This window comes from Xanthomonas sp. WHRI 8932A (assembly GCF_035012785.1).
Lineage (GTDB): Bacteria > Pseudomonadota > Gammaproteobacteria > Xanthomonadales > Xanthomonadaceae > Xanthomonas.
In genome coordinates this window covers 230,033-324,315 of sequence record NZ_JAYGQQ010000008.1, presented here as the reverse complement: position 1 = coordinate 324,315, position 94,283 = coordinate 230,033, and the positions used below count along the sequence as shown (strand labels likewise).

General features: G+C 65.1%; 82 protein-coding genes, 1 tRNA gene, 11 other RNA genes and 2 pseudogenes (1 of these 96 cut by a window edge). 56 read left to right on the top strand and 40 right to left on the bottom strand.

All coding sequences use genetic code 11. The features are described from left to right. Positions 1-453 precede the first annotated feature (453 nt). Complete coding sequence (gene tyrS, locus VC212_RS15265; protein ID WP_323526250.1) at positions 454-1,665, bottom strand: tyrosine--tRNA ligase; 1,212 nt, start codon at positions 1,663-1,665, stop codon at positions 454-456. Between the two features lie 170 nt (positions 1,666-1,835). On the opposite strand from tyrS, the gene VC212_RS15260 reads away from it, so the two are divergent. From VC212_RS15260 to VC212_RS15250, 3 genes are all read left to right on the top strand, one after another. Next, a complete protein-coding gene (locus VC212_RS15260) occupies positions 1,836-3,254 on the top strand; it encodes a M23 family metallopeptidase (protein WP_055847426.1) in 1,419 nt (472 codons plus the stop codon). Between the two features lie 276 nt (positions 3,255-3,530). Next, positions 3,531-3,607, top strand: a non-coding RNA gene (locus VC212_RS15255) — sX9 sRNA. A gap of 147 nt (positions 3,608-3,754) precedes the next feature. Then, entirely contained in the window at positions 3,755-4,888 is a 1,134-nt protein-coding gene (locus VC212_RS15250; RefSeq protein ID WP_323526249.1) for an anhydro-N-acetylmuramic acid kinase, read from the top strand. A 416-nt stretch (positions 4,889-5,304) separates the two neighbouring features. On the opposite strand, the gene VC212_RS15245 is transcribed toward VC212_RS15250, so the two are convergent. The 3 genes from VC212_RS15245 to VC212_RS15235 form a co-directional block, all read right to left on the bottom strand. Next, positions 5,305-5,532 carry a hypothetical protein gene (locus tag VC212_RS15245; protein ID WP_055847421.1) on the bottom strand — a complete coding sequence of 76 codons (228 nt, stop codon included), beginning with the start codon at positions 5,530-5,532 and terminating at the stop codon, positions 5,305-5,307. Between the two features lie 78 nt (positions 5,533-5,610). Continuing rightward, the gene (locus VC212_RS15240) at positions 5,611-6,981 is read right to left on the bottom strand and encodes an MFS transporter (protein ID WP_323526248.1); all 1,371 of its coding nucleotides are present in this window, start codon (positions 6,979-6,981) and stop codon (positions 5,611-5,613) included. Beyond that, on the bottom strand, positions 6,978-7,778 hold the full coding sequence (locus VC212_RS15235; RefSeq protein WP_323526247.1) for an exodeoxyribonuclease III: 801 nt from the start codon (positions 7,776-7,778) through the stop codon (positions 6,978-6,980). Before VC212_RS15235 ends, VC212_RS15240 begins: the two co-directional genes overlap by 4 nt. A 122-nt stretch (positions 7,779-7,900) precedes the next feature. On the opposite strand from VC212_RS15235, the gene pyrE reads away from it, so the two are divergent. The 10 genes and pseudogenes from pyrE (at position 7,901) to VC212_RS15185 (ending at position 15,313) form a co-directional block, all read left to right on the top strand. After that, entirely contained in the window at positions 7,901-8,560 is a 660-nt protein-coding gene (gene pyrE, locus VC212_RS15230) for an orotate phosphoribosyltransferase (RefSeq protein ID WP_055847413.1), read from the top strand. A gap of 43 nt (positions 8,561-8,603) precedes the next feature. After that, complete coding sequence (locus tag VC212_RS15225; protein WP_323526257.1) at positions 8,604-9,248, top strand: hypothetical protein; 645 nt, start codon at positions 8,604-8,606, stop codon at positions 9,246-9,248. 115 nt (positions 9,249-9,363) lie between these two features. Continuing rightward, entirely contained in the window at positions 9,364-10,161 is a 798-nt protein-coding gene (locus VC212_RS15220) for an AAA family ATPase (RefSeq protein WP_055847409.1), read from the top strand. Next, positions 10,161-11,090: a ParB/RepB/Spo0J family partition protein gene (locus VC212_RS15215; RefSeq protein ID WP_055847405.1), complete on the top strand. Its 930-nt coding sequence runs from the start codon at positions 10,161-10,163 to the stop codon at positions 11,088-11,090. Before VC212_RS15220 ends, VC212_RS15215 begins: the two co-directional genes overlap by 1 nt. A gap of 25 nt (positions 11,091-11,115) precedes the next feature. Then, positions 11,116-11,403 (top strand): annotated as a pseudogene (locus VC212_RS15210) (helix-hairpin-helix domain-containing protein); the annotation flags it as partial. 89 nt (positions 11,404-11,492) lie between these two features. After that, positions 11,493-12,221 carry a suppressor of fused domain protein gene (locus tag VC212_RS15205; protein WP_323526246.1) on the top strand — a complete coding sequence of 243 codons (729 nt, stop codon included), beginning with the start codon at positions 11,493-11,495 and terminating at the stop codon, positions 12,219-12,221. Between the two features lie 44 nt (positions 12,222-12,265). Next, the gene (locus tag VC212_RS15200; protein ID WP_115529348.1) at positions 12,266-13,231 is read left to right on the top strand and encodes an SDR family NAD(P)-dependent oxidoreductase; all 966 of its coding nucleotides are present in this window, start codon (positions 12,266-12,268) and stop codon (positions 13,229-13,231) included. Positions 13,232-13,493: 262 nt separating this feature from the next. Beyond that, positions 13,494-14,216 (top strand): glycosyltransferase family 2 protein, encoded by a 723-nt coding sequence (locus VC212_RS15195; RefSeq protein ID WP_115529349.1) that lies wholly within the window; start codon positions 13,494-13,496, stop codon positions 14,214-14,216. After that, positions 14,216-14,557, top strand: a complete 342-nt coding sequence (locus VC212_RS15190) for a lipid-A-disaccharide synthase N-terminal domain-containing protein (RefSeq protein WP_055847392.1) — start codon at positions 14,216-14,218, stop codon at positions 14,555-14,557. The genes VC212_RS15195 and VC212_RS15190 overlap by 1 nt, the downstream gene beginning before the upstream one ends. A gap of 219 nt (positions 14,558-14,776) precedes the next feature. Next, entirely contained in the window at positions 14,777-15,313 is a 537-nt protein-coding gene (locus VC212_RS15185; protein ID WP_323526245.1) for a hypothetical protein, read from the top strand. A 131-nt stretch (positions 15,314-15,444) separates the two neighbouring features. On the opposite strand, the gene VC212_RS15180 is transcribed toward VC212_RS15185, so the two are convergent. From VC212_RS15180 to coaBC, 3 genes are read right to left on the bottom strand one after another with little or no spacing between them, the layout of a single operon-like run. Further along, positions 15,445-17,790: a phosphomannomutase/phosphoglucomutase gene (locus VC212_RS15180; RefSeq protein ID WP_323526244.1), complete on the bottom strand. Its 2,346-nt coding sequence runs from the start codon at positions 17,788-17,790 to the stop codon at positions 15,445-15,447. Positions 17,791-17,802: 12 nt separating this feature from the next. Then, entirely contained in the window at positions 17,803-18,270 is a 468-nt protein-coding gene (gene dut, locus VC212_RS15175) for a dUTP diphosphatase (protein WP_055847387.1), read from the bottom strand. Further along, the gene (gene coaBC / locus VC212_RS15170) at positions 18,267-19,529 is read right to left on the bottom strand and encodes a bifunctional phosphopantothenoylcysteine decarboxylase/phosphopantothenate--cysteine ligase CoaBC (RefSeq protein WP_323526243.1); all 1,263 of its coding nucleotides are present in this window, start codon (positions 19,527-19,529) and stop codon (positions 18,267-18,269) included. Before coaBC ends, dut begins: the two co-directional genes overlap by 4 nt. A gap of 60 nt (positions 19,530-19,589) precedes the next feature. Between coaBC and radC the strand changes: the two genes are divergently transcribed. The 6 genes from radC to VC212_RS15140 all read left to right on the top strand — a co-directional run bounded on the left by radC (position 19,590) and on the right by VC212_RS15140 (position 24,592). After that, a complete protein-coding gene (radC, locus tag VC212_RS15165) occupies positions 19,590-20,303 on the top strand; it encodes a DNA repair protein RadC (RefSeq protein ID WP_193552926.1) in 714 nt (237 codons plus the stop codon). Positions 20,304-20,389: 86 nt separating this feature from the next. Further along, positions 20,390-22,078 carry an arginine--tRNA ligase gene (argS, locus tag VC212_RS15160; RefSeq protein WP_115514128.1) on the top strand — a complete coding sequence of 563 codons (1,689 nt, stop codon included), beginning with the start codon at positions 20,390-20,392 and terminating at the stop codon, positions 22,076-22,078. Between the two features lie 173 nt (positions 22,079-22,251). Next, positions 22,252-23,130: an SPOR domain-containing protein gene (locus tag VC212_RS15155; protein WP_055847376.1), complete on the top strand. Its 879-nt coding sequence runs from the start codon at positions 22,252-22,254 to the stop codon at positions 23,128-23,130. Positions 23,131-23,135: 5 nt separating this feature from the next. After that, a complete protein-coding gene (locus tag VC212_RS15150) occupies positions 23,136-23,669 on the top strand; it encodes a hypothetical protein (RefSeq protein WP_323526242.1) in 534 nt (177 codons plus the stop codon). A 61-nt stretch (positions 23,670-23,730) separates the two neighbouring features. Next, positions 23,731-23,804: non-coding RNA, sX9 sRNA (locus VC212_RS15145), on the top strand. A 32-nt stretch (positions 23,805-23,836) separates the two neighbouring features. Then, on the top strand, positions 23,837-24,592 hold the full coding sequence (locus VC212_RS15140; RefSeq protein WP_311239127.1) for an SDR family NAD(P)-dependent oxidoreductase: 756 nt from the start codon (positions 23,837-23,839) through the stop codon (positions 24,590-24,592). A 202-nt stretch (positions 24,593-24,794) separates the two neighbouring features. Here VC212_RS15140 and VC212_RS15135 read toward each other — a convergent pair whose 3' ends face one another. The 5 genes from VC212_RS15135 to speA all read right to left on the bottom strand — a co-directional run bounded on the left by VC212_RS15135 (position 24,795) and on the right by speA (position 34,909). Continuing rightward, positions 24,795-25,919, bottom strand: coding sequence for an acyltransferase (locus tag VC212_RS15135; protein WP_323526241.1), 1,125 nt, complete (start codon positions 25,917-25,919; stop codon positions 24,795-24,797). 483 nt (positions 25,920-26,402) lie between these two features. Next, a non-coding RNA gene (locus VC212_RS15130) (sX9 sRNA) lies at positions 26,403-26,478 on the bottom strand. A 137-nt stretch (positions 26,479-26,615) separates the two neighbouring features. Continuing rightward, positions 26,616-27,947 (bottom strand): glycosyltransferase, encoded by a 1,332-nt coding sequence (locus tag VC212_RS15125; RefSeq protein WP_115563224.1) that lies wholly within the window; start codon positions 27,945-27,947, stop codon positions 26,616-26,618. After that, the gene (locus VC212_RS15120; RefSeq protein ID WP_323526240.1) at positions 27,940-31,920 is read right to left on the bottom strand and encodes an amino acid adenylation domain-containing protein; all 3,981 of its coding nucleotides are present in this window, start codon (positions 31,918-31,920) and stop codon (positions 27,940-27,942) included. Before VC212_RS15120 ends, VC212_RS15125 begins: the two co-directional genes overlap by 8 nt. A 1,102-nt stretch (positions 31,921-33,022) precedes the next feature. After that, complete coding sequence (speA, locus tag VC212_RS15115) at positions 33,023-34,909, bottom strand: arginine decarboxylase (protein WP_055847359.1); 1,887 nt, start codon at positions 34,907-34,909, stop codon at positions 33,023-33,025. Between the two features lie 228 nt (positions 34,910-35,137). Between speA and speE the strand changes: the two genes are divergently transcribed. Next, positions 35,138-35,995, top strand: coding sequence for a polyamine aminopropyltransferase (speE, locus tag VC212_RS15110; protein ID WP_115559232.1), 858 nt, complete (start codon positions 35,138-35,140; stop codon positions 35,993-35,995). A 380-nt stretch (positions 35,996-36,375) separates the two neighbouring features. On the opposite strand, the gene VC212_RS15105 is transcribed toward speE, so the two are convergent. Then, positions 36,376-36,981, bottom strand: a complete 606-nt coding sequence (locus VC212_RS15105; protein WP_323526239.1) for a PH domain-containing protein — start codon at positions 36,979-36,981, stop codon at positions 36,376-36,378. Positions 36,982-37,171: 190 nt separating this feature from the next. Further along, positions 37,172-37,984, bottom strand: coding sequence for a hypothetical protein (locus VC212_RS15100; protein ID WP_323523384.1), 813 nt, complete (start codon positions 37,982-37,984; stop codon positions 37,172-37,174). Positions 37,985-38,598: 614 nt separating this feature from the next. Between VC212_RS15100 and VC212_RS15095 the strand changes: the two genes are divergently transcribed. After that, positions 38,599-39,255, top strand: coding sequence for a phosphotransferase (locus VC212_RS15095; RefSeq protein WP_323526238.1), 657 nt, complete (start codon positions 38,599-38,601; stop codon positions 39,253-39,255). A gap of 11 nt (positions 39,256-39,266) precedes the next feature. Here VC212_RS15095 and VC212_RS15090 read toward each other — a convergent pair. Both VC212_RS15090 and VC212_RS15085 read right to left on the bottom strand, forming a co-directional pair. Then, a non-coding RNA gene (locus VC212_RS15090) (sX9 sRNA) lies at positions 39,267-39,342 on the bottom strand. Between the two features lie 80 nt (positions 39,343-39,422). Continuing rightward, positions 39,423-41,393: a beta-N-acetylglucosaminidase domain-containing protein gene (locus VC212_RS15085; RefSeq protein ID WP_323526237.1), complete on the bottom strand. Its 1,971-nt coding sequence runs from the start codon at positions 41,391-41,393 to the stop codon at positions 39,423-39,425. A gap of 479 nt (positions 41,394-41,872) precedes the next feature. On the opposite strand from VC212_RS15085, the gene VC212_RS15080 reads away from it, so the two are divergent. Continuing rightward, positions 41,873-42,100, top strand: coding sequence for a hypothetical protein (locus VC212_RS15080; RefSeq protein WP_153066789.1), 228 nt, complete (start codon positions 41,873-41,875; stop codon positions 42,098-42,100). A gap of 58 nt (positions 42,101-42,158) precedes the next feature. Here the strand turns inward: VC212_RS15080 and VC212_RS15075 are convergent, their stop codons facing one another. Further along, positions 42,159-42,533, bottom strand: a complete 375-nt coding sequence (locus tag VC212_RS15075) for a P-II family nitrogen regulator (protein WP_202863455.1) — start codon at positions 42,531-42,533, stop codon at positions 42,159-42,161. A 37-nt stretch (positions 42,534-42,570) separates the two neighbouring features. After that, positions 42,571-42,646, bottom strand: a non-coding RNA gene (locus tag VC212_RS15070) — sX9 sRNA. A gap of 182 nt (positions 42,647-42,828) precedes the next feature. On the opposite strand from VC212_RS15070, the gene VC212_RS15065 reads away from it, so the two are divergent. Then, the gene (locus tag VC212_RS15065) at positions 42,829-43,116 is read left to right on the top strand and encodes an accessory factor UbiK family protein (protein ID WP_055847344.1); all 288 of its coding nucleotides are present in this window, start codon (positions 42,829-42,831) and stop codon (positions 43,114-43,116) included. 13 nt (positions 43,117-43,129) lie between these two features. Next, positions 43,130-44,650, top strand: coding sequence for a YifB family Mg chelatase-like AAA ATPase (locus VC212_RS15060; RefSeq protein ID WP_323526236.1), 1,521 nt, complete (start codon positions 43,130-43,132; stop codon positions 44,648-44,650). 13 nt (positions 44,651-44,663) lie between these two features. Here the strand turns inward: VC212_RS15060 and VC212_RS15055 are convergent. Then, positions 44,664-44,742, bottom strand: a non-coding RNA gene (locus VC212_RS15055) — sX9 sRNA. A 264-nt stretch (positions 44,743-45,006) separates the two neighbouring features. On the opposite strand from VC212_RS15055, the gene VC212_RS15050 reads away from it, so the two are divergent. Continuing rightward, positions 45,007-45,516, top strand: coding sequence for a lipocalin family protein (locus VC212_RS15050; RefSeq protein WP_323526235.1), 510 nt, complete (start codon positions 45,007-45,009; stop codon positions 45,514-45,516). Between the two features lie 296 nt (positions 45,517-45,812). After that, positions 45,813-45,889, top strand: a non-coding RNA gene (locus VC212_RS15045) — sX9 sRNA. Between the two features lie 197 nt (positions 45,890-46,086). Here VC212_RS15045 and VC212_RS15040 read toward each other — a convergent pair. Beyond that, on the bottom strand, positions 46,087-46,263 hold the full coding sequence (locus VC212_RS15040) for a hypothetical protein (RefSeq protein WP_323526234.1): 177 nt from the start codon (positions 46,261-46,263) through the stop codon (positions 46,087-46,089). Positions 46,264-46,647: 384 nt separating this feature from the next. Here VC212_RS15040 and VC212_RS15035 point away from each other — a divergent pair, with 384 nt between their 5' ends. Then, complete coding sequence (locus VC212_RS15035) at positions 46,648-48,246, top strand: EAL domain-containing protein (RefSeq protein WP_323526233.1); 1,599 nt, start codon at positions 46,648-46,650, stop codon at positions 48,244-48,246. A gap of 545 nt (positions 48,247-48,791) precedes the next feature. Here the strand turns inward: VC212_RS15035 and VC212_RS15030 are convergent. Then, positions 48,792-49,913: an acyl-CoA desaturase gene (locus VC212_RS15030; RefSeq protein WP_115514138.1), complete on the bottom strand. Its 1,122-nt coding sequence runs from the start codon at positions 49,911-49,913 to the stop codon at positions 48,792-48,794. 9 nt (positions 49,914-49,922) lie between these two features. Further along, entirely contained in the window at positions 49,923-50,999 is a 1,077-nt protein-coding gene (locus VC212_RS15025; RefSeq protein WP_323526232.1) for a ferredoxin reductase, read from the bottom strand. A gap of 93 nt (positions 51,000-51,092) precedes the next feature. On the opposite strand from VC212_RS15025, the gene fabR reads away from it, so the two are divergent. Continuing rightward, positions 51,093-51,740, top strand: coding sequence for an HTH-type transcriptional repressor FabR (gene fabR / locus VC212_RS15020; protein WP_055847328.1), 648 nt, complete (start codon positions 51,093-51,095; stop codon positions 51,738-51,740). Between the two features lie 400 nt (positions 51,741-52,140). Here the strand turns inward: fabR and VC212_RS15015 are convergent, their stop codons facing one another. Next, a complete protein-coding gene (locus tag VC212_RS15015) occupies positions 52,141-52,428 on the bottom strand; it encodes a hypothetical protein (RefSeq protein ID WP_323526231.1) in 288 nt (95 codons plus the stop codon). A gap of 399 nt (positions 52,429-52,827) precedes the next feature. Here VC212_RS15015 and VC212_RS15010 point away from each other — a divergent pair. From VC212_RS15010 to VC212_RS14995, 4 genes and pseudogenes are all read left to right on the top strand, one after another. Then, positions 52,828-52,894, top strand: a tRNA-Arg gene (locus tag VC212_RS15010). A 354-nt stretch (positions 52,895-53,248) separates the two neighbouring features. Beyond that, positions 53,249-54,369: pseudogene (locus tag VC212_RS15005) on the top strand (slipin family protein). 57 nt (positions 54,370-54,426) lie between these two features. Then, entirely contained in the window at positions 54,427-55,650 is a 1,224-nt protein-coding gene (locus VC212_RS15000) for an RtcB family protein (protein ID WP_161963173.1), read from the top strand. A gap of 217 nt (positions 55,651-55,867) precedes the next feature. Next, positions 55,868-56,668 (top strand): hypothetical protein, encoded by an 801-nt coding sequence (locus VC212_RS14995; RefSeq protein WP_323526230.1) that lies wholly within the window; start codon positions 55,868-55,870, stop codon positions 56,666-56,668. A gap of 235 nt (positions 56,669-56,903) precedes the next feature. Here VC212_RS14995 and VC212_RS14990 read toward each other — a convergent pair whose 3' ends face one another. From VC212_RS14990 to VC212_RS14980, 3 genes are all read right to left on the bottom strand, one after another. Beyond that, the gene (locus VC212_RS14990) at positions 56,904-57,767 is read right to left on the bottom strand and encodes an alpha/beta fold hydrolase (protein WP_055847320.1); all 864 of its coding nucleotides are present in this window, start codon (positions 57,765-57,767) and stop codon (positions 56,904-56,906) included. Then, positions 57,767-58,873 (bottom strand): DUF3182 family protein, encoded by a 1,107-nt coding sequence (locus tag VC212_RS14985; RefSeq protein WP_323526229.1) that lies wholly within the window; start codon positions 58,871-58,873, stop codon positions 57,767-57,769. Before VC212_RS14985 ends, VC212_RS14990 begins: the two co-directional genes overlap by 1 nt. Positions 58,874-58,961: 88 nt before the next feature. Beyond that, complete coding sequence (locus VC212_RS14980) at positions 58,962-59,126, bottom strand: hypothetical protein (RefSeq protein WP_164497025.1); 165 nt, start codon at positions 59,124-59,126, stop codon at positions 58,962-58,964. A gap of 409 nt (positions 59,127-59,535) precedes the next feature. On the opposite strand from VC212_RS14980, the gene VC212_RS14975 reads away from it, so the two are divergent. The 8 genes from VC212_RS14975 (at position 59,536) to VC212_RS14940 (ending at position 65,270) form a co-directional block, all read left to right on the top strand. Then, entirely contained in the window at positions 59,536-59,817 is a 282-nt protein-coding gene (locus VC212_RS14975; protein WP_003486531.1) for a hypothetical protein, read from the top strand. Positions 59,818-59,861: 44 nt separating this feature from the next. Continuing rightward, positions 59,862-60,128, top strand: coding sequence for a hypothetical protein (locus VC212_RS14970; protein WP_161964748.1), 267 nt, complete (start codon positions 59,862-59,864; stop codon positions 60,126-60,128). A gap of 76 nt (positions 60,129-60,204) precedes the next feature. Further along, complete coding sequence (locus VC212_RS14965; protein WP_055847310.1) at positions 60,205-60,798, top strand: DUF4142 domain-containing protein; 594 nt, start codon at positions 60,205-60,207, stop codon at positions 60,796-60,798. Positions 60,799-61,068: 270 nt separating this feature from the next. Next, entirely contained in the window at positions 61,069-61,956 is an 888-nt protein-coding gene (locus VC212_RS14960; RefSeq protein WP_323526228.1) for a TIGR01777 family oxidoreductase, read from the top strand. 148 nt (positions 61,957-62,104) lie between these two features. After that, the gene (locus VC212_RS14955; protein ID WP_055847304.1) at positions 62,105-62,770 is read left to right on the top strand and encodes a response regulator transcription factor; all 666 of its coding nucleotides are present in this window, start codon (positions 62,105-62,107) and stop codon (positions 62,768-62,770) included. Continuing rightward, complete coding sequence (locus VC212_RS14950) at positions 62,767-63,957, top strand: ATP-binding protein (protein WP_323526227.1); 1,191 nt, start codon at positions 62,767-62,769, stop codon at positions 63,955-63,957. The genes VC212_RS14955 and VC212_RS14950 overlap by 4 nt, the downstream gene beginning before the upstream one ends. Positions 63,958-64,320: 363 nt before the next feature. Continuing rightward, on the top strand, positions 64,321-64,554 hold the full coding sequence (locus VC212_RS14945; RefSeq protein WP_323526256.1) for a hypothetical protein: 234 nt from the start codon (positions 64,321-64,323) through the stop codon (positions 64,552-64,554). Between the two features lie 53 nt (positions 64,555-64,607). Beyond that, on the top strand, positions 64,608-65,270 hold the full coding sequence (locus VC212_RS14940; RefSeq protein WP_323526226.1) for a DUF3313 domain-containing protein: 663 nt from the start codon (positions 64,608-64,610) through the stop codon (positions 65,268-65,270). Between the two features lie 857 nt (positions 65,271-66,127). On the opposite strand, the gene VC212_RS14935 is transcribed toward VC212_RS14940, so the two are convergent. Continuing rightward, positions 66,128-66,967 carry a histidine biosynthesis protein HisIE gene (locus tag VC212_RS14935; RefSeq protein WP_323526225.1) on the bottom strand — a complete coding sequence of 280 codons (840 nt, stop codon included), beginning with the start codon at positions 66,965-66,967 and terminating at the stop codon, positions 66,128-66,130. Positions 66,968-67,209: 242 nt separating this feature from the next. Here VC212_RS14935 and VC212_RS14930 point away from each other — a divergent pair, with 242 nt between their 5' ends. The 9 genes from VC212_RS14930 (at position 67,210) to VC212_RS14890 (ending at position 75,537) form a co-directional block, all read left to right on the top strand. Then, positions 67,210-68,646: a Do family serine endopeptidase gene (locus tag VC212_RS14930; protein ID WP_055847292.1), complete on the top strand. Its 1,437-nt coding sequence runs from the start codon at positions 67,210-67,212 to the stop codon at positions 68,644-68,646. Between the two features lie 116 nt (positions 68,647-68,762). After that, on the top strand, positions 68,763-69,125 hold the full coding sequence (locus tag VC212_RS14925) for a hypothetical protein (RefSeq protein ID WP_055847289.1): 363 nt from the start codon (positions 68,763-68,765) through the stop codon (positions 69,123-69,125). Positions 69,126-69,128: 3 nt separating this feature from the next. Beyond that, the gene (locus VC212_RS14920; RefSeq protein WP_311239107.1) at positions 69,129-69,614 is read left to right on the top strand and encodes a phage holin family protein; all 486 of its coding nucleotides are present in this window, start codon (positions 69,129-69,131) and stop codon (positions 69,612-69,614) included. Continuing rightward, complete coding sequence (locus tag VC212_RS14915; RefSeq protein ID WP_055847283.1) at positions 69,611-69,994, top strand: hypothetical protein; 384 nt, start codon at positions 69,611-69,613, stop codon at positions 69,992-69,994. The genes VC212_RS14920 and VC212_RS14915 overlap by 4 nt, the downstream gene beginning before the upstream one ends. A 169-nt stretch (positions 69,995-70,163) precedes the next feature. Continuing rightward, complete coding sequence (locus tag VC212_RS14910; protein WP_055847280.1) at positions 70,164-71,270, top strand: AI-2E family transporter; 1,107 nt, start codon at positions 70,164-70,166, stop codon at positions 71,268-71,270. Between the two features lie 100 nt (positions 71,271-71,370). Further along, positions 71,371-72,108, top strand: a complete 738-nt coding sequence (locus VC212_RS14905; protein WP_323526224.1) for an HAD-IA family hydrolase — start codon at positions 71,371-71,373, stop codon at positions 72,106-72,108. Between the two features lie 39 nt (positions 72,109-72,147). Next, positions 72,148-73,518 carry a leucyl aminopeptidase family protein gene (locus VC212_RS14900; RefSeq protein WP_323518061.1) on the top strand — a complete coding sequence of 457 codons (1,371 nt, stop codon included), beginning with the start codon at positions 72,148-72,150 and terminating at the stop codon, positions 73,516-73,518. Positions 73,519-73,906: 388 nt separating this feature from the next. Then, positions 73,907-74,998, top strand: coding sequence for a catalase family peroxidase (locus VC212_RS14895; protein WP_323526223.1), 1,092 nt, complete (start codon positions 73,907-73,909; stop codon positions 74,996-74,998). Next, positions 74,995-75,537, top strand: coding sequence for a cytochrome b (locus VC212_RS14890; protein ID WP_323526222.1), 543 nt, complete (start codon positions 74,995-74,997; stop codon positions 75,535-75,537). Before VC212_RS14895 ends, VC212_RS14890 begins: the two co-directional genes overlap by 4 nt. A 231-nt stretch (positions 75,538-75,768) precedes the next feature. Here VC212_RS14890 and VC212_RS14885 read toward each other — a convergent pair whose 3' ends face one another. The 4 genes from VC212_RS14885 to VC212_RS14870 all read right to left on the bottom strand — a co-directional run bounded on the left by VC212_RS14885 (position 75,769) and on the right by VC212_RS14870 (position 78,933). Then, positions 75,769-76,557: a ThuA domain-containing protein gene (locus VC212_RS14885; protein ID WP_323526221.1), complete on the bottom strand. Its 789-nt coding sequence runs from the start codon at positions 76,555-76,557 to the stop codon at positions 75,769-75,771. Positions 76,558-76,914: 357 nt separating this feature from the next. Next, positions 76,915-76,990, bottom strand: a non-coding RNA gene (locus tag VC212_RS14880) — sX9 sRNA. 61 nt (positions 76,991-77,051) lie between these two features. Beyond that, positions 77,052-77,654 (bottom strand): response regulator transcription factor, encoded by a 603-nt coding sequence (locus VC212_RS14875; protein WP_323526220.1) that lies wholly within the window; start codon positions 77,652-77,654, stop codon positions 77,052-77,054. Between the two features lie 91 nt (positions 77,655-77,745). Further along, complete coding sequence (locus tag VC212_RS14870; RefSeq protein WP_323526219.1) at positions 77,746-78,933, bottom strand: sensor histidine kinase; 1,188 nt, start codon at positions 78,931-78,933, stop codon at positions 77,746-77,748. 432 nt (positions 78,934-79,365) lie between these two features. On the opposite strand from VC212_RS14870, the gene VC212_RS14865 reads away from it, so the two are divergent. From VC212_RS14865 to VC212_RS14845, 5 genes are all read left to right on the top strand, one after another. After that, on the top strand, positions 79,366-80,610 hold the full coding sequence (locus tag VC212_RS14865) for an efflux RND transporter periplasmic adaptor subunit (protein ID WP_161964750.1): 1,245 nt from the start codon (positions 79,366-79,368) through the stop codon (positions 80,608-80,610). Positions 80,611-80,981: 371 nt separating this feature from the next. Next, positions 80,982-81,671, top strand: coding sequence for an ABC transporter ATP-binding protein (locus VC212_RS14860; protein WP_055847251.1), 690 nt, complete (start codon positions 80,982-80,984; stop codon positions 81,669-81,671). A 12-nt stretch (positions 81,672-81,683) separates the two neighbouring features. Next, positions 81,684-82,844: an ABC transporter permease gene (locus VC212_RS14855; protein ID WP_323523363.1), complete on the top strand. Its 1,161-nt coding sequence runs from the start codon at positions 81,684-81,686 to the stop codon at positions 82,842-82,844. Positions 82,845-82,851: 7 nt separating this feature from the next. Further along, positions 82,852-84,177, top strand: a complete 1,326-nt coding sequence (locus VC212_RS14850) for an ABC transporter permease (protein WP_323518070.1) — start codon at positions 82,852-82,854, stop codon at positions 84,175-84,177. Positions 84,178-84,461: 284 nt separating this feature from the next. Next, positions 84,462-85,577, top strand: coding sequence for an alpha/beta fold hydrolase (locus VC212_RS14845; RefSeq protein WP_115559849.1), 1,116 nt, complete (start codon positions 84,462-84,464; stop codon positions 85,575-85,577). Between the two features lie 46 nt (positions 85,578-85,623). Here VC212_RS14845 and rarD read toward each other — a convergent pair whose 3' ends face one another. Together rarD and yedA are read right to left on the bottom strand one after the other, a co-directional pair. Beyond that, the gene (rarD, locus tag VC212_RS14840; RefSeq protein ID WP_115529393.1) at positions 85,624-86,541 is read right to left on the bottom strand and encodes an EamA family transporter RarD; all 918 of its coding nucleotides are present in this window, start codon (positions 86,539-86,541) and stop codon (positions 85,624-85,626) included. Further along, complete coding sequence (yedA, locus tag VC212_RS14835) at positions 86,538-87,434, bottom strand: drug/metabolite exporter YedA (RefSeq protein ID WP_323523360.1); 897 nt, start codon at positions 87,432-87,434, stop codon at positions 86,538-86,540. Before yedA ends, rarD begins: the two co-directional genes overlap by 4 nt. A gap of 366 nt (positions 87,435-87,800) precedes the next feature. Here yedA and VC212_RS14830 point away from each other — a divergent pair, with 366 nt between their 5' ends. Continuing rightward, positions 87,801-88,196, top strand: a complete 396-nt coding sequence (locus VC212_RS14830) for a Rap1a/Tai family immunity protein (protein WP_323523359.1) — start codon at positions 87,801-87,803, stop codon at positions 88,194-88,196. Between the two features lie 30 nt (positions 88,197-88,226). Here VC212_RS14830 and VC212_RS14825 read toward each other — a convergent pair. The 4 genes from VC212_RS14825 to VC212_RS14810 all read right to left on the bottom strand — a co-directional run bounded on the left by VC212_RS14825 (position 88,227) and on the right by VC212_RS14810 (position 91,971). Next, a non-coding RNA gene (locus VC212_RS14825) (sX9 sRNA) lies at positions 88,227-88,302 on the bottom strand. A gap of 150 nt (positions 88,303-88,452) precedes the next feature. Next, positions 88,453-90,147 carry a M28 family metallopeptidase gene (locus VC212_RS14820; RefSeq protein ID WP_323523389.1) on the bottom strand — a complete coding sequence of 565 codons (1,695 nt, stop codon included), beginning with the start codon at positions 90,145-90,147 and terminating at the stop codon, positions 88,453-88,455. A gap of 81 nt (positions 90,148-90,228) precedes the next feature. Then, positions 90,229-90,304, bottom strand: a non-coding RNA gene (locus VC212_RS14815) — sX9 sRNA. 722 nt (positions 90,305-91,026) lie between these two features. Beyond that, on the bottom strand, positions 91,027-91,971 hold the full coding sequence (locus tag VC212_RS14810) for an MBL fold metallo-hydrolase (RefSeq protein WP_323526218.1): 945 nt from the start codon (positions 91,969-91,971) through the stop codon (positions 91,027-91,029). 60 nt (positions 91,972-92,031) lie between these two features. On the opposite strand from VC212_RS14810, the gene VC212_RS14805 reads away from it, so the two are divergent. Then, positions 92,032-92,107: non-coding RNA, sX9 sRNA (locus VC212_RS14805), on the top strand. A gap of 191 nt (positions 92,108-92,298) precedes the next feature. Here the strand turns inward: VC212_RS14805 and VC212_RS14800 are convergent. From VC212_RS14800 to VC212_RS14790, 3 genes are all read right to left on the bottom strand, one after another. Beyond that, on the bottom strand, positions 92,299-93,588 hold the full coding sequence (locus VC212_RS14800) for a tryptophan--tRNA ligase (protein WP_323526217.1): 1,290 nt from the start codon (positions 93,586-93,588) through the stop codon (positions 92,299-92,301). 161 nt (positions 93,589-93,749) lie between these two features. Further along, positions 93,750-93,959 carry a CsbD family protein gene (locus VC212_RS14795; protein ID WP_115514165.1) on the bottom strand — a complete coding sequence of 70 codons (210 nt, stop codon included), beginning with the start codon at positions 93,957-93,959 and terminating at the stop codon, positions 93,750-93,752. A 249-nt stretch (positions 93,960-94,208) separates the two neighbouring features. Beyond that, a protein-coding gene (locus VC212_RS14790) for an entericidin A/B family lipoprotein (protein WP_005989324.1) crosses the window boundary here: on the bottom strand, positions 94,209-94,283 show its 3' portion. The gene runs 60 nt beyond the window's last position; only the last 75 of its 135 coding nucleotides appear in the window; its start codon lies off the right edge, out of view; the stop codon is at positions 94,209-94,211.

Here is a 94,283-nt window from a genome sequence, read left to right as displayed (position 1 = left end):
GTGGTTGACGCTGCTTCGTTTTAACCCGAAGGGTTTCTGCGAAGCGAGCCGGCCATATTAGCAGGCTTTTCATCTCCGTCAACCCCTCGTGAAGAGGAAGTTGCCGCCGCTGCACCTCAATCCGCCGTAGCGTCTTTCCGTGTAGCGAGCCGCCCATCATAGCCGGCTTTTCCGTTTCGTCAACACCCTAATTTCAGGGAATTTTCGAACCCTTTCGCTCTGGTTCCGCGTTTGCGGAGTCCGTTGCGTCGGGGGAGGCGAACTATATGCCTACGAAACAATTTTGGGAAGCCTTTCGTGAAAAAAATTTCACGGAATTGCCAAATGCTTGCGCTGGCACTCGTTTGATCTCGCAGGACACGTTGAAAGGCAACGCGTGGGTCGCGACCCTCTTATATAGAGTGTTGCAACAGCGACCCAATGTTGCGGCTGTGCAGCAACGCTGCAGCCGGCTCACGCAGCGACCAGCAATACCCTGGCGAAATTGCGTTTGCCCACCTGGATGACGGCTTCGAATCCTGGGCCGAAGACGCGGCCGGCATCCTCGATTACCTCGCCGTCGATCTTGACCGCGCGCTCCTTGAGCTTGCGATTGGCCTCTGAGTTGCTCGGCGTAAGCCCGGCAGCCGTCAGCAGGCTTGCGATCCGCAGTCCTTCCGCCGGGACCACGACCTCCTGCAGCGGCAGCAGACTGGTGTCGCCCTGCCCTGTGACCACGGCGTGCCAGCCGGCGATGGCCTGCTCGGCTATCGCCGCATCGTGGAAACGCGTCGTCAGTTCGCGGGCCAGGCGCAATTTGACATCGCGCGGATGCAGCTCACCGGAGGCGACCTGCTCTTTCAGGCGTGCCGCTTCGGCCACGCCGATGTCGAAGGACAACAGATCGATCCAGCGCCAGGTCAGCTCGTCGCCGATCTTCATGGTCTTGGTGACGATATCGATCGCCGGCTCATTGATACCGATGTAGTTGCCCAACGACTTGGACATCTTGGCGACGCCGTCCAGCCCTTCGAGCAACGGCATGGTCAGCACGACCTGCGGTGCCTGGCCGTAATGCTCCTGCAGACCACGGCCCATCAACAGGTTGAACTTCTGATCGGTGCCGCCCAGCTCGACGTCGGCCTTCAACGCCACCGAGTCGTAGCCTTGCACCAATGGATAGAGGAACTCATGGATGGCGATCGGCTGCTGGCCGGCGAAGCGCTTGGCGAAATCGTCGCGCTCGAGCATGCGCGCCACGGTGTGCTGGGCGGACAGCTTGATCATGTCGGCGGCGCTCATCTGGCCGAACCACTCGGAGTTAAAGCGTACTTCGGTGCGCTCGCGGTCCAGGATCTTGAAGACCTGCTCTTCATAGGTGCGGGCATTGGCCAGCACATCGTCGCGACTGAGCGGTTTGCGGGTGACGTTCTTGCCGCTCGGGTCGCCGATCATGCCGGTGAAGTCGCCGATCAGAAAAATGACCTGGTGACCCAGCTCCTGAAATTGCCGCATCTTGTTGAGCAACACGGTGTGACCCAGGTGCAGATCCGGCGCTGTGGGGTCGAAGCCGGCCTTCACCCGCAGCGGAACGCCCGACGTCAGGCGGGCTTCAAGCTGATCGAGCTTGAGAATCTCGTCGGCGCCACGGCCGATGAGTGCGAGGGATTCTTCGATAGTGGCCAACCACAGACTCCAGCGGCGTTTGCCGTCAACAACGTGAATGATGTTAAACGCGGGTTAATTCCGCGCCAAGTGAAAATAATGAACAGGCTCAATGGTTTGACGCGCTGTTACAGGCTGTCTATGGTACCGGCGATTGGGCTCGCACTTCGAGCCAGCGAGGAAATCCAACGATGCAGAACTCAGAGCAGGGCCGTGCACGCAAGCGGCGCTTTCAAGAACGCCTCCACGTCCTCCACGACACTGCACTGCATCGCAAGCTCAAGCAGCACCTCCCGGCCGCATTCAACGACCGTTGGACGCGCCGTCACTGGATCCACGCCAGCCTGTTCGCGACCATCGGCGCGATGGTGGCCACGATCGTGCCGGGCTTTTCCAATGCCATCGACACCCCGCTCTCCAGCCATTCCACGCTGGCATTGCCATTGCCTCCCCTGGTGCCCAGCCGCAAGCAGCTGGCGCCGAGCACCGAGTGGGAAATCCTGCAGGTCAAGTCGGGACAGACGCTGAGCACCTTGTTCGGGGAGTTGGGAATCCCGACCGCGGTGATGTATCAGGTGCTGGCGCATCCGGGTACCAAGGAGGCGCTGACCAAGCTGCGCCCGGGTACCGAGATTGCGTTCGATCTGCCGACGCCGGGTGAGTTACGAGCACTGCGCTTTGATCGCGACGACAGCCATCGGGTGGAATTGCGCCTGTTGGGCGACAGCGTGCGCGAAAAGGTGACCGAGCGCGCGACGACCACGCGCACCGTGGTGGCCAGCGGTGAGATCAGCAGTTCGCTGTCCGCCTCGGCCGGCAAGTCCGGGCTGTCGCCAGCTGCGGTGGCGATCATGACCGATGAGATCTTCAAGTACGACATCGACTTCGATAAGGATCTGCAGCCAGGCGACCGTTTCAGCGTGGTGATGGATGAAACCTGGCGCGAGGGCGAGCGGATCAACACCGGTGACATCCTGGCGGCGACCTTCACCACAGGCGGCAAGACCTACACCGGATTCCGCTTCGAGCGCGCCGGCAAGCCGGCCGAGTATTACGACATCACCGGCCGGCCGTTGAAGAAGAGCTTTATCCGCATGCCGGTGGCGTATAGCCGCATCAGCTCCACCTTCGGTGCGCGCAAGCATCCGGTGCTGGGCACGATGCGCATGCATAAAGGTGTGGATTACGCGGCGGCGTCGGGCACGCCGATCATGGCGGCCGGCGATGCGCGGGTGGTGTTCGTCGGCACCCAGCGCGGCTACGGCAATGTCGTGATCCTGGATCACGGCAAGAACTACAGCACGCTGTATGGGCATATGTCGCGCTTCGGCAAGGTCAAGGCCGGCCAGCGCATCAATCAGGGCACGGTGATTGGCTATGTCGGCATGACCGGCCTGGCCACCGGCCCGCATCTGCACTACGAATTTCGGGTTGCCGGGCAGCAGCGCAACCCGATGTCGGTGACGATGCCGCCGCCGGAGCCGCTGCAGGGCGCCGAACTGGCAGCCTTCCGTGCACAGACCGCACCGGCCATGGCGCGCATCGAAGGCATGGAAAAGATGATCTATGCCGATGCCAACAAACCCGCCAAGAACAAGTCGCGCGGCTGAGGAACGCGGCGGGCATTGACCGGTGCGGATCTCACTGGTCCGCGCACCGCCGTGCCGAGCGAATGCAGTTGCGCGAGTTCGCTTGAGATCTACAGGGCGCTCTTGGCAGTGCCCGTGGTCGGCACGCGTGTCCGCGCCGACCAGCACGTCAGCACGTCAGCACGTCAGCAAACTGTTGCAATCAGCGGAAGCGGTGAAGACGTCAGCGGCGCATTGACAGCAGCTGACAATGCTACGTTGCAGCCAACAGACGGGCGCGGACGCTGCTCGGTGCAGCGGCTCACCCTCGTACACTCCGGCTCCTCCGCGTCGTCCATCCCCACCTGACGATTGCTCGCGACGCTTTGTTCGCCGCTCTTAGAGGGTCGCGTGGATTCCTGCCTGCTGGTGGCCTTCGCTTGTAAGGGTCACCGCCCTTCTGGGCCAGCCCATCGCCAGGCCAGTTGACTGGCCTCACTGAGCTGCACAAGCTGGGTGACCGCTGCGCAATTGGCTCTGGCATGACTGTTCTGGAACACGAAAACTCCCCGCTGTATCTGGGCCTGATGTCGGGCACCAGCGCCGATGGCATCGATGCTGCGCTGGTGCGGTTTGCCGATGACCGCCACTGCCGTTGCGAACTGGTGGCAGGCATGACAGTGCCGTGGGCACCGCAGCTGCGCGAGACATTGGTAGCGCTGGGCCAGGGCGCCGAGACCATCGCCATCGATGCGCTGGGCCAGCTGGATGCGCAGGTAGGCCTGGCCTTCGCGGACGCGGCCAATCAATTGATCGACACCTGTGACATCGCGCGACAGCACATCCGCGCAATCGGCTCGCATGGGCAGACCATTCGCCATCGGCCGACCGGCGACCCGGCCTTTACCTGGCAGATCGGCGATGCGAGCCGGATTGCCGAGCACACCGGGATCACCACGGCGGCCGACTTCCGCCGCCGCGATGTGGCCGCCGGGGGCCAGGGCGCACCGCTGATGCCGGCGTTTCATCTGGCGATGCTGGGGGCCGGCGATGAAGACCGCGCCGTGCTCAATCTGGGCGGGATCGGCAACCTGACCTTGATTCCGCGCGATGGCACGGTGCTGGGCTTCGATACCGGCCCGGCCAATGCGTTGCTGGATAGCTGGTGCCTGCACCATCGCGGCACGGCGTTCGACGCCGAGGGTGCGTTTGCTGCCAGTGGCAGTGTGGATGCGTCGTTGCTGCAGGCGTTGCTGGCCGACCCGTGGTTTGCGCTGGCGCCGCCCAAGAGCACTGGGCGCGAACATTTCCATCTGGCCTGGGTGCGGCAGGCGATGGGCAGCGCGACGCTGCAGGCCGCCGATGTGCAGGCCACCTTGCTCGAGCTCACTGCCGCTACCGTGGCCGATGCCTTGCTGCGCCTGCAGCCGCAGACCCGCCGCGTGCTGGTGTGCGGCGGCGGCGTGCGCAATCCGGTACTGATGGCGCGGCTGGCGGCGCGGCTGCCAGGTGTGGTGGTGGAATCCAGCGCACGACACGGGCTGGACCCGGATTATCTCGAGGCGATGGGATTTGCATGGCTGGCGGCCGAGTTGCTGGCCGGGCGCCCGGCAAATCTGCCTTCGGTCACCGGGGCTGCGGGGCCGCGACTGCTGGGGGCGATCTATCCGGCGTGAATCGCCACACGACCAACGCTGACGCCCTAAGCCAGGGGCCCGCGCTGGCGCCACGCGCCAGGTTGCCAAGGCCAACGCAACGCGGTGGTCCTGAAAACACGCAAGCTTGCCGGCCGCTATCGAGCCGTAGCGCTCAGTGAGTGATGCATGGGCGGTAATCCATGGCAACTGCATTCATAACGACTGGCTTGGCCTGCGCAACTGGATGCATCGATTGAGCTGAAGCTCTACGACGAACACCTTGCAAGGCGCGCAGGTAGAGAGTGACCGCGGAGAGCGGCTAACAAGACAACTGCGCGCACCGCCAGGCGGGCGCGTGCAGTGCTGGCAAGCCTTGCTTACCACACGCAACTGCGATTCTGAGCACGCGTTCGGCACCCATCCGAAGACTGTCCGCGCCGTTTTTGTCAGCCGCTCTAAGGCGTGTTGCCGGCCGGCAGCGCCTTGAGCGCGGCGATGGCTTCGGCCAGGGCATCGACTTCCGGGTGCTGCAGGCCACCGGTGACTTCGAACTCGCTGGCGAACAGGCCTTGTTCGAGCAGATGCATGACGGTCTGGTGCTGGGTCCAGCCGCGTGCGACGGAAATGCGGCGGATGCGGTCTACCAGCACCGGATCGATATCACGCAACACCAGATCGGTCATGCCCACTCCTTTGTCTTTGAGGCAGTGCCCCAAGCGCGCCGGGCGATCATCCCCCAGCCTCGCTGCCAGCCGCAAGCCTCAGGCGGCAGCTGTAATGCGGCGCTGCTGCAGGATCAGCATTCCGCACAGAACCACCACCGGCACCGCAATCAGCGCAGTGCCGATGAAAAAGAGCGCGTAGCCCTCCATCAGTGTTCGCCCTTGGGTCAGGACATCCACGGACCATCCGGAGAATCCTTTCAACGCCTTGCCCGGCATTGCATAGAACGAACTCAGCAGGGCGTACTGGGTGGCGGTGTAGCCAATGCTGGTCAAGCTGGACATGTAGGCGATCAGCGCGGTGCCAGCAAAGCCGTTGGCAAAGTTGTCGATCGCCATCGCCACTGCGAATTTGGTGGTGTCCGGCCCCACATGGGCTAGCCAGGCAAATGCCAGATTCGAACACGGGCCTAGGACGGCACCCGCCATCAGGGCCACCAGAACTCCCCAACGCACCGACGTCAGACCTGCTGCTGCAATACCGACAATGGTGGCAACCAGCCCAACCGAGCCGCGAATTGCGCCAACGGTGTCTTCAGACAGGCCAAGATCGACATAAAAAGGGTTTGCCATCGGCCCCATCACGAAGTCGGCCATACGGTAGACGCTGATGGCGACCAGAATCAGGACAGCGCCACTTCGATGCTCACGCACGAACGCCAGGAACGGCCCGACGATGGCATCGAAAAGTCCGCGGGGTGTCCATAATGCGGACGTTTGCGCCTGAACGGCGGCAACAACCTCACGGGCTGGCTCGCGGGCCAGCACCACGGCAACCACGCCCACCGCCATCAAGGCGGCCATCACTTCATAAGACACCTGCCAGCCCACCCGCGCGGCCAGGATCAGGATCAAGGCATCGGTCACCAGCAACGCCGAGCGATATCCCAGTGCTGATGAAGAAGTCAGCAGGCCAAGCTGCTCATTGTTGTCGGCACTTTCAATACGCCAGGCATCGATCACGATGTCCTGGGTGGCAGCAGCGAAGGCCACCACCACTGCCATCGCTCCGAACACCGCAAGGTGTTCCCAAGCTATCCCCATCACCAGCAGCTGGCCGCCGACAGGTTGGATCAATGCCATGCCGACCAGACCCATCGCGACGATGCCCTGCGACAACAGCATCCAACCACGACGTCGCCCTAGCCTGCCAAGTAGCGGCACGTCGGTCTTGTCGATGATGGGCGCCCACAAGAACTTCTGCGTGTACGCCAGGCCAACCCAGGACAGGAAGCCGATCGTGTTCAGATCGATGCCCTGCTTGCGCATCCAGAAGCCAAGGGTATTACCAACCAGATAGAGCGGAAGTCCCGAACTGAAGCCCAGCAGCAGCATTGCCAGCACTTTTCGCTGCCGCAGATTAGCCAGAACGCGTTGCCAGGAGCGGCGAGGCTTGGACAGCTCACTCACTGCGTGTAATCCACGATGTACGGCGCGTGATCGGAGAAGCGCTGCTCACGATAGATCGCGCAGGCCTGCAGTGCGTCGCGCAGGCCGGGGGTGACCAGCTGGTAGTCGATGCGCCAACCGACATTGTTGGCGCGCGCCGCGCCGCGATTGCTCCACCAGGTGTAGTCCTCGCCCTGCGGATGCAGGACGCGGTAGCTGTCGACCCAGCCACGGCCGTCGGCGGCGCTGGCTTCGCTTGCCGCGTCGGCGCACAGGCCATTGAGCCAATCGCGCTCGGGCGGCAGGCAGCCGGAATTTTTCTGGTTGGACTTCCAGTTCTTGATGTCCAGCGCCGAGCGCACGATGTTCCAGTCGCCGCACAGCACGTACTGGCGACCACTGGCCAGCCACTCGTCCAGGATCGGCCGCAGCCACTCCATCACCTGGAACTTGTAGCCCTGGCGCAGCTCGCCGGAAGACCCGGACGGGATATAGAAGGACACGACACTCAGATTGCCGAAGCGCGCTTCGATATAACGGCCTTCTTCGTCGAACTCCGGCCAGCCCAGCGCGGTGCGCACTTCGTCGGGCGCGCGCTTGGCGTAGATCGCCACGCCGCTGTAGCCCTTCTTGGTGCTGGCATCGCGAAACCAGGCCTTGTAGCCAGCGGGCAGGAATTCCGGCCCGGTCAGCTGATGCTCCTGCGCCTTGGTTTCCTGGATGCACAGCACGTCCGCGTCCTGGGTGGCGAACCACTCGAAGAAACCTTTGCTGGCGGCCGAGCGCAGGCCGTTGGCGTTGAAACTGATGATGCGCATTGGGGGCCGGGAATGGGGAGTCGGGAATAGCGAATGGTAAACGCATCGCGCACCAGCAGCCTTCCTTGTGCGGCTGGGGTAGGCTTTACGATTCTCCATTCCCTATTCCCCATTCCCGTCCAATGACCGACCACCGCACCCGTTTCCTGCAGCTGGCCCTGGGCGCCGATGCCCTGCGCTTTGGCGAGTTCACGCTCAAGTCCGGGCGGCTCAGCCCGTACTTCTTCAACGCCGGGCGCTTCGATTCCGGGGTCAAGACCGCGCAGCTGGCGCAGTGCTATGCCGATGCGATCGATGCGGCCGGGGTGGAGTTCGACCTGCTGTTCGGCCCGGCCTACAAGGGCATCCCGCTGGCCACCGCGCTGGCCTGTGCCTATGCCGGGCGCGGGCGCGATCTGCCGCTGGCGTTCAACCGCAAGGAAGCCAAGGATCATGGCGAGGGCGGCACCCTGATCGGCGCGCCGCTGGCCGGGCGCAAGGTGCTGATCGTCGATGACGTGATCACCGCCGGCACCGCGATTCGCGAGGCGCTGGGCATCATTCGCGCCGCTGGCGGTACGCCGTCCGGCATCGTGGTGGCGCTGGACCGGCAGGAGATCGCCTCCGAGCAGGACCGCCGTTCGGCGGCGCAAGCGGTGGCGGCCGAGGCCGGTATCCCGGTGATCGCGGTGGCCAACCTGGCCGATCTGCTTGCTTTTGCGGCAGGAAACGCCGACCTTGTCGGCTACCGGGAACCGCTGCTGGCCTATCGTGGCCGCTACGGAACCGACACCACAGGCTGACGGCAGGCGACAGGGGGCTGCGATGATGCCGAAACACAGACGTTTGGCGTTACTCGCTGCCGTGACCGCGGCTGTCATGGTCATGCCGGTTGCTGCGCAGGACAAGTCGGCTGCCAAGAAGTTGTATTGCTGGAACCAGAACGGCGCCCGGGTGTGCAGCGATACGCTGCCACCGGAGGCGGTGAATCAGGCGCGCGACGAGTTCAACGTCAAAAGCGGCATGCGCAGCGCCGAGGTACAGCGGGCGATGAGCAGCGACGAGCGCGCTGCGGCCGCGGCCAATGAGCAACAGCGCCAGGCCGACCTGGCCGCCGAGCAGATGCGCCAGCGCACCGATCAGGCCATGCTGATGTCGTATCAGAGCGAGGACGATCTGCGCCGGGTGTTCAACGAGCGCATCGCCATCGTGGACAACAACATCCACACCGCACGCTTCAATGTCACCAGCCTGCGCGAGGGCCTGGTCAGCATGTTGCGTGCCGCCGGCGACCGCGAGCTGGCCGGCCAGGCAGTGGCCGACAAGCTGGCCGGCGACATCCAGCAACGCCATCGCGAGCTGATGGCGCAGTTGCGGCTGCAGACCAGCTTCGAGCAGCAGCGCACCGCGCTGGACGGCGAAATTGCCGACATCCTGCAGCGCTACCGCGCCATGAAGGAACCGCCCGGCGCCACCGCGCCCACCGGCTGAACCGCACAGGCGTCATTCCCGCTCGCCCGCTGCGCCGCCGCGGGCGGCATTTCCCGATCCGACGCCCTGCCCGCATAATGGCCGGTCTTACTCCTTGCCCACGAGGCTCTCCCGCATGGCCCGGATCATCGCCATTGCCAACCAGAAAGGCGGCGTCGGCAAGACCACGACGGCAGTCAATCTGGCGGCCGGCCTGGCGCGCGCGCCCAAGCGTGTGTTGCTGGTGGATCTGGACTCGCAGGGCAACGCCACCATGGGCAGCGGCATCGACAAGCGCGATGTGGCCGCCTCCACCTGCGATCTGCTGCTGGGCGAGAACACCGCTGCCGAGATCCGGGTGACCGCGCCGGAAGGCTTCGACCTGCTGCCAGGCAACATCGACCTGACCGCCGCCGAGATCCAGCTGATGGATCAGGGCGAGCGCGAGCAGCGGCTCAAGCGCGCACTGGCGCCGATCCGCGACGAGTACGACTTCATCCTGATCGACTGCCCGCCGGCGCTGTCGCTGCTGACGCTCAATGCGTTGACCGCGGCCGACTCGATCATCGTGCCGATGCAGTGCGAGTACTACGCACTGGAAGGGTTGACCGCGCTGCTGGAAACCATCGAAGCGCTGCGTGCCAACCTCAACCCGGCGCTGGAAATCGAAGGCGTGCTGCGCACGATGTTCGATATCCGCAACAACCTGGCAAATGCGGTGTCGGCCGAGCTGACCGAGCATTTTGGCGACAAGGTGTTCCGCACCATCGTGCCGCGCAACGTGCGCCTGGCCGAGGCGCCCAGCCATGGCCAGAGCATCCTCGGTTACGACCGCACCTCGCGCGGTGGCGTGGCGTACCTGGGGCTGGCCGGCGAAATCGTGCGCCGCCAGAACGACCGCAACAAGGCCGTCCGGCCCGTGGAGACCGTCTGATGAGCAAGCCGCCCCTGGCAAAGAAGCGCGGTCTGGGCCGTGGCCTGGAAGCGCTGTTGGGACCGAAGGGCGCAGCAGCAGCAACGGCACCTGGCGCAACCAGCGAAGACGCGCTGCAGCCGGGCGACACCCTGCGCCAGTTGCCGGTGGGGCAACTGCAGCCGGGCAAGTACCAGCCGCGCCGCGAGATGGACGAGGTCAAGCTGGCCGAGCTGGCGGAGTCGATCAAGGCGCAGGGCGTGATCCAGCCGATCGTGGCGCGCGCATTGGGGCCGGCGCAGTTTGAGATCGTGGCTGGCGAACGCCGCTGGCGCGCCTCGCAGCTGGCCGGGCTGAGCGAAGTGCCGGTAGTGGTGCGCGAGCTGGACGACCGCACCGTCATCGCGATGGCGCTGATCGAGAACATCCAGCGCGAAGACCTCAACCCGCTGGAAGAAGCGCAGGCGCTGCAGCGGTTGATCGACGAATTTTCGCTGACCCACGCCGAGGCTGCCGAAGCGGTGGGCCGCTCGCGGGCGTCGGTGTCCAACCTGCTGCGGCTGCTGGAATTGCCGGTGGCGATCCGGGTGCTGCTGGAAACCCGCCGCCTGGAAATGGGCCATGCGCGTGCGCTGCTCACCCTGGCGCCGGAACTGGCAAGCAAGCTGGCGCAGGAAGCGGCCGACCAGGGTTGGTCGGTGCGCGAGGTCGAACACCGCGCGCAGCAGTTCGCCGCCGGCAAGGTGCCGGGCTCGCTGCGCAAGGGCAAGCCGGTCACGGCTGCGCCGCAGGCCGATATCGCTTCGCTGCAGACCGAGCTGTCCGAATCGCTGGGCACCAAGGTGGTGTTCAATCACGGCCGCGGCGGCAAGGGCAAGCTGGTGATCCATTACACCGACCTGGATACCCTGGAAGGCGTGCTGGAACGCTTGCGCACCCGCAAGGGGTGATGCAGCCAGCGCAGGAGAATTAGCGATGCATCCCGCCAAAGTGGACCGCGCGCATCTGCTGCGCCTGACCGACTTGCCCAACGTCGGGCCGGCCTGCGAAAAGGATCTGCAGCGGATCGGCATCCGCATGCCGGCGCAGCTGCAAGGCCGCGATGCCTACGACATGTACGCCCAGCTCTGCCTGCGCACCGGCGTCACCCATGACCCGTGCGTGATCGATGTGTTCCTGTCGCTGGTGCGCTTCATGCAGGGCGAGCCTGCACGCAATTGGTGGGACTTCAGCGCCGAGCGCAAGGCAACGTTGGCAGCCGAGCGCGCAGAGGCGCCAGCCACTGCACCGCTGCCGGCGCGCCGTGTCGCCAATACCGGCACTGGCAGCAGCAGCGACGGCAAACACCGCCCATGAGCCACGCCGACGAGACGATCAGCCCGTCCGGCAGCCTGATCCTGCATCACGCGCAGGCCAAGGACTTCGAGCCGGCACGCGGCGAAGAAAGCATCGAGCAGATCAGCGCGCATATCGAGCAGCACCTCGGGCCGATTGCGAACGTATTTCATGAAATCCTCTCCGACACCGTGCATCTGGACGTGCACATCGTGCCGCCCAATGCGCACTCGCCGTCCCTGCGCCTGGTGACCTCGGGCATGAGCGATCTGCCGATGACGCTGCCAGACGGAGTGGAGGCGCCGCGCTACATGGAGCTGATGCTGAGCCTGCCGGCCGATTGGCCGATGGACCAGCGCGACTTCGACGACGAGCGCCATTACTGGCCCATCCGCCTGCTCAAGAACCTGGCGCGGCTGCCGCACAAGTTCGACACCTGGCTGGGGTTTGGCCATACCGTTCCCAATGGCAACCCGGCCGAGCCGTATGCGCCGGGCGTCGCCTTCGACGGCGCGATCGTGCTGCCGCCGCTGAGCGCGCCGCCAGAGTTCGCGCATCTGCGCATCGATGCCGACAAAACCATCGCCTTCATGACGGCGGTGCCGTTGTATCCGGAAGAAATGGCGTTGAAGCTGAGCCAGGGCAGCGATGCACTGCTGGACCGCTTCGATGCCGGCAAGATTCAGGACAACATCGACCTGCGCCGCCGCAATGTGGCGAAGAAGCGCTTTTTCGGGCTGTTTTGAGCGCTGCTTACTCGCCTCCCTTTGATGTTTTCAGGACCACTGCCATGACCATCCTCGTCACCGGCGCCGCCGGTTTCATCGGCGCCTACACCTGCCGCGCACTGGCTGCGCGTGGCGAGAACGTGGTGGGCCTGGACAACTACAACAGCTACTACGACCCGCAGCTCAAGCGCGATCGGGTGGCGGCGTTGTGCCCGCAGATCGACATCCGTACGCTGGACCTGACCGACCGTGAGGGCCTGGCGGCGTTGTTCGACGAGATCCAGCCCACCCGCGTGGTGCATCTGGCCGCACAGGCCGGGGTGCGTTATTCGCTGGAAAACCCTTCGGCCTATGTCGACAGCAACCTGGTCGGCTTCGTCAACATGCTCGAGCTATGCCGGCACCGCGGCGTGCAGCACTTGGTGTATGCGTCCAGCAGCTCGGTCTACGGCGATTCGGCCACCCCGCCGTTTTCCGAAGACCAGCGCGTGGACCAGCCGCGCTCGTTGTACGCGGCCACCAAGGCGGCCAACGAATTGATGGGCTACACCTATGCGCAGCTGTACGGCTTGCGCGCCACCGGGCTGCGCTTTTTCACCGTGTATGGCCCGTGGGGCCGGCCGGACATGGCGCCGCTGATCTTCAGCCGCGCGGTGCTGGCCGGACGCCCGATCGAGGTGTTCAACCACGGCAAGATGCAGCGCGACTTCACCTTCGTGGCCGATATCGTGGCCGGCGTGCTGGGCGCGCTGGACACCCCCAGCGACGAGGCGATCCCGCACCGGGTGTTCAACCTGGGCAACCACACCCCGGTGGAACTGGAATATTTCATCGACGTGATCGCCCAGGCCGCGGGCCGCCCGGCCGAAAAGGTCTACAAGCCGATGCAACCAGGCGACATGATCCGCACCATGGCCGACACGCAGCGCGCGCAGGCCGCGTTCGGCTTCGATCCGGCCACCCCGGTGGAGCGCGGCTTGCCGCAGGTGGTGGAGTGGTGCCGCAGCTACTTCGGCGAGCGTGCCTGAGCCCATCGCAGCCGCGTGGCACTCAGGCAGCACGCGTCCTGCGTGTGTTCGTACACTACGATGTGGTGAGTCCTAGGGGCCCGCCGACGGATGCAGGCTTGCGCCGTTCGATAGCCGCGTTGATTGCCTGCGCCGAACGCTACAGGCGGTTTTGCGCGCGCTCCACTGCACATAACGCGCCTTAGCTTCATGCCTGGCTCAGACGGTCAGGGCACAATGCGCGATCTTTTTTGCTCAGCCATCATCGGGCCACCACGAATCCATGAGCCAACCTCAGCTTTCCGTCGTCGTCCCGGTGTTCAATGAGCGCGATAACGTCGCAGCCCTGATCGGCGAAATCGTCGTCGCCTTGCGCGGCCTGGTGGCCTTCGAGATCGTCTACGTTGACGACCATTCGCGCGACGACACCCTGGCGGTGCTGCAAGGCCTGAAGACCAGCACACCGGAACTGCGGGTGCTGCACCACGTGACCCAGAGCGGCCAGAGCACCGCAGTGCGCAGCGGGGTCAAGGCCGCGCGCGCCAGCTGGATCGCCACGCTCGATGGCGACGGCCAGAACGACCCGGCCGACATCCCCAAGCTGTTGATCGCGCGTAGCCAGGCCGAGCCGCAGGTCAAATTGTTCGCCGGCTGGCGGGTCAACCGGCAGGACTCCGGGTCCAAGCGCTGGGCCAGCAAGTGGGCCAACGCGATCCGCTCGCGCATGCTGCAGGACAACACGCCCGACACCGGCTGCGGCATCAAATTGTTCGAGCGCGAGGCGTTTCTGGACCTGCCCTACTTCGACCACATGCACCGCTACCTGCCGGCACTGATGCAGCGCGCCGGCTGGCGCACGGTGAGCGTGCCGGTCAACCACCGCCATCGCACCGCCGGCGTGTCCAAGTACAACAATCTCAATCGCGCGCTGGTCGGCATCCGCGATCTGCGCGGCGTGGCGTGGCTGATCACCCGCAGCAAGCGCACCGTGGCGGAGGAGCGTTGATGGAACCGACCTTTCTCGACCAGCAGCTGACCTGGCTGTACTGGACCGGCATCCACGTCACCGGCTGGAAGTTGATCGGCTATGTGGGCGCGCTGATGTTCGGCGGGCGCTGGCTGGTGCAGTTCGTCGCTTCCAAGCGTGCCGGCAAGCCGGTGATTCCGCGGATGTTCTGGTACATGAGCGTGGTCGGCAGCCTGATGACGCTGAGCTACTTCGTGTTCTCGGCCAAGCAGGATTCGGTGGGCGTGCTACAGAACATGTTCCCGGCATTTACCGCGTTCTACAGCCTGTATCTGGATGTGAAGCATCGCGGCTGGAAGCGGGATCGGGCGGAGCATTGAGGGCTGGGATTTGGGATTTGGCTAGCGGCTAGCGGCTAGCGTGTTGAGTGGATGCTGTTGTCGTTGCAAGTGATGCTGTTGGTTCTGTGCGACCGGCTGTGCCCGCAGCGGCGCCGACGATCGATGCGTTTGTCCGGACATGGCGATGCGCGATTGACTGACCTGAGACCGCGCCGGCGGCCGATGTCCCTGCGCTGAGGCCGTGGGCACGCTGTGGTCATGCCCAGCGCCCTGCTCCATCGCCCTTTTGCCGTGTCCACACCTGCCACACCGCATTGGCATCTGCGTCTGCACACGCATCAGCACGTACCGCTGTTTGCGGACTGGCGCTGCGCGCGTGCAGCGGCCGCCATCCTGGCGATGCCACGCAGCTGGTTCGGTGCGCAGGTGCTGTGTTGGGTGTTGCTGCCAGAGATGTGGTGCGCCTTGCTGCAGGCGCCAGATAAACCCACCGTGCTGCACGCAGCGACTGCTGCACGGCAGGCCGCCGGCGAAGCGGTCAATCGGGCGCGCGGGCGCGGCGGCACGGTCTGGCAGCCGGAGATGGAGGCGAGCGCGCTGGCGTTGCAGGTCGATTGTCGGCAATTCGCCCGCAGCCTGATCGCCCTGCCGTTACGTGCCGGCCTGGCGGAGCGGATCGGCGCGTACCCGTACTGGGACGCGGTGTGGCTGTTGCCCGACGACCACGCTGCACGACAGGAACCTGCGCCGCATGCCCCCGGGTGCCTGGCAAGCGCAGGCGGCACAAGAACGTGACCGTGCATGCTCGCTCGATATCCGTCGGCAAGCGCCGAGTCGATGCGCGGCTGTTCTGCCGCGCATCAGGCAACCCAGCTGACCGTGAGCGCGGCCCACGCGTTGGGCGGGCTTACCTCAGCGTGCGCGGCTCAGAACCCCAGCGGGTGCTCGGGCAGCAATGCCTGCAATTGGCTGCGGAACAGCGCGCGGATGCGCTCCAACGCAGCGTCGGTATCGGCTTCGAAACGCAGCACCAGGATCGGCGTGGTGTTGGACGCACGCACCAGGCCCCAGCCATCGACAAAATCCGCACGCAGGCCGTCGATCGTCGACAAACGCGCCGATTCGAACGGCGACTCGTCCCCGGCTTGCGCTCTCTCGACAAAGCGCGCCACCAGCGCATGCGCATCGCCTTCCACCGGCACCTTGATCTCCGGGGTGGACACGCTTTCCGGCAAGGCATCCAGCACCTCGGAGGGGGTTTCCTCGCGCTGGGCCAGGATTTCCAGCAAGCGCGCAGCGGCATAGATGCCGTCGTCGAAGCCGTACCAGCGTTCCTTGAAGAAGAAATGCCCGCTCATCTCACCGGCCAGTTCGGCATCGGTTTCGCGCATCTTGGATTTGATCAGCGAATGCCCGGTCTTCCACATCAGCGGGCTGCCGCCGTTGCGCAGCACGTAGTCCGACAGCTTGCCGGTGCACTTCACGTCGTAGATGACCAGGGCGCCTGGGTTGCGCTGCAGCACGTCGGCGGCGAACAGCATCAGCAGGCGGTCGGGGAAGACCACCTTGCCTTCCTTGGTGACCACACCCAGACGGTCGGCATCGCCATCGAAGGCCACGCCGATGTCCGCATCGAAGCGCTGCACCATCTTCACCAGATCATCGAGGTTGTGCGGCTCGCTCGGGTCGGGGTGATGATTGGGGAAGGTGCCGTCGATATCGCAATACAGCGGCACGACCTCGGCACCGATGGCTTCCAGCAGACGCGGCGCAATCTCGCCGGCCGCGCCGTTGCCGGCATCCACCACCACCTTGATCGGGCGGTCCAGCTGTACGTCGTCGGCAATCCGCTGGATGTAGGCATCGCTGATGTCGCGCTGTTCCAGCTCACCCGGCGTGGCGGCGGTATGCAGGCGGCCTTCGTTGATGCGCTGATGCAGCTCGGCGATCGCAGTGCCGGACAGCGTCTCGCCGCCGATCACGATCTTGAAGCCGTTGTAGTCGGGCGGATTGTGGCTGCCGGTAACCGCCACGCAGCTGCCGGCGCGCAGTTCATAGGCGCCGAAATACACCACCGGCGTGGGCGCCAGGCCGATGTCGGTCACGTTGCAGCCTGCGCGCCGCAGGCCTTCGATCAGGCCATTGGTCAGCTCCGGTCCGGACAGACGCCCGTCGCGCCCCACCACCACATCGCGCAGCCCCTGCGCCTGCATCACGCTGCCGATGGATTGGCCGATCAACGCGGCAACGCCGGGATTGAGGTCTTTACCGACCACGCCGCGGATGTCGTAGGCGCGGAACATCTCGCTGGCGATCTGCACCGCCGGTACCAGCGGCGGCGGCGCAGGCGCTGTCGCCTCGTCCAGCGCGCGCACGTCGCTGGCAAGGCTGGCGTCGTGCTGCAGGCTTTGACTGAAGGTCGGTTCGTCGGTGGCCGACTCGCCGGCAACGCGGCGACGCGGCAGCGCCACCCGGCCACGGCTGGCCAGCACCAGCAACACGGCGACGATGACCAGCAACGCGGCGACGATGGCGCAGCCAAGCGCGCCCAGGCCCAGTGGCCCGCTATCGCTCTGCGGGACCGCCGCAGCCACACGCAGGCCGCTGGAGCCAAGCGGTTTTGCCAGTGTTTCGGCCGCATCGGCCAAGCTCACGTCGCCCTGCTGGGCCACGTTGTAGCTGCCCTGGCGCAACGCCAGGTAGGCGCTGCCGGGCACCGCGATCGCATCCAGCGGGCCGGTCAGGCGCAGCACCGGCAGCCGCGCATACGCCACCGCGGGCTGTGCACCCAGGCGCACCGCGGCGGCTACACCCAGACGCACCTGCTTGGCATCGCGCACCACATGCACCTGCGCACGCTCGGCCACCAACGCCGATTCGAGCAGACTCAGCCGCGCATAGCCGAAATCCTTGGGGTTGGCATAGGCCGCCGCCAGATCGCCAGGCAGCACCTGCACGTCCTCGGCGCCCTTGAAGCGCTCGCGGATCGCCGAGGCGGCCGCCAACGCGTCCCCATTGGCCAACGCACTGGCCACCGGCGGCTGCTTGAGCACGGCATCGAGCTGGGTGGCCTGCGCCGCCATCGCCTTGCCGACGTCCTGCACGGCGCGGTCGCGTGCCTGTGCCAGGTTCTGGGCGGCCGCATCCTCACGCCATTGCGCGTAGCTGCTCCAACCGAACCAGGCGGCCAGCAGCAACAACATGCCTCCCAACACCGGACCACTCGTACGCACGCTCGACATCCCCTGCCTGCGCTCGTTCGCCTTGCTCATGAGACTCCCCCGTCAGCGCACGCCGGTGTGGCCGAATCCACCCGCTCCCCGCGCGCTGTCCACGAAAGTATCCACCACTTGCAAGCCTACGCGCACGATCGGAAGGATCACCAATTGCGCAATCCGGTCGCCCGGCTCGATGGTGAAGGCCTCGCGGCCGCGATTCCAGGTGCTGATCAGCAGCGGGCCCTGGTAGTCGGCATCGATGAGTCCGGTGCCGTTACCCAGCACGATGCCGTGGCGGTGGCCCAGCCCGGAGCGCGGCAGGATCACCGCGCACACCTGCGGGTCGGCCAAATGGATCGCGATACCGCTGGGAATCAACGCCGCATCGCCTGGCTCCAGCGTCATCGGCGCTTCCAGCGCGGCGCGCAGGTCCATGCCGGCGCTGGCTTCGGTGGCGTAGGCCGGCAGCGGCCAGACATCGCCGAAGCGTGGGTCGAGCAACTTCACCTGCAAGGAGTGGGTCGGGTGGCTCATGCCTGCAATCTCTCCGCGATCAGGGCCAGCAGTTGGTCGGCCAGTTCGGTCTTGCTGCTAGTGGGAAACGCACGCTCGCCGCCCTGCCAATAGGCGGTAGCGGCATTGTTGTCGCTTTCGAAGCCGCCGCCGACGATCCCCACCTGGTTGGCGATGATCAGATCCAGCCGCTTGGCTGCCAGCTTGCCACGCGCGTAGTGCTCCACGTCGTGCGTTTCGGCCGCAAACCCGACCACCAGCTTGAGCGCGCCGGTTTGCGCGGCGACCTCGGACAGGATGTCCGGGGTGCGCACCAGTTCCAGGGTCAGCGTTTCGCCGGTCTTCTTGATCTTCTGCGCGACCACGCGCTTGGGCGTGTAGTCGGCGACCGCAGCGGCGCCGATGTAGATGTCGGCCGGGAACGCACCCAGCACCGCATCGCGCATCTGCGCAGCCGAGCGCACGTCGATGCGCTGCACGCCGACCGGCGTGACCTGGTGCACCGGCCCGCTGACCAGCACCACCTCGGCGCCCTGGCGCGCAGCGGCGGCGGCCAGCGCATAGCCCATCTTGCCGCTGCTGCGGTTGCCGACGTAGCGCACCGGGTCCAGATCTTCGAAGGTCGGGCCGGCGCTGATGACGATGCGCAGGCCGTCCAGCTCGGCGCTGCTGGGCACGAAGGCGGGCGCGGCAGTGCCTGGCGATGCATCGGCGGCAGGCACAGTGGCGGCCAGCGCGGCAATGATCGCCGCGGGCTCGGCCAGGCGGCCGGGACCGGACTCGCCTTCGGCCAGCGGGCCGTCGTCGGGGCCGACCACCGCCACGCCACGCGCGCGCAGGGTCGCGATATTGGCCTGGGTCGCCGGGTGCAGCCACATGCGGTGGTTCATCGCCGGGGCCACGGTCAGCGGCGCCGTCGTGGCCAGGCATAGTGTGGTGACCAGATCGTCGGCCAGCCCGTGCGCCAGGCGCGCGAGCAGATCGGCAGTGGCCGGCGCCACGATCACCCGGTCGGCCCAGCGGGCCAGTTCGATATGCCCCATCGCCTGCTCGGCGGCGCTGTCCCATAGCGTGGTGCGGGTCGGTTGCCCGGACAGCGCCTGGAAGCTCAGCGGGGTCACGAATTGTTGCGCGCCGCTGGTCATGGCGACCTGCACCTGTGCGCCGGCGTCGCGCAGGCGACGGACCAGTTCGAGCGATTTGTAAGCGGCAATGCCTCCGCCGACGCACAGCAGCAAACGCTGTCCGTCCAGGGGGCGGGCCTGAGTGGAGCCGATCACGTCGGAGTCGTCCTACGGTTACAAGGACAACTAGATTAGCCGATGCCCCCGCTTGGCCTGATGGGCGTCGGCGATGAGCACCGGCAATCTCGCCATATGCACATCCACGACTGGCCCACCAACGAACGCCCGCGCGAGAAACTTCTGGCGCGCGGGGCTCCTGCCCTCTCCGATGCGGAGCTGCTGGCGATCTTTGTCGGCTCCGGGCTGCGCGGCCAGGATGCGGTCCAGACCGCGCGCGATCTGCTGCACCGCCACGGCCCGCTGCGCCTGTTGCTGGATCGCCCGGCCAAGGCCCTGGCGCGCCTGCCCGGGCTAGGCCCGGCCTCGGCGTGCAAGCTCAGCGCCGCGATGGAACTGGCGCATCGCCACCTGATGAGCGAACTGGAGCGTGGCGAGGCCCTGAGCGACCCACCCAGCGTGGGCCGCTATTTCTCGCAGCGGCTGCGCGCGCGGGCCTACGAAGTGTTCGCGGTGCTGTTTCTGGACAACCGCCATCGCGCGATCGCCTTCGAGGAGCTGTTCACCGGCACCATCGACGGCGCAGACATCCATCCGCGCGAAGTGGTACGGCGGGCGCTGCTGCACAACGCTGCGGCGGTGATCGTCGGGCACAACCATCCGTCCGGCAATCCGGAGCCGTCCGAGGCCGATCGCGCGGTCACCCAGCGCCTGCTGCAGGGCCTGGAGCTGGTGGACATCCGCCTGCTCGACCACTTCGTGATCGGCGATGGCCGCCCGGTCTCGCTAGCCGAGCGCGGCTGGCTGGAATGAGACCGCCGCGCCGACCTGAACCATCGGCCGGACCGTGTGCCGCGCGGTCGGGTAAAATCGCTGGTTTGGTTCCAAGCAGATCCCACGTGAAAGCCCTACTCCGCGCACTGATCGGCCAAGGCATCGAAGCCTTGCGCGCCAACGGCACCTTGCCCGCCGACACCCTGCCGCCGGATTTTGTGGTCGAGCGGCCCAAGACACGCGAGCACGGCGACTTCGCCACCAATGCCGCGATGCTGCTGGCCAAGGCCGCGCGCAGCAACCCGCGCGCCCTGGCGCAGGCGCTGGTAGCCGCGTTGCCGGCCAGCGACGACGTCGCCAAGGTCGAGATCGCCGGCCCCGGCTTCATCAATTTCCATCTCGCGCCCACCGCGTATCAGCGTGAAGTGGCGCATGTGATCAAGCAGGGCCACGACTACGGTCGCGGGCTGGCCGGCAACGGCCGCTCGGTGGGCGTGGAATACGTCTCGGCCAATCCGACCGGCCCGCTGCACGTCGGTCATGGCCGCGCCGCGGCGATCGGCGACAGCCTGGCGCGCGTACTCGATGCCAATGGCTGGAACGTCAAGCGCGAGTTTTACTACAACGATGCCGGCGTGCAGATCGAGAATCTGGCGCTGTCGGTGCAGGCGCGCGCGCAGGGACTCACCCCCGACAGCGCCGGCTGGCCGGAAAACGGCTACCGCGGCGACTACATCGCCGATGTCGCAGCAGCCTATCTGGCCGGCGACAGCGTCGACCTGGAAGGTCATCTGGTCAGCGGCACCAAGGACCCGGCCGATCTTGAATCGATCCGTCGCTTTGCAGTGGCCTATCTGCGCAACGAGCAGAACCACGACCTGGCCGCGTTCCGCGTCGATTTCGATATCTATTTCCTGGAAAGCTCGCTGTACAAGGACGGCAAGGTCGAAGAAGCGGTGCGGAAGCTGATCGCCTCCGGCCATACCTACGAGGAAGGCGGCGCGCTGTGGTTGAAGTCCACCGACTTCGGCGACGACAAGGACCGCGTGATGCGCAAGTCCGATGGCACCTATACGTACTTCGTGCCGGACGTGGCTTATCACCTGACCAAGTGGCAGCGCGGCTATGAGCGCGCGATCACCGAGCTGGGCGCCGACCACCACGGCTCGCTGACGCGCGTGCGCGCCGGCCTGCAGGCGATGGAGCTGGGCATCCCGCAGGGCTGGCCGGAATACGTGCTGCACCAGATGGTCACGGTGATGCGCGGCGGCGAAGAAGTGAAGCTCTCCAAGCGTGCCGGCAGCTACGTCACTCTGCGCGACCTGATCGAAGAAACCAGTGCCGATGCGGTGCGTTGGTTTCTGATCGCGCGCAAGCCCGATTCGCAGCTCACCTTCGATATCGATCTGGCGCGCGCGCAGAGCAACGACAACCCGGTGTTCTATGTGCAATACGCGCACGCACGGGTGTGCAGCGTGCTGCGCCAGGCGCAGGAGAAAGGCTTCAAGTACGAGCAGGCCAATGGGTTTGCACAGCTCGCTCGGCTGGACGACGAGCATTCGCTCAACGTGATGCTGGAGCTGTCGCGCTATCCGGAAGTGGTGGAAATCGCCGGCCAGGCACTGGAGCCGTACCAGATCGCGCAGTACCTGCGTGAATTGGCGCATGCCTTCCACACGTGGTATCACAACACCAAACTGCTGGTGGACGATGCCGCAGAGCGCGACGCAAAACTCACCCTCGCCGTCGCGACCCAGCAGGTGCTTGCCAACGGCCTGGAATTGCTCGGTGTCAGCGCCCCGGAAAAGATGTAAGCCACTGGAAAGTCGCCAGGCAGGCGTGAGGCGCACGCCTGCCTGCGCAGTGAGCAGCGGTATCCACCATCGCCCGCGCATCCGTTGCACCGCACGCGGCAGACGCAGCGGCAGCGATCGCCGCACCAAGCCGGGCGCACCGCCCGCAACGACACGATTCGGAGAAGTGGTAGATGGCAGCACGACGCGGTAAAAGCCAGGCACGACGCAACACCAGCAATGGCACCCCCGGTTGGGTGTGGTTGGTGGCGGGCGCCGCGATTGCGGCAGTGATCTTCCTGGCCGCACCCAACCTGTTCAAGAAGGACGGCGACGGCTTCCTGCGTGTGGGTCCCCGCGCCAATCCGGATGCACAGCCCGAACCGGTGGCCGATGCAGACACCGATACGCCGGCCGAGTTGCCCAAGCCCAGCACGCAAGCGCCCAAGCCGCAGCCCAAGCCGGGCGATGCGCAGACCCAGTACGACTTCTACACTTTGCTGCCCGGCAAGGAAGTTCAGATGTCCGACGCCGAGCTGGCTGCCAGTGCGCGCGCCGAAGAAGCCGCACGTGCGCGTGCTGCGCTGGAAGGCAAGCCCATCGCGCCGGCGCCGGGTGCAGCAGCCAGCGTCGCGTCGGCCGTACCCGCAGCCAGCGTGCCGATGCCCTTGAAAGAAACGACCGCCAGCGCGCCCAAGCCGTTGCCGGAAGCCGCCCAGACACGTCCGGCGGCAACGCCGGCACCGGCCAGCACCGCGGCGCTCACCACGCCGGCCGCTGCGGCACCGAAGCCTGCGGCCGCGACGGCAACAACGCCGATAGCCCCGGCCGCCACCGACAACACCCGTTACATCCTGCAAGCCGGCTCGTTCGGTGCTTCCGGCGATGCCGAGTCGACCAAGGCCAAGCTGGCGATGATGGGCTTGGCCGCGCGTGTGGAATCGGCCGACATCAGCGGCAAGACGGTCTACCGTGTGCGCATGGGGCCGTACGGTACCGCAAGCGAACTGGCCGAAGCCAAGCAGAAGCTCACTGGCAGCGGATTGCCTGCTATCGCGATCAAGGCGCAGTAACCGCAGTGACGCGCCGCATCGCCAGCGCGTTGTTCGGACTGCTTGCACTGATCGGCACGGCGCAGGCCACCGAGCAGATTCCCGACCACATCCAGATCGATGGCCAGCAGGCACTGCTGCTGGCAGAGCCCCTGTCCGGGCAGCTGGACGACCCCACTACCTGGAAGCGCTTCGTCGCACAGGCGGGCAGTTCGCTGGGCGGCTGCAGCGCCAACTGGCGTGGCTATCAGGCGTTCTGGCGCGTGGACGCAGAGCAGCTGGTGCTCGATCGCGTGGTGCTCGGTGCTTGCGCCGAGGCGCCGCCGGAGCTGCCGCTGTCGGTGCTGTTTCCCGGCCAGCGCGCGCCGGTATCGGCGGTGTGGGTGGATGGCGAGCTGATCGCCGCGCTGCCGGCTGCGGAGAACGCCACGTCCGACGCGCCCGCCAGCTATGTGTCGCTGCGGCTGCGCCGAGGGCATATGGTCGCCCGCGAACCGCTCACCGCAGACATGCTGCACGCACGTCAGGCCGCAGCCGCACGCCCGGTTCCTGTGCCCTAAGCGCGGCTGACACAACCACTGCGCTCACCGCCAGGCGGGCGCGGCAGGTTCCCGGTGTGGCATGGACCACTCGTACACTTTGGTTCCGAGCGCGCCGCCCACATCCACCTGACCAGTGCTCGCTATCTTCTAGCCGCTTTAAGCATCCCCCATCCCCTGGAGTTCCCATGTCCAAGACCGTCCTGATCACTGGTGCCACCTCCGGATTCGGCAGCGCCGCGGTGCGCCGCTTTGCCGCCGCCGGCTGGAAGGTCATCGCCACCGGCCGGCGTGCCGACCGCCTGGACGCACTGGCGGCCGAACTGCCTGCCGGCCAGGTGCACACCGCCGCGTTCGACATGCGCGATGCGCAGGCCTTGTCGTCCGCCATCGACGCGCTGCCGGCCGCATTCGCCGATATCGATGTGCTGGTCAACAACGCCGGCCTGGCACTGGGCACCGCGCCCGCGCAGCAGGCGGATCTTGCGCAGTGGCAGCAGATGATCGACACCAATGTCACCGCGCTGGTCACCCTCACTCACCGTCTGCTGCCGGCGCTGATCGCGCGTCGTGGCGCCATCATCAACATCGCCTCGGTCGCGGCGACCTACCCGTACACCGGCGGCAACGTCTACGGCGGCACCAAGGCGTTTGTGCAGCAGTTTTCGTTGGGCTTACGCGCGGACCTGCACGGCACCGGCGTACGCGTGACCTCGATCGAACCGGGCATGGCCGAAACCGAGTTCACCCTGGTGCGCACCGGCGGCAACCAGGCCGCCTCGGACACGCTGTACCGCGGCGCCACCCCGATGACGGCCGAGGACATCGCCGAGCAGATCTTCTACGTCGCCAGCTTGCCGGCGCACTTGAATATCAACCGGCTGGAAATCATGCCGGTGACGCAATCGTTCGCAGGATTTCAGGTGGCGCGCGACGCGCAGTGAGGAAGCGACGCTGCGCCTGAGAGGACGCGCAGTGAAGATGCGCTGCCACATCCGCAGTGTGGCAGCGAAGGATCCAGCGCGTGGTGAGCGATCACCCATAGCGCGCTGCCGATCTACTGCAGACACGCAAGCGATCCTCGACAGCCGCGCACTGCGCGGCTTGTCTGTTCAACGATGCTGTTCAACGATTCCGCAAGCTGCGCTACGCCGACTCGGCCATGCCGCGCGGTCCCGCACGACTGCGCAGCAGCACGCCACGCAGCCGCAGGAAGGGGCGCTCCACGCTGTAGTGCAGCAACGCGCCCGCCAGCAGCGCTACTGCGCCATACACCGCAAATGCCAGCACGCCACGGCCCTCCAATTCCGCGCCGAACCAGGTCTGGGTCACATGGAACATCGCCTTGTGGGTCAGATACAGGCTGTAGGAAATCGCCGCCAGCCATGCCGCACCGGGCACCCGCAACCGGCCAAACGCGCTATTGGCAGTGCCTGCCAGCACCAGCAATGCCAGCCCGAACGAGAGCACCGGCCAGCCCAGCGCATTGCCGATCAGGCCGGTGCGCTCGCGGAACAACCACAGTGCCAGCGCCATGACCGCAACGCCGGCAAGCAACCACGTGTTGCCGCGCTGCTGCAGACGTTGCCAGACCTGCGGACGAAATACCTTGATCACCGCGAGCACCACGCCGGCCAGCAGGCCATCGAGACGGTTCCAGGTGGGGTAATAGATATCTTCGACAAACCAATTGCGCTGCTGCCCGCCGCCCACCTGATCCAGCGCCGTGTTGTGCAGCCACACGCTGGTACGCAACGCGATGCCGGCCACCACCACGGCCACGCATAACGCGATGAACCGCCCAGCCGACGGACGCCGCAACAACAGCGTGGCCAGCAGCGGAAACACCAGATAGAAATGCTCTTCCACGCACAACGACCAGGCATGCGAAAACGCCGCCTGCTGGCCGTAATCGACCAATAGATTCAAGGTGAAGGTGGCGAACATCCACCATGGCGCCAGCCCGGGCGCTTCGCGCACGCCGGGCCACGCGATGTACACCAGCAACACCACCGCAAACGCCGGCAGGATGCGCAACGCGCGCCGCAGATAAAAATCCTTGAAGTCCAGGCGCTGCCCGCGCGCCAAGGGTGTCAGCACCTGGCTACCGATCAGGAACCCGCTGAGCACGAAGAACAGGTCCACCCCCATCCAGCCATAGCGCGACAGCCACGCCCAGTCCGGCCCCAGCCCACCGACCACAAATGCGTGGAACAGCATCACCCAGACGATGGCGATACCACGCAACAGGTCCAGGGCGGGATAGCGCATGTGGGCGATCGGCAATCAGGGAGGACCGATTGTGCCGCATGACACACACCCATGCGTAGGTTGCGCAAGGTGTGCGTGGCCTGCGGCGCTGCGGGTAGGCAAGACCGAAGGTGACAACACAATAGATGCTGCCTCACGCACCGGAGGCAAGCATGGGCATGCAAGGCATCGCGGCAGCCAGGTGACAGACACTGCACTCAGCGGCAGGCGATCGCTGCGACCAACGGACACAGACACAACCGCGTGGTAGCGCGATCGGTGCGGTTGGCAACGTTGCGCTGACGTCACGGCGTGTCGCTGCACTTGCACGGCTTGGCGAGAGGCGCATCGCCATGCGTGTTGCTGCACTTGCGCGGCTTGGCGAAAGGCGCATCGCCATGCGGCAGCGATGTGGTTGGCCGCTGCGGCCGACACGGGCCGATGGCAGCCTTGCGTTCAACGCACTGCCTACCACCCAATTGCATCACGCCGGCGATGTGGAGCGGCTAACGACACATAGCGAGCAATCGTCAGGCGATGTGCACGGCCCGCTCAAAACCAGCGTGTACGAGTGGCACATGCCGCAACGAGGACTCGCCGTGCCCGCCTGACTGCGAACCCAATTGGTTTGTTCGCCGCGCTTATCCTGCTGGCGCATCGTGCTCCCCTGTCGGCGAGCACGATGCACGGCTTGACGCCGATGCAGCACTCTCGGCCTCAGGCCATCGCCGCCTGCGCAATCCGTGTCACCGGCGCTGCCGCGTTCAACAGCCCCCAGGCTTCCAGTTGATCGACCGCATTGCGCACGCCGTCTTCGTCGCGAATGCGCTGGCCCAGCGCGCGTGCCGCGGCGCGCATGGTCGGCGTGCTGGCCTGGCGCAGCGCCTCGGCCAGCGTCTCCGGCTGCAAGCCGACACGCGCCAGCGCTGGCGGCGCTACGCCACGTCCGGCCATGCAATACGCCCAGAACGGTTGGTCGTAGCCGAACGGCAACACCACCGACGGAATCCCCGCCGTCAGCGCCGCGCCGGTGGTGCCTGCGCCGCCGTGATGCACGGCCGCCGTCACGCGAGGAAACAACCAATCGTGCGGCGCCTGTTCCAGATGGAAGAAGCGCTCGGCGTCATCCGCAGCCGCAGTGTCGGTCGCCGCCAGCCCGCCCCAGCCACTGGCCAGCAATGCGCGTTGACCGGTCAGGCGCACGGCAGCCTTGACCGTAGCGGTGAGCTGCATCGCATCGCTGCTGGGCATGCTACCGAAGCCGATATACAGCGGCGGCGGCCCGGCCTGCAGAAACGCCTGCAACGCGGCCGGCGGTTGCCACTGCGGCTGCGGCAGTTGCCAGAATCCGCAGATCTGCGCGCGTTGCGGCCAGTCCGGCGGACGTGGGCACAGCTGCGCGCTGTAGCCGTAGATCACACGTATCGCGGTGCGGTCCGGACCACGCCACGGATACGCCGGCAGCCCCAACGCCGGACGCACGATGTCGTTGAGCGCCGGGCGCATGAATTGCCAGCCGGCAAACCGCACCGCGTGGTGCAGGGCTACATTCACCCGCCCGGGCAGACGCACATTGGGCATCATCATCAACGGCAGATGGCGCGAGGCGGTGAGCGGTTGCAGTTGCGCGAAGCACACCGGCAGCCCAAAGGCCTGGCCCAGGCTATGCGCCAGAAAACTTGCGCTGCCGACGCCCAGGATCAAGCCGGCATCGGCGCACGCCGCCCTGCCCTGCGCTGCCCAATCGGGCGCCCAGCTCAGCAGCTGCGCGCGCAAGGTGCCCCAGATGCCACGCCAGCCGCCGCGCATTTCTGCGACATCTGGGTTGCCTTGCAGCAATTTCTGGTGGTCGCCGCTGAGCGGGAAAAACTCCAGACCGTTGGCACGAATCAGCGCTTCGAAGTTGCTACTGGTCAGTACCCGCACCGTGTAACCGCGCTGCTGCAAACCGCGTCCCAGCGCGATGATCGGGCGCACATCGCCGTGCGTGCCCAAGGTGGCGATCACGATCGGGCGGTTGGCTGCAGCGGATGCAAGAGACTCAAGCATATTCGGTCACCCCGTCGTTGGCACTGGCGATGCGGGTATTGCGATGCGACGCCTGTGCGCTGGCATCGTGCAGCAGTGCACACAGCGTTGCCGAGTGCGCGGCCGACAGCATCGAGTGGTGGTCGCTGTCCAGGGCGTGCAGGTGCAGCGTGCGCACAAAGGGGCGCCATGCCTGCGGCCGGTAATCCACCCACTGCGCATCGTCCCCACCGGAGCTCATCCGCACGGCTGCTTCGACAAACAGCACATCCTGATTCAATGCGCGGGGACGGTGGCGTCGTGCCAGATGCAGGTGATGCTGGGTCACCGCGCCCAGGTCGTCCAGCAGCGTGGGGCGTTGCTCCAGCAATTGACGCACCGCCGGCACATCGTTCAGTCCGTAGTGATCGCACAACAGGCTGGCCAGCTGCGCCACCGTGGTCGGCATCGGTTGGTCGTGCGCCAGTGTCAGCCCCAGCGCATGCACCGATGCGCGCACATTTTCCGCTTCGGGCAAGGCGGCGGCCTGCTCCAGGTGCGGATAGCTGTCGAGCATCGCCAGCAGTTCGACCTGTTCGCCAAGATCGTGCAGCTCGGCGGCGATGGCGTGCGCGATCAAGCCACCCAACGACCAGCCCATCAAGCGGTACGGGCCATGCGGCTGCACGCTACGCAGACGCGCCAGGTAGTCGCGGGCGATCGCTTCGATGCTTTCCGAACGATGCTGCGGGTCGCTCAATCTCGGCGACTGCAATACGTACACCGGCCACTGCGGATCGAGCTGGCCAAGCAAGGTGAGATACGACCAGCCCAGGCCGATGACCGGATGGATGCAGAACAACGGCGTGGCACCCGCGCTGCCGGCACGCAGCGGCAACAGCACGCTCAGCGGGTCGTTCGTTGTCTGCGCGCTGCGTTTGATCACTTCGGACAAACCGGCAATCGTCGGCGCATGGAACAGCGCGCCCAAGGGCAAGTCAACGCCGAACAGTTGCGGGAAACGTGCCGCCATTTCCGCCGCACGCAGCGAGTCGCCACCGAGCTCGAAGAAATTATCGTCCACCCCCACCACCTCGATGCCCAGCACTTCCTGCAACAGGGCTGCAAGCTGCTGCTCGAGTGCGTCGCGCGGCGCCACATGCGCAAGCTTGGGCAGCGCGCCCGGTGCAGGCAATGCGCGGCGATCCAGCTTGCCATTGGCTGTCAGCGGCAACGCCGGCAATGGCATCCACAGGCTCGGAATCATCGCCGCCGGCAAACGCTGCTGCAAATGGGCGCGCAGCAATTCGCTCGACGGCGTGTTGCCATGCTTGCCCACGACGTAGGCGAGCAGCTGTACGGCGTTGTCGCCATCGCTGTGCGCAACCACCGCTACCTGTGCCACCTGCGCATGCAGCAGCAGCGCATTCTCGATTTCCGCCGGCTCCACGCGGTGACCGCGGATCTTCAGTTGCGCATCTGCGCGGCCGATGAATTCCAGCAAGCCGTCACGGCGCTGACGCACGCGGTCGCCAGTGCGGTACATGCTGCTGCCGTCATTGGCAAACGGGTCGCGCAGGAAGCGCTCGCTGGTGAGTTGGCGCTTGCCGCGATAGCCCTTGGCCACGCCCGCGCCGCCGATATAGAGCTCACCGACCGCACCGGTTGGCAAGGGTTGCCGCTGCGCATCCAGCACGTAAACGCGCGTATTGAGCAGCGGCCTGCCGATCGGCGGTGCGGTGGCATCGGCCAACTGCAGCGGCATGATGGTCGACCAGATGGTGGTTTCGGTTGGTCCGTACAACTGGGTCAGGCGCCCGACCCGGCTCAGCAATTGCGTCGCCAACTCGGGCACCAAGGCCTCACCACCGACCAGCGCATGGATGCGGTCCAGCGACAGATCCTGATTGGCCAGCAGGATGCGCCACAGCGACGGCGTGGCCTGCACCAGACTGATCTGCTCGTGGGCAATCAGGCGCGACAGACCGCGCGGGTCGTGACTGATGCCGGCCGGTGCGATGACCACGCGCGCACCCACCAGCAACGGCAGATACAGCTCCAGCCCGGAGATATCGAAGGTGATGGTGGTGACGGCCAGCACGCGGTCGCGCGGACGCAACGCCAGTTCATGTTCCATCGCATGCAGGAAATTGAACAGGTTGCGATGGCTGATCTCCACGCCCTTGGGCGTGCCGGTGGAGCCGGAGGTGTACAGCACATAGGCTGTCCCATCCGGGGTCGCCATCGGGGCGATCGCCGCTGGCAAATGCGCCGGGCGCGGGTCCAGCCACACCATGCCGCCGAGCAGATAGCGCTCGCACAATGCCGGCTCGCAGACCAGCGCAATGGCGCCGGAATCGTTGAGCATCTGCCGATTGCGCGCCGCCGGGCTTTCCGGATCCAGCGGCAGATAGGCCGCACCGCTCCACATGATGGCCAGCAAGGCCACCAGCAGATGCTCGCTGCGCGGCAATGCGACCGCAACCACATCGCCGGGCCGCACCCCATCGGCCACCCACTGCGCAGCGATCCGCGAGGCGAGCTCGCACAGCGTGGCGTAATCCAGCGTGCGGTTGTCGTATTGCACGACAACGGCCGCAGGCATCATCTCGGCACGCTGCAACATGCCGTGCAACAACGTGGCAGCTTCCGGCAACGGCGCGGCGGTGTGATTCCAGGTGTGCAGCAAACGGTGGCGCTCTTCATCGCCCAGCACGTCCACCTCGCCCAGCGCGCATTCCGGGTTTGCCAGCACGGCATCGGCCAGATGGGTCAGACGGCGGCAGTGTTCGGCCAGCTCGTCGCTGTCGTACAACGCCGGATTGGCGTCCAGATCGAAGCGCAGGGCCGCGCCGTCGCCACGCTCGTAGCAGAAGATGGTCAGATCGTCGGCCGGGCCGTTGCACAGGTTATGCGGTATCGCATACGCCTCGCCAAATCGCAGGGCGTAATCGAAGGCTTCGATATTGACGGCAAGGCGTGCGAACTTCTGGTCGATGCCGAACATGCCGATGTCGCGACGTACATCCTCGAAGCGATATTGCTGATGCCGCAAGGCATGCCTGACCACCGACGCGACCTGTGCAAACAACGCATGGATCGGCTGCTGCGGGTCCATCTTCAGACGCAGCGAAATCACATTGGCTACCAGCCCGGCGGTCTGCCGGTAGCGCGCATTGATGCGGCCGGTCACCGGCATCGCCAGCACCAGATCTTCGGCACCGGTGCAGCGGTAGTAATAGGCGGCGATCAGCGAGATCAGCATCTGCGGCAAGCTGGCGCCGTAGTGCTTACCCATCGCGCGCAGACGCACCACCTGCTGCGGCGAAAACTGCCCGGTGCCGCGCAGCAGCCCGGTGGACAGATGATTGCCGGGGCGTGCCAGGGTTGCCGGCGGCGGCAGATCGGCCAGCTGCTGCATCCAGTACTCGCGATCGCGCTGGAAGCGGTCGGAGGCGCGGTACTGCTGCTCCATCTCGACCAGCGACAACGCGCTGCCGTACTGCGCAGGTTCCGGCTCCAGCTCTGCGGCGTACGCGTTATATAGCACCGACATGCGCTGCATCATGATCGATGCGCAATAGCCGTCCATCACCAGATGGCTGACGCACTGCACCCACATATGGTGATCTTCGCCGAGCCGGAACACCGCGCAATGCCACAACGGCCCATGCTCCAGGTCTTCCGGTTGACGGATTTGTTCGTCCACCCAGTGCTCGGCGGCATTGCGCGGCGCGGGATCTTCGCTGACGTTGAAGAAAGGAACCGGCGCGGTGTACTCGGGCAGGATCACCTGCTGCGGCACGCCATCGTGCTCCACGATGCACAGCCGCAGCGTGTCGAACTCCCGCGCCAGCTGCAACGTGGCGCGGACCAATAGCCCAGGGTCCAACGGACCAAACATCTCCAGTGCTTCGGACAACATCAAGGTGTTGTCGGTATGCAACTTGCTGGCCACCCACAGGCCGCGTTGCGCTCTGGTCAAGGGAAACAGCGGGGCGGCATCGGCGTGCATTGCAAGCATCCTTTTGTGTGGCGCGCGGTCGCCCGGCGGACCCTGGCCGCGTTGCGGTCACAGTGACGCCGGATCAGCACCTAAGTAATAAAACGCAAGATAGAAAGCACCATCGACTGTCGGCAGATGCCGGCAATACACGGTGGAAACGCACAATGGGCACGCACAACGAGGCGACAGGCACAATCGAAACTTCGACGTGCAGATATCTGATTAGAGCAACTTGTATCCCGACAAGTTAAACGAACACTAACAATTCGTTCGCGGGCAGAACCGTGCAAAAATCACGAATTGCATGTGATGTGCAAAAATTTTTAACCGAAGTGTGATTTCAACTAGTGTTCTGCATGCATAGCGGCAGGCAAATGCGATGCGACAACGATCCGCATTGGCAGAAAACACCGCGAATACAGCACCCAATGCGCAAACGCTCTGCGCCCGGCAGCAAACAGACGCTGCGCTTATCGCGTTACTCGCAGCGAGCACCGCGCATAAGACCAGTGCGCGCACCAGCGTTGATACGTCTGCATTTCGTGCAAATCACTGCGTAAAACAGCGGGTATTTGGCAACACGCGCTAGCTGCAACGGCGGCGCATGACGTGCAGATCATTTGAGCGCAACGAAGGAGGGGATGCGGCGTTCGCGCCACCTCTAAGGATCGCAACGCATAAGACCAGTGCACATGCCAGCGTTGATGCGCCTGCGTATTGTGCAAATCACTGCATGAAACACGGTGCTTTCTGCAGCAACGCTGCAGGTGGGCGCACGATCACGCAAGCGTCGTCTGCTTGTCATCGGCATGCAGCGTCGCTGCGTTTTGCTGATGTGGCGCTGCGCAGATCGCAGCCCATGGTGCGGCTGAGCTTGCCTGGTACGGGCTTACGCCTAGCCGCCATCAAGACAGCCAGGACGGCTGCCTGGCGGCCAGCTATGCGGTCAGGATCGAGTGCGACGCGGCGGATGCCGGTCGCAGTAGTGCGCTGTTGGGTAGTGCCGCCGCCACGTGCTCTGCGCGGGCTTCCACGCCTGTAGCGCACGACGCGGATTGTTTGAAAACAGCATCAGCGCGCTGCGGTACAGGCCCGCAGCGCGCGCTATGCATCAGCCCAAGGGTTCGTCGGACAGATAGGTATAGCCGGTCAGGCCCGCCTCCAGGGCGTCGTGCAGTTCCTGTGCGCGCGCGGGCGGCAGTTGCGCTGCAGCGATGCGTTCGGCATAGGTCGCGCGCAGCGTCTCCAGCTGATACCCCACGTAATCCAGCATCACATCGGTGGTATCGCCGCGACGCTGCTGCACGATGCGATAGCCATCGCCGTCCACGGCCACTTCCACCGCATCGGTATCACCGAATAGGTTATGGATATCACCCAGGATTTCCTGGTAAGCACCGACCAGAAAAAACCCAATGCGGTAGCTCTCGCCCGGATTCAACGCATGCAACGGCATCGAGCTGTCCAGACTTTCGTTCTCGACATAGGTCTTGACCATGCCGTCCGAATCGCAGGTCATGTCGGCGATGATGCCGCGCCGCTGCGGCGCCTCGTTCAAGCGTTCGATCGGCACGATCGGAAACACCTGATCGATCGCCCACACGTCCGGGATCGATTCGAACACGCTGAAGTTGACGAAGTACTTGTCCACCAGACGCTCGTTGAGCTCATCCAGCACCGGGCGGTGGCTCTTTTCATCGAAACTCAGCCGCGCCCGCACGCCATGCGCGATGGCATAGAACAGGTCGTCGATACGTGCGCGGTGGGTCAGGTCGATCTGGCCCAGTGCGTAGGCGCTCAAGCCTTCGGCGTGGAAGTGCTGGGCTTCCTGGAACAGTTCCACCGCCGGGCGCACATCGAGCTCGTCATGGATCTCGCGCAGATGGCGAATCGCTGCCGGCTCGTCGTCGTGCGCATCCGGCACGCGGCCTTCCTGGGCCTGCTCCACTTCGGACACGTTGGCGATCAGCACCGCATGGTGCGCGGTCATTGCGCGGCCGCATTCGGTGACGATGCGCGGCGGGGTCAGGCCGTGTTCTTCGCAGGCGCTGGCCAGCGGCTGCACGATATTGCTGGCGTACGAATGCAGGCCGTAATTGATCGAACAATAGCTGCGCGAGCGGGTACCTTCATAGTCGATGCCCAAACCGCCGCCGACATCCACATGGCTGATCTTGGCACCCAGCCGCGACAGTTCCACGAAATACCGCGTGGCCTCGCGCATGCCGTTGGCGATGTCGCGCACGTTGGAAATCTGCGAGCCCATATGGAAGTGCAGCAACTGCAGGCTATCGGCGTACTCGGTGTCGCGCAGCGTCTTCCACAGGTCCAGCACCTGACGCGGCGACAACCCGAACTTGGCCTTGTCGCCACCGCTGTTCTGCCACTTGCCCGCACCCAGCGACGCCAGCCGCATGCGCACGCCGAGGCCCGGCTTGACGTCCAGCGCGCGCGCCTCTTCCAGCACCAGCTTCAGCTCGGAGGGCTTTTCGATGACGATGAAGGTCTGCAGGCCGAGCTTGCGCCCGATCAGCGCCAGGCGGATGTATTCGCGGTCCTTGTAGCCGTTGCAGACGATCAGCCCGCCCGGACGCGACAGCGCCAGCACCGCCATCAGCTCCGGCTTGCTGCCCGCTTCCAGCCCAAAGCCGTCGCCGTGATGGCTGGCCAGGGTACCGGCCACGCCGCGGTGCTGGTTGACCTTGATCGGGTACACAGCCGTGTAGCCGCCGGCGTAGTCCCACTCCGCTTGCGCCTGCGCAAAGGCCGCCTGCAGCTTGCCCAGGCGCTGGCCCAGGATGTCGGGGAAGCGCACCAGCAGCGGCAGCTTGGCGCCAGCCGCGCGCGCCGCGTCCACCACCTCGGGCAGCGACACCGATGGGCCGTCGACGGTAGGCGTGACCACGATGTGTCCGGCGGCGTTCACATCGAAATACCCATCGGCCCAGTGCGGGATCGAGTAGGTCTTGCGGGCTTGGTCGAGGGACCAATCGCTCATTTCGTTGTCTCGGCAGGGGCAAAAGGGCGTGAATTGTAACGCCTGACATGCAGACGGTCCGTTACAATCCGCGCCGACTTCACGCCCCTCTCCTGCTGGAGCGGGGTGGTCTGCGGGGTCGGCCACCGCGCAGTTTGGCTGCACGCGGCTGCGCCCTCCCCTCATCCGGCGCTTTGCGCCACCTTCTCCCGGTGGGAGCAGGGACAGCCCCTTCTTTTAGGACTTTGCATGAGCGCCAACGACAACTGGTACATCGAACACTTCCAGCCGACCGGCTCGGCGATTGGTTTTCGCATCAGCGGCAAGCTGGACGAGGTGCAGTCCCCGTTCCAGAAGATCGAGATCTACCAGACCACCGATTGGGGCAAGCTGATGCTCATCGACGGCGCGGTGATGCTCACCACCCGCGACAATTTTTTCTATCACGAGATGATCAGCCACCCGGCGTTGTTCACCCACGCCGCACCCAAGCGCGTGGTGATCATCGGCGGCGGCGACTGCGGCACGCTGCGCGAGGTGCTCAAGCACCCGGGCGTGGAAAGTGCCACCCAGTGCGATATCGATGAGCAGGTCACACGCATGTCGGAGAAGTATTTCCCCGAGTTGTGCGACTCCAACCACGATGCGCGCGCCGAACTGTTGTTCGACGACGGCGTGGCCTACATGGCCAATTGCCCGGCCGGCAGCGTGGACATCGTGATCGTCGATTCCACCGACCCGGTGGGCCCGGCCGAAGGCCTGTTCAACAAGGCGTTCTACGACAGCTGCTTCAAGGCGCTGAAGGACGACGGCATCCTGGTGCAGCAGTCCGAATCGCCGCTGGCGCTGCTGGACCTGATCAACGAAATGCGCACCGAAATGGGCAAGGCCGGCTTCCAGTCGTTCAAGACCCTGCCGTTCCCGCAGCCGTGCTACCCCACCGGCTGGTGGAGCGTGACCATGGCCAGCAAGCAGCCCAAGGCCGACTTCGCCTTCCGCCAGGCCGATGCGCAGGCCAAGGGCTTCGACACGCTGTATTACACCGCCCATCTGCATACCGGCGTGCTGGTGTCACCGCCGTTCGTGGCCAAGGCGCTGGGCGAGTAAGGCAGCCCGACCACCGCGAGCGCGGCATTGCGCTTGCGGTGGTGGTTGATTACACGATTCGCAGCCATCGCTTCGATGACGGCGCTGCCACACCTGGTTGTGCTGGTGGGAGGATCGTTGCGATGAGGCAACCGTTGCAACGACGGTTGAGCGCACTGCATTGCGCCAGCACAGCGGCGCGACGAAGCGCGGATGACAACACTGCTGCGCCACCGGCAAGCCGGCGCGTTCGTCGCGCGCAATCGGTCTCTGCCGCGCATCCAGGCCGGTTCCGAGTGCGCCGTCCCGTCTCCACATCATGCCGGCTACTTATCAGCCGCTTCTAGGCTTACACAGGCGGCCTCGCGTATCAGCTCAAGCATGCGCGCAGAGCACGCAGCTCATAGCCGCGCCAACACCTCGGCCTTCTTGGCATCAAATTCCTGCTGGGTGACCAGCCCGGCATCCAGCAATTGCTTCAACTTGCCCAGCACCTGCACCGGGTCGTCCATCGTCGGCGGTTGCGCTGCAGCGGACGCTTGCAGGTGCGCTGGCGGCGCATGCACCACCACGCCACCGGCCGCCACGCGCAGTTTTTCGATTTCCAGCTGCTGACGTTTTTCGTAGGCCACCTCTTCCACCTGCTGGGCGTAGGCGTAGATGCGTCGCGCCTGCCGCTTGGGCAGGCTGTCGATCGCAGCGATACGGCCTTGCACGGTGCGGCAGGTGATGGTGGCGCCCAGCATTTGCTCGCTCAGGTGCACATCCTGGACATCGCGCCAGGGGAAATCCTGGAACGTCATGCCAAACAGGGTTGGCCGCACCACGATGAATCGACGGTTGGTCAGCACCACCGCATCGGGCGACAGATTCATCACCATCTTTTTCTGGATCCCGAGATAGGCGACCTGCTCGTCTGCGGTCAGCAGCTCGGTCACCTTGGGCAGGATCTTGCCGGCGGCCACCGGGTCCTGTTCGTCTGTCAACAACTGCGCCACTGCGTTCATCTGCTCTCACCACCGGCTGATCACCGCGTTGCGCACGACACTACAGCAAGCTGCATGGACGCCTCTGCAACGCAGGCTGGCCAGGTGAGGTACGCGTGCTACGCGTGTCCAGATATCGCTTTCAGGATGCGTCGCCGGAACGCAAAAGGGCGGACGTTGCCGTCCGCCCTTTTGCGAGCATCCACTTCACTCAGAAGCGGACTTCGGCGCCGACGTTGAACACATCGGCGCGATTGATGGTGATGTCTTCGTCGGAATCGTAGTAGTCGTTGGCATAGAGATAGTTCGTATAGAGCACGCTCAAACTCGCATGCCGGCCAATATCTACGCCTAATCCGGCACCGGCATACCCGCCGGAAACCCGTTCATTGGATTCGCCATTGGAGTTGGCCGACCAGTAGCCTAGGCGCACCACGGCGAACAGTGGACTGTCGCCAAAGTTGAAACGTGCCATGGCGCCCAGACTTCCGAACTCAACGCTAGGGACGTAGGCGCCGTCGTGATCACTGATACGGGCCAGCTTCCCAACTGCCGCCTCAATGCCGACCAGCGTCGCCGGACCCGCCCTCCAACGATAGCCTGCGTTGAAGCCGAGCATGTCTTGTTCGATGCCTTCGTACACTTTGCCCTGACCACCCTGCACGCCCAGAAAAACGCCGCTCTTCAGACGTTGATCCTCTTCGCGCGGCATTGGCAGCACATAGGCCGGTGCAGGCGGCGCATCCACCGCAGGCGTCTGCGTCGTGACGGTGGCAAATCCGCCAGTCTCTTCGGCCACATTTGCGCTTCCGCTTCCACCGACGGCCGTCGGAGCGCCGCCGTTGCCGGCGTGCGAGGGCCGCGACAGCGGCGCGGCCGGTGCAGAGTTGCCCTGCGTGCCTGCCTGCGGTTGCGTTTGCTGTTTCCGGTAGCTATCCCAGCCGCGCGACAACGATTGCGCCGAGGTCTGTGCCGTGACGCCAAGCGCCGTGCAGGCCAACAGCAGTGTTGCAGTCTTTTTCATCGCATTCCCCATGAAGTGATCCTCCCTCGTTCCCGCATCCGTGCGCACGCAGGCGGACCCGACGGCGTCTGGAAGTGGCGCAGTTGCCGTCATCTTTCCGGGAGCGTCCCCGCATCACTGCACTGCCCAAGGCACCGGCCGTGGCACATCGGCGTGGATGTGCGCGGCGCGCGCGTGATGCAGCCCCCTGACCGCAGCGCGCACAGTGTCTGGAGTCTCATTGCCTGTCAAGAAGCGCTGAGACGCGCGTCGACAGACGGTCCGTCGGAGTGCGGCTTCGACGTGTTCCAAACCCATACCGATAACCCCGCCAACCGATCGCCACCTCCCGTCCCGGTCTCGCGCGGATGGCGAAGCGGCGGCTGTGTCGCACGTGCCGGCAGCCGCGGCGTGGCGCTTCCGCAGTGCGCGGCAGCCCAGTGATTTTGGAAGGACCTGAGGGCTCCAAACGACTGAATTGCAAGGGCGTTCCATGTCCGGAACATTTCATTTGTTAAACAAATGTAATTTCAATACTCGCAAGTTCTAAAATCGCGTGACCCCGATCCCTTGTGATCCCCTTGGACCTGCGTCACGCGTGACACCTCCGCGCCGCCAGGGTCCGGAGAACTGTCATGCATTACCAACCGCTGGATGTGTCCAGCCTGCAGGTCGTCACTCCCGTGTTGCTAAAACAGGGCACACGGCTGCTCGAGCCCAACGTCTACCGCACCCATCTGGACGGGCAACTGGCCGTGGTCAAGGACTACGGCCGTTATCGCCGCACGCTGCTGGCACCCATCGCCCGGCTGATGGTCCGCCATGAAGCGCGCATGCTGCGCCGCCTGCACGGCTGGCGGCATGCCCCGGCCCTGCTCGGTACGTTGGGCGGCCTGGCGCTGGGGATGGAGTTCATTCCCGGCGACACGCTCAGCGCCAGTGCGGTGGTGGGCCAGGAGGTCTTCCAGCAATTGCAGCAGGCGCTGCGTCGCCTGCATGCATTCGGCATCACCCACAACGATCTGCACGGCACCAACGTGATGGTCAGTGCCGGGGTGCCGGTGTTGATCGATTTCACCTCGGCGTGGCGGTTCCCGCGCTGGCTGCGGCGCGGCACGGTGGCACGGCAGCTGCAACGCAGCGACGTGGCCAATTTCCAGAAGATGCGCCAGCGCCTGGCCGGGATCCCACCCACCGCCGACGAGGCCGCACGCAGCGCCGAGCCGGGCTGGGTGCGTGGCCTGCGCGGCGGCTGGAAGCGGCTGTATCGCCGCCTCAAACGCGACACGTAATACCTAAGAGCGGCTCACAAAACCTGGCGAGCAGTCGTCAGCTGGGTGCGGACAGCGCGGAGTAACCGGAGTATCCAAGTGGCATATGCCGCACCGCGCAGCGGCCACGTCCGCCTGGCGGTGAGCACCGTCGTGTTGCTGGCTGCCCTGAACCGCCCGCAGCGCCGTCAGTGCTCTACCGCTGCCGATCCGGCTGGCACCTTGTAGGCGATCAGCGTCGGTGCGTCTGCCACGAAGCGGTCGAGCACCCCATCGGCAATCTTGACCGGCCCGCCGAAGCGCGTGGCGCCGGGAATCGAGGGGACGGCCGCGGCCTTGGCGGCCACTGCAGCGGCATCGGCAAACAACGCCGGCGCTGCGGTATCGCCGCGATTGGCGGCATCCAGGCCGGCCGCGGTCTGCTGCAGCGCGCGGCCCCAGCTTTCCATCGCGTCGAGCCAGGGGCGCGATTGTTGGGCAAAGCCCTTGTCGGCCACGCCGTCGCGAATGATCTGCGGCGCGGCGGCGATGTCGTCGGCGGTGCGCGCCAGCGTTGCAATGGCCTGACTGCGCGCCGTGGCATCGCCCAGTGCGATCGCCTCGCGCACCTGGTCGAGCACGGCCTTCAGACGCGGCGCCTGCTCCTGCCACGGCTGGCTGCCGAAGGTGGGTGCCAGATGCTGGGTGTCGAAGAAGGTCAGCAATGCCGCCGTCACGCGCGCATCGCCACCGGCCAGATCGCGCGCCGCCGCATGCCAGGTGCGCTGCGCGTCGTAGCCTTTGTCGTTCCAGGCGAACGCAGTCAGCCCCATCACCGCGACGCGGCTGGGCACTTCCTGGTTCATCGGGTTGGAGACGATGCCGGACAACTCGGCCGACAGCCCGGCCTCGCGGCGCGCATATGGCGCCATCAGCAAGCGCCCGGCGGAGGTTTCGAAATCGTTGACCGGGTAGTTATCCCACAGCAACGTCTTGCGCCCGAATGCCTTGGTCGCCGCACGCGCATCGGGGATGGAAATGGCCGGCGGCACCACGTCGGTGCCGGTCCACTGCACCACGATCTTCGGGTCCAGATGCTTGCGCAGCGCCTCCTTGTACGGGCTTTCCTTGGCGTCGAAATACTCGGTCGGCACCATGATCAGTTCCGACGCAGCAGCGTGGCGGGCGACCAGATCGGCCTGCACCAGATTGAGCAGATGCGACTGCGCGATGCCCGCCGCCTGCGCACCGGACTCGCCGAAGGTGGTCTTGTCGCGCTCGCAGTTCCACTTGGTGTATTCGATATCGTCCAACGCCAGATAGAAGCTGCGCACGCCCAGCGCGCGGAACGCATCGAACTTGCGCAGCAATGCCTTGGCATCGGCCGGATCGGAAAAACACACACTTGGCCCAGGCGAAATCGCATAGACGAAATCGACATGGTTGCGCTTGGCGGTGGCCACCAACGTGCCCAGCGCCTTCAAGGTCGCTTTGGGGTACGGGTCGCGCCAACGGTCGCGCGCGTACGGGTCGTCCTTGGGGCTGTAGATGTAGGTGTTGGCCTTGGTGCGCGCCAGAAAATCGATGTGCTTGCTGCGGTCGGCCATTGACCACGGCGCACCGTAAAAGCCTTCGATCGTGCCGCGGATCGGCATGGCCGGGTAATCCTGGATGACCAGCGCCGGGATAGCCGGCCGCTCGAGCAACTGACGCAACGTCTGCACGGCATGGAACAGGCCATCGCTGTCGTGTCCGGCCAGCGTGATCAGGCTGCCGCCGCCCAGCGCAACGCTGGCCAGCGTATAGCCTTCGGTATGGGTGTCCTGCATGGCCTTGCTGCGCGTCAGTGCATCGCGCACCACCGCCGCGTCGCCGGTGCCAATGACGATATGCGGGCGATCGAGCGTGGTCGGCAGGCGCGATGCGGTGGCGATCTTGCTGACGCCGGCCGACCCGAGCAGGCCACGCACCAACGCGACCGAGGCCGGGTCCGCGCCCGGCGCGACGACCAGCACCACCGACCGGCCCAAACTGATCGTCTGCCCATCCAGCACGATCGATACCGGGGTCGGAAACAGCACCGGCTGGGTGACCGGCGCGGCCAGTGCAGGCGCGGCCAGCCCCACTGCCACCAAGACCGAGAGCAGGCGCAAGCCCGACTTCCTGTTGCGTCGCTTCATGTCCGAACTCCGGTATTGGAATGGTATTACGGCCTAGAGTAGGCAAGTCGCTGCGTGGCGACAAGCGTGGCTTGGTCTTGGAGGGTCGAGCCTGGTTTTGGCTGCTGTTGTTATCAGCGAACGCGCTGTCTGGACCGAAAGGAACTAGGCGCGCCGGCCATGAGCTGCGGTATTGAAATGGTATGAGAAGCGGGGCGATTGGCTTCGTCAGGATCACGGTTGCGGTAGCAGCGAGCCCACCTGAAGCGGCGGCGAGACGGGCTGTATCGCCAGATGAAGCATGGGCGTACTCGACGCTCGACCAGCGCGCGGGGGCCATGACGAGAGCCGCAAAGACGCCACGCTCGCGCCGGAACCGACCTGAGCCATGGCACATCGGATGTAGCGGTCGCGCAGTCAGACTCGCATGCGGTCCACCGTGACAGGCGCAGGGCAGTTATCCCCACCGTTCCGTTTTGCCCCTAACGCGTCATCGCCGCGTGCATCAATCGATCGGCGTGTGTGGTGTTGGCGTCGTAGAAGTGCTGATGCGCGCGTCGACAGCGCCAGCACTTTCAGCAAGCGGCGGACGCCGACGCTACGCCAGTGACAAGCGCATTGCAGCCATTCCGTTCTGCCTGCAACACGGCATTGCCCAGCGCATCAATCGATCGGCGCATACGCTGTCAGCGTTGAAAAAAAACCTGATGCGCGCGTCAATGCCGTGAGCATTTTTCAGCACGCAGCAGAGGCGCCGCCACATCGAGGCGCCCCGCGCGAACGGCCTTACAGCGCGTCGCTATCCAGCTCGCCGGTGCGGATGCGCACTACGGTGCCAAGGTCGTACACAAAAACTTTGCCGTCGCCGATCTTGCCGGTGCCGGCGGCGGCCACGATGGCTTCGACCACGCGCTCGGCCTGGTCGTCGGTCACCGCCACTTCGATCTTCACCTTGGGCAGGAAATCGACCACGTACTCGGCACCGCGATACAGCTCGGTATGGCCCTTCTGCCGCCCGAAGCCCTTGACCTCGGTCACCGTGATGCCCGCCACGCCGCAGCCGGCGAGTGCTTCGCGCACATCGTCGAGCTTGAACGGTTTGACGATGGCCATGATCATTTTCATTGATGCAGATCCCAGGGCATGACGGGCGCGCAGCATACCGTGGACGGCTGCAACACTCACCCATGCTTAGAGCGGCTAACAAAACGTAGCGAGCAGTCGTCAGGTGGGTGTGGACGGCGCGGACGAACCGGAGTGTACGGGTGGTCCATGCCGCACCGAGCACCGGCGCACCCGCCTGGCGGTGAGCACAGTTGTTTTGTTCGCTGCTCTTAGCCGCCTTCACCGCGGCCCACAACCGAATGGGACTATCCTTACTGCCTGCCGACTGCCTTGCCGATGTCCCGTGTGTCCCGGCCTGCACTAGGCTTCCTACGGACCTGCGGAGAACACCATGATCGATTTCAATCAGCTCGACGACCTCGCCCGCCGCCTCAGCGACCTGGTGCCGCCGGGCCTGCGCCAATCGCGCGAAGAATTGCAGAGCACCTTCAAGGGCGCATTGCAGGCCGGCCTTGGCAAACTCGACCTGGTCACCCGCGAAGAATTCGATGTGCAACGCGCGGTACTGCTGCGCACGCGCGAAAAACTCGACGCACTGGAGCAGGCCGTCGCCGCACTGGAAGCGCGCGCACCGGGCGCATCGCCCAGTGCGGCACCCGGTTCCTCCGACACCCCCTGACGAGCCCTCCACCATGAGTCTGGCGCTGGTGCACAGCCGTGCCCGCGTAGGGGTGCACGCGCCTGAGGTTCGGGTGGAAGTGCATCTCTCCGGCGGCCTTCCTTCCACCCAGATCGTGGGCCTGCCCGAGGCGGCGGTGCGCGAATCACGCGAACGCGTGCGTGCCGCCTTGCTGTGCGCACAGTTCGAATTCCCGGCACGGCGCATCACCATCAATCTGGCGCCAGCGGATTTGCCCAAGGACGGCGGCCGCTTCGATCTGCCGATCGCGCTCGGCATCCTGGCTGCCAGCGGGCAGATCGACCGGCAGGCGCTGGCCGATTACGAATTCATCGGCGAGCTCGCGCTGACCGGCGAGTTGCGTGGCGTCGATGGCGTGCTGCCGGCCGCACTGGCCGCCGCGCAGGCCGGGCGACGGCTCATCGTGCCGCTGGCCAATGGCGCCGAGGCCGCCATTGCCGGGCACGTCCAGGCTTTCACCGCACGCACGTTGCTGGAAGTCTGCGCCGCCCTCAATGGCACACAGCAGGCGCCTGCTGCCGAACTGGCGGTGGCAGCGGTGGGCGCACGTGCCCTGCCCGACATGGCCGACGTGCGTGGCCAACCGCACGCACGCCGCGCACTGGAGATCGCCGCAGCCGGTGGCCATCACCTGCTGCTGGTCGGCAGCCCCGGATGCGGCAAGACCCTGCTCGCCTCGCGCCTACCTGGCCTGCTGCCGGAAGCCAGCGAAGCCGAAGCCCTGGAGACTGCCGCAATTACCTCCATCAGCGGCCGCGGACTGGACCTTGCCCGCTGGCGGCAGCGCCCCTACCGCGCCCCGCATCACACCGCCAGCGCCGTCGCACTGGTCGGCGGCGGCACGCATCCGCGCCCCGGAGAGATCTCGCTGGCCCATAACGGTGTGCTGTTTCTGGATGAACTTCCAGAGTGGCAACGACAGACGCTGGAGGTGCTGCGCGAGCCGTTGGAATCGGGTCTGGTCACGATCTCGCGGGCAGCGCGTAGCGTGGATTTCCCAGCACGGTTTCAACTGGTGGCGGCGATGAACCCATGTCCTTGCGGGTGGGCCGGCGATGGCAGCGGGCGGTGCCGCTGCAGCAGCGACAGCATCCTCCGCTATCGCAGCCGCATCTCCGGGCCGCTGCTGGACCGCATCGACCTGCATGTCGACGTGCCGCGGTTGCCGCCACAGGCATTGCGCAGCGGCAACCTGGGCGAAGACAGCGCCAGCGTGCGTGCGCGTGTGGTTGCCGCGCGGCAGCGCCAGCTCGCACGCAGCGCGCTGCCCAATGCGCAACTCGATCAGCCGGACACCGATCGCCATTGCCGGCTGCACAACGACGACCAACTGCTGCTGGAACGTGCGATCGAGCATCTGCAGCTGTCCGCGCGCTCGATGCATCGCATCCTGCGCGTGGCGCGCACCATTGCCGATCTGGACGACAGCGCCACCATTGCCACACGCCACCTGACCGAAGCGATCGGCTATCGCAAGCTGGATCGCGCACTGACTGCCGCCAGCGCGGCGTAGCGCGGCGCGGCGCGGCGCACAAAATGTAGCGAGCAGTCGTAAGGCGGGTGTGGACGGCGCACTCCAGAACCACAAGTAGACGAGTGGCCCATGTCGCACCAGAGCGCCGGCCACGCCCACATAGTGGTCGCACAGTAGTGTTGTGAGCCGCGCTTGTCTGGCTGCGCCGACAACGGTCGATCGCGCGCCACCGGGCGGAAGCAACCAACAGCTTATGCACGACGTCGACGACAAACAGGCACCGGCAGTGGCAGCACAAACGATGGCCAGCACCTGGCAGCCGGTCTGCGCGTCCCAACATCCACTTCATGGCCATGCACGTACAACGTCTGCCATCCCCTTGCGCAGAGGCTGTCATGAGCCGATTTCCCGAACTGATCACCGTTGCGTCGCTGGATCTGAACCGCTATCTCGGCACCTGGTACGAGATCGCCAGGTTGCCGATCCGCTTCGAGGATGCGGACTGTACCGATGTGTCGGCGCACTACTCGCTGCAAGACGACGGCACCGTGCGCGTGCAGAACCGCTGCCTGACCGCGGCCGGCGCGTTGGAGGAAGCGGTCGGTCAGGCGAGCGCCATCGACGCGACAAACGCCCGGCTCGAAGTGACTTTCCTGCCCGAAGGCCTGCGCTGGATTCCCTTCACCAAAGGCGATTACTGGGTGATGCGGGTCGATGCGGAATACACCACCGCATTGGTGGGCAGCCCTGATCGCAACTATCTGTGGCTGCTGGCGCGCCTGCCGCAGCTGGACGAAAACATCGCCCAGACCTACCTGGCACATGCGCGCGAACAAGGGTTCGACCTGGCGCCACTGATCCACACCCCGCACACCGGGCGGCTGACCGAGCAACCGCTTTCCTGAGGATGCGTGGCGATCACTGCTAGTGCGCGGCGCACGTCAGCCGCGGTCTGGGCATGCACTCCGCAAGGTGCGGCTGGTCCTCGACTCCCAGTACACCGCTGATCAGCGCGCGGCATGCACCACATGCCGACAGCACGCCCACACGCGCTGAGCGCGACGTGTTGTCAACGAAGTCGTCCTGCATCGGGCACACAAGTCAGGCATCGGTGCAAGCTGCCGGCAGCATTGCTAACTGAGGGCGGCTAACAAAACGACTACGCCGCCATCAGGCAGGCGCGGCCGGTGCTCGGTGCGGCATGGACCACTCGCAAACTCCGGCTCCGAGCGCGCCGTCCATACCCACCTAACGACTGCTCGCCACGTTTCGTTAGCCGATCCAAAGCGCCACTGCGATCGAGCACTCCGCTGCAGACAGACGCGGTGACTCAACCCCATACAACAACGGCCGGAGCATGGAAACCGCGCCGCACTAAGCTGCGCCGCTTCTCCGCTCCGGCCGCTTCGACCTCCGGCGATTACCGGGGCGACCAGGTCGCCCGTGTCATCAACCGTTGCAATCAACGGCCCTACTCAGCCGTTGAGCGTGCCCAGATCCTTGGCGGCAGCCTGCGCGCCTTCCAGGCTGTCGAAGGCCACGCCGGTATCGCCGACCACGTACTTGACCAGTTCGCCATCGCGCGTAGTTTCGTGCATCTTGAAGATCGGTATCGCATCGGTGCCGCCGACGCGTTCTTTCTGCGTTGTCATGGGTGATTCCTCCAGTGAGAGCGCCTTGCAGGGGACCGGGTGGTCCCGCAGCCCGCGTTGGCGAGCGCAGACGTACCGACCCTAACGCGCACCTGCGTGCAGGCGCGTGAATCCATTGGCTGTGGCAACTGCCGCAGCGCACATGCACCTGGCGGCAGAAAAATCACGTCGACTTCGCTCGACGGACGCGCGCAATGCACGCGTGTGTCGTACATTCGCGACGTGCAGCCTCATCCGTCCATATCTGTGGTCCACATCACGCCGGTACAGCGCGCCACGGCGCGCGGTAATCCGGCCGTGGCGTACGCGCAGATCGTGGTCCACCGCCCCGGTTACAGCAGGCCGCGCGCATGAGCTGGCCCCCATGCCGATGCGGGTGGTGACGTGAAGCGTCAACGCATCATCAGTCTGACCGTGCTGCTGGTGCTGCTGTGCGCAACGCTCCCGATCGGCCTGTCCTACTACCTGGCGTGGCGGCTGGCGTTGTCGCGCGAAGAAAGCAGACTCAGCCAGCTGGCAGCGCTGTCGATCCGGCGTACCGAAACCGCCTTCGACGAAGCGCATGGTGCCTTGCTGAGCATGGCCACCTCACGGATGCCGTCCTGCTCGCCGGCGCATCTGGCGCAGATGCGCGCGCTGGTGCTGACCAACCACTACATCGTGGAACTGGGACATTTCCAGCAACGCCGCTTGCGCTGTACCTCATGGGGGCAGCTGCCCGACAGCATCCCGCAGACCAGCCCGGACTTCGTGGTCAAGCGCGGCATCGCGGTGACCACCCGGCTGTTGCCGCTGGCCAATCCGCAGCATCCCTTGATGGCGCTGCAGCTTGGCGACTACAACGTCCTGATCAACCCGAACACGCTGACCGACATCAACATCCCGCCCGGCCTGCAGCTGGCGATCGGCACGCCCGACGGGCACCTTCTCAGCAGCACCGGCACCGCCGCCGAACAGTTGCTGGTGACGCCACGCGACGCCACCGACACCGACACCGACACCGACACCGACATCCGCAGCATCGCCGACGCGCAGGTGTTGTCCGGGCGCGACCGGCGCGGCGACTGGGCCGCGGTGGTCACCGAGCCTGCCGCCTATCTGCGCGGGCCGCTGGCCGCCGCACGGCTGCAGGTGGTGCCGGCCGGCATCGCGCTGGCGGTGCTGCTGGTCGGCCTGGTGCTGTGGGTCTCACGACGCCGCTTGTCGCCGCTGGCACGGTTGGAGATCGCGGTGCAGCGCTGCGAATTCATCGTGCACTACCAGCCCATCATTGCGCTCGACGACGGCCGTTGCGTCGGTGCCGAGGCGCTGGTGCGCTGGCAACAGCCGGATGGCGTGCTGGTGCCGCCGGATGCGTTCATTCCGCTGGCAGAAGAAAGCGGCCTGATCCTGCCGATCACCGATCTGGTAGTGGCCGAAGTGATCCGCGACCTCGGCCCCACCCTGGCCGCCGATCCCGCGCTGCATGTGGCCATCAACGTCTCGGCTGGCGACATCAAGAGCGGCCGTGTGCAGTCGGTACTGGCGCAGGCGCTGCAAGGCACCGGGGTGAACAGCGGGCAATTGTGGGTGGAGGCGACCGAGCGCAGCCTGATGGACATCGATGCGGCGCGCACCACCATCACCCATCTACGCGGTGCCGGCCATACGGTGTCGATCGACGACTTCGGCACCGGCTATTCGAGCCTGCAGTATCTGCAAGGCTTGCCACTGGATGCGTTGAAGATCGACAAGTCGTTCGTGGACACCATCGGCACCCACTCGGCCACCAGTTCGGTGACCGCGCACATCATCGAAATGGCCAAGACGTTGCAGCTACGTACGATTGCCGAAGGCGTGGAGCGCCAGGAGCAACTGGATTACCTGCGCGCACACGGCGTGGATCTTGCGCAGGGCTGGCTGTTCTCGCGCGCGCTGCCGGCGACCGGCTTCATCGCGTATCACGCGCAGGCGCGCAGCGTTGCGGCGCACGGTTTCAGATAGGCAACCACTGCCCTCAAGGCACCCGGCAAGCCGCTTCGATGCCTTGAAGACCAAACCCAGGATCTAAGCTGCACCATCGCGATGCTTGGCCCCAGCTGGCAAGATTGGGACGCTCAGGCTCATCGCCGTCATCGGGCTGAAATCCTGCAACCGCTGCAATCACTCACGATGTCGCCTGGTGTCGAAGTGACGCTCGCAACCACGGTGCTGTCGCTGGGCCCACCTCGTCAGTACACCGGATCGATGTCTATCGCTCGCCTAGCCGAGATGACGCGCGTCGTTGCATGCAGACACGTGGCCGCAGCGCTAACGCACAACTTGGCCTGCGTCGAAGTGGCGATCGCAACCACTGCGCTGTCGCTCAGCCACCCTCACCCGTGCACTGGAGCCGGATCCATCGCTCGCCAACGCCGGCCACACGCGTGGGCCGCATGCAGACGCGTAAGCGCAGCGCTCACCCACCACTTCTTGCTGCATTACTTGCCGTCGCGGCGATTGACCCACATCAAAAAAAAGGCCGCCAATGGCGGCCTTTCTCGTATCACTCAAGCGCTTTGCAGCGCAGCGCCGCGTTGGCGCACCGGCTTGGGCCGGCTCGGGAAGGCATGCCGCACGATCCGCCACATCACCTGGCCAAACTGACGCGGCAACGAGCCTGTGTTGTAGTGCTGCCCATAGCGCGCGCAGATCTGCTTCACCTCGACCGCAATCTGTGCGTAACGATTGGCCGGCAGATCCGGATAGAAATGGTGTTCGATCTGGTGGCTCAGATTGCCCGACAGCACGTTCATCAACTTGCCGCCGGTCAGATTCGACGAGCCGCGCAACTGACGCAGATACCAATGGCCGCGCGACTCGTTGCGGATCGATTCCTTCGGGAACACTTCCGCATCGGCGGTGAAGTGGCCGCAGAAAATGATCACGAACGTCCAGATGCTGCGCAGCATGTTGGCCGCCAGATTGCCCAGCAGCACGGTCAGGAAGAACGGGCCGGCCAGCAGCGGGAATACGATGTAGTCCTTGAGCATCTGGCGGCCGATCTTGCGGCCCACCGGCAGGAACGACGCGCGCAATTCGGCGGCCTTCATCTTGCCCGCGAACCAGCGGCCCAGGCGCAGGTCCTGGATGGCCACGCCCCATTCGAACAGCAGCGCAAACACCACCGCAATGAACGGCTGCACCAGGTAGAACGGGCGCCAGCGCTGCTCGGGGAAGATGCGCAGCAGGCCGTAGCCGATATCGTCATCCATGCCGCGCACGTTGGTATAGGTGTGGTGCTTGAAGTTGTGCGTCTTGCGCCAGTTGTCGCCGGTGGCAACGATGTCCCACTCGTAGGTGTTGCCGTTGAGCTGCGGGTCGCCCATCCAGTCGTACTGGCCGTGCATGACGTTGTGGCCCAGCTCCATGTTCTCCAGGATTTTGGACAGCGTCAGCAGCACCACGCCGGCAATCCAGGCCGGAATCAGCACGCTATGCACGAACGCGCCCAGAAACAGCAGCGCGCGGCCGGCCACGCCGGTCCAGCGCACGGCAGCCACGATGCGGCGGATGTAGCGCGCATCGGCGGCGCCTACCTGCCGCTGCACGCGGGCGCGGATGGCATCGAGTTCGTCGCCAAACGACTGCAGTTCGGCGGCGGACAGGGCACGGTTATGAACTCGGCTCATGAAGATTCCTTACAGATCCAGGATCAGGTCAGTGCTCGGGGCACTGATGCACAGGCGTACCTGTGCGGTGGGTTCGTTGCTGCGCTCACCGGTCAGCAGGTGGCGCGTGGTGCCGGACTGACGCGCGCAGGCGCAGCTGTTGCAGATGCCCATGCGGCAGCCGTGCTTCGGGCGCAGTCCTTGCGCTTCCAGCCCTTCCAGCAGCGACTGGCCGCGCGGCAGGGTGAGCGTACGGCCGCTGCGTGACAGCTGGACCTGGACGTCGCCGGTTTCGCCGTCGTCCAGCGTCGGCACGCTGAAGGCTTCGGCCTGAAACGCTGCTACCTGGCCTTCCAGCCGTGCACGCGCCGCCTGCACAAATCCGCCCGGGCCACAGGCCATGACGTGGCGTGCGGACAGATCGGCGATCTGCTCCAACGGATAGCTGTCAACGCGCGCCGCCGGCGTCGCACCCTCGCGGGTGGTCAGCACCTGCACGCGCAGACGCGAATGCGCGGCGGCCAGCGCCTCGAATTCGTCCAGAAAGCAGGCTTCGTCGCGCTGACGCACCCAGTACAGCAGGTCCACATCCACCGGCATGCCGGCGTGCGCGGCCGCACGCAGCAGCGCGCGCATCGGGGTGATGCCCGAGCCTGCGGCCAGCAGCAACAGCGGGGTGGGCGCGGCCGGCAGCAGCATGTCGCCAAAGGCCGGGTCCAGCGACACCACCGTGCCCAGCGCCGCATCGTGCGCCAGATAACGGCTCACCAGCCCGCCTTCGATCGCCTTGACGGTGATCGCCAGGCGGCCATCGGCCAGCACGGTGGGGCTGTAGCTGCGCAGCAGACGGCGGCCGTCGATCTCCACACCCACGCTGACGTGCTGGCCGGCCTGCAGGCCCTGCCAGTGGCCATTGGCCTGAAACACCAAGCTCACCGCGTCGCGGCTGGCGGTGTTGCGTTCGACCAGGCGGGCCATGGGCCGATCCAGCGTCCACAGCGGATTGATCCGGGTGGCCCAGAAATCGAACAGCTGTGGCGACACCAGCCGGCGCGCCAGCCGTGTAGGCAGCGGGGACTTGCTCTTGGGAGTGGGTGCCAGGCTCATAGGTTGCACTATACGCATGCATGCACACGCGTGTATACAGTTGTATATCGACCAGAGGGGCTATGATTCATCCCCACGCCCGGCTGCTGCCTCATGACCTCCATCGCCCTGCCTTCCCACGACGCGCCGCCGTCACGCAAGCCGGCGATTTCACGCGAGGACCTGATTGCCGCGGCGCTGTCGCTGATTGGCCCGCACCGCAGCCTGTCCACGCTGAGCCTGCGCGAAGTGGCACGCGAAGCCGGCATTGCGCCAAACAGCTTCTACCGCCAGTTCCGCGATATGGATGAGCTCGCGGTGTCCTTGATCGATCTGGCCGGGCGCTCGCTGCGCACCATCATCGGACAGGCGCGCCAGCGCGCCACCTCCACCGACCGCAGCGTCATCCGCGTGTCCGTGGAAGCGTTCATGGAGCAATTGCGCGCCGACGACAAGCTGCTGCACGTGCTGCTGCGCGAAGGCGCGGTGGGCTCGGACGCCTTCAAGCAGGCGGTTGAGCGCGAGCTGACCTATTTCGAAGACGAATTGCGCGTGGACCTGATCCGACTGGCCGCCGCCGACAACGCCAAGTTGCACGCACCGGCGCTGGTGTCCAAGGCGATCACCCGCCTGGTCTTTGCGATGGGCGCGGTGGCGATGGACTCGCCACCGGAAAAAGATCCGGAACTGATCGAACAGATTTCGCAGATGCTGCGCATGATCCTGACCGGCGCGCGCACGCTGGGCACGCACGGCGGCTGAGCGCGGCGCATCGCGCGTAGTGGTCAGGTAGGTCGGCGTTCTCATCACCGTGGCGCACGCCGCATGACGCACCAATCGCGTTCACCTGGCGCTGAGCTCCGTCGTTTTATTCGCCGCGCGCACTTGGTACGGCAGCCTGCTGCCGGCGCCCGGGTTGCGCTTTTCGTAGTGAATGACCGGACCCGCTGCTGTACGCGACTGGCACGAGGTCGGCAGCGACAACTGCCTTACATCATGGGTGCGACCGCACATTCCCAGACTCCACTAACCGCGCACCATCGGCCACGAATGCAACTGCACGCCCGACCGCATCCGTGTAATGGGAATACCCTTGTCTGCACAGCCGCGCATCGACAGTTCCTGCGCAACGCGTATCGATCATTATCCAATCGACCCGGCATTATCCATCGCGGATCGACCCTTTCAATCGCCACATTCCCAACGCCCGAAGAAAAACATAATCAATTATTTTCATAAAGTGCTTGCATAACCAAAATCCTGCAGGTAATGTTCGCGCCCTACGCAGCACTGCCTGCACCCGGACCTGACCCACGCTCATGCACACCAGCCATTTCATCGAACGCAATCGACTGCCCGGCGCGCTTCGCGCGGCATCGTTTGCGTGCACGGCCAAACAGGACGTGCGCACCATCACCGGCTGATGTCCTGATTCAAGGAGATCGGTCACCCGATCTCCGAGGCACGCGAACGCCCTCGGATACTGCATCCGGGGGCGTTTTTCGTTGTGCTTTCGTCGCGAACCTGTGGATGACCGCAGTTGAAACCCGGGCACGGACTGCCCGACAACAGGGATGTTGGATTGCCACGAGGCGCGTTAGCGCTGTGCCCAGGTTTCGGGCACGGGTGGTGTGTGGTCATGCACCAACTGAATGACCGTTTGAATAAAACGGCCATCGGAAACAGTGCGAAAGATTGTCAGCGGACTGGAGTTTATTCCAGCTGGTGCGCGCGGCTGTGCCGTGGCGTATACCGATCATCTTTCTGGTGTTTCTCGTTTTGGGTATCGGCTCGTGGTCGAGCGGCGGCACTATCCGCAGGCGCGGTTCAATTCCGCATTACCCACCACTGGATAGCTCAGAGGGTAGAGCAACAGATTTCTAATCTGTCTGTCGCGGGTTCGACTCCCGCTCCAAGCAATGACCTTCCCGGTCATATCGGGGACGCAAGTCCCTTTACGGAAACGCCCATGCTGCGTGCATTCAAGCAATGCATCGCGTGAATGCACGCAGCAGCGGCGACGTCGCCGGGCGCTTGCCCTGGACGCGTCACCCTGCGCTCAGCCCTGCTTTCGCAAACCATCGCGCAGCTGCGGCAACGCATCGGCAGGCGCCAACAGCGCAGCGTGCCCCGCACGGCCGCCGTCACCGGCGTTTCCACCTTCCAACGCCGCGTTGCATCGGCACACGTTTGGCCATCAGTCCGATCCGGGCGGCAAAACGGCAGTACCTACGGATCGGACCACCAGAGCCAACCCAAGGAGAAGTGTCATGTTCTGGACCAAGAGGGTCGTGATCGGCGACGGCGAGCGCGGCCTGGTGTATCGGAATCGTCGGTTCGAGCGCGTGCTCGTGCCCGGCGTCTACCGCCTGTTCGACCCGCTGAGCCGTACCGAAGTCAGCGTGCACAACATTCACAGTGGCGACGAGGTCGGCCGCGATGCCGACATGCTGATTGACACGCTGGGCGCCGCATTGCCGCAGCACTTCGTGCTGGCGGACATCGGCACCGCGCAAGTGGGCCTGCTGATCCGCAACGGCAAGCTCGACCAGGTCCTGGCACCGGGCACCCGCGCGCTGTATTGGCGCGGCGGCGCCACCGTCGAGGTGCAGAGCTTGCCGTTGGGCGACGGCCTGCAGGTGCCGGGCGATGTGCAGCGGCGCCTGCGTCAGCTCGGCACCGTGTCGCGCGTGGCCGTGTGCATGGACGTGCCCGCGAGTCGCAAGGGCTGGTGTTCGTCGACGGCAGGCTGATGGCACCCTTCGGCCCCGGTGCGTACGCGTTCTGGAATTTCCAGAAGAACGTGACCACCGAGGTGATCGACCTGCGTGTGCAATCGGTGGAGGTCTCCGGCCAGGAATTGCTGACGCGCGACAAGGTGTCGTTGCGGGTCAATCTGGCAGCGAGCATGCGCGTCACCGATGCGGTGGCAATGCGGACGCGTGTGGCCAAGGCGGGCGACTACCTGTACCGGGAATTGCAGTACGGGTTGCGCCGTGCGGTTGCGGCCAAGACGCTGGACGAATTGCTGGGCGACAAGGCATCGCTGGACGCGGATATTTTCGGCTACGTGCGTGGCAGCGTGGGCGGTTTCGGCATCGACGTGCTCGGCGTTGGGGTCAAGGACGTGATCCTGCCCGGTGAGATGCGCGAGATCCTCAATGCGGTCGTGCAGGCGGAAAAGCAGGCGCAAGCCAATGTGATCCGCAGGCGCGAAGAGGCCAATGCCACCCGCTCGCTGCTCAACACCGCCAAGCTGATCGAAGACAGCCCGGTGCTGATGCGATTGAAGGAGCTGGAGGCGCTGGAAAAGGTCACCGAAAAGATCGACAAGCTCACCGTGTTCGGCGGCCTGGATGGCGTGCTGAAGCAGTTGGTGACGCTCAGATAATCATGCGGGTGTGCGGCGAAAGGATTGGCCGCACACCCGCGCAAAGGAATGAACAGCATGAGTACTTCACAACACTTCGAATGGCTGCATGCCGAAGGCAGCACCACCCCGATCAAGGGCTGGGTGCGCGGCGTGCCGCTGGAAGAACAGGCGCATGCGCAGTTGCGCAATATCGCCGCCGTCCCGTTCGTCGGGCCGTGGGTGGCGGTGATGCCCGACGTGCACCTGGGCAAGGGCGCAACCGTGGGCTCGGTGATCCCGACCCGCGGCGCCATCATCCCGGCCGCGGTTGGCGTGGATATCGGCTGCGGCATGGCGGCGGTGCGCACCACCCTGCGTGCCAGCGACCTGCCGGACAACCTGGCGCAACTGCGCTCCAGCATCGAGCGTAGCGTGCCGGTCGGCAACGGCCGTGGCGGCGAGCATCGCAACCTGCCCGACAGCATCGACACGCGGATCGCGCAGTCGGGGCTGGTGCAGCGCCTGGAAGCGATCAAGCAGCAGCACAAGCGCATCCGCACCGACAAGCTGGCGTGCCAGATCGGTACGCTGGGCGGCGGCAACCACTTCATCGAACTTTGTCTGGACGAGACCGACGCGGTGTGGGTGATGTTGCACAGCGGCTCGCGTGGCACCGGCAACCTGATCGGTACCTACTTCATCGAGCGGGCGCGTGAGCAACTGGCACACCGCGTGCTGGGCTTTCATCTGCCCGACAAGGACCTGGCCTTCTTCATGCAGGGCGAGCCGTTGTTCGATGAGTATGTGGAAGCGGTGTCGTGGGCACAGGATTACGCGCGCGAAAATCGTGAAGCGATGATGGCGCGTGTGTTGGCGGAGATGCGTCACCGCCTGCCGAAGTTCCAGCTGGAGAAGCTGGCGGTCAACTGCCACCACAACTATGTGCAGAGGGAGACGCACCATGGCGAGGAATTGCTGATCACCCGTAAGGGCGCGGTGAGCGCACGTACCGGCGAGCTGGGCATCATTCCCGGCAGCATGGGCACGCGCAGCTACATCGTGCGCGGGTTGGGCAACGCAGAGAGCTTCCATAGCTGCAGCCACGGTGCGGGACGGGTGATGAGCCGAACCGCAGCGCGTGCACAGATCACTCTGGCTCAGCACCGCGAGGCGACTGCGCATGTGGAATGCCGCAAGGATGCGGCGGTGATCGACGAATCGCCAGCGGCATACAAGTCGATCGAGGCGGTGATGGCCGCGCAGCAGGATCTTGTCGAAGTGCTGCACACGCTGCGCCAGGTGGTGTGCATCAAGGGATAACCGAGGGCCGCAGTCGCGGCCCTCTTTCGCAATATTTTTTGCGATGTCGCGCTTGCAAGCTGTCGGCGAACTCATCCGCATATGCGAATGCACAGTTCAGTCATGTCGCGATGGCACTCACATCAAAGCACAAGCGTTTCACTCTTGCGCCGCCATGGTTGCGCCACGTTCGCGGCCTGTCTTCGCAGGCTGCATCCATCAGGTAACCGGAGGCGGCATGAGCAATCTCGACAAGCAGGAACGCAAAGCAGACGCACAGGATTTGAACCGCGACCCCATCTCCGGTGCCCCGGGCTCGCATCCGGTTGGTGTGGGTGTGGGCGGCCTCGCTGGCGGTGCGGCGGCAGGCGCACTGGCAGGCACGGTGTTTGGTCCGCTGGGCACGTTGATCGGTGCGGCCGCCGGCGTCGTGGCAGGCGCAGCTGCCGGTAAAGGCGTGGCCGAGCGCCTCGACCCGACCGTAGAAACCGAATACTGGCGCCAGGAGCATCAAAACCGCCCGTACTACAAAGAAGGCACCGACTACGACCGCGACTACGCCACCGTGTATGGCTTCGGCCTGCAGGCACGCGAGACGCGCCCCACCAGCACCTGGGAAGAAACAGAAGCCACGCTGGCGGGCGAGTGGCCGCGTCATCGTGGCGAATCGCGCCTGGAATGGGATGACGCACGTCTGGCTGCACGCGACGCGTGGGATCGCGCCGATCGCACCCACACCGTGTATCGCGATGGCGACACGCACTATGCCGGCCGTTTCGACAGCGCCAGCTACCGTGACAGCGAGTATTCGTATGACGACTATCGCCCTGCCTACCGCTACGGCATGCAGGCGCGTCAACAGCATGCCGGCCGCCAGTGGGACGACCACCTGGAACGCGACCTTGGCGATGGCTGGGACCGCTTCAAGGCGGACTCGCGTTTGACCTGGGAAAAGGCCAAGCACGCCGTGCGTGAGGCCTTCGATTCGGACCAGCATGGCGATGCGGCACGTCGCAACCCGACCGATCCACGCGTGTAACCCGTAGCTCGTCCAGAGCGCGGCGCATTTACCGCGCTAAACGCCAGTGATCCGCAGTAGACCAGACGGGCCCGCGAGGGCCCGTTTGTTTGTGAGGGTTGCGGTGGGCCATAACCTGCAGCGCCTTCGTAGCCTCTTGCGGCATCACGACGCCTTGCGCGTTCGGCATGCTCGGGATGGCCGCGCAACATGCTGCACCACGTGTGCCTGCACGGCGACGCAAACGCGCGACAGATCAACCGGACGTGTTTTCCACCGCCCGGATATCGCCGCGAAACGCTAGCGCGTCCTGCCCCGTTGACGCTGCGTCGCCCTGCTGCTTGAGCAGTTGCTTGCGTGCAGCCACCACTTCCTTGGCCAATGCAATCCGGCGGCCCACTACCATTTCGGTCAACCAATCGATCAGCGCGCGGGTGTATTCCTGCTGATGCTCCTTGACGCTCAACGCATGGTCGGCGCCGGCAATCACGCGCGCGGTCAGCGAACGCGCATTGACGAAGGCATCGGCATAGTTTCGCAGCACCGGATGCGGCACGATCACGTCGTTCTCGGCTTCGACCAGCAATACATCGCCGGTATACGCAGCGCAGGCCGCCAGCGCGATGTTGTCGTCGGGTGTCAGGGCACGTTGGCGGTATGCGGTCAGATCCGGATCGGCATTGAGGCTGACCTTGGGCTGGTCCCAATGCGCGTCCTTGTACAGCGCGGGCGAGCGCAATGCCAGCCACTCCACCGGGCGCTCGCGCGTCAGCAGCGCCGACAGGTAGCCGCCATAACTCAGGCCGACCACGGCGATCGACTGTTGATCCACATACGGAAGCCCCGCCAACTGATCGTAGGCGGCGATGATGTCCTGCAGGTTCTGGGCGCGGGTCACGGTCTGCCGCATCGAGGCATGGCCTTCGTGACCGCGTAGATCGAAGGTCAGGCAGATGCAGCCCAGGCCCACCGCCTCGCGCGCGCGCACCAGGCTGTGATGCTGGCTACCGCCCCAGCCATGGACGAACAGCACCGCAGGAATGCCGGTGGGCGTGAGCAAGGTGCCGCTGAGCGCGTCGTGATCGACCGCAATGTCGATGCTGGAAAGTTTGGCTTCCATCAGTCGGTTGAGACCCTTCGGTATTTGTAGCGCGGACCGGCGCCGGGCTGGGTTGCACGGTAATACACCTGCGCATCGGCCGGTGGTTCGCCCTCGTAGAGTTCGTGCGTGGATGCGTGCACCCAGTGCAGGCCGGCGTGCTGCTGGAAACAGGCGATCGCCGCCAGCTCGGCCGGCGTCGCACCACCAATCCGCCAGGATTGCTCCAGCACGCCGCAGACAGGCACCGCATGCGCATCTTCGCCAGTGACCACATCGTAATTGCGCCGCGAAATGTGCAGGCCGGCAGTAGCATTCGTGATGCAGCGATCGTAGCGGCACGCCTGTTCCACAACGCGCCGCTGCAACGGCGGCAATGCGGTGGCCAGCAGCGCTTCCAGCGAGCCGCGATGCACGTGCAGCGACGATCCGCCGTAGACCTCATCGCCCTGCGCATTGCGCACGCTGCATTGCGTGCCGTAATACGCGATCTGGATTCCTGCCACGCACAGCTCGCCCACGCTATGCGTCAGCGGCTGCAGGATATTGCGCTCGAGCACAGCGCCTTTGGTGCGCAGGTAATCCGCTGGCAGACCGTCCAGAGCCCGCACCAATTCGGCGGTATCGGCAATGCACCATTGCCCACTCCCACCCACGCCGGTGGGCAGCTTCAGACGCACCCCGCCGTCGGCCAGCAACAGGTCCAGCGCATGCAGCGCATCGTCCCGAGAAAACACCGTATAGCCAGGCAAGGTAGCCGGCACCAGCGCGGTCGCCAGCGCCTGATTCCAGCCATCGATTCGCGTTGCCGTCTCGCTGATCAATGGATGGCCGATGACCTTGGTGGCGATAAACGCGTGCGGCACAATGCCACCCAGCAAGCCGCCTGGATCGTGAATTCCCAATGCGTGGGCCTGTTCGGTGGTCAAGGTGTCGTCGGGCACGTGCAAGGTGCGGTGCCCGATACCTTCATCGATCATCGCAACATCGGACAGACCGCCATCATGTGCGCCCAGCAGGCGTGCAATTTCGCTGCACACCCAGGCATGCGTGGCGCGCTCGTGTCCATCGGCAGACACCATGCGTGTGGCGTATCCACGCACCCACTCATATGACGGATCTGCCATCACATCCCCTTACGGCAAGGCCGCATTCCGGCGCCAGCCTCGTTGCGGCCGAGGGGCGCAGTGCGATGTTGCAGGTACGCGTCTGCGCTTATTTCAAGGCCAGATAGAGGCCTACCACGATCAGCACCACCACGATCAAACTGATGGCCATTCGCCCACCGCGCAGTTCCAATAAGGCATGCCACCACACGCGCGCTTCTGGTGTACCACTGGCATGGCGCGGCTTCCCACGACTGCTTTCACTCTCCTGCATCCTGTCTGCTCTCTCCATTACGTCGCCGCCTACCTTACGGATCAGACGTTACACAGGTGTGGAGCGGTTCAGAATCTTCCGTAAAATGCGGCACCGCACGCGTGTTTTTGCACCAAAAGCATGCGCATTGAAGGCGCCGATACGGTGGCGACTGACACAGTGCGCATCGCTGCGCTGCCGCCCATCAATTGTGTGTGGCCAATCAGCGCGCGAGGCTAGCGTCCTGGCAAGCGGCATACATCGCACCGATGCCTGTGCATGCAACGCGTGTAGAGAGGCGAAAACAAGCTGACCAATTAAGCGTCGCCCGTTGAAATCGCAGGCAATGGTTGCGTTCGATGATCATCCGTTGACATACCCGCAGTTACTCTGCACGTCAAGTTTGTTTAATCCCGGAACGCCCCAAGTCATGAGCAGAGACCCATCCGTCATCGATGTACAAGCCGAAATCGCGCATTGGCAGGCGCGGCACGCCCAAGGAAATCTGGGCGCAGGCAAGTTCAGCGAATTGTCACCGGTGGTGAAAATGGCCTGCGATATCTATCTGCAGGCACCGCGTTCAAGCGATCAGGAACGTCTGCGTCTGTTTCGCGACCGCCTTGAGCATCACTTCATTTCATCCAGTACGCAGTCCAACTACGAACAGTTGGCAACCGACTGCTGGCAGCGCCTGGGCGCGCGCAACAGTTGAGCACCCACGTAATACGCAAGACCCGTTATTCATTGGAGATCGTCATGAAAACCCCGTATCAAGTGCAGCAGGAGCTGGAACGATTGGAGCGGTTGGTACCGCACATCATCAGCGACCAAGGCGACCGCGCGGAGGAAATCCTTGGCTTCCATGTGGCCAGCCTGCTGGGCAGCGCGCCTATCAGCGAACACGCCATGATTCGCGAGCGCACGACGCGCATGGCGCGGCAATGCCGCACCGCGCAGGACGCGATCCGCACACCGATCAGACCCCTGAGCATGACACCGCTCGCCCAGCCGCAGTGGGCCTGAGCAACGCACTACCGGAGCCGCGCAGCGGCTCCTTTACATTTCATCGTCGGCACTGCCGACTCAGCCCGAGACATTCATGAAATCCACTTTTGTTGCTGCATCGTTGCTGGCCATGCTGACCCTTACCGCCTGCGATCGCCCCGGTGGCGATACCTCGCGCACTGCACCGGCAGTGTCGCCGGAACCCACCGCCGCGCCGGTGAGCGGGAGCGGGGCCACCGAACTTGCCAAGGGCGATGGCGGCGCGCTGGGCGTGCTGGCTGCGATCGATGAGAACGAGATTGCGCTGGCCAAGCAGGCCATCGAGCAAGACCTGGGCGGCGCCACCGGCGAATTCGCCCAGCAGATGTTGCACGACCACGAAGCCAACCTCGAGAAGACCAAGGCGCTGGGCGCCAAGGACAGCCCGCGTGCGGACGCGCTGCACGCCAAGGGCAAAGCCGCCGTAGAGGCATTGTCCAAGACGCTGACCCTGCCGGACGGCAAGGATGCGTATCGCAACGCCTTCATGCGCACGATGGTCATCGACCATGGCGACACCATCAAGATCATCGATTCCGAACTGCTGCCCGCCGCAGAGAGCGCACCGGTCAAGCAGCACCTGGAAGAGACCCGTCGTGTGGTGTCGGCGCACTTCGAACGTGCCCACGCGGTATCGTCGTCGAGGTAAGCGCACCACCCTTGCACCCTGCAACGCGCCGGCCTGTCCGGCGCGTTTGCGTTTGGCGGTAGCAGTGCGTCGAGCGCATTGCTGCATCACCGTGCTCGACACGCCAGCCGCGACTGCAGGCGCCCGCATCCACGCCACCGTCCCGATCCAGCTGCACCAAGATATCGGCCACAGCATCGGCAAGATTCCCAGCGCTCCGCGTGCCAGCTTCACTTCGCTTCGGTCTGCCCTGGCCTATGGTGCCGCATCGACTCGGCCCAGGAACCTCACATGCGCTTGCTCATCACCGGCGGCACCGGCTTCATCGGCCAGGCCTTGTGTCCCGCGCTGCTGCACGCCGGCCATCAGGTCAGCGTGCTGACGCGCGACACCCGTCGCGCCAGCCGTACCCTACCCGGCGTGACCGCTGTCGACACGCTGGACGGGGTGCAGGCCGATGCCGTCATCAACCTGGCCGGCGAACCGCTGGCCGCCGGCCGCTGGACCGATGCGCGCAAGCAACGCTTTCGCGATTCGCGACTGGGCATCACCCGCCAACTGCACGACTGGATGGCGCAGCAGGCACCCGAGCAGCGGCCATCAGTGCTGATCTCCGGTTCGGCGGTGGGCTATTACGGCGAGCGCGGCGACACGGTGTTGACCGAAGCAGATGCCGCGGGCGACGACTTTTCGGCGGTGCTGTGCCGCGACTGGGAAGCGGAAGCCGCCTGCATCGGCACGCTTGGCCCACGCGTGAGCTGGGTGCGCACCGGCATCGTGCTGGACCGCGATGGCGGCGCGCTGGCACGCATGCTGCCGGCGTTTCAGCTGGGCGGCGGCGGGCCGTTCGGCAACGGCCGGAACTGGATGAGCTGGATCCACCGTGCCGACATGGTGGCGCTGCTGGTCTGGCTGCTGCAGCACGGCCAGCCCGGCGCCTACAACGCCACCGCGCCCAACCCGGCCAGCAATGCCGAGTTCGCGCGCACCCTCGCCAAGGTGCTTCACCGACCGGCGCTGCTGGCGCTGCCGGCCGGGCTGCTGCGGCTGGGCTTCGGCGAAATGGCCGACCTGCTGCTGATCAGCCAGCGCGTGCTGCCGCAGCGCGCGCTCGACGCCGGATTCCGCTTCCAGTACCCGCAACTGGAGCCGGCGCTGCGCGCGATCCTGCAGCGCTGAGCTAACCGCCGGCCCAAGCGCCCCCGGGCCTGCCGGCCGCCCATCGGGTACGCAACCGCGCCAGATGGGGCATGCACTAATATTTCCCTAACGCGCATCTTCGACAGTGCTGCGGATCTCGGATTGCCCGATACCCGGCGGACCCTATATGCACCTGCTCCTTGTCGAAGACGACACCATGTTGGCCAATGCCATCTGCGACGGCGTACGCCAGCAGAGCTGGACCATCGACCATGTCGGCAGCGCCAACGCGGCCAAGACCGCACTGGTGGATCACCGCTACACCGCGGTGCTGCTGGATATCGGCCTGCCCGGCGAATCCGGGCTGACGGTGATCCGCTTCATGCGCAGCCACTACGACGCCACCCCGGTGATTGCCTTGACCGCGCGCGGCCAGCTCACCGACCGCATCCGCGGGCTGGATGCCGGCGCCGACGATTACCTGGTCAAGCCCTTCCAGTTCGACGAGCTGATGGCGCGGCTGCGCGCGATCACCCGCCGCAGCCAGGGCCGCGTGGTGCCGGTGCTCAACCAGGGCGATGTCTGCGTGGATCCGAGCAGCCGCAAGGTCACCCGCGCCGGTACCTGGGTAGCGTTGAGCGCGCATGAATATCGCTTGCTGCTGGCATTGATGGAACGTGCCGGGCGCGTGGTCACCAAGGATCAGCTGGAAGAAGGCGTGTATGGCGGCCCGTCGGAAGGCGGCAGCAACATGATTGCGGTGTATGTGCATCAGTTGCGGCGCAAACTGGGCGACCAGCTGATTTCCACCGTCTATGGCCAGGGCTATATGGTCGGCAAGGCGCCCGAATGAAATCCTTGCAGGCGCGCATGCTGGCGGCGTTGGCGGCCATCGTTCTGCTGAGCTGGTCCACGTCGCTATGGATTCTGATTGCGCTGGTCACCCAGGGCCATCACAGCGTGGTCGAGCAGGAACTCAATCTGCTCGGCGACCGCTTGGTCAGCACCTTGCCCGATGCGCTGCAGCACCACTTCGACACACCCGCAACGGCATCCAACGACGCGAACATCGACGCCCCGCTCGGCAATGTGTCCTCGCGCATAAGCTTCAAGCAGACCCTGATTGCGATGGTGCTCAACACCCTGCAGCTGGGCATTCTTGGCCTGTTGGTGTGGTGGGCGGTGCGTACCTCGCTGCGACCGTTACGCAGCATTTCGTGCGCCATCGCACAGCGCACCGGGCTTGAAACCGAACCGGTGCCGCTGGATCAGGTACCCGATGAAATCCGCCCGCTGATCACTTCCTTCAACACCCTGTTGGCACGTGTCGAAAAAGCGGTGCAGGCCGAGCGCGACTTCGTAGCCGATGCCGCACACGAGTTGCGCACACCACTGTCGGCGCTGCACGCCTATGCAGAAGTCGCCCTGCGTGCGCCCACGCTGGAGGCCAAGGACGCCGCGCTGCGTCAGCTGCTGGAGACCGCGCGCCGCAGCAACCGCTTGGCCGAGCAGTTGCTGGATCTGGCACGACTGGATGCCGGCATCAGTTCGGCTGCCTATCACCAGGTGGAGATGGGCGAATTGATTTCGCATGTACTGGACGAATTCAGCGTGCAGGCCGACGCGCGCCGGATCAATCTGCATGTGGAGGCATCGCCGTGTCTGGTGCGTTGCGATGTGGATGCGGTGGGCATCCTGATCCGCAATCTGGTCGATAACGCCATCCGCTACGGGCGCAGCTGCGGCACGGTGGAAGTCAGTTGCGGCTACTGCCTGCGTGCCGATGTGCTGCACCCGTTCGTACAGGTGAGCGACGACGGCCCGGGTGTGCCGGAGTCCGCACATGCGTCCATTTTCGAGCGCTTTTATCGTGTGCCGGGCAGCGAAGTGCAGGGTAGCGGGATCGGGCTGTCGTTGGTGGCGGGCATTGCGCGCCTGCATGGCGCGACGATCGAAACCTGCGAAGGCAACGAAGGACGCGGCCTGTGTGTCCGCACGGTGTTTGCCGGCGATGGCGCGCCGACGGCCAAGAACAGCTGAAACAACCTGGCAGGCGACCGCCACGCGAGTGTGGACGGCGTATTGAAAGCGGGATGGACGCTTGGTCCTTGCCGATTCCGTGCGCGAGATGATCGGGATCGAGCCAGCAAAACAGCACTGTCGGACGCAGCACACAACGCCATCGCCGGTTGTAGATCACCGCGCCCATCTGGTGGGCGCGCACTGGTTTTGGTGATCGCGCCAAACGGTCAGGTGCGATGGTAGCGGCGCCCTGTTCGCTTCCAATAACTTTCTAAACCTGCCTGCCTAGAGTGCACTCACCGCACGCATCCAGGATGCATGGTGATGATTCGCTCGACCCGCTCCACCCCACGCGCTTTAACCGTGCTGTCGCAATTGGCCATGCAAACCGCGGCCAACGACAGCGTGATCGCGTCTACCACTGCGTTGATACCGGCAACGGAATTTCGCTGCGGCCGCACCGGCACGCGCAACCGCGACATCTGGTGCGCGTTGCCGGATATCCGCAGCGCGCGCCAGATACGTCGTTTGCAACGTCGAGCCACACGCAGCGTGTTGTTCACTTCCGCGGGTGCGGTCTTTGCACTGGCGCTGCTGCGTTTTCTGCTGCATTGAGCATGCGCGCACGTGCTGTTGCCCATTGTTTAAATCCCTTATAGGCCGTTTTCATGTCCGTTCATTCCTTCGCCCGTTGCTGCACGCTTGCCGTTGTCGGCATCACCCTGGTCGGCTGCGCCAGCACCCGTCCCATGCCATATAGCCAATTGCCTTCGTCCAGCTATCTACGCCCGCACGACGGCAGCCGCGGCGACCGCATGCCGTATGCGTATCACAGCGACGTGGAGTGGACGCACTACCGCGCAGCCATCGTCGAGCCGGTTGCCGTTTACCGCGGACCGGATGCGCAGTTCGACAACGTGCCAGAGCAGGACAAGCGCATATTGGCCGACGTCATGCAGCAGGAATTCGGCAACGCCATCGCGCGGCGCTGGCGCCCGACGACGACGGCCGATCGCGACACCTTGCGCGTCCGCATCACCCTGACCGGCGCCAAGCCCAGCAAGCGCGTACTGGGTACCATCATGAAGGTGGATCTGGGCGGCGGTTCGTACAACGCGGTGCAGGCCGCACGCGGTAAGGAGGGCGCGTTCTCAGGCTCGGTCAGCTATGCGGTGGAGATTTTCGATGCGCAAAGCGATCGCCTGCTCGCCGCGTATGTCGAAAAGCAATATCCCAGCGCAATGAACATCAAGGCCAGCCTGGGCGCGTATGACGCGGCGAAGGCCGGCATTCGCAAGGGCGCCGAGCAGTTGGTCGACGGCATCGAGTAGGTGCGAGACGAAGCCTACGCAGTTCCCTTCTCCCACCGGGAGAAGGTGCCCCGCAGGGGCGGATGAGGGTACGTGCGCCGCCTTGTACAGTTGAAGCAACACGCAGTTAGAGCAACACACAGCTGGAGCAACGCAAGCTGCAGTCGAAACATCTGGAGCGCTTCGCTGCGTACCCTCACCCCAACCCCTCTCCCGCAGGAGAGGGGCTCAAGCGCACGTCCCTTCTCCCATCGGGAGAAGGTGCCCCACAGGGGCGGATGAGGGTACGTGCGCAGCCTTGTGCAGTTGGAAGCAACACGCAGCTGGAGCAACACGCAGCTGGAGCAACGCAAGCTGCAGTCGAAACACCTGGAGCGCTTCGCTCCGTACCCTCACCCCAACCCCTCTCCCGCAGGAGAGGGGCTCAAGCGCACTTCCCTTCTCCCACCGGGAGAAGGTGCCCCGAAGGGGTGGATGAGGGTACGTGCGCAGCCTCGTGCAGTTGGATGCAACACGCAGTTAGAGCAACACGCAGTTGAAGCAATGCAAGCTGCAGCCGAAACACCTGGAGCGCTTCGCTGCGTACCCTCACCCCAACCCCTCTCCCGCAGGAGAGGGGCTCAAGCGCACTTCCCTTTTCCCACAGGGAGAAGGTGACCCGCAGGGGCGGATGAGGGTACGTGCGCAGCATCGTGCAGCTGGAGCAACACGCAGTTAGAGCAACACGCAGCTGGAGCAACGCAAACGCATGAAAAAGGCCGACGCTGTAAGGCAGCGCCGGCCTCTCTCGATACGTCTCAACGTCACTAACATCTCAACCTGCAGCGTACATCTGCGCTTCCAGCACGAGCGGCGTCACGCAATGCCGCCCTCAGCCGTCAGCGCGTGACGCGCTTGACTGCCTTCTTGCCGACGGCCTTGCGGGCGGCGGTGGTCTTGGCCACTGCGCGCGTTGCAGGCGTTTTGGTGACCTTGGCCGCCTTCTTCAATGCGGTCTTGGTCACGGCCTTCTTCAACGGGGCCTTTTTCACTGCGGCTTGCTTGGTTGCGGCCTGCTTGGCGAGCGGCGCTTTCTTGGCGATGCCTTTGGCGACCGACTTCTTCAGCGACGCCGATTTGGCTGCGGCCTTCTTCGCGGCCGTGCGCGCGCTCACCGTTGCCACGGCGGTCTTGCGTGCCGCGCTCTTTGCGGCGGTCTTGGCGCTCAGCGCCGCTGCTTCGGCCTTGGCGTTAGCCTTGGCGGTTTCCAGCTTCTGCTTGGTGTTGGCCTTGGTATCGGAGATCTTTTTCTTGGCCGCGGCGCTGGTGCTGCTCAACTTCTGCTTGGCGGCATCTTTGGTCGATGTCAGCTTTTGCTTGGCCGCATCTTTGGTGGAGAGCAGCTTCTGCTTGGCCGCATCCTTGGTCGCCGTCAGCTTGTCTTTCGCAGCGTCCTTGGTCGCGGTGAGCGAGCGCTTGGTTTTGGCCACGCTGCGCTTGACCGCACTCGCCGCCTCGCTAGCCTTGCTGACCACGTTCTTTTCGGCCTTGACCACCGCCTTGCGGGCCTTGGCGACGCGCGTCTTGACCTCCGCCACTGCCACCCCAGCCGCTTCCTGCACGTTGGTCACCGCCTCGCTGGTGGTGCTGGCGATGGTGTCGGTCAGCTCAGTTGCGGTGCTCTTGACGCTGTCGACGGCGTCGGACAGGGTTGCGGTTACACCATTGCCGTTGCTCATAGACCCTCCTTAAGGGCATCAGTTCGATAAATGCGGGCGATGCGCGATGGCATGCGTATGCTGAACAGGCATCGGAACAAGCGGACGCTACGCCCGGCTCGACGGGCTGTCAACGCAGTGGCGACAAGGCATGCGCGGCGCTTTCACCGGCAGTTAAATTGCTGGCTGGCACTCTCGTTCAGCTTGATTTACGTAGCCAGACACCTTATTCCCTTTCCACCGCGTAACCCGGAATCCGTTCCATGCGACCGCTTCCCACCTTGCTGACGCTTTCCCTGGCCGCCGCCTTCGGCGGTTTCGCCGCCACCGGTATCAACGCGTGGCTGGACAACCGCGCCGACGCCGCGCCGGCCGGCGCTACTAACTTCACCCTGCCGGCCGCTGCTGCGCTACCGGCCGCGGTTGCCGGGCAACCGGTGCCTTCGCTGGCACCGATGCTGCAGCAGGCGATGCCGGCGGTGGTCAGCGTCAACACCAAGCAGGTGGTGCGCGTGCGCAACCCCTTCTTCAACGACCCGATCCTGCGCCGGTTGTTCCCGCAGGTTCCGCAGGACCGCATCAACGAATCGCTGGGCTCCGGCGTCATCATCGATGCGCAAAAAGGGTATGTGCTGACCAACCATCACGTCATCGAAAATGCCGACGACGTGCAGGTGACGCTCGGCGACGGGCGCACAGTCAAGGCCGACTTCATCGGCTCCGATGCCGACACCGACATCGCGCTGATCCGCATCAAGGCCGACAACCTCACCGACATCAAACTGGCCGACAGCAATCAGCTGCGCGTGGGCGACTTTGTGGTGGCGATCGGCAACCCGTTCGGCTTCACCCAGACCGTCACCTCCGGCATCGTGTCGGCGGTGGGACGTAGCGGTATTCGCGGGCTCGGCTACCAGAACTTCATCCAGACCGATGCCTCGATCAATCCCGGTAATTCCGGCGGTGCGCTGGTCAACCTGCAAGGCCAGCTGGTCGGCATCAACACCGCCAGCTTCAATCCGCAGGGCAGCATGGCCGGCAATATCGGCCTGGGTCTGGCGATCCCCTCCAACCTCGCGCGCAACGTGGTCGAGCAACTGGTGACCAAGGGCGTGGTGGTGCGCGGCACGCTCGGACTGGAAACCCAGAATCTCACCCAACAGATGCTGCAGGGCCTGGGCGTGGATTCGCTGCGCGGTGCGCTGGTGACACGCGTGTTGCCAGGCGCTGCGGCGGCCGCAGCCGGCGTGCAGCCGGGCGACGTGGTCGTGGCTGCCAACGATCAACGCGTGGACAGCGCCGAGGCGCTGCACAACTACGAGGGCCTGCAGGCCGTTGGCAGTGCGGTGACGTTGGACATCCGTCGCGACGGCAAGCCGCTCAAGCTCAAGGCCACCTTGAAGGAGCAGGACCGCGCAGTCACCGGCGACATGCTGGACCCACGGTTGAGCGGCGCCACCTTTGTGGACCTGCCCGAGTCGCTGCGTCAGTCCGGCATTACCGGGGTCATGGTCAGCGAGGTCAAACGTGGCGGGCGCGCCGCAGCCAACGGCCTGGTTTCCGGCGATGTGATCGTGGCCAGCAGTGTGGGCGAGTTTGCGGACCTGGCCAGCTGGCGTGCCAATTTCCAGCGCAAACCGCAGCAACTGGTGGTGCGCATCCTGCGTGGCAACGCGCAGTACGACGCGCTCATGCGTTGACGCACTGTGCACTGCACGCGGCTCCCACTAACGCCTCCTACACCCCCCCGATGCTATTGCTACTGCACGACCGCACGTGAGTGGCGGCTGCCATCAATGACCGAAGGAGATATCGCATGAGCCCCACCAATACCGATCAGCTGAAGGAAAACCTGAGCGACGCCGGCACCCACCTGAAGTCGGCCGCCAGCGCCGCCGGTGAAGCCGTCAAGGGCGCCACCAGCGCTGCGGGCGACGAGCTCAAGCTCGGCCGTGCCAACGTCAAGGCCGAATTGTCCGACACCGCGCTGTCCGGCATGGCGGCTGCGGAATTTGGCGGCGCCGCTGCCAAGGAGCAGATGGACGTGCTGGTTGCCAAGGGCAACGACCTGCTCGACAGCGCCACCGACCTGATCCGCGAGCGTCCGCTGGCCGCATTCGGCGTTGCGTTTGCCGCTGGCTGGGTCATCGCCAAGCTTGCGCGTAGCAACGATAACTAAGTCGTGGTCGATCAGGCTTCTACAGCTGCCGGTTCCGGCGCGCCAGACGCGCGTCCGGAGACGCCGGGACTGGACGAAAGCGTACGCGCGGTCGGCGCTGCCGGCCGTGCAACGCTGGGCTCGGCCCATGAGACCAGTCGCGCCTTGCGCCGGCTGGTCTCGGCCGACCTAAAACTTGCACGCAGTGCATTCGGGCGTGGCTTGGCGTGGGCATGCGTGGCCGTCGTGTTCGGCGCGTCGTCGTGGCTGTTGCTGGCAGGCGCCATCATTGCCTTGCTGCAGCGCGCCGGGTTGTCGTGGTTTCAGGCGATGTTCTTTACTGCATTGGCCAGTCTTCTGGTCACCGGTATCGCGGCATGGCGGGTGTTCTTCTACTTCGATCACACCGGCATGAATGCAACGCGGCGTCAGTTGGTCAAGCTAGGCATCTTCGACGATTCCAGCGATGACGACACCGCCGCAGCGCCTGCCAGTGGAGGCAAGTCATGAAGTTCGGCACCTTGTGTCAGCGCGTGGAACGCGCCGAAGTTTTAGTGGAAGGGCGCGCGCAGGAGACGCGCACGCACTGGGGCGAACTGCGCCAGACCTGGCGTGCGGGCTGGTCGCCGGCACGCATCATGATGATCGGCTTCGGGCTGGGCTTTGTGACCGGCCGCAACGAGCCGCAGGCCGCGCTAGGCAGCATCGCCGGCAAGCTGGGCGGCATTCCCAAGATTCTGCAGATGGTCAGCACGATCTCTGCCTTGTTCACGGCCCACCGTGCCCAGGAAGCCTCCGAACAGGCCGAACGTGCCGCCGACAATGCCGAAGAAGTGGCGGCCGAACCGACCGTCACCGTGGTACAGGTGCCCCCCGAGCGCGCCGCCTGATTTTTGAGGTTGTCTGCGGCGCTCAGGCGCCGTCACTGCGCATGGCTGAGACCATCAGCCAGCCATCCTGGCACTGACACCGCACGCACAGGCCCTGTGCGCGCCGTTGACGCGTTGTGCCGATAATGGCCCATCGCTGGCAGCACGCCAGTCTGCAGCCAGGGCGCGCATGTCTATCTCCGTTGAATCTTTGGATGCTGCCATTCCGGCAGATCCGCTTCCGCCGCCTCCGGCACCGCGTCCGCGCGCACCGGCTTCGTTGGTGGTGCTGGCAACACTTGCCGTCGGTTACACCTTATGGGCGGCGCAGACGATCATCCTGCCGGTCATGCTGGCGGCATTCTTCGCACTGATCGGCAACCCCATCCTGCGCGGACTGCGCAAGCTGTATATCCCACGCTTTCTCGGTGCCTTGCTGGTGCTCTGCCTGGGCCTGGCCGGCACTGTCACGTTGGCGGCGCAATTAGCCGGCCCTGCCGCCGAATGGGTGCAACAGGCGCCGCGCCAGATGCGCCAGATCGCACGCGATGTACGCGATTTCACCAAGCCGGTGATGCAGGCCAACCAGGCGGCGGAAAACTTTGCACGCGCCGCTGGTGGTGAAGGCCAGCGCGGTGTGCAGATCGTGCGCACGCAGATGGACGACCCGTACAAGGCGCTGGTACGCACACCCAAGCTGGCCGCCTCGGTGCTGGCCGTGGTGCTGCTGACGTTCTTTTTCATGGTCTATGGCGAAAGCCTGCAACGGCACGCGATTGCGTTGTTGCCCAATCGACAGCAACAGCGCTTCACCACCGAGATCATGCTGGACATCGAGCGTGAGGTTTCGCGGTATGTGCTCACCATCAGCGTGATCAATACGCTGGTCGGGCTGGTTTTTGCAGGCATTTTGTACGTACTGCAGATTCCGCTGCCGGAGGCCCTGCTCTGGGGCACGGTCGTGGCGCTGCTGAATTTCGCGCCTTACGTCGGCCCGCTGATCGGCGTCATGCTGATGCTGTTGATGGGCTTTGTGGAATTCCGCACCCCCTTGTCGGCGATGCTGCCGGCGATCCTGTATCTGGCGCTGCATACCATCGAAGGCCAGGTGGTCACCCCGATCGTGCTGGGCCGGCGCATGGCGATCTCGCCGCTGATGCTGATCCTGGCGCTGATGCTGTTCGGCTGGCTGTGGGGCATGGTGGGCCTGCTGCTCGCGGTGCCGCTGCTGGTGTGCATCAAGATGGTGCTGAGCCGGGTGGAAGGGATGCAGCGCTGGGCACGGCTGCTTGAGTAGCCGGGAATCGGGAATCGGGAGTGGGGAATGGGTAGAGCGCAGCTCCTGCCCTTGCCATTCCCGATTCCCCAATCCCGACGCAAGACCGTAAAATCTTGCGATGAGCTTCCACATCAGCGCCATCACTCTCGACCTCGACGACACGTTGTGGCCCTTCGCACCGATCGGTGCACGCATCGACCAGGTGCTGTACGACTGGATGCGCGAGCACAGCCCGGTCACCGCCGAGCGGTTTCCGGTGGAGGCGATGCGCGAGCTGCGTGAGCGCAGCTTTGCCGACAACCCGCAGCTGCATCACGACCTCAGTGCGCTGCGTAGGTTGACGCTGGAAATGGCCTTGCGCGAGAGCGGCGGCGATCTGACGCTGGTGGAACCGGCCTACGAAGTGTTCTATGCCGCGCGCAACCAGGTGGAATGCTATCCGGATGCGCTGGACGCACTGGCACGCATCGCCGCGCATGTGCCGGTGGCCGCGCTTAGCAACGGCAATGCCGATCTGCAACGCATCGGGCTGATGCACCACTTCGCGTTTCAGCTGGGCTCGCGTGAACACGGCAGCGCCAAGCCGGAGGCCAGCATCTTTCTTGCTGCGTGCGCGCGTCTGGACGTGCCGCCCGCACAGGTGCTGCATGTAGGCGACCACGTGCGCATGGACGTGCTGGGCGCGCTGGATGCCGGCTTGCGTGCATGTTGGATCAATCGCGACGGCGCGGAGTGGTCGTATCCGACCCAGCAGCCGGACCTGGAGTTCGACAGCATGACCGGGCTGGCCGACTGGCTGGACGCGCAGCAACCGCACCCGGGCGCCGCGCGCGACGGCATCTGCATTCCCGCCTGAGTTCAACCCGACGGCGCACACCGCCATTGAAGGATGTCCATGTCGCACCTCACCGGTTTCACCGATCCCGCCGCCGCCGCGTTGCCGCTGTATGTGCTCGACCGCGAGGGCTTTGCGCGCTGGTGCGCCGAGCAGCCCACGCGAGTGTTGTCCTGGGCGCAGGCGCAGCGGTTCGATGCCGCACCGGGTAGCGTGTTGTTGTTGCCCGGCGAGCAAGGGCTGGCCGGCGCGATCGTGGGTGTCGGCGACCGCGCCGATGCGTATGCCTACGCGCACGCACCAATGGCGCTGCCGCCGGCCAGCCGCTGGACGCTGGCCAACAGCCTGAGCGATGCCGAACTGGCGTTGCTGCATCTGGGCTGGGGGCTGGGCGCCTATCGCTTTACGCGGTATCGCAAGGTGCCGCGTGCGCCGGCCGAGTTGGCGGCCACGCCTTCGGCGGCCACGCGCGCACTGATCGCGGCATGCCTGCAGGTGCGCGACTGGGTCAATACGCCGACCGAAGACATGGGCCCGCAGCAGCTGGAAGATGCCACGCGCGCAGTGGCGCAGGCGCATGGCGCGCAGGTCGAGGCGATCGTGGGCGATGCGTTGCTGGCGCAGAACTTCCCCACCATCCATGCGGTCGGCCGCGCCTCGCATCGCGCGCCGCGGCTGATCCAGCTGCAATGGGGCGATGCCGCGCATCCGCATCTGGTGCTGGTCGGCAAAGGCGTGTGCTTCGACACCGGTGGGCTGGATCTCAAGCCTGCCGATGGCATGCGCAACATGAAAAAGGACATGGGCGGCGCGGCGCATGCGCTGGCGCTGGCCGGGCTGGTCATGGCGCAGCAGTTGCCGGTGCGGCTGACGCTGTTGATCGCTGCGGTGGAAAACGCGGTCGGCCCGGATGCGTTCCGCCCGGGCGAGGTCATCACCACGCGCGCCGGGGTCACGGTGGAAGTGGACAACACCGACGCCGAAGGCCGCCTGGTGCTGTGCGATGCGCTCAGTTACGCCACCGAACAACGCCCGGACCTGATCCTGGATTTCGCCACCCTCACCGGTGCCGCGCGCATCGCGCTGGGCCCGGATCTGCCGGCCTTGTTCGCCAACAACGATGCACTGGCACAGGCCTGGATCAGCGCCGGCGAGCAGACCCGCGACCCGGTCTGGCGCATGCCGCTGTGGCGCCCCTACCTGCGCTATCTCAACAGCCACGTGGCCGACATGGCCAACGCCGGCTCGCGCATGGCCGGCGCGGTCACCGCCGCGCTGTATCTGGAGCGCTTCGTGGCGCCGGGGCAGCAGTGGGCGCACCTGGACGTCTACGCCTGGAACGACAGCGACCGCCCCGGTCGCCCCGCCGGTGGCGAAGCACTGGCGCTGCGCTCGGCGTTTGCGATGCTGCAGGGGCGTTACGGCGGCTAGGAGCCGTCGATAGAGCATCGCGCTTACCGCCAGGCGGGCGTGTCGGAAGTCGGAAGTCGGAAGTCGGAAGTCGGAAGTCGGAAGCGATGTAGCGCGCTACCTGCGGTTGCTGCACGCTCGACTGCGCGGCGCCGGCTATGGACCGCTCCAGCACCAAGCGCGGCGCATAACCGTTGCTCGGCTGGCAGCGACACCGCCATGCAGTGCAGGCACCGCTGCTGCGCATGGGCGATTAGAGGTCGGGTGCCTCCCCGGTGCGGCAACGAGATATCACGCGCCGGAGGCAGCCCATTGCGGATGATGTTGTGCAGACGTGCTCGGCCGCAGCGATGAGGCTTGGCCATGCGACCGTCGACACGCCGTCCATCGCATCACATCGGAGCCAGCCATGACGTTGCCACCTCCCTCGCCCCAACGCGCGCGCAGCCCCGTGCTGCCGTTACTGGGCATTGCCGCGATTGCCGGTGGCGTCGCCATCGCGTTTGCCTGGACCGCCGGCTGGATCGGTGGCGACCGGCTCACCGCTGCGCGCATGACCGACACCATCGAATCCAGCGGGCCGCCGCATCCGGGCTTTCGCCGCGCGCATAGCAAGGGCGTGTGCGTGAGCGGGCAGTTCCAGTCCAGCGGCAAGGCGACCTGGGTGTCGTCGGCGCGCATCTTCAGCCAGGCCAGCACGCCGGTGTTGGGGCGCATGTCGATCGGCGGTGGCGACCCGCACGGTGCCGATGGTGCGGCGCGCGTGCGCAGCATGGCGCTGTTGTTGCGCAGCGACGACGGGCAGGAATGGCGCACCGCGATGAACAGCTTTCCGTTCTTCGTGGTGGCCACGCCTGCCGGCTTCCAGGCCTTGAATGTGGCCTCCAAGCCGGACCCGGCCACCGGCAAACCGGACCCGGAGAAACTGGCTGCCTTCGGCAAGCAGTATCCGGAGGCCGCCAAGTTTCAGCAGTGGGCCAAGACCGCGCCGTGGTCGGACAGCTGGGCCAATACCCAATACAACGGCGTCAACGCATTCCGCGCGATCGCCAGCGATGGTCGCGAGCGCTATATCCGTTGGTCGATGCGGCCGCATACGCCGTTCAAGGAATTGAGCGCCGAACAGCGCAAACAGGCCGATGGCGATTTTTTGGCCACCGACCTGGACGCGCGCCTGGCGCAGGGCTCACTGCGCTGGGATCTGGTGCTGACCGTGGCCGAGCCGGGCGACCCGGTGGATGACCCCTCGCAGCCCTGGCCGGCCAGTCGCAAACAGATCGTGGCCGGCACCCTGTCACTGGAGCATGCGCAGCCGCAAGCCACCGGCCCCTGCCGCGACCTGAATTACGACCCGTTGATTCTGCCCAAGGGCCTTGCCGCCTCCAACGACCCGATTCTGGCGGCACGCTCGTCGGTGTATTCGCAGTCGTTCAACCGCCGCGAGCATGAGATCGCCAACGGCAAGGGCAACGACGCTACCGGCCAGGGAGCCCACCAATGAGCCGCCACACACACTTCAATTTGCCCGCACGCGTGCTGCACTGGCTGATGGCCGCGATGATCCTGACCATGCTGTTTGTCGGCGTGGGCATGGTGGCCTCGGTGACGCAGCGGCCGTGGTTGATCGACCTGCATCGCCCGCTGGGCATTGCGATCCTGATCCTGGCGGTGCTGCGCTTGATCAACCGCCTGCGCCACCGGCCGCCGGCCTTGCCCGCGGATTTTCCTACCTGGCAGAAGGCCGCCGCGATCGCCTCGCATTGGCTGTTGTATGCGTTGATGCTGGGCATGCCGCTGATCGGCTGGGCGATGCTCTCGGCCGGCGGGTATCCGATCGTGCTGTGGCCCGGCGCGAACTTGCCGGCGATCGTCCCGCACGACCCAGCGCTGTACGCGTGGCTACGCAGTGCGCATGGATGGTTGGCGTATCTGTTGTTCGCCACCGTCGTTGGTCATCTGAGCGCAGCGCTGTTCCATGCATGGGTACGCCGCGATGGCGTGTTTTCCAGCATGGCGCGCGGGGAGCGCTCTGCGCGTTGATGGGTTTGGTTGGGTGTTGGCAGACGTCTTGCACGGAGTGATTTGACTGCGCGGACGTACCCTCACCCCAATCCCTCTCCCGCCGGGAGAGGGGCTTGATCTCCCTTCTCCCGCCGAAAGAGGCTGCCCCGCAGGGGCGCATGAAGGTACGGACGAAGCTTCTGGTCCCCGCCATTTGCAGTGATTTTGCCCCTACCCTCACTCCTCTCCCGCAGGAAGAGGAGTGAGTGCTTAACGCTGGCGTTTTGTTTTGGCCGCTGGCTCTGAGGCTTGGATGCCCTTGCCGGTCGCGGCCCAATAGATGCCGCCGTACAGATGCTCCAGATAGCGTGAGTCGTTGTAGGCCTCGGCCAGATGGCCCAAGGCGGTGGCGAAGACGCGGCCGCCTTCGAAGTGGTGATACCACGCCACCGGGTGCTGTTTGCCCATGCCCTTGGCGACCTGGCCCGGCCAGATCAGCGTGGGGTCGTAGCTGGTTTCATCCACCGTGAGTAGCGTGACCAGATCGTCGCTGTAGGGCGGGTCGTATTCGTACCACTCATCGCTCCACACCCAGCGCTTGGGCAGGCCGGCGGTGGCGGGGAAGTTGGCGTCCACCACATCGACCATCGCGGTTTGCATGTACGGGTGGGTGCGGAACGAGCGGCCAATCAGATGGTCGTACCACTCCCACTCGCCGCGCTTGATCGCAAACGCCTTGTGCACCGCGACCACGCCACCACCATTGCGCACGTATTTTTGGAAGTTGGCGCGCTGGGCCGGATCCAGATCGGTGGCCGGGGTATTGAGCAGCACGATGGCGGCGTATTGCGAGAGATCGCCATCGAAGGCCTTGGCATTCCACGCCCACACCAGCTCGACATACTGCTTGCGTGCCATCGCTTCGAACTGCGGCTTGGCCACCGGGATGTAATCGTGGTGATACTGGTTGGGAATGGCCGCCACCAGAATCTTGAATTGCTCGGCCGATGCATTGAATGCGCAGATCAGCAGCAAGCCCAACAGCCACACAGATTTCATGCAGTTACTCGCGATGATGACGATCGCTGCGCAGTGTACCTGCGCGGCGACCGCATGCCTTCGCACGCATTTGGAATAGCTGTTGATCTCTCCGCAGCGCATGACCGATGCACGCCGTTGCGTATCGAAGCGATTGCAAAGCACGCACGACGTGCAACGTCACAGTGCGCTTGCTTACAAGATGCAGCACGCGTGCGTACGCTATGCATGGCTGCAGTAAAACCACCAACCGTTCGCATGAGCTCTGACGATTGATGCCCTGGCCGCGCCCGCTTTGCGATCAGCAGCGTTCGATTGGCGCACGCTGAAACGCGTCAGTAGCGATCATACACCGCACCGCCTGCAGGCACTTAGGGCGGCTAACAAAACGTAGCGAGCAGTCGTCAGGTGGGTGTGGACGGCGCGGAGGAACCGGAGTGTACGGGTGGTACATGAGGATTCCGAGCACCGGCCGCGCCCGCCTGGCGGCTGCACAGTAGTTTTGTTAGCTGCTCTTACAACCAGCCTTTCTGCCGCGCCAGTCGATACGCTTCGATGCGATTGGCCACGCCCAACTTGCCGATGCATTCGGACAGGTAATTGCGCACGGTGCCGTGCGAGAGCTGCAACTGTTGCGCGATCTCGCTGGCCGAGCGGCCTTCGCCGGCCAGCCGCAGCACCGTGCGTTCGCGTTCGCTCAACGGGTCGGCTTCCACCCAGGCATCCATCGCCAGTTGCGGGTCGATCACCCGGCCGCCGCGATGCACCTGACGCAGCGCGCTGACCAATTGTTCGGCCGGCGCATCCTTGAGCAGATACCCCGCCACGCCGGCATCCAGCGCGCGCCGCAAGAAGCCCGGGCGCGCAAACGTGGTGACGATCATTACCCGCACCGGCAGCGCCTGGCGCTGGATGCGTTGCGCCAGTTCCAGGCCGCTCAACCCGGGCATCTCGATATCGGTGACCAGCACATCCGGCTGCAGCCGCTGCAGCTCGCGCCAGGCGGCTTCGCCATCGCCGGCGCTGCCCACCACCTCGATGTCTTCTTCCAGTCCCAGCAGGGCCACCAAGGCGCCGCGCAGCAGTGCCTGGTCTTCGGCCAACAACACCCGGATCATCGCTCGCGCTCGCATCTGTGCAACGGCTGGGCACCATAGCAGTGCTGACGCACCGCGTGCCACGGCAGCGCTGTGGCAACCAGGGGTGCGCTCAGCGCGATTGCGGCATCAGCGGCACCGGCAATGGCGGACTCGCCGGCTCCAGAACGGGCTGCGGCAACGGCATGCTGGCGCGCAAGCGCATGCCGCGCGGAAACGCCTCCACCTCCAACGTACCGCCCAGGCTCTGCACGCGTGCGCGCATGCCGTCCAGGCCGTTGCCCGGCACGATCACCCCGCCGCGGCCGTCGTCGGTGATTTCCAGCAGCGCCTGTTGCTCGTGTGCCCGCAGGCTCACCCGCACCCGCCGTGCCTGCGCGTGACGTTGCACGTTGGTGGCCGCCTCGCGCACCACCAGCGCCAACGCGGTTTCGTGTTCGGGCGGCAGCGGCAGCGCCTCCAACGTGTGCTCCAGCGCGATACCGTCCATGTCCAGCAACACCTTGGCCGATGCCAGCTCGGCCACCAGCCCGGCGGCGCGGATGCCGGTGACCGCGCGCCGCACCTGCGCCAGTGCGTCGCGCGAGATCTGCGCCACCGCATCGATCTCGCTCCGTGCGGCCTGCGGGTCGCGCTCGATCAGGCGTGCGGCCAGATCGGATTTGAGCGCCACCAGCGACAAGGTATGGCCCAGCAAGTCGTGCAGATCGCGGCCGATGCGTTCGCGTTCGGCGGTGGCGGCCAGGCGGCGGACTTCGTCTTGCGATAACCGCAACAGCGCGTCCTTGCGTTCGTTGATGCTGTACACCGCGCCGACCGCCGCCATGCCCAGCACCGACACCGGCAACCACACCAGCGACTGCCAGCCCAGCCCGAGCCAACGCGCCCAGCCCAGGTACAGCGCGTTCATCAGCAACAGCATGGCGAAGTGCCGCCACAGCGCGTACCGCGTGGACGGGCGCAGACTCAGGCAGGCAAATACGAAGTAGCTGATACCCGAGGCGTATATCGGCAGCAGCGCGGCACTGAGCACGCCCATCGCCCAGGCATAGCGGTACAGGGTGCCGCGCGGTGCCAGCAACATGCGTGCGTACAACAACAGGAAGACCGGATACGACAACAGCGTGCACAGCCACCACGTGCTGTCGTACCCGCGCGAAGAAAACACCGGCACCACAAACACCCAGGCCGACCACAGCAGATGCACGGCATCCATCCATGGCGATTGGCCCTGCGCCAAGCGCGCGGCCACTTGCGAATTGGCGGCCGGACGAAGCCAGGCCGGGAGACTCAGGTGCATCGGGATGGATCCGTAGTTGTGAGCGGATTCTGCCACTGCCGGGTTCGCCTGGGCGCGCCACGTGGCAGGTCGCGGCGGACGAGCGGTCTCATGCATGCGGGTCACCGCCGCTGGTGGATGGCGTGCAATGTGGTGCGGCAGCAGGGACGTCGACGTCGGACTGGCGGAGACAGTGCATGGGGATTTCGGCACTCGGGCGGTGGCGCAAGCGTGGTCGCTTGCAGCCGACGCGCACAGTCGCGCCTGTCATGGCGTGCAGGTGACACCTGTCACTGGTCGATACGGCGGCCTTGGTCGCATGCTGCGCAGCACCTTGCAGTTGCGCCGGACCGGCTTACCGTTGGTCGCCTCGCTGCAGTTGGTGACTTCCGGCAGCTTGCGGCGCGCCCTGCAGGCAGTCACATTCTGCGCAGCCTTCTGTCCTGGTTATCGATGAACACATCCGCCGATCTGCTCAAGCAACTCCGCATCGACCGCCAGCGTCCTGCCACGCCGCCGCCGGTGCGCCGCACCGGCTGGATCATCGCCGCCATCGTCATTGTCATCGTGCTGGCTGCGGCCGCGTGGTGGTTCACCCGCACACCGGTGATCAAGGTGCAGACCGCGCCGGTGGTGGCGATCAGCGCCGGCAGTAGCAGCGCCTCGGTGCTGGACGCCTCGGGCTATGTGGTGGCGCGGCGTATGGCTACGGTGTCGGCGCAGGTCACCGGCAAGGTGCGCGAAGTGATGATCGAAGAAGGCATGCGCGTCGAACAGGGCCAGGTGATGGCCACGCTGGACCCGTTGGATGCCGATGCGCAGCGCACACTGTCTGCATCGCAGGTGTCGGCCGCGCGCAGCCAGGTCGACAACATACAGGCGCAACTGGCCGTGGCAAACACCGATGCCACGCGCCTGCAATCGCTGGTAGGTGCACAACTGGTATCGCGCTCGCAGTACGAACAAGCCACCGCGCAACGCGACGCATTGCGCGCGCAGTTGCAGAACGCACAGCGCAACGTGCAGGTGGCCTCCGATCAACTGGCCATTGCCGGCATCCGCTCGGACTTCAACGTGGTGCGCGCACCGTTTGCCGGTGTGGTCACTGCCAAGGCGGCGCAGCCAGGCGAAATCGTCTCGCCACTGTCTGCCGGTGGTGGCTTCACCCGTACCGGCATCGGCACCATCGTCGATATGGAATCGCTGGAAATCGAAGTGGAAGTCGGTGAGTCCTACATCGGCCGGGTGCAGCCGCAGATGCCGGTCGAAGCGGTACTTAACGCCTACCCGGAATGGAAGATTCCCGGCGAAGTGATCGCCATCATCCCCACCGCCGACCGCGGCAAGGCGACGGTGAAGGTGCGGGTGGCGCTCAAGGTCAAGGACCCACGCATCGTGCCGGAAATGGGCGTGCGGGTGAGTTTTCTGGAGCAGGCCAAGCCGCAGGAAGCCGCCAAGCCGCAAGGCGTGCGCGTGCCGGCAGCGGCGTTGGTGGAACGCGACACGCGCACCGTGGCCTTCGTGGTCGGCGAGCGCAATGCGGTCAGCGAGCGCGCCGTCACCACCGGCATGACGATGGGCGAGGATCGCCAGGTGGTCTCGGGGTTGAGTGCCGGCGACAGCGTAGTGATGAACCCGCCAGCGACCTTGAAGGATGGCGACACCGTGGCCGAAGCAGATGCCGACGCTGCGCAGTAACGGCTGGCCCGGCACGCACAACGCGGGTCTGCGGTATCGCTTGCGGCGCGCGGCATCGGTGTTGCCATCATCACGTTGCATCGGGATGGGCTTGTTGCACTGAAACATCGTCGTTAGAGCGGAAGGCGATCCAGTCCATCCGCTTACAGCAGGTGTTAGGTGCTGTTTGAGGGGGCCTCGAACGGCATCAAACACGGGGATTCGCGCGAGTGCGGCACACGGCGATCCGGCTGGCTCGCCTCGCGCATACCGCACAGCACCACGCTGCTGATGGATCGCTTCACCGCCGTCGTGCCTCGCATCGTCGCTCACGCAATCGCAGTTGTTGTGCCGCATCGCTTCCTTATCCCATTGCATCATCAGGAGTCGCCATGACCGCTCTCGTCAGCTTGCGCAACATCACCAAGACCTACCAACGCGGCCCGGAGCAGGTGCAGGTGCTGCACGGCATCGATCTGGAAATTGCCGCAGGCGATTTCGTCGCGTTGATGGGCCCGTCCGGCTCGGGCAAGACCACCTTGCTCAATCTGATCGGCGGGCTGGACAGCCCCAGCGGTGGCGAGATCGAAATCGAGGGCGAGCGCATCGACCGTATGAGCGGCGGGCAGCTCGCTACCTGGCGCAGCCACCACGTCGGCTTCGTGTTTCAGTTCTACAACCTGATGCCGATGCTCACTGCGCAGAAGAATGTGGAATTACCGCTGCTGCTGACCTCGCTCAACGCCGCGCAGCGCAAGCGTAATGCGGAGATCGCCTTGACCCTGGTGGGCCTGCAGGAGCGACGCAGCCACAAGCCCAGCGAATTGTCCGGCGGCCAGCAGCAGCGCGTGGCGATTGCGCGCGCCATCGTGTCCGACCCCACGTTTCTGATCTGCGACGAACCCACCGGCGATCTTGACCGCCACAACGCCGAAGAAATCCTGCGCCTGCTGCAGGAACTCAATCGCGAACACGGCAAGACCATCGTGATGGTCACCCACGACCCCAAGGCCGCCGAGTACGCCACGCACACCATCCATCTGGACAAGGGCGAGCTGGCCGACGCGCCACTCGCGCTCTAAAGGAGCGCTGCCATGAAGTATTTCTCGCTGGTGTGGGCGCAATTGTTTCGCAGCAAGACACGAACCTTGCTGACGCTGTTGTCGGTGGTGGCTGCGTTCTTATTGTTCGGCATGCTGGATTCGGTGCGTGTGGCGTTTACCTCCGGCGGCAGCGTCAGCGGGGTGAATCGCCTGGTGGTGGCCTCGCGCCTGTCGATCACCCAATCGCTGCCGATCCGCCTGGAAGCGCAGGTGCGCGGCGTGCCGGGCGTGCGCGATGTGACCTCGGCCATGTGGTTCGGCGGCATCTATCGCGACCCGAAGAATTTCTTTCCCAACTTCTCGGTGGCGCCGAACTTTTTCGACGTCTACAGCGAATACGCGCTTCCCAAGGACCAACTCAAGGCCTTCCAGACCACGCGCACCGGGGCGGTGGTCGGCGAAACCCTGGCCAAGCAATTCGGCTGGAAGATCGGCGACACCATCCCGCTGCAAGCCACCATCTTTCCGCGCGGCGGCAGCAACGATTGGCCGTTGCAGCTGGTCGGCATCTATCGGATGAAGGATCGCACCGTGGCGGCCAATCAGGAACGCCAGTTGATGATGAACTGGAAATACTTCGACGAATCCAACGACTACATCAAGAATCAGGTGAGCTGGTTGACGGTGACCCTGAGCAACCCCGACCAGGCCTCGCGCGTGGCGCAGGCCATCGATGCGCTGTCGGCCAACTCCGATCACGAAACCAAGTCGCAAACCGAATCGGCGTTTCAGCAGGCCTTCGTCAAGCAGTTCGCCGATATCGGGCTGATCGTCACCTCGATCATGGCCGCAGTGTTTTTCACCTTGCTGCTGCTGACCGGCAACACCATGGCGCAGGCGGTACGCGAGCGTATTCCGGAGCTGGCCACGCTCAAGACGCTGGGCTTTCAGGACCGCACGGTGCTGAGCCTGGTGATGATCGAATCGGTGTTGTTGATCGGCCTGGGCGGGTTGATCGGCATGGGCTTGGCGGAATTGGTCATCCCGGCGGTATCCGCGCGCAGCGGCGGGCTGATGCCGACCCAGACCGTGCCGTTGCAGACCTGGCTGGTGGCGTTCGGCTTGATGGCCGGCATCGGCATCGTGGTGGGTGTGCTGCCGGCGTTACGCGCGCAGCGCTTGAAGATCGTCGATGCCCTCGCCGGCCGCTGACAGGAGCATGCACATGCAACGCAAATGGAAAGATCGTGGCGTCACCTTGTTGTCCGTGGTGCTGCTGGCAGTCGGCCTGGGGCTATGGATTGCGCTGCCGTGGATGTGGTTGCTACCGATCGCGGTGCTGCTGGCGCTGTGGTTGGTGGTCACGCGCAGCGGCCGCCTGTCGCTGGCCGCCGCACGCATCGGCATCGCCAGCTTGCCGCAACGCTGGGGCTCCACCTCGGTGATCGTGGTCGGTATTGCCGGCGTGGTCGGCGTGCTGGTGGCGATGCTGGCGATGGGCCAGGGCTTCCAGGCCACGCTCAACAGCACCGGCGACGACACCACCGCCATTGTCTTGCGTGGCGGCTCGCAGGCGGAGACCAACTCGGTGATCACCCGCGATCTGGTGCCGCTGATCGGCAGCCTGCCGGGGATCGCCACCGATGCCAACGGGCGCCCGATGGTATCGCCGGAGTTGTCGCAAGTGGTCAACATCGCTTCGCGCTCCGATGGCACCGACGTCAATGCGCAATTGCGTGGCGTGGGCGAGCAGGCCTGGGGCGTGCATGACAAGGTCAAGATCGTGCAGGGCCGCCGCTTCACCACCGGCCTGCGCGAAATGGTGGTCGGCAAAGGTGCGTTGAATCAGTTCCGCGGCCTGGAGCTGGGCAAGACGCTGACCCTGGGCAGCCAGCAATGGACGGTGGTGGGCGTGTTCGCCTCTGGCGATGCGCACGATTCTGAGATGTGGACCGATGCGCAGACGCTGGCTACCACCTACAACCGCCGCGCGTACCAGTCGATCACCGTGCGCACCGCTGGCAAGGCCGGCTTCGATCAGTTCAAGACGGCCATGGCAGCCGACCCGCGGCTCAAGCTGGATGTGGAAACCACCCGCGCGTATTACGGCAAGCAAGGCGGCGGATTGAACCGCCTGATCAGCATCCTGGGCACGGTGATCGGCGCGATCATGGCGGTGGGCGCGGTGTTCGGTGCGCTCAACACCATGTATGCGGCGGTGGCCACGCGCGCGCGCGAGATCGCCACGATGCGGGCGATCGGGTTTCGTGGCACGCCGGTGATCATGGCGCTGATGCTGGAAACCATGCTGCTGGCACTGCTGGGTGGGCTGCTCGGCGGGTTGATCGCCTGGGCGGTGTTTAACGGCTACACCGTCTCCACGCTGGGCAACAACTTCAGCCAGGTGGTGTTCCAGTTCAAGGTGTCGCCGGAGCTGCTGTGGAGCGGGTTGAAGTGGGCGCTGGGCATTGGCCTGGTCGGCGGACTATTCCCGGCATTGCGCGCGGCGCGCTTGCCGATCACCACCGCACTGCGCGAGGTGTAGGCACTCCGTTGGAGTGCCGGGATTTGGGAGTGGGAGTGGGGATTGGTCACGGCGAAGGCGCGATGCCGGTGGCGGCGGCATCGTGGCGTCTCCGGTTTCAGGTGGTCGTTGGACCGCCTGGGGTTGGGCGTCGGGATTTGAAGTCGCCGCCTCCGTCGCCGCAGCGCTGCCTGCAGTAACTGAATGCATTGCAGGCTGTCATCGTTTTGTCACCGCAGTGCGGTAGATGCGCAGGCCGGGCAGGCCGTAGCCTGCTCGGCCGTTTGATCCAACGATATGCCGCTATGACGCGCCTGTTTCTGCTGGCCTGCGCCTGCCTGTGGCTGGCCGGCTGTTCTTCGTCCTCCACCTCGCTCAGCGAGCGCCTGGTCGCGCCCGGTGGTGTGTCGCCGTTGCTGGACGAAGAACGCATCGCCGCCACCATCGCCACGGTGCCCAACCGCAGCGGCCATGTGGTCACGCGCGATGCGGTGCCGATCTTCTGGCGTGCGATCGATCCAGGCCAATACGCCATGCACTACCGCTACCTGGGCCAGCGCAACGACCCGGCGCATGCGCTGGATGTGGACTTCAGCTTCAGCGTGCCCCGCGTGCCGCCACCGACGCCACGCGGCACCGTGGTATTGCTGCACGGCTGGATGATGGATGGCGATTCGCTGCTGCCGTGGTCGCTGGAATTGGCACAGGCCGGCTATCGGGTGATCACCATCGATCTGCGCAACCACGGCCATTCCGGCGGTGGGCCATCGGGCTACGGCACGCGCGAGTCCGACGACGTGATCGATGTCATCAACGCACTGCAGCCGCGCGGCGAAATCCACGGGCCGCTGTATCTGTTCGGTATTTCCTATGGTGCGGCCACCGCGCTGTTCACCGCCGACAAACTCGGCCCGCGCGTGGCCGGCGTGGTGGCGATGGAATCCTTCGCCAATGCCGGGCGCGGCATCCGCGACATGGTGCCGCACCTGCTCACCAGCCAGCCCAGCGGCTGGCGCGGGCACGCGGTGGCAGCGTACGCACGCTGGCGCTATGCCGACCAGAATCTCGATGCGGTGATCGCCGCCGCCGACAGCCAGCTCAAGCTGGATCTGGACCACGTCGATGTGGCGCAGGCGCTAGCCGACACGCGCAGCTGCGTGTTGTTGCTGCATGGCGATGCCGATCAGCACATTCCGGTGGCGCATGGCCGCGCCCTGGCGCTGGCCAGCACGCGTGCACATTACGTCGAGTTGCGCGGCGAAAATCATCTGAGCCTGCCGCTGCGGCTGGACCTGCTGGGCGCACCGATCGACCACTGGCTGGCGCAGGTTCAACAGAGCCCCGGCCACTGCCCCGCTCCGCAGGCACTGCCGGCCTCCACGCTGGCGGTTGCGTTGCCGGTGCCGGTGCCGAGTAGCTGATCGAGCAATCGCTGCGTCCTTCGCACAGGACGCAGCCGGCACGCGCTCAGCGCACCGCCACCGGCTGCCGTGCGCGCAGCACGCTGTCGCCGACAAACAGCAGCAAGCCGACCCAGATCGCAGCGAATCCAATCGCACGCCCCTGATCGAACGGCTCATGGAAGAACCACACGCCCAGCAACAGCTGCAGGCTCGGCCCGATGTATTGCAGGATGCCCACCAGCGACAGCGGGATCCGCCGCACGCCATACGCAAACCCGATCAGCGGCACCGCCGTGACCACGCCACCGAAGATCAGCAGCAGATCGGTGCGCAGATCCCAGCCGCTCAGGAACGCGCCGCCATGGCCCTGCTCGCCCCAACCCGCCAGCAGCAGCGCCGGCACGAACAGATACACGCTTTCCACGCCCAGGCCGGCGACCGCATCCACCGCCACCAGCTTGCGTAGCAGCCCATACATACCGAACGACACCGCCAGCCCCAGCGCAATCCACGGCGGCGCACCGGCATCGATGGTCAACCACAGCACACCGATTGCGGCGCACACCACGGCCAGCCACTGGATGCCGCGCAGGCGCTCTTTCAGCACCAGCACGCCCAGCAACACGCTAAGCAATGGATTGATGAAGTAGCCCAGGCTGGCTTCGATCACATGCCCGGCGTTGATCGCCCAGATATACAGGCCCCAATTGAACGCGATCGCCACGCTGCTGCCAGCCAGCATCCACAACGCGCGCGGCTGCGCGGCAATCGTGCGCCACCAACGCAGGCCCGAGGTCGCCACCAGCCACGCCACCACCAGCACCGTGCTCCACACGATACGGTGCGCAATGATCTGCAGCGATGGCACCGCCTTGAGCAGATGCCAATACAGCGGCACCAGACCCCAGATCACGAAGGCCGAGGCGGTGATCAACAGACCGCGCCGCGCGTCCTCCGCCGGCACCGGCACAGGCGTACTCATCGCCGTGCCCTGGCCAGGGTGACCACCAGCACGCCACCCAGAATCACCGCCATCGCGCCGATATCGTGCGCGGTGAATTGCTCATGCCCCAGCCACGCCCCCAGCGCCACCGCAATCACCGGATTGACGTAGGCATAGCTGCCGGCCAGCGCCGGGCGGACGTGATGCAGCAGCCACACGTACGCAGTGAACGCCACGATCGAGCCGAACACGCATAGGTACGCCACCGCCAATAGTCCCTGCGACGTCGGCCAGGCCTGCGGGCGCTCGCCGATCAGCAGGCCGGTGCTCACCAGCAGCACACCGCCGCACAGCATCTGCCCGGCAGCGGTCATGAAGGGCGATGGCAGATCGCGTCCACGCGACCACACCGAGCCGAATGCCCAGCCGATGGGCGCGATCAGCAACAACACCAATCCCCCCGGCGTTGCGGTGAGACTGCTGCCGGCGTTGAGCCACACCACGCCCAAAAATCCGATCACGATGCCCAGCCATTCGCCACGACTGGCATGCTGCCCGCGCAACGCGCCGAACAACGCCATCCACAGCGGCACCGACGCCACCGACGTGGCCGCCAAGCCCGAAGACACGCTGCGCTCTGCCAGCACCACCATGCCGTTACCCAGCAGCAACAAGGCCGCGCCCATCAAGCCCACGTTCTTCCATTGCGCACGCGTCGGTGCCGCTACACCGCGCCAACGCAGCACGCTGTAGAGCACGCTGCCGGCGATGATGAAGCGCGCGCCGGACACCATCGTCAGCGGCTGCGCGCCGCCTTCCAGCGCAAACCGGATCGCCAGATAGGTCGAGCCCCAGACCACGTAGACTAGCAGCAACGCGAGAGCGACCAACCCGCTGCGCGCAGGCGCGGCAGCGTCGTGAGAGGAAGACATCGGAACAGGGCCAAGTGCAGCGGAAGCGTTCATTCTAGAGCACCTACCCAAGCCCAAAAACGGCTGACGGCACCTGGCAGCCACGTATCAAGCGCGTGGACGGCGTGCACCAACACCACTGCACGCGCGGCATGTTGTTAGTGCGCCACGGCTGCGTCTGTCTGGCCGCAACCTAAGAACGGCTGCATGCGGGTATGGACGGCGCACAGGAACTGGCGCCTATCTGACACATGCCGATGCCGAGCACCGGCCGCGCGCGTCTGCTGGTCGCGCAGTCGCAGTGCGGGGCGCTCCGAGGCGTTACATGCACGCCCTTCGCCGCCTTGCGCGCTATGGTGCAACTCACCCCATCATTGCGGAGCGCAGATGCAGCGTCGCCTTCCCTGGCTGGCCATGGCCGCCCTGACCTTTCTCTCCACCACCGCAGCGGCACGCACACTCGAGCCGTGGGAACTCAGCGGACGCAAATTGATCGAGGCGGGGCTGGATGGCTCGCTGGCGCCTGAGATCAACGCGCCGAACCAGCCCGAACTCAAGGTCATGGTCTCGGCCAGCCGCGCCGGCGCCTACGTGCTTGGCGTGGCCAGCACCAGCTATCGCACGCAATGGTGCATGCCGGCGGGCAAGGCCGGCCCGCCGGATCTGCTGCCGATCATCGCCGATATCACCGCGCTGCCCGATGCGCGCCTGGACGAAGCCGCTCCCGGCCTGATCATCGAAGCGCTGCGCAAGCGCTATCCCTGCGGCAAACCCAAAAAATAAAACTGCAGCCGACGCTCCGCGCTTTAGAGCGGCTAACAAAACGTAGCGAGCAGTCGTCAGGTGGGTGTGGACGGCGCGGAGGAACCGGAGTGTACGGGTGGTACATGCCGATTCCGAGCACCGGCCGCGCCCGCCTGGCGGCTGCACAGTAGTTTTGTTAGCTGCTCTTAGCGGTTGGATGCGCTGCGCACGGCCATCGCCAGCGATGCAACGCCCGGCCCGGTAACACCGCAGCGGGCGTTTGACCCGTCAGGCCTTACTTGCGCGCGGCATCGCTCTTGGCGCGGATCGCCTTGAACTCCGAGCCATCCTGCCAGCTCGGCCACTGCCGGCCATTGGCCAGCGCCACGCCTACGTCGTAGACCAGCGTGGTATCGGCGGCATGGCCTGTGGCATCCCATTGCGGAGTCCAGCGGTCGCAGGGCTGGTGATAGCAGTCGGCGAAGTATGTATCGCGCAATGCCTTGCCCGCCTTGACGCCGCCTTTGAGCATGTCCAGACCCGGGCCTGCGGTGATCGCCGGCACGCCCATGCGCGCAAAGGCGAAATGGTCGGCGCGGTAAAAGAAGCCCGCTTCCAGATTCGGGTCCGGCGAATAGCTGCGATCGCGCGCTTTGGCGGCCTGTTCCAGATCGCCTTCCAGCGACACGCGGCCACGGCCCCACGAGGCGATATCGCGCGTCGGGCCGTCGGGGCTGAACATCTCCATGTTGAGCACCGCCACGGTCTTGTCCAACGGCGCCAGCGGATGCGCCGCGTAATAGTTGGCACCGAGCAAGCCCTTTTCTTCGGCGGTCAATGCAATGAAGTACAGCGTGCGCTGCGGCTTGGGGCCGGCGGCGAACACGCGCGCCAGTTCCAGCACGCTGGCCACGCCGGTGGCGTTGTCCACTGCACCGCGTCGCACCGTATCGCCGCTGGCATCGGCCTTGCCGATCCCGAACGCATCCCAGTGCGCGGAGAAAATCACCGTCTCGTCCGGATGCTGGGTGCCGGTGAGCTTGGCCACCACGTTATGCGTGACCACGCGTTCGCGCTTGAGCTTGAAGTCCACCGACAACGTGGCATCGCCCAGCGCCATCGGTGCGAAGTCGCGCTGCTGCGCACGCTGCTTGGCCTGTTCGAAATCCAGCCCGGCCTGCGTGAACAACGACGCTGCCAAGCTGCGCTGCATCCAGCCACGCACCGGCACGTGCTGCGCCCGCGCATCGGCATCGCTGCGTTCGATATCGAACAGCGGCGACAGGCCCGAGCTCTGCACCGTGGCCCAGCCATACGCGGCCGGCGCGGTCTCGTGCACGATCAACACACCGGCGGCGCCGCGGCGCGCGGCTTCTTCGTACTTGTAGGTCCAGCGGCCGTAGTAGGTGACCGCCTTGCCGTCGAACGCGCCTGGCTGTGCGGTGTCGAAGTCGGCATCGTTGATCAGCACCACCGCGATCTTGCCGCGCAGGTCCACGCCTTTGTAATCGTCCCACTGCCGCTCCGGCGCGCTGATGCCGTAGCCGACGAACACCAACGGCGCATTCTTCAACGCCACCTTGTCGATCGGCCGCAGGCTCTGCAAGGTCACATCGGTGCCGTTGACCAAGGCCTGCGTCTTACCGCCCACCCGCAGCGTAGCGCTGACCGGGCCCTCCACCTGCGCGCGCACCAGCGGCACGGCCTGGGTCCAACCGCCCTGCTCGCCACCCGGCTGCACGCCGGCGGCCTTGAACTGCTCGACCAGGTAATCGACGGTGCGCTGCTCGCCCGCGCTCGCCGGCGCACGGCCTTCGAATTCATCCGATGCCAGCAAGCGCACGTGCCGCGACAACGCCTCCGCATCGATGCCGCCACCGGGCAGATCGTTGGCGGCCTGCGCCACACCTCCCACAAACAGGCAGGCGGACAACAACAGGATGCGCATCGGATTCACGGCGTGGCCTTGCAACAGATAGATGACACACAGTTTACAAGCGTGCGGCCAACACCGGAGCGCAACGACTCGAGACTGCATTCAATTGCATGGACTGCGTGCCTGGCTAAGGGCGGCTAAAAACACGTCGCGAGCAGTCGTCAGGTGGGTGTGGACGGCGCGGAGGAACCGGAGTGGACGCGTGGCACATGCCGCACCGAGCAGCGGCCGCGCCCGCCGGGGGGTGAGCACAGTCGGTTTGTTAGCCGCTCTAAAGCGCGGGAGGCGCTATTTCAGTGAAGCTAGAACGCAGATAGCGTCATCGAGAATGTCTCATTTCGCAAAACGCCGATGAAACAGATCACACACAACATCTTTCCTACGGTGTGGATGCATCGCGGGCAGAGCGGTCGATCTGCGGCTTGGATGCAGGGCCCTTGCTTGCCCCGCCCACCATCGCGGAACACGCCGCAAGTCCGTCCTTGTAAGGCGCTTACGCGGCATCCATACCGCGTCGTAAGGTCCAGCGACGATCGGCAGGCAAAGGCCAGTCGGGAATGTCGGTATGCAGGGTGCAAGCAATGCACGATGCATGTTGTTCGGATCACCGTGGTTTCGGTGAGCCTTCCAACACAAGCAGAGCAACCAACAAGCTTTCAAGAAAGCAACCGACTTACTTTCTGGTGCGGTGTCCTCACCGCTTGCGGGACCGTGTGGCGGCATGGATGCCGCCACCGAGCCTCCACGGACGGATTCACGGCGTGTCCCGCAAGCGGCGAGGGCATCGCGCCCTCGACCAGCTCGGCTTGGAACATTCAACCGACACTGACGCTCAAGACCTAGGTCAGCGTCAGAGCTAATCGCATGGTTCGACAGCATCCACGCCGCAATTGATGCAGCGTTCTAGAGATTTTGTCAGCCGCTCCAAGCGCGCTAACTGATCCGCGTTGCGCGATCCAGCCAACACGCCAGGCCCTGCGCGTTGAGTTCGATATCGGTGGCCAGCAGCTGCGCCACCGCCGCATCGTCCAGGCGGCAGCCGTGCAGGCGGGCGCGCTCCAGATACAGTTCGGTCAACCCCGCCACCATGCAGCGATGGCGGTCCGTATGCTGTGCGCAGCTCAGTGCGATGGCGGTCATCGCATGGATCTGCTCGATCAGCGCCTGCGCCAATGGCTCCGGCGAAGTGACCCGCCCGTAATGGGTCAGATACATCGCCTGCGGCGCGGTCTCCATCAGCCGCGCGATCGACTGCAGCATCGCCTCCGGCTCGAATTGCACCGGCGAAGAGGTCGGCAGGATGAAAGCGCCCTGCGCGCTATCGAGCTGGCGATACGACAGCCCGAAAGTGTCGCCGGTGAACCAGCTGCGACTGCGCGCATCCCACACGCATAGATGATGGCGCGCGTGTCCCGGCGTATCGATCGTGCGCAGCGCGCGTTCGCCCAGCAGCACCGCTTGGCCATCGACCGCGTGCACTACGCGCTCGGCCGGCACCGGCACGATCTCGCCGTAACTGCGCGCCATTTCCGCCTCGCCATACACCGCGGTAGCACCGGCAATCAGCCGTGCCGGGTCGATCAGATGCGGCGCACCGCGCGGATGCACCAGTACGCGCGCATTGGGCAGATGCTGCAGCAAGGCACCGGCACCGCCGGCGTGATCCAGGTGCACATGGGTCAGGATCAACCATTCCACCTGTGCCGGCGTCAGCCCGGCGGCTTGCACTGCCGCCAGCAGATGCGGCACCGACAGGGAGGTCCCGCAATCGACCAGCGCCCCGCGTTGCCCCTCGACAATCAGATACGCCGCGTCGAACTGCACGCCGCCAAAGCCGGTATCGATGGTGTGGATGCTGGGATCGTTCAATGCTGTCATTCCTATTCCGTGGCGATAAGCAACTGACAAGACGACTGTGCGGCCGTTGTTCGGTGCGGCATGTACCACGCGTACGCTCCGATCACTGCGCGGCGTCCACACCCACCTGACAACCGCTCGCTACGTTTTGTTAGCTGCCTTAAAAGAAGACTGCCGCAGTGTAGGCGCAGGCAGTGCGTGCGCGGTGTGCCGGTAGTTCCAGGCAACGATGCATTAGCACGATGGCTTCAAGCACTACGCAAGCGTCTTGTTGAATCTCGGCATTGCACCTGCGATGCAATCCCCACGCGCGCAAGGCAGTTGCCGCACCTCGCGCACCCGCATCGATCACGCCTCGCGCAGCACCCGCATTGCCGCAAGGATCGCATCGGCTTGGACCTGTGCATGCACGCCCGGCAGCTGCAGATCGCCGGCCTGCTCGGCCTGTTTCAGCCGTGCGATCAACTGGCCTGCATCGCGTGGCGAGGCAAAGCCGTCGCTCTGCAGCAGCAGTGCACCGGCACTATCGGTTAGCTTGAAATAGAACTGGCCATCGTTCTCGCGGTACTGCTTGAACACCGGCAAGGCGATTTTTTCGCCTGCCTGCGCGGCCGCAGGACCCGCCTGATCGGATAGATCGCGCAGACCCACCGCAGTGCGCAGCTCGGCCAGCAGTGGCGTGGCGTAGCGCGCACGCAGGCGTGCACCGCCGGCGCGCAGAATCGCTTCGATCTTTGCCGGATCGGCCATCAGCGTCTCGTAACGCGTGCGCAGCGGTGCGATCTCCTGATCGATCCGCTCGAACAACTGCTGCTTGGCGTCGCCCCAGCCGATGCCATCGGCAAATGCCTGCGCAAAGGCGGCGGTTTCCTGCGGCGTGGCAAACGCCTGATACAGCTGAAACAGCGCCGACCCCTGCGTGTCCTTGGCCTCGCCCGGCGCACGCGAATCGGTCAGGATCGAGAACACCAGCTTGCGCAGTTCCTCGCGCGGGGCGAACAACGGAATCGTATTGCCGTAGCTCTTGCTCATCTTGCGGCCGTCCAGGCCCGGCAAGGTGGACACCTGCTCGTCGATCACCGCATCGGGCAAGGTGAAAAAGTCGCGTCCATACACATGATTGAAGCGCTGCGCAAAATCGCGCGCCATTTCGATGTGCTGGATCTGATCGCGCCCCACCGGCACCTTGTGCGCGTTGAAGATCAAAATGTCCGCCGCCATCAGCACCGGGTACATGAACAATCCGGCGCTCACGCCGGCATCGTCGTCTTCGCCGTCGGCGCGATTCTTGTCCACCGCCGCCTTGTAGGCATGCGCGCGATTGAGGATGCCCTTGCCGGCGACACAGGTGAGCAACCACATCAACTCGGTGGTCTCGGGCACATCCGATTGGCGGTAGAACCAGACCTTGTCCGGGTCCAGGCCGCAGGCCAGCCAGCTGGCGGCGATTTCCAGCGTGGAGCGCTGGGTGCGCGCCGGGTCCTGCGCCTTGATCAGGCTGTGCAGGTCGGCCAGGAAATAGAAGCTCTCCGCATCGTCGCCGGCGCTGGCCTGGATGGCCGGGCGGATCGCGCCGACGTAATTGCCAAGGTGCGGGGTGCCGGAAGTGGTGATGCCGGTGAGAACGCGAGTGGTCATCTGCGTAATGCCAGGGAGTCAGCGCGCAAGTTTAACGGTTCCGCGTGCTGCTCATCGCCTCAGCCCCGGCTGCGCGCCTGCCAGACGCAAAACGGGCCGCACACGGCGGCCCGAGAGAATGCAGCGTCGCCCACCATCGCGGGGGCGACGCGGTGTGCAGATCAGGTGTCGTCGCGCACGGACTTTTCGAACGCGCGCACTTCGGTCTGGGCGCGGTCGCGATCCCAGCCGTAGCGTTCCTGCAGCTTGCCCTGCAGGTATTCGGCGTTACCTTCGGCAACCTTGAAATCGTCGTCGGTCAGATCACCCCACTTCGCCTGCATCTTGCCTTTGAGCTGGGTCCACTTGCCGGAAATGATGTCAGTGTTCATTGCGTTGACTCCGCTTGATGCGGCCGCGATTGACCGTGCTGACAGGTTGCCGAGCGATGCGTTTGTTGCGCATCAAGAGGTGTCAATCCGGCAATCACCGTACTGAACGGGCGACCACATGCGCTGACGTGTATCTGCGCATGCGCGCGCAGCACTGCAGCGGCGCGATCCACGTGCGCTGAATGTGCAGTCAATGCGGCACAAAAAAACGGGCCTTGCGGCCCGTTTTTTATTGCATGCGGCGTCAGATCACTTACGCGCTGCGTCTTCCACTTTCTCGCCAGCGCCCTGCACGTCCTTGCCGGCACCTGCGACGGTGTTGCA

Coding starts and splice junctions, on each gene's coding strand:
- VC212_RS15260 (WP_055847426.1), top strand. CDS start 1,836: ATGCAGAACTCAGAGCAGGGCCGTGCACGCAAGCGGCGCTTTCAAGAA.
- VC212_RS15250 (WP_323526249.1), top strand. CDS start 3,755: ATGACTGTTCTGGAACACGAAAACTCCCCGCTGTATCTGGGCCTGATG.
- VC212_RS15245 (WP_055847421.1), bottom strand. CDS start 5,532: ATGACCGATCTGGTGTTGCGTGATATCGATCCGGTGCTGGTAGACCGC.
- VC212_RS15235 (WP_323526247.1), bottom strand. CDS start 7,778: ATGCGCATCATCAGTTTCAACGCCAACGGCCTGCGCTCGGCCGCCAGC.
- pyrE (WP_055847413.1), top strand. CDS start 7,901: ATGACCGACCACCGCACCCGTTTCCTGCAGCTGGCCCTGGGCGCCGAT.
- VC212_RS15220 (WP_055847409.1), top strand. CDS start 9,364: ATGGCCCGGATCATCGCCATTGCCAACCAGAAAGGCGGCGTCGGCAAG.
- VC212_RS15215 (WP_055847405.1), top strand. CDS start 10,161: ATGAGCAAGCCGCCCCTGGCAAAGAAGCGCGGTCTGGGCCGTGGCCTG.
- VC212_RS15205 (WP_323526246.1), top strand. CDS start 11,493: ATGAGCCACGCCGACGAGACGATCAGCCCGTCCGGCAGCCTGATCCTG.
- VC212_RS15200 (WP_115529348.1), top strand. CDS start 12,266: ATGACCATCCTCGTCACCGGCGCCGCCGGTTTCATCGGCGCCTACACC.
- VC212_RS15195 (WP_115529349.1), top strand. CDS start 13,494: ATGAGCCAACCTCAGCTTTCCGTCGTCGTCCCGGTGTTCAATGAGCGC.
- VC212_RS15190 (WP_055847392.1), top strand. CDS start 14,216: ATGGAACCGACCTTTCTCGACCAGCAGCTGACCTGGCTGTACTGGACC.
- VC212_RS15185 (WP_323526245.1), top strand. CDS start 14,777: ATGCCCAGCGCCCTGCTCCATCGCCCTTTTGCCGTGTCCACACCTGCC.
- VC212_RS15180 (WP_323526244.1), bottom strand. CDS start 17,790: ATGAGCAAGGCGAACGAGCGCAGGCAGGGGATGTCGAGCGTGCGTACG.
- dut (WP_055847387.1), bottom strand. CDS start 18,270: ATGAGCCACCCGACCCACTCCTTGCAGGTGAAGTTGCTCGACCCACGC.
- radC (WP_193552926.1), top strand. CDS start 19,590: ATGGGCGTCGGCGATGAGCACCGGCAATCTCGCCATATGCACATCCAC.
- VC212_RS15155 (WP_055847376.1), top strand. CDS start 22,252: ATGGCAGCACGACGCGGTAAAAGCCAGGCACGACGCAACACCAGCAAT.
- VC212_RS15140 (WP_311239127.1), top strand. CDS start 23,837: ATGTCCAAGACCGTCCTGATCACTGGTGCCACCTCCGGATTCGGCAGC.
- VC212_RS15135 (WP_323526241.1), bottom strand. CDS start 25,919: ATGCGCTATCCCGCCCTGGACCTGTTGCGTGGTATCGCCATCGTCTGG.
- VC212_RS15125 (WP_115563224.1), bottom strand. CDS start 27,947: ATGCTTGAGTCTCTTGCATCCGCTGCAGCCAACCGCCCGATCGTGATC.
- VC212_RS15120 (WP_323526240.1), bottom strand. CDS start 31,920: ATGCACGCCGATGCCGCCCCGCTGTTTCCCTTGACCAGAGCGCAACGC.
- speA (WP_055847359.1), bottom strand. CDS start 34,909: ATGAGCGATTGGTCCCTCGACCAAGCCCGCAAGACCTACTCGATCCCG.
- speE (WP_115559232.1), top strand. CDS start 35,138: ATGAGCGCCAACGACAACTGGTACATCGAACACTTCCAGCCGACCGGC.
- VC212_RS15105 (WP_323526239.1), bottom strand. CDS start 36,981: ATGAACGCAGTGGCGCAGTTGTTGACAGACGAACAGGACCCGGTGGCC.
- VC212_RS15100 (WP_323523384.1), bottom strand. CDS start 37,984: ATGAAAAAGACTGCAACACTGCTGTTGGCCTGCACGGCGCTTGGCGTC.
- VC212_RS15095 (WP_323526238.1), top strand. CDS start 38,599: ATGCATTACCAACCGCTGGATGTGTCCAGCCTGCAGGTCGTCACTCCC.
- VC212_RS15085 (WP_323526237.1), bottom strand. CDS start 41,393: ATGAAGCGACGCAACAGGAAGTCGGGCTTGCGCCTGCTCTCGGTCTTG.
- VC212_RS15075 (WP_202863455.1), bottom strand. CDS start 42,533: ATGCTGCGCGCCCGTCATGCCCTGGGATCTGCATCAATGAAAATGATC.
- VC212_RS15065 (WP_055847344.1), top strand. CDS start 42,829: ATGATCGATTTCAATCAGCTCGACGACCTCGCCCGCCGCCTCAGCGAC.
- VC212_RS15060 (WP_323526236.1), top strand. CDS start 43,130: ATGAGTCTGGCGCTGGTGCACAGCCGTGCCCGCGTAGGGGTGCACGCG.
- VC212_RS15050 (WP_323526235.1), top strand. CDS start 45,007: ATGAGCCGATTTCCCGAACTGATCACCGTTGCGTCGCTGGATCTGAAC.
- VC212_RS15040 (WP_323526234.1), bottom strand. CDS start 46,263: ATGACAACGCAGAAAGAACGCGTCGGCGGCACCGATGCGATACCGATC.
- VC212_RS15030 (WP_115514138.1), bottom strand. CDS start 49,913: ATGAGCCGAGTTCATAACCGTGCCCTGTCCGCCGCCGAACTGCAGTCG.
- VC212_RS15025 (WP_323526232.1), bottom strand. CDS start 50,999: ATGAGCCTGGCACCCACTCCCAAGAGCAAGTCCCCGCTGCCTACACGG.
- fabR (WP_055847328.1), top strand. CDS start 51,093: ATGACCTCCATCGCCCTGCCTTCCCACGACGCGCCGCCGTCACGCAAG.
- VC212_RS15000 (WP_161963173.1), top strand. CDS start 54,427: ATGAGTACTTCACAACACTTCGAATGGCTGCATGCCGAAGGCAGCACC.
- VC212_RS14995 (WP_323526230.1), top strand. CDS start 55,868: ATGAGCAATCTCGACAAGCAGGAACGCAAAGCAGACGCACAGGATTTG.
- VC212_RS14990 (WP_055847320.1), bottom strand. CDS start 57,767: ATGGAAGCCAAACTTTCCAGCATCGACATTGCGGTCGATCACGACGCG.
- VC212_RS14985 (WP_323526229.1), bottom strand. CDS start 58,873: ATGGCAGATCCGTCATATGAGTGGGTGCGTGGATACGCCACACGCATG.
- VC212_RS14980 (WP_164497025.1), bottom strand. CDS start 59,126: ATGCAGGAGAGTGAAAGCAGTCGTGGGAAGCCGCGCCATGCCAGTGGT.
- VC212_RS14975 (WP_003486531.1), top strand. CDS start 59,536: ATGAGCAGAGACCCATCCGTCATCGATGTACAAGCCGAAATCGCGCAT.
- VC212_RS14970 (WP_161964748.1), top strand. CDS start 59,862: ATGAAAACCCCGTATCAAGTGCAGCAGGAGCTGGAACGATTGGAGCGG.
- VC212_RS14965 (WP_055847310.1), top strand. CDS start 60,205: ATGAAATCCACTTTTGTTGCTGCATCGTTGCTGGCCATGCTGACCCTT.
- VC212_RS14960 (WP_323526228.1), top strand. CDS start 61,069: ATGCGCTTGCTCATCACCGGCGGCACCGGCTTCATCGGCCAGGCCTTG.
- VC212_RS14955 (WP_055847304.1), top strand. CDS start 62,105: ATGCACCTGCTCCTTGTCGAAGACGACACCATGTTGGCCAATGCCATC.
- VC212_RS14950 (WP_323526227.1), top strand. CDS start 62,767: ATGAAATCCTTGCAGGCGCGCATGCTGGCGGCGTTGGCGGCCATCGTT.
- VC212_RS14945 (WP_323526256.1), top strand. CDS start 64,321: ATGCAAACCGCGGCCAACGACAGCGTGATCGCGTCTACCACTGCGTTG.
- VC212_RS14940 (WP_323526226.1), top strand. CDS start 64,608: ATGTCCGTTCATTCCTTCGCCCGTTGCTGCACGCTTGCCGTTGTCGGC.
- VC212_RS14935 (WP_323526225.1), bottom strand. CDS start 66,967: ATGAGCAACGGCAATGGTGTAACCGCAACCCTGTCCGACGCCGTCGAC.
- VC212_RS14930 (WP_055847292.1), top strand. CDS start 67,210: ATGCGACCGCTTCCCACCTTGCTGACGCTTTCCCTGGCCGCCGCCTTC.
- VC212_RS14925 (WP_055847289.1), top strand. CDS start 68,763: ATGAGCCCCACCAATACCGATCAGCTGAAGGAAAACCTGAGCGACGCC.
- VC212_RS14915 (WP_055847283.1), top strand. CDS start 69,611: ATGAAGTTCGGCACCTTGTGTCAGCGCGTGGAACGCGCCGAAGTTTTA.
- VC212_RS14910 (WP_055847280.1), top strand. CDS start 70,164: ATGTCTATCTCCGTTGAATCTTTGGATGCTGCCATTCCGGCAGATCCG.
- VC212_RS14905 (WP_323526224.1), top strand. CDS start 71,371: ATGAGCTTCCACATCAGCGCCATCACTCTCGACCTCGACGACACGTTG.
- VC212_RS14900 (WP_323518061.1), top strand. CDS start 72,148: ATGTCGCACCTCACCGGTTTCACCGATCCCGCCGCCGCCGCGTTGCCG.
- VC212_RS14895 (WP_323526223.1), top strand. CDS start 73,907: ATGACGTTGCCACCTCCCTCGCCCCAACGCGCGCGCAGCCCCGTGCTG.
- VC212_RS14890 (WP_323526222.1), top strand. CDS start 74,995: ATGAGCCGCCACACACACTTCAATTTGCCCGCACGCGTGCTGCACTGG.
- VC212_RS14885 (WP_323526221.1), bottom strand. CDS start 76,557: ATGAAATCTGTGTGGCTGTTGGGCTTGCTGCTGATCTGCGCATTCAAT.
- VC212_RS14875 (WP_323526220.1), bottom strand. CDS start 77,654: ATGATCCGGGTGTTGTTGGCCGAAGACCAGGCACTGCTGCGCGGCGCC.
- VC212_RS14870 (WP_323526219.1), bottom strand. CDS start 78,933: ATGCACCTGAGTCTCCCGGCCTGGCTTCGTCCGGCCGCCAATTCGCAA.
- VC212_RS14865 (WP_161964750.1), top strand. CDS start 79,366: ATGAACACATCCGCCGATCTGCTCAAGCAACTCCGCATCGACCGCCAG.
- VC212_RS14860 (WP_055847251.1), top strand. CDS start 80,982: ATGACCGCTCTCGTCAGCTTGCGCAACATCACCAAGACCTACCAACGC.
- VC212_RS14855 (WP_323523363.1), top strand. CDS start 81,684: ATGAAGTATTTCTCGCTGGTGTGGGCGCAATTGTTTCGCAGCAAGACA.
- VC212_RS14850 (WP_323518070.1), top strand. CDS start 82,852: ATGCACATGCAACGCAAATGGAAAGATCGTGGCGTCACCTTGTTGTCC.
- VC212_RS14845 (WP_115559849.1), top strand. CDS start 84,462: ATGACGCGCCTGTTTCTGCTGGCCTGCGCCTGCCTGTGGCTGGCCGGC.
- rarD (WP_115529393.1), bottom strand. CDS start 86,541: ATGAGTACGCCTGTGCCGGTGCCGGCGGAGGACGCGCGGCGCGGTCTG.
- yedA (WP_323523360.1), bottom strand. CDS start 87,434: ATGTCTTCCTCTCACGACGCTGCCGCGCCTGCGCGCAGCGGGTTGGTC.
- VC212_RS14830 (WP_323523359.1), top strand. CDS start 87,801: ATGCAGCGTCGCCTTCCCTGGCTGGCCATGGCCGCCCTGACCTTTCTC.
- VC212_RS14810 (WP_323526218.1), bottom strand. CDS start 91,971: ATGACAGCATTGAACGATCCCAGCATCCACACCATCGATACCGGCTTT.
- VC212_RS14800 (WP_323526217.1), bottom strand. CDS start 93,588: ATGACCACTCGCGTTCTCACCGGCATCACCACTTCCGGCACCCCGCAC.
- VC212_RS14795 (WP_115514165.1), bottom strand. CDS start 93,959: ATGAACACTGACATCATTTCCGGCAAGTGGACCCAGCTCAAAGGCAAG.